The sequence below is a fragment of the Pseudomonas sp. NFACC14 genome (assembly GCF_900106885.1).
Classification (GTDB): Bacteria; Pseudomonadota; Gammaproteobacteria; order Pseudomonadales; family Pseudomonadaceae; genus Aquipseudomonas; species Aquipseudomonas fluorescens_AA.
Map to the genome: position 1 here is coordinate 711,513 of NZ_FNOA01000001.1, position 113,405 is coordinate 824,917.

The 113,405-nt window shown below is 59.5% G+C and carries 110 protein-coding genes and 2 pseudogenes (2 of these 112 cut by a window edge); 44 read left to right on the forward strand and 68 right to left on the reverse strand.

What is annotated here, in order from left to right; genetic code table 11:
• From BLU85_RS03315 to BLU85_RS03345, 7 genes and pseudogenes are all read left to right on the forward strand, one after another.
• Positions 1–365, forward strand: partial view of an acyclic terpene utilization AtuA family protein gene (locus tag BLU85_RS03315; protein ID WP_092197566.1) — the final stretch only. It extends 1,450 nt beyond the left edge of the window; the window shows 365 of its 1,815 coding nt (coding positions 1,451–1,815); its start codon lies off the left edge, out of view; its stop codon occupies positions 363–365.
• Between the two features lie 216 nt (positions 366–581).
• The gene (gene atuC / locus BLU85_RS03325; protein ID WP_092197570.1) at positions 582–2,198 is read left to right on the forward strand and encodes a geranyl-CoA carboxylase subunit beta; all 1,617 of its coding nucleotides are present in this window, start codon (positions 582–584) and stop codon (positions 2,196–2,198) included.
• A 33-nt stretch (positions 2,199–2,231) separates the two neighbouring features.
• Positions 2,232–3,389, forward strand: a complete 1,158-nt coding sequence (gene atuD / locus BLU85_RS03330; RefSeq protein ID WP_092197572.1) for a citronellyl-CoA dehydrogenase — start codon at positions 2,232–2,234, stop codon at positions 3,387–3,389.
• Between the two features lie 125 nt (positions 3,390–3,514).
• A pseudogene (locus BLU85_RS03335) lies at positions 3,515–4,979 on the forward strand (acetyl/propionyl/methylcrotonyl-CoA carboxylase subunit alpha); the annotation flags it as partial.
• Positions 4,980–5,284: 305 nt separating this feature from the next.
• On the forward strand, positions 5,285–5,485 hold the full coding sequence (locus tag BLU85_RS31625) for a biotin/lipoyl-containing protein (RefSeq protein ID WP_371914227.1): 201 nt from the start codon (positions 5,285–5,287) through the stop codon (positions 5,483–5,485).
• Between the two features lie 62 nt (positions 5,486–5,547).
• Positions 5,548–6,090 (forward strand): 3'-5' exonuclease, encoded by a 543-nt coding sequence (locus BLU85_RS03340; RefSeq protein WP_092197576.1) that lies wholly within the window; start codon positions 5,548–5,550, stop codon positions 6,088–6,090.
• Between the two features lie 91 nt (positions 6,091–6,181).
• Positions 6,182–6,466 (forward strand): pyrimidine/purine nucleoside phosphorylase, encoded by a 285-nt coding sequence (locus BLU85_RS03345; protein WP_003183665.1) that lies wholly within the window; start codon positions 6,182–6,184, stop codon positions 6,464–6,466.
• Positions 6,467–6,544: 78 nt separating this feature from the next.
• Here BLU85_RS03345 and BLU85_RS03350 read toward each other — a convergent pair whose 3' ends face one another.
• Both BLU85_RS03350 and BLU85_RS03355 read right to left on the reverse strand, forming a co-directional pair.
• Positions 6,545–7,354, reverse strand: a complete 810-nt coding sequence (locus BLU85_RS03350) for an MOSC domain-containing protein (protein WP_092197578.1) — start codon at positions 7,352–7,354, stop codon at positions 6,545–6,547.
• Between the two features lie 71 nt (positions 7,355–7,425).
• Positions 7,426–8,349 (reverse strand): chemotaxis protein CheV, encoded by a 924-nt coding sequence (locus BLU85_RS03355; protein WP_053120553.1) that lies wholly within the window; start codon positions 8,347–8,349, stop codon positions 7,426–7,428.
• A gap of 478 nt (positions 8,350–8,827) precedes the next feature.
• Here BLU85_RS03355 and BLU85_RS03365 point away from each other — a divergent pair, with 478 nt between their 5' ends.
• The 3 genes from BLU85_RS03365 (at position 8,828) to BLU85_RS03375 (ending at position 11,068) form a co-directional block, all read left to right on the forward strand.
• Positions 8,828–9,298, forward strand: coding sequence for a hypothetical protein (locus tag BLU85_RS03365; RefSeq protein ID WP_072407983.1), 471 nt, complete (start codon positions 8,828–8,830; stop codon positions 9,296–9,298).
• Positions 9,299–9,518: 220 nt separating this feature from the next.
• Positions 9,519–10,412 (forward strand): sensor histidine kinase, encoded by an 894-nt coding sequence (locus BLU85_RS03370; RefSeq protein ID WP_092197582.1) that lies wholly within the window; start codon positions 9,519–9,521, stop codon positions 10,410–10,412.
• Positions 10,409–11,068 carry a response regulator gene (locus BLU85_RS03375; RefSeq protein WP_092197584.1) on the forward strand — a complete coding sequence of 220 codons (660 nt, stop codon included), beginning with the start codon at positions 10,409–10,411 and terminating at the stop codon, positions 11,066–11,068. Before BLU85_RS03370 ends, BLU85_RS03375 begins: the two co-directional genes overlap by 4 nt.
• On the opposite strand, the gene yegS is transcribed toward BLU85_RS03375, so the two are convergent.
• On the reverse strand, positions 11,052–11,969 hold the full coding sequence (yegS, locus tag BLU85_RS03380) for a lipid kinase YegS (protein ID WP_092197586.1): 918 nt from the start codon (positions 11,967–11,969) through the stop codon (positions 11,052–11,054). The genes BLU85_RS03375 and yegS overlap by 17 nt on opposite strands.
• Before the next feature lie 316 nt (positions 11,970–12,285).
• Here yegS and BLU85_RS31275 point away from each other — a divergent pair, with 316 nt between their 5' ends.
• Entirely contained in the window at positions 12,286–12,594 is a 309-nt protein-coding gene (locus BLU85_RS31275; RefSeq protein WP_256326538.1) for a hypothetical protein, read from the forward strand.
• A 58-nt stretch (positions 12,595–12,652) separates the two neighbouring features.
• Here BLU85_RS31275 and glp read toward each other — a convergent pair whose 3' ends face one another.
• A complete protein-coding gene (glp, locus tag BLU85_RS03390; protein WP_170847550.1) occupies positions 12,653–13,840 on the reverse strand; it encodes a molybdopterin molybdotransferase MoeA in 1,188 nt (395 codons plus the stop codon).
• A 22-nt stretch (positions 13,841–13,862) separates the two neighbouring features.
• Positions 13,863–14,402, reverse strand: coding sequence for a molybdenum cofactor biosynthesis protein B (gene moaB, locus BLU85_RS03395; protein WP_053120541.1), 540 nt, complete (start codon positions 14,400–14,402; stop codon positions 13,863–13,865).
• 78 nt (positions 14,403–14,480) lie between these two features.
• Between moaB and mobA the strand changes: the two genes are divergently transcribed.
• Complete coding sequence (gene mobA / locus BLU85_RS03400; protein WP_092197590.1) at positions 14,481–15,083, forward strand: molybdenum cofactor guanylyltransferase MobA; 603 nt, start codon at positions 14,481–14,483, stop codon at positions 15,081–15,083.
• Between the two features lie 74 nt (positions 15,084–15,157).
• Entirely contained in the window at positions 15,158–15,379 is a 222-nt protein-coding gene (locus BLU85_RS03405) for a YgdI/YgdR family lipoprotein (protein WP_092197592.1), read from the forward strand.
• A 77-nt stretch (positions 15,380–15,456) separates the two neighbouring features.
• Here BLU85_RS03405 and BLU85_RS03410 read toward each other — a convergent pair whose 3' ends face one another.
• The 3 genes from BLU85_RS03410 to BLU85_RS03420 all read right to left on the reverse strand — a co-directional run bounded on the left by BLU85_RS03410 (position 15,457) and on the right by BLU85_RS03420 (position 17,069).
• Positions 15,457–16,347, reverse strand: a complete 891-nt coding sequence (locus BLU85_RS03410; RefSeq protein ID WP_092197594.1) for a pseudouridine synthase — start codon at positions 16,345–16,347, stop codon at positions 15,457–15,459.
• A 72-nt stretch (positions 16,348–16,419) separates the two neighbouring features.
• Complete coding sequence (locus BLU85_RS03415; protein WP_060738522.1) at positions 16,420–16,740, reverse strand: hypothetical protein; 321 nt, start codon at positions 16,738–16,740, stop codon at positions 16,420–16,422.
• A gap of 92 nt (positions 16,741–16,832) precedes the next feature.
• Positions 16,833–17,069, reverse strand: coding sequence for a glutaredoxin family protein (locus BLU85_RS03420; RefSeq protein WP_060738523.1), 237 nt, complete (start codon positions 17,067–17,069; stop codon positions 16,833–16,835).
• Positions 17,070–17,258: 189 nt separating this feature from the next.
• Between BLU85_RS03420 and BLU85_RS03425 the strand changes: the two genes are divergently transcribed.
• Entirely contained in the window at positions 17,259–18,971 is a 1,713-nt protein-coding gene (locus BLU85_RS03425) for a cation:proton antiporter (protein WP_092197596.1), read from the forward strand.
• A gap of 29 nt (positions 18,972–19,000) precedes the next feature.
• Here BLU85_RS03425 and BLU85_RS03430 read toward each other — a convergent pair whose 3' ends face one another.
• Positions 19,001–20,209: an ammonium transporter gene (locus tag BLU85_RS03430; protein ID WP_092197795.1), complete on the reverse strand. Its 1,209-nt coding sequence runs from the start codon at positions 20,207–20,209 to the stop codon at positions 19,001–19,003.
• A gap of 339 nt (positions 20,210–20,548) precedes the next feature.
• Here BLU85_RS03430 and BLU85_RS03435 point away from each other — a divergent pair, with 339 nt between their 5' ends.
• The 7 genes from BLU85_RS03435 (at position 20,549) to BLU85_RS03465 (ending at position 30,854) form a co-directional block, all read left to right on the forward strand.
• On the forward strand, positions 20,549–20,863 hold the full coding sequence (locus tag BLU85_RS03435) for an ElaB/YgaM/YqjD family protein (RefSeq protein WP_060738526.1): 315 nt from the start codon (positions 20,549–20,551) through the stop codon (positions 20,861–20,863).
• Between the two features lie 2 nt (positions 20,864–20,865).
• A complete protein-coding gene (locus tag BLU85_RS03440) occupies positions 20,866–21,255 on the forward strand; it encodes a phage holin family protein (protein WP_060738527.1) in 390 nt (129 codons plus the stop codon).
• A complete protein-coding gene (locus BLU85_RS03445) occupies positions 21,252–21,587 on the forward strand; it encodes a hypothetical protein (RefSeq protein WP_060738528.1) in 336 nt (111 codons plus the stop codon). Before BLU85_RS03440 ends, BLU85_RS03445 begins: the two co-directional genes overlap by 4 nt.
• Positions 21,588–21,713: 126 nt before the next feature.
• Positions 21,714–23,042 carry a deoxyguanosinetriphosphate triphosphohydrolase gene (locus BLU85_RS03450; RefSeq protein WP_053183171.1) on the forward strand — a complete coding sequence of 443 codons (1,329 nt, stop codon included), beginning with the start codon at positions 21,714–21,716 and terminating at the stop codon, positions 23,040–23,042.
• A 493-nt stretch (positions 23,043–23,535) separates the two neighbouring features.
• Positions 23,536–24,162 (forward strand): response regulator transcription factor, encoded by a 627-nt coding sequence (locus BLU85_RS03455; RefSeq protein WP_014337291.1) that lies wholly within the window; start codon positions 23,536–23,538, stop codon positions 24,160–24,162.
• Between the two features lie 9 nt (positions 24,163–24,171).
• Complete coding sequence (locus tag BLU85_RS03460; protein WP_092197598.1) at positions 24,172–27,792, forward strand: transporter substrate-binding domain-containing protein; 3,621 nt, start codon at positions 24,172–24,174, stop codon at positions 27,790–27,792.
• Between the two features lie 113 nt (positions 27,793–27,905).
• On the forward strand, positions 27,906–30,854 hold the full coding sequence (locus tag BLU85_RS03465) for an HD domain-containing phosphohydrolase (protein WP_092197600.1): 2,949 nt from the start codon (positions 27,906–27,908) through the stop codon (positions 30,852–30,854).
• Positions 30,855–30,979: 125 nt separating this feature from the next.
• Here the strand turns inward: BLU85_RS03465 and BLU85_RS03470 are convergent, their stop codons facing one another.
• Positions 30,980–31,462 (reverse strand): GAF domain-containing protein, encoded by a 483-nt coding sequence (locus BLU85_RS03470; protein ID WP_060738531.1) that lies wholly within the window; start codon positions 31,460–31,462, stop codon positions 30,980–30,982.
• Positions 31,459–32,349 carry an ATP-binding protein gene (locus BLU85_RS03475; RefSeq protein WP_058543216.1) on the reverse strand — a complete coding sequence of 297 codons (891 nt, stop codon included), beginning with the start codon at positions 32,347–32,349 and terminating at the stop codon, positions 31,459–31,461. The genes BLU85_RS03470 and BLU85_RS03475 overlap by 4 nt, the downstream gene beginning before the upstream one ends.
• Positions 32,350–32,512: 163 nt before the next feature.
• On the opposite strand from BLU85_RS03475, the gene BLU85_RS03480 reads away from it, so the two are divergent.
• Positions 32,513–34,834, forward strand: coding sequence for a hybrid sensor histidine kinase/response regulator (locus tag BLU85_RS03480; RefSeq protein ID WP_092197602.1), 2,322 nt, complete (start codon positions 32,513–32,515; stop codon positions 34,832–34,834).
• Here BLU85_RS03480 and BLU85_RS03485 read toward each other — a convergent pair.
• The 3 genes from BLU85_RS03485 to msrB form a co-directional block, all read right to left on the reverse strand.
• A complete protein-coding gene (locus BLU85_RS03485; RefSeq protein WP_072408019.1) occupies positions 34,818–35,279 on the reverse strand; it encodes a MarR family winged helix-turn-helix transcriptional regulator in 462 nt (153 codons plus the stop codon). The genes BLU85_RS03480 and BLU85_RS03485 overlap by 17 nt on opposite strands.
• The gene (locus BLU85_RS03490) at positions 35,276–35,761 is read right to left on the reverse strand and encodes a glutathione peroxidase (protein WP_092197604.1); all 486 of its coding nucleotides are present in this window, start codon (positions 35,759–35,761) and stop codon (positions 35,276–35,278) included. Before BLU85_RS03490 ends, BLU85_RS03485 begins: the two co-directional genes overlap by 4 nt.
• 258 nt (positions 35,762–36,019) lie before the next feature.
• Positions 36,020–36,415, reverse strand: a complete 396-nt coding sequence (gene msrB, locus BLU85_RS03495; RefSeq protein ID WP_092197606.1) for a peptide-methionine (R)-S-oxide reductase MsrB — start codon at positions 36,413–36,415, stop codon at positions 36,020–36,022.
• Between the two features lie 221 nt (positions 36,416–36,636).
• On the opposite strand from msrB, the gene BLU85_RS03500 reads away from it, so the two are divergent.
• A complete protein-coding gene (locus BLU85_RS03500) occupies positions 36,637–37,848 on the forward strand; it encodes a pyridoxal phosphate-dependent aminotransferase (protein WP_018603142.1) in 1,212 nt (403 codons plus the stop codon).
• A 302-nt stretch (positions 37,849–38,150) separates the two neighbouring features.
• Positions 38,151–39,038: a protease HtpX gene (gene htpX / locus BLU85_RS03505; protein ID WP_092197608.1), complete on the forward strand. Its 888-nt coding sequence runs from the start codon at positions 38,151–38,153 to the stop codon at positions 39,036–39,038.
• 194 nt (positions 39,039–39,232) lie between these two features.
• Here the strand turns inward: htpX and BLU85_RS03510 are convergent, their stop codons facing one another.
• On the reverse strand, positions 39,233–39,886 hold the full coding sequence (locus tag BLU85_RS03510) for a thiopurine S-methyltransferase (protein WP_092197610.1): 654 nt from the start codon (positions 39,884–39,886) through the stop codon (positions 39,233–39,235).
• Between the two features lie 103 nt (positions 39,887–39,989).
• On the opposite strand from BLU85_RS03510, the gene BLU85_RS03515 reads away from it, so the two are divergent.
• The gene (locus tag BLU85_RS03515; protein WP_092197612.1) at positions 39,990–40,757 is read left to right on the forward strand and encodes a DODA-type extradiol aromatic ring-opening family dioxygenase; all 768 of its coding nucleotides are present in this window, start codon (positions 39,990–39,992) and stop codon (positions 40,755–40,757) included.
• A gap of 198 nt (positions 40,758–40,955) precedes the next feature.
• Here the strand turns inward: BLU85_RS03515 and BLU85_RS03520 are convergent, their stop codons facing one another.
• On the reverse strand, positions 40,956–42,629 hold the full coding sequence (locus BLU85_RS03520; protein ID WP_014337279.1) for a DEAD/DEAH box helicase: 1,674 nt from the start codon (positions 42,627–42,629) through the stop codon (positions 40,956–40,958).
• A 499-nt stretch (positions 42,630–43,128) separates the two neighbouring features.
• Positions 43,129–43,884, reverse strand: coding sequence for a spermidine synthase (locus BLU85_RS03530; protein ID WP_092166839.1), 756 nt, complete (start codon positions 43,882–43,884; stop codon positions 43,129–43,131).
• A 142-nt stretch (positions 43,885–44,026) separates the two neighbouring features.
• On the opposite strand from BLU85_RS03530, the gene BLU85_RS03535 reads away from it, so the two are divergent.
• Positions 44,027–45,373: a class II 3-deoxy-7-phosphoheptulonate synthase gene (locus BLU85_RS03535; protein WP_092197614.1), complete on the forward strand. Its 1,347-nt coding sequence runs from the start codon at positions 44,027–44,029 to the stop codon at positions 45,371–45,373.
• Positions 45,374–45,500: 127 nt separating this feature from the next.
• On the opposite strand, the gene BLU85_RS03540 is transcribed toward BLU85_RS03535, so the two are convergent.
• Together BLU85_RS03540 and BLU85_RS03545 are read right to left on the reverse strand one after the other, a co-directional pair.
• Positions 45,501–46,730: a winged helix-turn-helix domain-containing protein gene (locus BLU85_RS03540; RefSeq protein WP_092197616.1), complete on the reverse strand. Its 1,230-nt coding sequence runs from the start codon at positions 46,728–46,730 to the stop codon at positions 45,501–45,503.
• Between the two features lie 64 nt (positions 46,731–46,794).
• Positions 46,795–47,013, reverse strand: coding sequence for a DUF1127 domain-containing protein (locus BLU85_RS03545; RefSeq protein WP_053120494.1), 219 nt, complete (start codon positions 47,011–47,013; stop codon positions 46,795–46,797).
• Positions 47,014–47,110: 97 nt separating this feature from the next.
• Between BLU85_RS03545 and BLU85_RS03550 the strand changes: the two genes are divergently transcribed.
• Positions 47,111–47,965, forward strand: coding sequence for a LysR substrate-binding domain-containing protein (locus BLU85_RS03550; protein WP_027912697.1), 855 nt, complete (start codon positions 47,111–47,113; stop codon positions 47,963–47,965).
• Here the strand turns inward: BLU85_RS03550 and BLU85_RS03555 are convergent.
• The gene (locus BLU85_RS03555) at positions 47,955–48,704 is read right to left on the reverse strand and encodes a sulfite exporter TauE/SafE family protein (protein ID WP_092197618.1); all 750 of its coding nucleotides are present in this window, start codon (positions 48,702–48,704) and stop codon (positions 47,955–47,957) included. The two genes, BLU85_RS03550 and BLU85_RS03555, sit on opposite strands and share 11 nt — an antisense overlap.
• 146 nt (positions 48,705–48,850) lie before the next feature.
• On the opposite strand from BLU85_RS03555, the gene BLU85_RS03560 reads away from it, so the two are divergent.
• From BLU85_RS03560 to BLU85_RS03570, 3 genes are all read left to right on the forward strand, one after another.
• On the forward strand, positions 48,851–49,312 hold the full coding sequence (locus tag BLU85_RS03560; protein ID WP_060738541.1) for a MarR family winged helix-turn-helix transcriptional regulator: 462 nt from the start codon (positions 48,851–48,853) through the stop codon (positions 49,310–49,312).
• A 359-nt stretch (positions 49,313–49,671) separates the two neighbouring features.
• Positions 49,672–50,091 (forward strand): organic hydroperoxide resistance protein, encoded by a 420-nt coding sequence (locus BLU85_RS03565; protein ID WP_092197620.1) that lies wholly within the window; start codon positions 49,672–49,674, stop codon positions 50,089–50,091.
• Between the two features lie 35 nt (positions 50,092–50,126).
• Entirely contained in the window at positions 50,127–51,137 is a 1,011-nt protein-coding gene (locus BLU85_RS03570) for an alpha/beta hydrolase (protein WP_092197622.1), read from the forward strand.
• 179 nt (positions 51,138–51,316) lie between these two features.
• Here the strand turns inward: BLU85_RS03570 and BLU85_RS03575 are convergent, their stop codons facing one another.
• Together BLU85_RS03575 and earP are read right to left on the reverse strand one after the other, a co-directional pair.
• Positions 51,317–51,886 carry an elongation factor P gene (locus tag BLU85_RS03575; RefSeq protein ID WP_003199385.1) on the reverse strand — a complete coding sequence of 190 codons (570 nt, stop codon included), beginning with the start codon at positions 51,884–51,886 and terminating at the stop codon, positions 51,317–51,319.
• A gap of 48 nt (positions 51,887–51,934) precedes the next feature.
• Positions 51,935–53,068, reverse strand: a complete 1,134-nt coding sequence (gene earP, locus BLU85_RS03580; RefSeq protein ID WP_092197624.1) for an elongation factor P maturation arginine rhamnosyltransferase EarP — start codon at positions 53,066–53,068, stop codon at positions 51,935–51,937.
• Positions 53,069–53,189: 121 nt separating this feature from the next.
• Here earP and BLU85_RS03585 point away from each other — a divergent pair, with 121 nt between their 5' ends.
• Both BLU85_RS03585 and BLU85_RS03590 read left to right on the forward strand, forming a co-directional pair.
• Positions 53,190–53,576 carry a hypothetical protein gene (locus tag BLU85_RS03585; RefSeq protein ID WP_092197626.1) on the forward strand — a complete coding sequence of 129 codons (387 nt, stop codon included), beginning with the start codon at positions 53,190–53,192 and terminating at the stop codon, positions 53,574–53,576.
• Position 53,577: 1 nt separating this feature from the next.
• Positions 53,578–54,060, forward strand: a complete 483-nt coding sequence (locus BLU85_RS03590; RefSeq protein ID WP_092197628.1) for a GreA/GreB family elongation factor — start codon at positions 53,578–53,580, stop codon at positions 54,058–54,060.
• A 13-nt stretch (positions 54,061–54,073) separates the two neighbouring features.
• Here BLU85_RS03590 and cysB read toward each other — a convergent pair whose 3' ends face one another.
• From cysB to BLU85_RS03610, 4 genes are all read right to left on the reverse strand, one after another.
• A complete protein-coding gene (cysB, locus tag BLU85_RS03595) occupies positions 54,074–55,048 on the reverse strand; it encodes an HTH-type transcriptional regulator CysB (RefSeq protein WP_003199376.1) in 975 nt (324 codons plus the stop codon).
• 110 nt (positions 55,049–55,158) lie between these two features.
• Complete coding sequence (locus tag BLU85_RS03600; RefSeq protein WP_060738547.1) at positions 55,159–55,659, reverse strand: universal stress protein; 501 nt, start codon at positions 55,657–55,659, stop codon at positions 55,159–55,161.
• Positions 55,660–55,755: 96 nt separating this feature from the next.
• Positions 55,756–56,661: a 5'-nucleotidase gene (locus BLU85_RS03605; RefSeq protein ID WP_072408345.1), complete on the reverse strand. Its 906-nt coding sequence runs from the start codon at positions 56,659–56,661 to the stop codon at positions 55,756–55,758.
• A 21-nt stretch (positions 56,662–56,682) separates the two neighbouring features.
• On the reverse strand, positions 56,683–57,636 hold the full coding sequence (locus tag BLU85_RS03610) for a putative 2-dehydropantoate 2-reductase (RefSeq protein ID WP_092197630.1): 954 nt from the start codon (positions 57,634–57,636) through the stop codon (positions 56,683–56,685).
• Positions 57,637–57,952: 316 nt separating this feature from the next.
• Here BLU85_RS03610 and BLU85_RS03615 point away from each other — a divergent pair, with 316 nt between their 5' ends.
• Positions 57,953–59,029, forward strand: coding sequence for a 3-deoxy-7-phosphoheptulonate synthase (locus BLU85_RS03615; protein ID WP_092197632.1), 1,077 nt, complete (start codon positions 57,953–57,955; stop codon positions 59,027–59,029).
• A 175-nt stretch (positions 59,030–59,204) separates the two neighbouring features.
• Here the strand turns inward: BLU85_RS03615 and BLU85_RS03620 are convergent, their stop codons facing one another.
• Positions 59,205–59,486 (reverse strand): GNAT family N-acetyltransferase, encoded by a 282-nt coding sequence (locus BLU85_RS03620; protein ID WP_053120470.1) that lies wholly within the window; start codon positions 59,484–59,486, stop codon positions 59,205–59,207.
• Positions 59,487–60,120: 634 nt separating this feature from the next.
• Here BLU85_RS03620 and oprI point away from each other — a divergent pair.
• A complete protein-coding gene (gene oprI / locus BLU85_RS03625) occupies positions 60,121–60,372 on the forward strand; it encodes an outer membrane lipoprotei OprI (RefSeq protein ID WP_003183784.1) in 252 nt (83 codons plus the stop codon).
• A 123-nt stretch (positions 60,373–60,495) separates the two neighbouring features.
• Here the strand turns inward: oprI and BLU85_RS03630 are convergent, their stop codons facing one another.
• The 3 genes from BLU85_RS03630 to BLU85_RS03640 all read right to left on the reverse strand — a co-directional run bounded on the left by BLU85_RS03630 (position 60,496) and on the right by BLU85_RS03640 (position 62,663).
• Complete coding sequence (locus BLU85_RS03630) at positions 60,496–61,467, reverse strand: L,D-transpeptidase family protein (protein ID WP_092197634.1); 972 nt, start codon at positions 61,465–61,467, stop codon at positions 60,496–60,498.
• A gap of 240 nt (positions 61,468–61,707) precedes the next feature.
• On the reverse strand, positions 61,708–62,001 hold the full coding sequence (locus tag BLU85_RS03635; protein WP_003199347.1) for a hypothetical protein: 294 nt from the start codon (positions 61,999–62,001) through the stop codon (positions 61,708–61,710).
• Between the two features lie 56 nt (positions 62,002–62,057).
• Positions 62,058–62,663, reverse strand: coding sequence for an arylesterase (locus BLU85_RS03640; RefSeq protein ID WP_092197638.1), 606 nt, complete (start codon positions 62,661–62,663; stop codon positions 62,058–62,060).
• A gap of 10 nt (positions 62,664–62,673) precedes the next feature.
• Here BLU85_RS03640 and BLU85_RS03645 point away from each other — a divergent pair, with 10 nt between their 5' ends.
• Genes BLU85_RS03645 through greB form a run of 3 tightly spaced genes read left to right on the forward strand, consistent with a single transcriptional unit; the run spans position 62,674 to position 66,393 of the window.
• The gene (locus BLU85_RS03645; protein ID WP_060738553.1) at positions 62,674–63,357 is read left to right on the forward strand and encodes an ABC transporter ATP-binding protein; all 684 of its coding nucleotides are present in this window, start codon (positions 62,674–62,676) and stop codon (positions 63,355–63,357) included.
• Positions 63,357–65,861, forward strand: a complete 2,505-nt coding sequence (locus tag BLU85_RS03650; protein WP_092197639.1) for an ABC transporter permease — start codon at positions 63,357–63,359, stop codon at positions 65,859–65,861. Before BLU85_RS03645 ends, BLU85_RS03650 begins: the two co-directional genes overlap by 1 nt.
• A gap of 34 nt (positions 65,862–65,895) precedes the next feature.
• Entirely contained in the window at positions 65,896–66,393 is a 498-nt protein-coding gene (gene greB / locus BLU85_RS03655) for a transcription elongation factor GreB (protein ID WP_003199337.1), read from the forward strand.
• Between the two features lie 8 nt (positions 66,394–66,401).
• On the opposite strand, the gene BLU85_RS03660 is transcribed toward greB, so the two are convergent.
• The 3 genes from BLU85_RS03660 to BLU85_RS03670 all read right to left on the reverse strand — a co-directional run bounded on the left by BLU85_RS03660 (position 66,402) and on the right by BLU85_RS03670 (position 68,912).
• On the reverse strand, positions 66,402–66,710 hold the full coding sequence (locus BLU85_RS03660) for a hypothetical protein (RefSeq protein ID WP_092197641.1): 309 nt from the start codon (positions 66,708–66,710) through the stop codon (positions 66,402–66,404).
• 250 nt (positions 66,711–66,960) lie between these two features.
• Positions 66,961–67,395 (reverse strand): DoxX family protein, encoded by a 435-nt coding sequence (locus tag BLU85_RS03665; protein ID WP_092167599.1) that lies wholly within the window; start codon positions 67,393–67,395, stop codon positions 66,961–66,963.
• A gap of 98 nt (positions 67,396–67,493) precedes the next feature.
• A complete protein-coding gene (locus BLU85_RS03670; protein ID WP_092197643.1) occupies positions 67,494–68,912 on the reverse strand; it encodes an MltF family protein in 1,419 nt (472 codons plus the stop codon).
• A gap of 235 nt (positions 68,913–69,147) precedes the next feature.
• On the opposite strand from BLU85_RS03670, the gene BLU85_RS03675 reads away from it, so the two are divergent.
• The 3 genes from BLU85_RS03675 to BLU85_RS03685 all read left to right on the forward strand — a co-directional run bounded on the left by BLU85_RS03675 (position 69,148) and on the right by BLU85_RS03685 (position 72,264).
• Entirely contained in the window at positions 69,148–69,954 is an 807-nt protein-coding gene (locus BLU85_RS03675) for a TatD family hydrolase (RefSeq protein WP_092197645.1), read from the forward strand.
• 221 nt (positions 69,955–70,175) lie between these two features.
• Positions 70,176–71,657, forward strand: coding sequence for a methyl-accepting chemotaxis protein (locus tag BLU85_RS03680; protein ID WP_092197647.1), 1,482 nt, complete (start codon positions 70,176–70,178; stop codon positions 71,655–71,657).
• A gap of 232 nt (positions 71,658–71,889) precedes the next feature.
• Positions 71,890–72,264 (forward strand): terminase, encoded by a 375-nt coding sequence (locus BLU85_RS03685; RefSeq protein WP_072408369.1) that lies wholly within the window; start codon positions 71,890–71,892, stop codon positions 72,262–72,264.
• Between the two features lie 11 nt (positions 72,265–72,275).
• Here the strand turns inward: BLU85_RS03685 and BLU85_RS03690 are convergent, their stop codons facing one another.
• The 3 genes from BLU85_RS03690 to BLU85_RS03700 form a co-directional block, all read right to left on the reverse strand.
• Positions 72,276–73,073: an acyl-CoA thioesterase gene (locus tag BLU85_RS03690; RefSeq protein ID WP_092197649.1), complete on the reverse strand. Its 798-nt coding sequence runs from the start codon at positions 73,071–73,073 to the stop codon at positions 72,276–72,278.
• Positions 73,074–73,307: 234 nt separating this feature from the next.
• Complete coding sequence (locus tag BLU85_RS03695) at positions 73,308–74,069, reverse strand: CHAD domain-containing protein (RefSeq protein ID WP_092197651.1); 762 nt, start codon at positions 74,067–74,069, stop codon at positions 73,308–73,310.
• 105 nt (positions 74,070–74,174) lie between these two features.
• Complete coding sequence (locus BLU85_RS03700; RefSeq protein ID WP_060738562.1) at positions 74,175–74,465, reverse strand: hypothetical protein; 291 nt, start codon at positions 74,463–74,465, stop codon at positions 74,175–74,177.
• Positions 74,466–74,672: 207 nt separating this feature from the next.
• Here BLU85_RS03700 and BLU85_RS03705 point away from each other — a divergent pair, with 207 nt between their 5' ends.
• Entirely contained in the window at positions 74,673–75,710 is a 1,038-nt protein-coding gene (locus BLU85_RS03705) for a patatin-like phospholipase family protein (RefSeq protein ID WP_092167582.1), read from the forward strand.
• A 104-nt stretch (positions 75,711–75,814) separates the two neighbouring features.
• Here the strand turns inward: BLU85_RS03705 and BLU85_RS03710 are convergent, their stop codons facing one another.
• From BLU85_RS03710 to kdpF, 6 genes are all read right to left on the reverse strand, one after another.
• Positions 75,815–76,513, reverse strand: a complete 699-nt coding sequence (locus BLU85_RS03710) for a response regulator (protein ID WP_060738564.1) — start codon at positions 76,511–76,513, stop codon at positions 75,815–75,817.
• A gap of 64 nt (positions 76,514–76,577) precedes the next feature.
• On the reverse strand, positions 76,578–79,229 hold the full coding sequence (locus tag BLU85_RS03715) for a sensor histidine kinase (protein WP_092197653.1): 2,652 nt from the start codon (positions 79,227–79,229) through the stop codon (positions 76,578–76,580).
• A 132-nt stretch (positions 79,230–79,361) separates the two neighbouring features.
• Positions 79,362–79,907: a potassium-transporting ATPase subunit KdpC gene (gene kdpC, locus BLU85_RS03720; RefSeq protein ID WP_092197655.1), complete on the reverse strand. Its 546-nt coding sequence runs from the start codon at positions 79,905–79,907 to the stop codon at positions 79,362–79,364.
• A gap of 138 nt (positions 79,908–80,045) precedes the next feature.
• Entirely contained in the window at positions 80,046–82,100 is a 2,055-nt protein-coding gene (gene kdpB / locus BLU85_RS03725) for a potassium-transporting ATPase subunit KdpB (protein ID WP_092197657.1), read from the reverse strand.
• Between the two features lie 10 nt (positions 82,101–82,110).
• A complete protein-coding gene (gene kdpA / locus BLU85_RS03730) occupies positions 82,111–83,805 on the reverse strand; it encodes a potassium-transporting ATPase subunit KdpA (protein WP_092197659.1) in 1,695 nt (564 codons plus the stop codon).
• A gap of 8 nt (positions 83,806–83,813) precedes the next feature.
• Positions 83,814–83,903, reverse strand: a complete 90-nt coding sequence (kdpF, locus tag BLU85_RS03735; protein ID WP_003218754.1) for a K(+)-transporting ATPase subunit F — start codon at positions 83,901–83,903, stop codon at positions 83,814–83,816.
• A 385-nt stretch (positions 83,904–84,288) separates the two neighbouring features.
• Between kdpF and eat the strand changes: the two genes are divergently transcribed.
• Together eat and BLU85_RS03745 are read left to right on the forward strand one after the other, a co-directional pair.
• On the forward strand, positions 84,289–85,653 hold the full coding sequence (gene eat / locus BLU85_RS03740; RefSeq protein ID WP_092197661.1) for an ethanolamine permease: 1,365 nt from the start codon (positions 84,289–84,291) through the stop codon (positions 85,651–85,653).
• 120 nt (positions 85,654–85,773) lie between these two features.
• On the forward strand, positions 85,774–85,941 hold the full coding sequence (locus BLU85_RS03745; RefSeq protein WP_003183831.1) for a DUF2897 family protein: 168 nt from the start codon (positions 85,774–85,776) through the stop codon (positions 85,939–85,941).
• Between the two features lie 225 nt (positions 85,942–86,166).
• Here BLU85_RS03745 and BLU85_RS03750 read toward each other — a convergent pair whose 3' ends face one another.
• Positions 86,167–87,018 (reverse strand): urea carboxylase-associated family protein, encoded by an 852-nt coding sequence (locus tag BLU85_RS03750; RefSeq protein ID WP_092197663.1) that lies wholly within the window; start codon positions 87,016–87,018, stop codon positions 86,167–86,169.
• Positions 87,019–87,245: 227 nt separating this feature from the next.
• Positions 87,246–87,578, reverse strand: a complete 333-nt coding sequence (locus BLU85_RS03755; protein ID WP_092197665.1) for a ComEA family DNA-binding protein — start codon at positions 87,576–87,578, stop codon at positions 87,246–87,248.
• Between the two features lie 417 nt (positions 87,579–87,995).
• Here BLU85_RS03755 and BLU85_RS03760 point away from each other — a divergent pair, with 417 nt between their 5' ends.
• Positions 87,996–88,490: an acyltransferase gene (locus BLU85_RS03760; RefSeq protein ID WP_092197667.1), complete on the forward strand. Its 495-nt coding sequence runs from the start codon at positions 87,996–87,998 to the stop codon at positions 88,488–88,490.
• A gap of 95 nt (positions 88,491–88,585) precedes the next feature.
• On the opposite strand, the gene BLU85_RS03765 is transcribed toward BLU85_RS03760, so the two are convergent.
• From BLU85_RS03765 to pheA, 24 genes and pseudogenes are all read right to left on the reverse strand, one after another.
• On the reverse strand, positions 88,586–90,580 hold the full coding sequence (locus BLU85_RS03765; RefSeq protein ID WP_092197669.1) for a polysaccharide biosynthesis protein: 1,995 nt from the start codon (positions 90,578–90,580) through the stop codon (positions 88,586–88,588).
• Between the two features lie 84 nt (positions 90,581–90,664).
• Positions 90,665–91,681: an MraY family glycosyltransferase gene (locus tag BLU85_RS03770; RefSeq protein ID WP_092197671.1), complete on the reverse strand. Its 1,017-nt coding sequence runs from the start codon at positions 91,679–91,681 to the stop codon at positions 90,665–90,667.
• A gap of 17 nt (positions 91,682–91,698) precedes the next feature.
• Entirely contained in the window at positions 91,699–92,670 is a 972-nt protein-coding gene (locus tag BLU85_RS03775) for an NAD-dependent epimerase/dehydratase family protein (protein WP_092197673.1), read from the reverse strand.
• Complete coding sequence (locus tag BLU85_RS03780) at positions 92,667–93,719, reverse strand: WaaS/CpsH family glycosyltransferase (RefSeq protein ID WP_170847541.1); 1,053 nt, start codon at positions 93,717–93,719, stop codon at positions 92,667–92,669. The genes BLU85_RS03775 and BLU85_RS03780 overlap by 4 nt, the downstream gene beginning before the upstream one ends.
• Positions 93,658–94,227 (reverse strand): serine O-acetyltransferase, encoded by a 570-nt coding sequence (locus BLU85_RS03785; protein ID WP_092197677.1) that lies wholly within the window; start codon positions 94,225–94,227, stop codon positions 93,658–93,660. The genes BLU85_RS03780 and BLU85_RS03785 overlap by 62 nt, the downstream gene beginning before the upstream one ends.
• Positions 94,228–94,237: 10 nt before the next feature.
• Positions 94,238–95,371 (reverse strand): NAD-dependent epimerase/dehydratase family protein, encoded by a 1,134-nt coding sequence (locus BLU85_RS03790; protein ID WP_092197679.1) that lies wholly within the window; start codon positions 95,369–95,371, stop codon positions 94,238–94,240.
• Positions 95,372–95,424: 53 nt separating this feature from the next.
• Complete coding sequence (locus BLU85_RS03795) at positions 95,425–96,600, reverse strand: O-antigen polymerase (RefSeq protein ID WP_092197681.1); 1,176 nt, start codon at positions 96,598–96,600, stop codon at positions 95,425–95,427.
• Positions 96,601–96,606: 6 nt separating this feature from the next.
• Positions 96,607–97,572, reverse strand: a complete 966-nt coding sequence (locus tag BLU85_RS03800) for a glycosyltransferase family 2 protein (protein WP_139207875.1) — start codon at positions 97,570–97,572, stop codon at positions 96,607–96,609.
• Between the two features lie 41 nt (positions 97,573–97,613).
• Positions 97,614–98,885, reverse strand: coding sequence for an O-antigen translocase (locus BLU85_RS03805; RefSeq protein WP_092197685.1), 1,272 nt, complete (start codon positions 98,883–98,885; stop codon positions 97,614–97,616).
• Between the two features lie 6 nt (positions 98,886–98,891).
• The gene (locus tag BLU85_RS03810; protein WP_092197687.1) at positions 98,892–100,013 is read right to left on the reverse strand and encodes a DegT/DnrJ/EryC1/StrS family aminotransferase; all 1,122 of its coding nucleotides are present in this window, start codon (positions 100,011–100,013) and stop codon (positions 98,892–98,894) included.
• A gap of 53 nt (positions 100,014–100,066) precedes the next feature.
• Positions 100,067–100,501: a sugar 3,4-ketoisomerase gene (locus BLU85_RS31280; RefSeq protein WP_170847551.1), complete on the reverse strand. Its 435-nt coding sequence runs from the start codon at positions 100,499–100,501 to the stop codon at positions 100,067–100,069.
• 6 nt (positions 100,502–100,507) lie between these two features.
• Positions 100,508–101,062: pseudogene (gene rfbC, locus BLU85_RS31285) on the reverse strand (dTDP-4-dehydrorhamnose 3,5-epimerase); the annotation flags it as partial.
• 40 nt (positions 101,063–101,102) lie between these two features.
• Positions 101,103–102,170, reverse strand: coding sequence for a Wzz/FepE/Etk N-terminal domain-containing protein (locus tag BLU85_RS03820; protein ID WP_092197691.1), 1,068 nt, complete (start codon positions 102,168–102,170; stop codon positions 101,103–101,105).
• 170 nt (positions 102,171–102,340) lie between these two features.
• Complete coding sequence (gene rfbA / locus BLU85_RS03825; RefSeq protein ID WP_092197693.1) at positions 102,341–103,219, reverse strand: glucose-1-phosphate thymidylyltransferase RfbA; 879 nt, start codon at positions 103,217–103,219, stop codon at positions 102,341–102,343.
• Positions 103,216–104,112 (reverse strand): dTDP-4-dehydrorhamnose reductase, encoded by an 897-nt coding sequence (gene rfbD, locus BLU85_RS03830; protein WP_092197695.1) that lies wholly within the window; start codon positions 104,110–104,112, stop codon positions 103,216–103,218. The genes rfbA and rfbD overlap by 4 nt, the downstream gene beginning before the upstream one ends.
• On the reverse strand, positions 104,109–105,185 hold the full coding sequence (gene rfbB / locus BLU85_RS03835) for a dTDP-glucose 4,6-dehydratase (protein ID WP_092197697.1): 1,077 nt from the start codon (positions 105,183–105,185) through the stop codon (positions 104,109–104,111). The genes rfbD and rfbB overlap by 4 nt, the downstream gene beginning before the upstream one ends.
• A gap of 191 nt (positions 105,186–105,376) precedes the next feature.
• Positions 105,377–105,616, reverse strand: a complete 240-nt coding sequence (locus BLU85_RS03840) for a LapA family protein (RefSeq protein ID WP_092197699.1) — start codon at positions 105,614–105,616, stop codon at positions 105,377–105,379.
• 25 nt (positions 105,617–105,641) lie between these two features.
• The gene (gene ihfB / locus BLU85_RS03845; RefSeq protein WP_092197701.1) at positions 105,642–105,935 is read right to left on the reverse strand and encodes an integration host factor subunit beta; all 294 of its coding nucleotides are present in this window, start codon (positions 105,933–105,935) and stop codon (positions 105,642–105,644) included.
• A 143-nt stretch (positions 105,936–106,078) separates the two neighbouring features.
• A complete protein-coding gene (locus BLU85_RS03850) occupies positions 106,079–106,357 on the reverse strand; it encodes a hypothetical protein (protein WP_092197703.1) in 279 nt (92 codons plus the stop codon).
• Between the two features lie 199 nt (positions 106,358–106,556).
• A complete protein-coding gene (gene rpsA, locus BLU85_RS03855) occupies positions 106,557–108,248 on the reverse strand; it encodes a 30S ribosomal protein S1 (RefSeq protein ID WP_053120388.1) in 1,692 nt (563 codons plus the stop codon).
• Between the two features lie 120 nt (positions 108,249–108,368).
• Positions 108,369–109,058: a (d)CMP kinase gene (cmk, locus tag BLU85_RS03860; RefSeq protein ID WP_014337227.1), complete on the reverse strand. Its 690-nt coding sequence runs from the start codon at positions 109,056–109,058 to the stop codon at positions 108,369–108,371.
• Complete coding sequence (locus BLU85_RS03865; RefSeq protein ID WP_256572825.1) at positions 109,055–111,262, reverse strand: bifunctional prephenate dehydrogenase/3-phosphoshikimate 1-carboxyvinyltransferase; 2,208 nt, start codon at positions 111,260–111,262, stop codon at positions 109,055–109,057. Before BLU85_RS03865 ends, cmk begins: the two co-directional genes overlap by 4 nt.
• A 28-nt stretch (positions 111,263–111,290) precedes the next feature.
• Positions 111,291–112,403 carry a histidinol-phosphate transaminase gene (gene hisC, locus BLU85_RS03870; RefSeq protein WP_092197707.1) on the reverse strand — a complete coding sequence of 371 codons (1,113 nt, stop codon included), beginning with the start codon at positions 112,401–112,403 and terminating at the stop codon, positions 111,291–111,293.
• Between the two features lie 13 nt (positions 112,404–112,416).
• On the reverse strand, positions 112,417–113,405 hold the 3' portion of the coding sequence (gene pheA, locus BLU85_RS03875; protein WP_003199233.1) for a prephenate dehydratase. It continues 106 nt past the right edge of the window; the window shows 989 of its 1,095 coding nt (coding positions 107–1,095); its start codon lies off the right edge, out of view — the gene reads right to left on this strand; the stop codon is at positions 112,417–112,419.

Genomic DNA, 113,405 nt, shown 5'->3' on the forward strand with positions numbered 1-113,405 from the left:
TGCCGCTGATCAAACTGGCGGTGGCGCGCTCCGGCGACAAGGGCAACCACAGCAACATTGGCGTGATCGCCCGGGAACCCGAATACCTGCCCTGGATCGCCGAGGCGCTGACCCCGGAGGTGATGGTCGACTGGATGAACCATGTGCTCGACCCGCTGCTGGGCCGGGTCGAACGCTGGTACCTGCCGGGCACCCACAGTTTGAATTTCCTGTTGGAAAACGCCCTCGCTGGCGGCGGTGTCGCCAGCCTGCGCATCGATCCCCAGGGCAAGGCGTTCGCCCAGCAACTGCTGGAGATTCAGATCCCGGTGCCGCAACACATTGCCGATCAGGTCAATTCATCCCCACACCACCCTGACGCATGACCAACCCCGTAGGAGCTGACGAGTGCAACGAGGCTGCGATCTTGTCCCAGACAGTTAGATCTCAAGCGAAAGATCAAGATCAAGATCAAGATCAAGATCAAGATCAAGATCAAGATCAAGATCAAGATCAAGATCAAAAGATCGCAGCCTTCGGCAGCTCCTACACAACCTTGCCCCAAGGTTTTTCGCCAATCCGCTCCAACACGAGGAGTCTGCATGCCGGTCATCGAATCGCACCTGGATCCCCACAGCGCTGACTTCGCACGCAACCACGCGGCGATGCTGGCCGGTGTCGAGCAACTGCGCCAACTCGAACGGGCCGTGCTGGCGAAAGCCGCCCAGGCCCAGGACAAGTTCGACCAGCGCGGCCAACTGTTGCCACGCCAGCGCCTGAACCTGCTGCTTGACCCCGGCGCACCGTTCCTCGAGCTGGCGAGCCTGGCCGGCTACAAACTCCATGACGACAAGGACGGCAGCCAGGCCGGCGGCGGCCTGATCGCCGGGATCGGCTACGTGTCCGGGGTGCGGGCGCTGGTGGTGGCCAACAACAGCGCGATCAAGGGCGGCACGATCTCCCCCAGCGGTTTGCACAAGACCCTGCGCCTGCAACAGATCGCCATGGAAAACAAACTGCCGGTCATTACCCTCGCCGAAAGTGGCGGCGCCAATCTCAATTACGCGGCGCAGATTTTCGTCGAAGGCGCGCGCTGCTTCGCCAATCAGGCACGCATGTCGGCCATGGGCCTGCCGCAGATTACCGTAGTGCATGGCTCGGCCACGGCCGGTGGCGCTTATCAGCCGGGTCTGTCGGATTACGTGGTGGTGGTGCGCGACAAGGCGCGACTGTTCCTGGCCGGGCCGCCGTTGCTCAAGGCCGCGACCGGCGAAGTGGCCAGCGAGGAGGAACTGGGCGGTGCACTGATGCACGTGCAGGTGGCCGGCACCGCCGAATACCTGGCGGAGAACGACACCGATGGCATTCGCCTGGCCCGGGAAATCCTCGCCTCGCTGCCCTGGAACGCACAATTGCCGCCCCAGCCCGAACGGACCTGGACGGAGCCGCTCTACCCCGCCGAGGAATTATTGGGACTGGTGCCCGACGACCCGAAGAAACCCTATGACGTGGTGGAAATCATCGCCCGCATCGCCGACGGCTCACATTTCCTGGCCTTCAAAAGCGAATTCGACACCCAGACGATTTGCGGCCACCTGCACATTCGCGGCCATGCCTGCGGCCTGATCGGCAACAACGGCCCCATCACGCCACAGGGTGCGGCCAAGGCCGCGCAATTCATCCAGTTGTGCGATCAGAGCCGCACGCCGCTGCTGTTCTTGCACAACACCACCGGATTCATGGTCGGCACCGAGTCGGAGCGACAAGGGGTGATCAAGCATGGCGCCAAGATGATCCAGGCCGTGGCCAATGCCCGGGTGCCCAAGCTGACCGTCGTGGTGGGCGGCTCCTATGGTGCCGGCAACTACGCCATGTGCGGCCGCGGGCTTGACCCGCGCTTCATCTTCGCCTGGCCCAACAGCCACACCGCCGTGATGGGCGGCGCCCAGGCCGGCAAGGTCCTGCGAATGGTCACCGAGGCCACGCAACTCAAGAACGGCCTGAACCCCGACCCGAAGATGCTGGATCTGCTTGAGCAAACCACCGCGCAGAAACTCGACAGCCAATCCACCGCCCTCTACGGCAGCGCCAGCCTGTGGGACGACGGGCTTATCGACCCGCGTGACACCCGCACACTGCTGGGCTATTTGCTGGACATCTGTCACGAAGCCGAGCAGCGCCCCTTGCAAGCCAACAGCTTCGGCGTGGCCCGTTTCTGAGGACGCTCCACGGCTCACAGGAGAACAATAAAAATGATCTTCACCCAGGAACACGAAGCACTGCGGCGCACCGTCCGCCAGTTTGTCGACCACGACATCAATCCTTACGTCGACGAATGGGAGCGGGCCGGGCGCTTCCCCATCCACGAGATTTTCCGCAAGGCCGGCGAGCTGGGCCTGCTGGGTATTTCCAAGCCGCAGGCCTTCGGCGGCATGGGCCTGGACTACAGCTATTCGATCGTCGCGGCCGAGGAATTCGGCACGATTCATTGCGGCGGCGTGCCGATGTCCATCGGCGTGCAGACCGATATGTGCACCCCGGCCCTGGCCCGTTTCGGCTCCGATGAGTTGCGTGAAGCGTTCCTGCGCCCGGCCATTCGCGGCGAACAGGTGGGCTGCATTGGCGTCTCGGAAGTCGGTGCCGGCTCCGACGTCGCGGGCCTCAAGACCACGGCGCGCAAGGACGGCGACGACTACGTCATCAACGGCAGCAAGATGTGGATCACCAATGCGCCGAGCGCTGACTTCATCTGCCTGTTGGCGAATACCTCGGACGACAAGCCCCACGTCAACAAATCGCTGATCATGGTGCCGATGCGCAGCGCCGGCATCAGCCTCGGCCAGCACCTGGACAAACTCGGCATGCGCAGCTCGGAAACCGCCCAGGTGTTTTTCGACGACGTGCGGGTGCCACAACGCAATCGCATCGGCCAGGAAGGCGCGGGGTTCATGATGCAGATGCTGCAATTCCAGGAAGAACGCCTGTTCGGCGCGGCCAACATGCTTAAGGGCCTGGAACATTGCATCGACAGCACCATCGAGTACTGCAAGGAGCGCAAGACCTTCGGCGCGGCCCTGATCGACAACCAAGTGATTCACTTCCGCCTGGCGGAACTGGCCAGCGAAATCGAATGCCTGCGGGCGCTGGTCTACCAGGCCACCGAACAGTACATCCACGGCCAGGATGTCACGCGACTGGCTTCGATTGCCAAGCTCAAGGCCGGACGCCTGGCCCGGGAAACCACCGACAGTTGCCTGCAATACTGGGGCGGCATGGGCTTCATGTGGGACAACCCGGTCGCCCGCGCCTATCGCGACGTACGGCTGGTGTCCATCGGCGCCGGCGCGGACGAAATCATGCTGGGCATCATCTGCAAGCTCATGGGCATTTTGCCGGGGAAGAACAAATGAGCGGTTTGCCTGACAGGCCGCTATCGCGAGCAAGCTCGCTCCCACATTTTCACCGTTCACTGTGGGAGCGAGCTCGCTCGCGATGAGGCCCGAACGGACACCACAAAAAAACCAGGAATACCCCCATGCCCGCCTTCAGCAAAATCCTCATCGCCAACCGCGGCGAAATCGCCTGTCGCATCCAGCGCACCGCCCAGGCCCTGGGTTATCGCACGGTGGCGGTGTTCAGCGAGGCCGACGCCGATGCGCTGCATGTGCGCATGGCCGATGAAGCCGTACTGATCGGCCCGGCCCCGGTGCAGCAGTCCTATCTCGACCCCTTGGCCATTCTCGAGGCGGCCCGGCGCAGCGGCGCTGATGCGATCCACCCCGGCTACGGCTTCCTTTCGGAAAATGCAGGGTTCGCCCGCGCCTGCGCGCAGGCCGGCCTGGTTTTCATCGGCCCCAGCCCCGAGGCCATCGAGTTGATGGGCAGCAAGCGCCGCGCAAAAATCGCCATGCTCCAAGCCGGTGTTCCCTGCATCGCCGGTTACCAGGGCACTGCCCAGGACGACGACACGCTGCGGCGCGAAGCCAGGCGCATCGGCTACCCGCTGATGATCAAGGCCAGTGCCGGTGGCGGCGGCCGCGGCATGCGCCTGGTCCAGCGCGCCGAGGAGCTGCTGGAGCAGTTGCGCAGCGCACGCTCGGAAGCCCTGCACGGCTTCGGCAGCGACGAGTTGATCCTCGAACAAGCCTTGATCGATCCGCGGCATGTGGAAGTGCAGATCTTCGGCGACCACCACGGCCAGTTGATCCACCTGGGCGAACGGGACTGCTCGATCCAGCGGCGTCACCAGAAAATCATCGAGGAAGCGCCCTGCCCGGTCATGACCGCCGACCTGCGCCGGGCCATGGGCGAGGCGGCACTCGAAGCGGGGCGCGCAGTGAATTACGTCGGTGCCGGGACCGTGGAATTCCTGCTCGCGGCCGACGGTCGGTTTTACTTCCTGGAGATGAACACGCGCCTGCAGGTCGAACACCCGGTCACCGAGTCGATCACCGGCCTGGACCTGGTGGCCTGGCAATTGGACGTCGCCGCCGGCAGGCCGCTGCCCCTGCGCCAGGAGCAGGTGACGCTCAGCGGCCATGCCCTGCAAGTGCGGTTGTACGCCGAGGACCCAGCGGCGGATTTCCTGCCCCAGACCGGGCGCTTGATTGGCTGGGAGCCCCCTATCCGCGACGGTGTTCGAATCGACCATGGTCTGCTGCAGGGCCAGGCCATCACGCCGTTCTACGACTCGATGCTGGGCAAACTCATCGTCCACGGCGCCACCCGCGACGAAGCACGCCGCAAACTGTTGCGAGCGGTGGAGGATTGCGTACTGCTTGGGGTCCAGAGCAACCAGCGCTTGCTCGCCGGCTTGCTGGCGCATCCGCGGTTCATCGACGGCGACTTCCACACCGGCTTCATCGGCCAGCATTTCGCCAATCATGCGGCGCTTCTGCCCCTTGAGCCCTCGGCCGAACAACTGGCCATCGCCACGGCGGCGTTTTATCAGGCATCGCAGGCACGGCATGCACCCGGCCTGGGCGGATGGCGCAACAGCATCGGCACGGCGCTGCATTATCGGATCGGCGTCGGGGAGCGCGACTGGGTGCTGAGCCTTGAAACCGAAACCGACGGGACACTGCACATCCGCAGTGCCGGGCGCTTGATCGAACTGAGGCTGCTCGACATTGATGCGCAGGGCGCAACGCTGGTCATCGACGGGATTGGCCAGCGCCATGCCTGGCGTCTCGAAGGCCATGATCTCTGGCTGTCCACCCGCCCCGGCGGCCTGCACCTGCAAGACCGGACCCTGGCCCCCGTCGCCAGCAAGGCCAGTGCCAGTGCCAGTACGCTCCTGGCGCCCATGGACGGTGCCATTGTCGAGGTACTGGTCAGCGAAGGCTGCCCGGTGCGCCAAGGCCAACTGCTGATGGTGCTCGAAGCGATGAAAATGGAGCACCCACTCAAGGCAGGCGTCGACGGGGTGGTCAGGCAATTGCAGGTCACACAGGGTGATCAGGTGAGAAAACGCCAGGTTTTGTTATGCGTTGAAACAGCCCACTAGTCGGATGCCTGGGGTTTGACTACGCTCAAACCCATCAGCACGCCGATACCGGGAACACTGCGATGCCTCACTGGCTGGTGATTGATCTGGAGGCCACTACCGATGAAGGTGGCTGGCCGGTAACCGAAATGGAAATTATCGAGATCGGCGCCACGCTGGTGAGTCGTGACGGCCGCGAAGTGGATCATTTCCAGCGCTTCGTGCGGCCCCTGAGACGACCGCTGCTCACGCCTTTCTGTCGCGAACTGACCCACATCACCCAGGCCAATATCGACGGCGCCGCGCCCTTGACCGAGGTCTGGCCGGCGTTCGAGCGCTGGCTGGCGCCGTATCAGCCGAGGCTGGAAAGCTGGGTCAGTTGGGGCGATTACGACCGCAAGCAACTGCTTCAGGAATGGCAACGCCAGCAGTTGCACAGTGTCCTCGCCCAGGTGCCGCACATGAACCTCAAGCAACGCTTCGCCAAGGCCCGCCGGCTGGAACGGCCGCTGGGGCTCAATGGCGCGTTGCAACTGGCGGGCCTGCAATTTTACGGGCAACAGCACCGCGCCCTGGAAGATGCCCGCAATACCGCGCGGTTGTTGCCCCTGGTGCTTCCGGGTTGAGCGGGCTCGCCTCCCGGCGCGGCAGATGACGAATGTTACAGCCTTGTGCATACTGGCCGGCCTTTTTCAGCCCCTTTTTCGAGGAATCGCCATGTTTAAAGTCAACGAGTACTTCGACGGCACCGTCAAGTCGATCGCTTTTGGCACTGCCGAAGGCCCCGCGACCATCGGCGTCATGGCACCGGGCGAATATGAATTCGGCACGGCCCAGCGGGAAATCATGCACGTCGTCTCCGGTGCCCTGACCGTGAAACTGCCCGACAGCACCGATTGGGAAACCTTCGCGGCCGGCAGCCAGTTCAATGTACCGGCCAACAGCAAGTTCCAGCTCAAAGTGGCCGTCGACACCGCTTACCTGTGTGAATACCGCGGCTGATTCTGTGGCATAGATATGCCGCTCATCTGTGGCGAGGGGATTTATCTCCTCGCCACAGATTTTTGTTCACGGTTCCTTTTATTCGAGCACTTCAACCGGCATGCCGACTTCAAGTCGACCGTTGCTGTCGTTGACCAGGTTCTGGCCGAACATCGCACCGTCCGGCGTCGAACGGTATTGCTGCAACGTGGCGAAGGGTTCGCGACCAGGATCGCGTTCGCCGGTGTGCGGATCGACCGTGGTCATGATGCAACGCGAGCAGGGCTTGACCAGCCGGAACTCCACCTCGCCGATACGAATACGCTTCCAACCGTCCTCGGCAAACGCCTCGCCGCCCTCCACCACCAGGTTGGGACGAAAGCGCAACATCTCCAGTGAGCGGCCGACCCGGCTCGACAGGTCCTGCAATGAGGCCTGGCCAATCAGCAACAGGGGGAAACCGTCGGCAAAGGCGACCTTGTCGTCATCCTTGCCATAACCGGCGGCAGTGGTACGCGCCAGTTCCACCGGCACATGCACCAGCCGCGTGGGGTTGCCGATGAATTCGCTGACCCAGGCCGCAGCCTCATCACCGGCATCCGGCACACGCAAGGTGTCACGCCAGATGATCACGCCGCGCCGTTGCTCTTGCTGGGTGGGTGGCAGCGGCACATCGATGGCGCCATGGCCCGGCGCACTGAGCGTCAGGCCACCCGCCTCGTTCCACAAGGCCGAAAGCTGGCTCATCTTCGCCACGGCGCGCTGGGTCAGGAACCGCCCCGTGCCCTCATCCACCAGCATCCAGCGCCGATCACCGTCCAGTCCCAGCTTGTCCAGGCCAATCTGCTGCAGGGGCTGGCCCTTGCCGGACTTCAACGGATACCGATACAGCGCGCTCAGCCGCAACATGGTCAACTTCCCCGGTGGCAAAAAAATGCCACCTTATACGAGCCGGCCATTGAAGCAAACCACCATCGGTTTCAGTCGAGCATCAACCGCTGGCGCACCACGTCGACCAGCTTGTCCGGCTGGAATTTGGAGAGGAAGTTGTCGCAACCGACCTTCTTGACCATCGAATCGTTGAAGCTGCCGGACAGCGAGGTGTGCAGTACGACATAGAGCCCACGCAAACGCGGGTCGTTGCGGATTTCGGTGGTCAAGCGGTAGCCGTCCATTTCCGGCATTTCCGCATCGGTGAAGATCATCAGCAATTTGTCGGTCATGACCTCGCCGGTATCGGCCCAGGCCTTGAGCATGTTCAGGGCCTTCAGGCCGTCGCTGGCGATGTGCATTTTCACACCCAGTTGGCCCAGGGTGTCGCGCAATTGCGAGAGCGCGACGTTGGAGTCGTCCACCAGCAGCACTTCGCGTCCACGGGCGCGCTCCAGCACCGGGTCTTCGAGTTTGTCCCGAGAGACCTTGGCGTTGTAAGGCACGATTTCGGCCAGGACTTTTTCCACGTCGATGATTTCCACCAACTGATCGTCCACCTTGCTGATGGCGGTCAGGTAGTGCTCACGGCCGGCGCTGGTCGGCGGTGGCAGGATGGCTTCCCAGTTCATGTTGACGATGCGGTCGACGCCGCCCACCAGGAACGCCTGAACCGAACGGTTGTACTCGGTCACGATAATGGTGCTGTTGGCGCCCGGCACCAGCGGACGCATGCCGATGGCCTGGGACAGGTCGATCACCGGCAGCGTCTGGCCTCGCAGATTGACCACGCCGCACACGAACGGGTGGCGTTGCGGCATCAGGGTCAACTTCGGCAGTTGCAGGACTTCCTGGACCTTGAACACGTTAATGGCAAACAACTGCCGACCCGCCAGGCGAAACATGAGAATTTCCAGGCGATTCTCACCCACCAGTTGGGTTCGTTGATCTACTGTGTCGAGAATGCCGGCCATCGATGACTCCTGGGCTTGTTCGGATGAATCCAATAAAACCGATATCGGCCGCACGAACCGAATCTTGACCCCGGATAAAATACACACAGGGAATTGATATCACATTAACATCATGTTTTACTGGCTTCACGATTTCATCTGGCATTTACCCCGCTGCGCGACTCCGGTTTGCGCACTAAGTTCCCCTGTCTAAGGGATTCCCCTAGGCACAATCAGGTCCAACCTGATATTCCCGTTATCCAATAGCCATTAATGTGACGCCATTCTCATTGCTGAACGGAGTCAGGCCTTTGTACGCGACCACAGGACATCGGACCTGCAGCCTTTCGGCCGATCCCACCCGTGTAATCGTTTACGAATTCACCTTCGTTAAACGGCACGGGAGTGTCGTCGCGCGTCCGTCCGCGGTCGACCTTGAGATCCAGCCGTTCGCCATACGCGGTTTCCTTTCGCCTGACATGATGTTGTGGAGATAAGCATGCCGAACGATCGTAGGAACTGGAATCAACGTCTTCCCGAATTTCTGATCGAGGCCGAGACACTGCTGGCCAAATCGGAGGAATGCCTGAGTCATCTGCAATTGATCAACAATGACAAGGACGCCATCGATTGCATGCTCAGTACCTTGCTGAAACTGGCAAACAAGGCCAATGCCCTGGCGCTGGAAGCCGTTTCGGAGTTTTCCCTGCATATCCATGGCCTGCTCAGCCACGCGCAAAACCACATGGAATTGCATGACCAGGCCCTGGATGCCTTGAAGGATTGCTTCACCCTGATGGCCTGGCAATTGGAACTGGTCGATCACACCACCGGCCAGTTGAGCCTGGACAACAGCGAACAAACGTCCTTGATCGAGGCGTTCGCTTTCCAGGTTGGCCAGAGCCCCGACCAGGCATTGGCCGCGTCACGTCCGCTGGCGTTGGTGTCCTATCCCCAGAAACAAGCCTGATACGATGGCAATGCGCCTGCTCCCTAGTGCTTTCACGGCACCATGCCGAGCGCGACCAACGATAGGCGAAGTGGTACTATCTCCCGCGTCAGCCACTTCCAGGCAGCGCCGTAATAGCCGCCAACCGAAGCTGCCTTCGACCTGAGACGTTTACCCGACCCGGCCTGTCAGATGAGCTGACCGGCCTGCCCGCAGCGAACATTCATTGGCTCCATCCGCTATGCACGCCAGCCTCAAGTCATTCATCACCTGGCCTCCCTCCCGAGAAAACGCCCGTCGCTTCACATTATTATTGTGCATGTGCTCGACCCTCGGCTGCCTGCTGACCTACCTGTACGCCCATACGGTGCCGCTGGGCCTGCTGGCCCTGAATGTCGCGGCCTTGAGCTGTGTCTGGATCCACCATCGATTGTCGCGCAAGTCCATCAAGTTCCAGCCCCAGGAGTTGGCCGACCGGTTGCTCGAGGTCCAGGAGAATGAGCGCCATCGGCTCAGCCGCGAATTGCACGACGACATTGGCCAATTGCTGACCGCGGCGAAACTGCAAGGCGAATGGCTCAAGCGGCGGATACCGGAAGAATTGCAAGGTCAGTGCGCGCTCCTGTGCGAGACCCTGGACGAAACCCTCAACAAGGTCCGCGACGTATCGGCGATCCTCAACCCCAGGGAACTGACCAGCCTCGGGCTTGAGGCCAGCCTGCGGGCGCACCTGCTCAAGACCCTGGCCAACGTCCCGGTGAAGTGGAGCCTCGATTGCCAGCAGCGCATGACGGGTATCCCGGAGGAGATGTCGGTCGCGGTGTTCCGGATCACCCAGGAAGCGGTCACCAATATCTTGCGCCATGCCCGGGCGACGAATCTGCTGGTACGCCTGCAACGCCTGCCCGACGGCCTGACCCTGCTGATCAGCGACGACGGCCAGGGATTTGTCCCGGCCAGCCACCCCGCTCGCGAAGGTCAACGGGGCATGGCCGGCATGTCGGAACGGGTCGAACAACTGGGCGGCACCCTCAAGGTCGTGAGCGAGGCCGGCAAAGGCACGCACATCGAAGCACGCTTTCCCTGGGCACCGCGTGCCCTGGAGCGAGCCAGCAAGAATAAGGTTCTCCTTTGATTTGTAATTTACTTCTGGTCGATGACCACTCCCTGATCAGGGCCGGCGTACGCGCCCTGGTCATGGATATCCCGGACTATGCCGTGATCGGCGAAGCCAATGACGGCACACAATTGTTGGAGCTGGTGGAACGGCTGAACCCCGACATCGTGCTGCTGGACATTTCCATGAAGGACACCAGCGGCCTGGATGCCTTGCAACAGCTCAAGCGGGTGCGCCCCCACAGCAAGGTACTGATCCTGTCGATGCATACGGATCCTGCGCTGATCATGCAGGCGCTGGAATCAGGCGCCCATGGCTACCTGCTCAAGGACACCACCGCCACCGAGCTGAAACACGCCCTGGAAGCGCTGCGCAATGACGAACGCTACCTGAGCCCGGCCATCGCCCACACGGTGATCAACCAGGCGCTGACCCGCGTCCAGAAACATCAGCCGGACCCTGCCCAGGCCCATAACCTGACGGCACGCCAGCTGGAAATCCTGCGGCTGATCGTACGCGGCAAATCCACCCGGGAAATTGCCAATGGGCTGAACCTGAGCGTCAAGACCGTGGAAACCCACCGGGCGCAAGTCATGAAGCGCTTGCAGATCCATGACGTGGCCGGCCTTGTGCTGTTCGCGGTGCGTGAGCAAATCATCAGCCTGGATGACTGAGCGCCGTCGCGCCGCCCAACAGCGGCGAATCGGACGGCAGGTGCAGCCGCAACGCCTTCGGGCGGACAGTGAAGCGCAGGGTGTCGACCTGCAACGGTTCGCCATCGAGATTGATGTCCAGGCCTTGCGCGACCTTGATTTCCACCCATGGCAAGCGCGCGCGGACAAACATGTTGTCGATGCCCAGGCCGCCCGCCAGCAAGTCCTTCAACGTACTGACCACTTCCTGGGGCGCCGGCAGGATGCTGATGTCCAGCAACCCATCATCAGCCAACGCTTGCGGGCACAGCACATGACCTCCCCCCGCCTGCCGGCCATTACCGATGCCCAGCGCGAGCAAATCGCCCTGCCAGTAAAAATCGGGGCCCTGCAACTCACCATAGGCGGTACTCAGTTCACTGAATCGAGACAGGCCCGTGAACAGGTAGGCGGCGCCGCCCAAGACCTTCTTGAGATCTTCGGAGGTGTTCGCGGTCACCTGGCTGCCAAAACCGCCGGTGGCCATGTTCAGGAAAATCCGCCCGCCGACTTCACCCACATCAACGGCCTGCGGCGCAACGTCCAATAGATCCATGGCCTGCGCGGGTTCCAACGGAACACCCGCCGCCCGGGCGAAATCATTGGCCGTGCCCAGCGGCAGTAATACCAGGCTGGCATCGCTGGACCTCTGGGCGATCGCTTCGGCGATATCACGCAAGGTTCCATCACCGCCGCCGGCGATCAGTCGCGTATAACCGGCATCCAGGGCTTCATCGACGCATCGCTGGGCATCACCGGCTTCCCAGGTCAACCGCACCGCCAGCTCCCATCCCTGTTCGCGCTTGAGCATCACTGCCGAGCGCACCTCTTCGTTGAGCGCTTGCTTGCCATGCAGAATCAACAGCGCCTTGCCTTTGCTCATCGTGGTCTCCGTCATTGGAAGGTTCAGGCATGGGACCGCTCATTGGCGCGAAAAAGCCCGGCGCGTCTCAATTTATTAGACGAGCAGGATGGATGGCCCGATCGACATGCCCCGATTCGAAGAGTTTTCTTACAAGATCTGGCGAATCAGCTCAATTGACCCTCTAGCGGTATTGAGACACCTTGGCTTCATGTTTTGCTGGATCGCTTAAACCCTCATCAGACAAGGAAGCATTCTCCCATGGATGGATACGTCACGGCCCGCAGGGGCCGGATCAGTCGCTCGAACAGTTATGGCCAAGGGGATGGACCGTCCCATGCATAACCGTGAATACAAGCTGTCGCCCCGGCAGCTCGCGTCCTTTGGAAGCGGGCGCGCCGATACTCGAAACGAATGCAAAAGTTGCAGTAATCCCGTTGGAGGAATTGATTTGGAACCGCGCGTCGTTGAACTGGAAACCCACCTCAAATACATCCGCAAAGACATGGATGAAATACGCACCGACGTCAAGGTGATCCGCCACAGGCTGGCCTATTCGGCTGGCGCCGCGGCGGTGGTGCTCGGTCTGCTGGGCTGGATCGCCAACAATCGATTCGACCAGTTGGTGATGCTGCTCACGCGATAGCGGTGAGACGCGCAAAGGCCCGGGCGTCCAACTCGGGCCGGAGAACAGCTGCCAGGTGCTAGCCCAGGACTTCGCTCAAGGGAATGAAGCCCACTTCGTCGCCCTCCACCAGCGTCTGTCCCTCGAGCACCTCGACCAACCCGTCGGCCCAGGCCGCGCTGCGCAGGACACCCGAGCTCTGGTTTCGGTAGATGATCGCTCGACCATTCTCCATACGGCCTCGCAGGTACTCTCGGCGACCGCCCGCCTTTGGCCAGGCGAAACCGGCCGACACCTTGAACTTGAGTGGCGCCACCAATTGAACGCCTTGGCGTCGCAATAGGTAAGGCCTTGCCAGCAGGGCGAACGTCACGAGGGTCGAAGCGGGGTTTCCAGGCAGGCCTATGACCGGCACGCCACGGTAATGCCCGAACGTCAACGGCTTACCCGGTTTGATGGCGAGTTTCCACAGCGCCAGCTCGCCCTCCTCGCGCAAGGCGATACCCAGGAAGTCCGCCTCTCCCACCGATACCCCACCAGTGGACAGGATCAGATCGACATCCGACAACTGTGCCAGGCGCTCACGGGTGGCCGACAAATCGTCGGGCAGGATACCCGCGTCAACCACCTCGCAGCCCATGCGTTGCAGCCAGCCACACAGCAGCACGCGGTTGCTGTTATAGATCTGGCCAGGCCCCAACGCCTGACCGGGCTCGACCAGTTCATCGCCCGTGGACAGGACGGCGACGCGGGCCTTGCGCACCACCTCCAGCGATGCACAGCCCAAGGACGCCGCCAAGCCCAGCTCGATCGGCCCCAGACGAGTCCCGGCAGAAAGGACTTGCTCGCCAACGGTGGTCTCCTGCCCCTGGGGACGAATATTCTGTCCACTGACCATGAGCTCGGTAAACCGCACCCGCTGGTCGCTTTCCACCACGGCGTGTTCCTGCATCTCGACGCAATCGGCGCCGGCAGGGACTGGCGCCCCCGTGAAAATCCGCGCGCAGGTACCAGCGGCCAACGGCTCCGGAGCCTGGCCGGCGAAAATCCGCTGGCTGACCACCAACGGCTCGCCATTCCAGTCCGCCAGCCGCAAGGCATAGCCATCCATGGCGCTGTTGGGCCATGGCGGCAAATCAAGGGTCGATACCAGATCCTCGGCGAGCACTCGCCCTGACGCCGCGGCCAAAGGCAAATGTTCGCGCTGAACGATCGGCGCGGCCGCCGCCATCTCGAGCAGCCGCTCCAACGCCACTTCAACAGCCATCAAGGCGCCGGCCTTGCCCGGTTTACCCACGGGATTCACAAGGGGCTGCCTGTTTCAAATGGGCCACGAAGTTGCACGGACGATGCCGCACATCCAATTGTTCGGCCAGGATCCCATCCCATCCGGTACGCACCGCGTTGGTCGATCCCGGCAGGCAACAGACCAGCGTGCCATTGGCCAGGCCCGCCAGCGCGCGGGACTGCACAGTGGAAGTGCCGATGTCGGCCACTGAGATCTGGCGGAACAACTCGCCAAACCCATCGACCTGCTTGTCCAGCAGACACGTGACGGCTTCCGGCGTGCTGTCACGCCCCGTGAAACCGGTGCCGCCGGTGATCAGCACCACTTGCACCACGTCTTCGGCAATCCAGGTCGCGACTTGCGCCCGGATCTTGTACAAATCATCTTTGAGCAGGACCCGCGCCGCCAGGTTGTGGCCGGCCGCCGTGAGCCGATCGACGAAGACCTGCCCGGACGTATCGGTTTCCAGGGTACGGGTGTCACTGACTGTCAGCACCGCGATATTGAGCGGCACGAAAGGTACATCAGCCTTGGCTTTCATAGGCTCGTCCAGTTGTGGAGGAAACAGCCCGGTGTTATATCACAGCGCCTTATTTTTTCGCCCGTGCGGAGACACGCCATGACCTCGATTACGCCGCTGCCATCCTGCTCCATTCTGCTCTTGGCGGGTGGCCGTGGGCAACGCATGGGCGGCCAGGACAAAGGCCTGGTGCAGTGGCAAGGCGAACCGCTGATTGCCCATATCCATCGCCAGACCCGCGCCCTGAGCGATGACCTGATCATTTCCTGCAACCGTAATGCGCAACGATATGCAGCGTATGCCGATCAGTTGGTGCATGACGAGGAAGGCGACTTTCCCGGGCCATTGGCGGGCATCCGGGCAGGTCTCAAGGCTGCGAGGCACCCATATTTGCTGGTGCTGCCGTGCGACGTGCCGCAGGTCGACGCCAGCCTGCTCGATAACATGCGCAGGACGGCCAGCCAGCACCCCGATCAGCCATTGATGGTGCGGCACGGCGAGCATTGGGAACCGCTGCTGTGTGTCATCCCGTTGGCCCTGGCAGCGAGCTTCGAAAAAGCCTGGAGCGAAGGCGAACGCAGCCCCGGTCGAATCATGCGCGCGCTGCACGCCGTTGCCTTGCAATGCCCTGCCGACGATCCGCGGCTGGCCAATCTGAACACCCCGGAGTTACTGGCCCGACATAAAGGCGTGTCAGATTGACACTAGCCAGGAACTTGCGCGCAATGTATACGTCTGAAGGTCAGTAACTTGAAGAATCCATTCGGAGAAACACCATGATACAACGGACCCTCGCCACGTTCATGCTCGCTCTGGGCCTCGCCACCCTTGCCGGGTGCGCTTCGCCAACAGTGATCACCTTGAATGACGGTCGCGAAATCCAGGCCGTCGATACCCCCCATTACGATGAAGAAAGCGGCTTCTACGAGTTCGAGCAACTGGATGGCAAGCAGACTCGCGTGAACAAGGATCAGGTTCGTACCGTTAAAGACCTGTAATCTTCAGCGCTACCGCCAGATACGAAAAGCCCGCAACATTTGCGGGCTTTTTTATGCCTGGTCAAAAATCATGGGCGCTACCACTGCAATGTAATCTCGCTCTGGAATACACGCTCCTGGCCAGTGACCGGGTCGATGAAACGCAGCCCTTGCGCCAGCAGCTTGAGCGGGTTGGCGTAGTCATCCTCGGCGTCCCGAAGCACGTCAGGGTAAAACGGATCGTTGCAGATACCCGCTCCCAGGGCATTCATATGCACCCGCAACTGGTGTTTCTTACCCGTGACCGGAGACAACCCGTAGCGCCACAGGTCACCGTGTCTTTCCAGGACTTCGATGGTCGTTTCGGTATTGGGCTCGCCCGGCCCTTCCTGCATCCGAAAGAACGGCTCACCATCGATCATCCGACTTCTATGCACCCGGGGAAAGGTCACTCCAGGCAACGCACGGGCGATGGCCTGGTAGCGCTTCTCGATCTGCCGCGTCGGGAATAACGACTGATACGCCGAACGGGTGTGCGGATTGGCAGAAAACAACACCAGCCCGGCCGTGTGCCGGTCGATGCGGTGCAGGGGCACCAGATGCGGGTTGTCCAGCCGCCGGATCAGCCGCCGCAACAAGGTTTGCTCGACGTATTCGCCCGCCGGAGTGACAGGCAGAAAATGCGGTTTGTCTGCCACCACCAGATGCTCGTCGGCATACAGGATCGACTCCACCACCGGGATCGGCTTCTCGTCGGGTACTTCACGGAAGTAGTGGATGCGCAGGCCTTCGCGGTACGGCAAGTCGACATGGATGGCCTTGCCCTCCCCGTCCAATACCCGGCCCCGGGCGATCCGGTCCAGCCACTGCTCGCGACTGATGGCGCTGAAATGCTCGCACAGGCACTCCAGTACCGTCGGCCAAGACCCGGGCGGCAGATACAGCGTACTGGCCTGATGATGAGCGGCGGAAAACGATGAACCGGACATTGAAAACTCTCAGGCGTTTTTGCAGGGCGGCATTATCCGACAGTCGCACCGGTCAGCCCAGCGATGATTGCTTTACGCCGTGACCGACGTCGATTTGGCCGCCGCTTCGGTGAACTCCTTCAACCAGCGCAGCACGTCCACCGCCTCCCAGCGGCCTGGATCGTACAGTGCGTACAACAAACCCTGGTAACCCACCACATCCAACTGTTTGTGATAGCCGGCACGCTGGAACAACGCTTCGATCTCGGCGAAACAGGTGTTGAAATGCAGTTTATTGAAGGGCGTCTTGCCTTCGGTCACCAGGCCATCCAGGCGCAGCTCCAGGACCGCCTCACGCACAACGTCCGCGGACATCCTGTTTACGCTGCTTTTCAGTTGTTCGACATTGACCAAGGGGGTGCACTCCAGATAGCTGTATGAACATACAGTAACCGAAGCTCGCTACTTTCGCCAACCGCTGTCTTGGGAACCGAAGGACGAACCGCTCAACGGAGGAAGGTCACGATCTGTTCAGCCTCGAAGGGCCAGTCCAGCTCGGCACCGGTATCCAGCCTGCGCAGCACGGGGATACGCAGGCCATAATCGTCCACCCAGGCTTGACGTTCCGAAATGTCCACCAGCTCCACCAACAATCCATGTTCGACGAAAGGTATCAGTTCAGCTTCGGCGACCTCGCAAAGATGACACCCCAGGGTGCCGAACAACTGGCATTCAGGAAGCATGGCAGGTAGACCCAAAAAACATAGACGGTCATTCTAGGCCCGCCTCGGAAAACCGTCGAGTCGCTGGCTCGCTTCCGGGTGTTTCGGTAAAACGCTGATGCAAATCACTGAACATAAATGCTTTTCCAGCGACGCTGATCACGTTTTCCCCTCTACGCTGTGCGTTGTAGCCTTGAAACGGAGTTCCCCTTGTTTGCCAACCTGCTGATCATCCTTGCCTCGTCCCTGGTGGTCATCGCCCTCTTCAGGCGGCTGCGCCTGCCGCCCGTGCTGGGTTATCTCTGCGTCGGGCTGGCGGTCGGGCCTACCGCGCTGGACTGGGTCAACGACAGCGAAGAACTGCCAGACCTGGCCGAGCTTGGGGTGGTGTTCCTGTTGTTCTCGTTGGGGCTGGAGTTTTCCCTGTCGAAAATGCTCGAACTGCGTCGGGTCGTGTTCGGCCTCGGCAGCCTGCAGGTGTTGTGTTCCGGGACGCTGCTGGCGGGATTGCTGGCCGTGTGCGGCGCGCCGGTGAGCGCGGCGCTGCTGCTCGGTGCGGGGCTGGCCTTGTCCTCCACCGCCATTGTCAGCAAGGAGTTGACCAGCCTGGGCGAGATCTTCAGCAGCCACGGCCAGAACGCCATTGGCGTGTTGTTGTTCCAGGACGTCGTCGCGGTGCTGCTGTTGACCCTGGTGCCGGTCTTCGCCGGCAGCAGCGAGCATCCGTGGTACTGGGCGCTGCCGCTGACCCTGGGCAAGACCCTGGTGTTGTTCGGCGGCCTGCTGCTGGCCAGCCGGCTGCTGTTGCCCCGGCTGTTCCATGAGGTGGCGGCGTCCCGGTCCGCGGAACTGTTCGTGCTGCTGGCCCTGGTGATCGTGCTGCTGACGGCGTGGCTGACCCACTTGCTCGGCTTGTCGCCGGCCCTGGGGGCTTTCCTGGCGGGCATGTTGCTGGGGGAAAGCCACTACCGGCATCAGATCGAAGCCGACATACGCCCGTTCCGCGACATCCTGCTGGGGCTGTTTTTCGTCAGCATCGGCATGCTGATCGATCTGCAACTGTTCCGCGACGATGGCCTTTTGATCCTGGGATTGACCCTCGCCTTGATGCTCCTCAAGGGCTGCGTGGTCGCCGCCCTGGTGAAATGGCGCGGCAGTGACGGGGAAACCGCCTGGCGCAGTGGCCTGGCCCTGGCCCAGGGCGGCGAATTCTGTTTTGCCTTGATGGCACAGATGCAACAGAACAGTCTCATGCCCGCCGACATCAGCGGCCTGCTGCTGGCCGCGACATTCTGCTCGATGCTGCTGACCCCACTGTTGCTGCGTGCGGCGCCACGCATCGCCGCGCGCCTGCATCGCAAACCCAACGAAGAGGCGCAACTGGACCAGATCAGCGCACTCAATGCCGGCCTGTCGGATCACGTGGTGATTTGCGGCTACGGGCGCGTCGGCCAGTCCATCGGGCGCTTCCTGCGCCGCGAAGGCCAGGCGTTCGTTGCCCTGGATGACGACCCGGTGATCATCCGGGAAGCCACCGTCGGGGAAAACTGCGTGCATTACGGCGATTCGCGACGGGGTGACCTGCTCGCGGCCGTTGGCTTGAGCCGCGCCAGGCTATTGGTGATCGCGGTGGACAAGACCGACATCGCCATCACCGTGCTCAAGGCGGCCCGGAGGGTCAACCAACAGGTGCCGATCCTGGTGCGCACCCGAGACGACAGCCAATTGGCCGAGTTGCAGGCAGCCGGGGCCAGCGAAGTGGTCCCGGAACTGTTGGAGTCGAGCCTGATGCTGGCGTCCCACGCCCTGATCATGCTCGGCCTGCCCGAACAACAGGTCCGGCATCATGTGGATCAGGTCCGTCATGATCGCTATCGCCTGCTCCACGGTTTTTACCCTGGCAACCAGGACAAGGAGCCCTAGTGTCCTGTATCACAAATACTGTGCAACGATCAGTCCTGGCTGACCGCGCCGATCTTGTGGATCGACAGGTCGGCGCCGTAATACTCTTCTTCCTGGGTCAGGCGCAGCCCCAGCACGGCCCTGATCACGCCATAGACCGCGAACCCACCGGCCAAGGCGACGACAACGCCCAGCGCCGTGCCGATCAACTGGCTGATCAGGCTGACCCCACCCAGGCCGCCCAAGGCACCCTGGCCAAAGACGCCGCAGGCAATTCCACCCCAGACCCCGCACAACCCGTGCAGCGGCCAGACGCCGAGCACATCGTCGATTTTCCACTTGCCTTGGGCCGCCGTGAAGCACCAGACGAACAAGGCACCGGCAATGGCACCGGTGGCCAGCGCGCCCACCGGGTGCATCAGGTCGGAACCGGCACAGACCGCCACCAACCCGGCCAGCGGGCCGTTGTGCAGGAAGCCTGGGTCATTGCGCCCGACAATCAATGCCGCCACGGTACCGCCCACCATGGCCATCAACGAATTGACCGCCACCAGCCCGCTCACCCCAGGCAGGGTCTGGGCACTCATCACGTTGAAGCCGAACCAGCCGACAATCAGGATCCACGAGCCCAAGGCCAGGAATGGAATGCTCGAAGGCGCGAACGCCACCAGGCGACCGTCCCGGTAGCGGCCATTACGCGGGCCGAGCAAAAGCACCGCGGCCAACGCCAGCCAGCCGCCCATGGCATGCACCACCACGGAGCCGGCGAAGTCATGGAAACCAGCACCGAACCGAGCTTGCAACCAAGCCTGCAAGCCAAAATTGCCGTTCCAGACCAAGCCTTCGAAAAACGGGTAGACAAACGCCACGATCAACACCGTGGCGCACAACTGCGGCGCGAACCGCGCACGCTCGGCGATACCGCCGGAAATGATGGCCGGGATCGCGGCGGCAAAGGTCAACAGGAAGAAAAACTTCACCAGGCTGTAGCCATGATCGGCGCTGAGTACCGACGCTGGCTGCAGGAAGGTCACACCGTAGGAAATCCAATATCCGACAAAGAAGTAGGCCAGGGTCGAGACCGCGAAATCGCTGAGGATTTTCGACAGCGCATTGACCTGGTTCTTCTGACGGACCGTCCCCACTTCAAGGAACGCGAAGCCGGCATGCATGGCCAGGACCATGACCGCGCCGATCAAGATGAACAGGGTGTTGGAGCTGTGGACGAGACTGTCCACGGCACTTTGCATATTTTCCATGGTGTTGGCAGACCTGAAAAAGTTGAAAAAAGCACCAAACCGGTTCGCCCGCCCCATGAGCGCACCAAGTTGAAACGACTCATTGGCCGCGAGCAGGCCAATGAACTGCTTTGGTGCATAGATCGGGCAAGAACGAAGTCCCGCTTCGAGGTGCTTCGCGGGTTTTGATTTATTTGGTTAAGGTTTTACGGGCTTTCGCCCAGCTTCAGCGCACTGGCACAGGCTGACGCACCAGTACATGGCAGAAGCCTGAGCAAAAGTTGTACCAGCCACTTGCACTGAACCTTCCGGCAAGGCTCATACTCGAACGCTTCAGACGTCACTTACGGAGATTCACCCATGGCCAGAACCCAGGCAAAGACTGCTCAAGAAATCCTGATGGAAGATTTTCAGACGCTGGTCAGCGACACGGAGCGTTTGCTCGATCACACCGCGACGCTGGCAGGCGATCAGGCCGATGCGCTGCGCGGCCAGATCCACGAAACCCTCCTGCGCGCCCGCGAAACGCTCAAGCTGACCGAAGACTCCATGCGCGAACGCGGCCAGGCTGCCGTAGTCGCCACCGAGGAATACGTACAGGCCAACCCTTGGCAATCGGTGGGCATTGCCGCGGGCGTCGGTTTTCTGATCGGTCTGTTGGCGACACGGCGCTGATCATGGGTATCGACGAATCCGGCTCGTCCGAAGCGGGCACACAACCCACAGCGCGCCGCCTGGGCGCCGCGTTTCTTGGCTTGCTGCACAGCCACGTCGAATTGTTCGGCATGGAGTTGCAGGAACAGAAGGCACGCACCGTGAGCCTCCTGCTGTTCGCCGGCCTTGCGCTGGTGTTCGGCCTGCTGCTGTTGGTCGGGCTTTCGGCGCTGGTGCTGATCCTGGTATGGGACACCTATCGTCTGTCGGGCATTATCGGCCTGTGCCTGTTCTACCTGCTGGCGGCCCTGTTCTGCGGTCTGCGGCTCAAGGCAGCGATCTACGACGAGTCCTCTCCTTTCAACGCCACTCTCGAAGAACTGGCCAATGACCGGGAGCGCCTGCTGCCATGAGCCTGCCTGATATTCCTCAAGCCCGGACACGACAGGAAATGCGCAAGGCACTGGTGCGCCTGCGCATGGAAATGCATCGCCAGGAAATCCGTCAGGAGACACGCCAATTGCTGCAACCCTTGCATCGGGTGCGCGGCTTGACGCAAAGCTGGCACGAAGGTTTCGGCATCAAGCATGCGCCACTGTGGGGCGTGGCGGCAGTGTCCCTGCTCGGCTTCCTTACCGGCAAGCGGACCCGCCATGGCGGTGGCGGTGGCTTGACAGGCCTGATCCGTCTGGCAACGACATTGCTGCCGTTGGTCAAGCTGGCCAAGGACCTGCGCAAACCCTGACGACCGACACCCTGTGGCGAGCGCCACAGGGTTATGTATCCGGTCCGTGCAAGCCCATAGGCCTTGCAGGGCGACCCACGAACCGGGAAGCTAGGGCATCGACATCATCGAACGGAGCAACCGGCCTTGGATTGGCATACCCTGCTGACTCGCGAACGTCTCGGAAAACCGCTGCACAGCCCGCAGGAACTGGGCCGTAGTCCCTTCCACAAGGACCACGACCGCATCATCTTTTCCGGTGCCTTCCGCCGCCTGGGGCGCAAGACGCAAGTGCATCCGGTTTCCAGCAACGACCACATCCACACGCGCCTGACTCATTCCCTGGAAGTCAGTTGCGTCGGGCGCTCCCTGGGCATGCGCGTGGGAGAAACCATCCGCAATGCCCTGCCCGACTGGTGCGAGCCCAGCGACCTGGGCATGGTGGTGCAATCGGCTTGCCTGGCCCACGACATTGGCAACCCGCCGTTCGGTCATTCCGGCGAGGACGCCATTCGCTATTGGTTCCAGCAGGCAGCCGGGCGGGGTTGGCTTGATGCGATGAGCGAGGCCGAGCGCAACGACTTCCTCAATTTCGAAGGCAACGCCCAAGGCTTCCGCGTCCTCACCCAGCTTGAATACCATCAGTTCGACGGCGGAACCCGGCTGACCTATGCCACCCTCGGTACGTATCTGAAATACCCCTGGACCGCCCGCCACGCCGATTCCCTGGGCTACAAGAAGCACAAGTTCGGTTGCTACCAGAGCGAACTGCCACTGCTGGAGCAGATTGCCCACAAGCTCGGTTTGCCACAGATCGAGGATCAACGTTGGGCACGGCATCCACTGGTGTACCTGATGGAGGCCGCCGATGACATCTGCTACGCGCTGATCGACCTTGAAGACGGCGTGGAGATGGATCTTCTGGAATACCCACAGGTGGAATCGCTGCTCCTGGACCTGGTGGGCGACGATCTTCCGGACACCTACCGGCAACTGGGGCCGCTGGACTCGCGGCGGCGCAAACTGGCGATCCTGCGAGGCAAGGCCATCGAACACCTGACCAACGCCGCCGCCCGGGCGTTTGTCGAGCAGCAGGAAGCGTTGCTTGCCGGCACGCTGCCAGGGGACCTGGTGGAACATATGCACGGCCCGGCCAAACGCTGCGTGTTGAATGCCAAGGACATGGCGCGCCGGAAAATCTTCCAGGACAAGCGCAAGACCCTGCATGAAATCGGCGCCTACACCACGCTGGAAATCCTGCTCAACGGCTTTTGCGGCGCAGCCCTCGAACAGCACGGCGGCCGCACGCCTTCGTTCAAGAATCGCCGCATTCTCGACCTGCTGGGGAACAATGCGCCGGATCCCAATGGCCCTTTGCATGGCGCGTTCCTGCGAATGATCGACTTCATCGCTGGCATGACCGACAGCTACGCCAGCGAAATGGCCCAGGAGATGACAGGCCGCACGCGCCAATAAAAGGCCCCCCTTTGCAGCACCTCGAAAAAATGTGGGAGCGAGCTTGCTCGCGATGACGCAGGCACATCCAGCATCGATGCGCACAGATCCACCGCCATCGCGAGCAAGCTCGCCCCCACAGGGTGCGGTGGACATGGATCGTGCAGCCACCTCGCTCCCACCGGGGACTGGCGGTGCATGTGGATTTTGTAGCGCCACCCCACAAGGAGTTTGAAGTAGATAAATAAATGTATGGCTCACACCAACCTCGATTAAAACGTTTCCTTTGTTTGCACAAACAACGCAATCAAAGAAATATCCCTTCACACACGGCTAACTCTTCCTCCCTCTTATTGTCATCCACCTACTAAAAAACCCATTGCATCGTAATATCTTGCCTCTTTTTTTGTAGGAAACTTCTGAAATTGAAGTTGCATGCCCGTCTCTTCGTACGACCCTGGCTGTAAGTGGGCTAAGGTGCGCGCTTTATTCAAGTTCGCAGGGTAATTTATTCATGAACTCCGTTTTCATTGTCGACGATCATCCGGTCATCCGCCTCGCCGTTCGCATGCTCCTGGAACATGAGGGCTATAAGGTCGTAGGAGAAACTGACAACGGCGTCGACGCGATGCAAATGGTGCGCGAATGCATGCCAGACCTGGTTATCCTGGACATCAGCATCCCCAAACTTGACGGGCTGGAAATTCTGTCACGCTTCAACGCCATGACCACGCCGCTCAAGACACTGGTGCTCACGGCACAGTCGCCGACGCTCTTCGGTATCCGATGCATGCAATCCGGTGCCTCCGGCTACGTTTGCAAACAGGAAGACCTCAGCGAACTTGTCAGCGCGATCAAAGCGGTATTGTCCGGCTATAACTATTTCCCCAGCCAGGCGCTGAACCCGGTACGCCCGGATGATCCACGCAGTATAGAGCTGGACCTGTTCAAAAGCGTCAATGATCGGGAACTGATGGTACTGCAACTTTTTGCCCAGGGCCGAACCAACAAGGAAATAGCCAAGGGGATGTTTCTCAGCAATAAAACCGTCAGTACTTATAAAAAACGCCTGATGCAGAAACTCAAGGTCAAGTCCTTGGTCGAGCTGATTGAAATGGCGAAGCGCAACGCGCTGGTGTGAGAAGACAGGATGCTCAGACGCATAACCGAATGTCTCCTGCTGATCAGCGCAGTGTTATATACAGGAGTGCTCGCGGCGACACCGGATGCGCCCGGGCAATACACGCTGCTGGGGCGCTCGTCCATGGCTCAGGCCGAGATCAAGCTCGATGATGTTCACCGCGCCTGGCTAAGAAGCCGGCAGGAACTGGTCCTGGGCACTTCCGCACCGGATTACCCGCCCTTCGATCTCTCCGCCAGCGGACGCGACTACGAAGGCCTGACCGCCGACTATGCCGACATCCTCGCCAAGTCCACCGGCTTGCCCATGAGAGTCCTGCGTTTCGCCTCCCGTGAGGCAGCCATGGCGGCGCTCAAGGACGGGCAGATCGACATGCTTGGCACCGCCAACGGTTTCGAGGCCCGCGACCCCGACATTGCCCTTTCGACGCCGTACGCAGTGGACCAACCCGTTCTCGTCACCCGAACGAATGAAAGCCGATCCCTGAATGAAGACCTGGAGGGTTTGCGGCTGAGCATGGTCTATCACTACCTGCCGCTGCGGGAAATTGAAAAACTCTACCCCAAGGCAATCATCACCACCTACCCGTCCTACCAGAACGCCATCAACGCCGTCGCCTTTGGCCAGGCCGATGTATTTCTCGGCGATACCCTGTCCACCCACTACATGATCAGCAAGGGCTACTTGAGCAATATCCGCATGGCCAGCTTCGGCAAACATGAATCCTATGGATTCGGTTTCGCCGTACGCCGTGGCGATACCCGCTTGCTGGAGGTCATCAACGCGACGCTGAACCAAGTCCCCATCGCCGAACAGACGGCGATTGCCAAGCGCTGGAGTGCAGGCAGCGACCTGTACCTCGCGGACCACCGTGTACAACTGACCGACCGCGAGCAACGCTGGCTGGCCAGGCATCCGGTGGTCAGGGTGGTGGTGAACGAAACCTCGGCCCCCTTCACCTTCTTCGATCCGGACGGCGATTTTCGAGGCATCAGCGCCGACCTGCTGGAGCTGATCCGGCTACGCACCGGCCTGCGCCTGGACATCCAACGCCGCCAGAACGACAGTGAAATGATTGCCGCGGTCCTGAACGATCAAGCCGACATGATTGCCGCGCTGTTGCCCAGCAGTGAACGGCAACGCCAGTTGAAATTCAGCCGCCCCTACGTCGACAGTGCGTTCGTCCTGCTGACCCGCAAGTCGTCCGACACGCCCACCACGCTCGATCAGTTCGGCCACGCCAGCCTGGCGATCGCCACGGGCAATCCGCTCATTGAATGGCTACGCAGCCAGTACCCGAGCATCCGGATCATCGAAACGGACGGCCCCTTGCGCGCCGTGGAAATGCTCGCCCATGGCCAGGTCGACGGCAGCGTGAACTCGCAGGTGATGGCCAACTACTTCATCTCCTCCCATGCGTGGCGGGACAGGTTGCAGATCAGCAGCACGGTGGGCACCCAACAGGCGCTGTTCGCGCTGGCCACGGCCAAACACGCCAGCGAGTTGAACGCCATCCTCGACAAGGCCCTGATCAGCATCGACCCCGACGAACTGGGCATCATCAACAACCGCTGGCGCGGTTACGTCTCGCCCTCGGAACATACCTGGCGCACTTATAACCGCCTGTTCTTCCAAATCGTCGCGGGCGTCGGCCTGTTACTGCTGCTTTCCCTGGCGTGGAACGCCTACATGCAGCGCCAGATCAGGCAACGTCAACGAGCGGAACTGGCCCTCAACGATCAACTCGAATTCATGCATGCGCTGCTCAATGGCACCCCCCACCCCATCTACGTGAGGGATCGCAACGGCATCCTGCAGAGCTGCAACGACAGTTACCTGGAAGCGTTCAACGCCAGGCGCGAAGACGTCATTGGCAAGGACTTGATGCCAGGTTCCATGAGCAACGCCTTCGAAGCGCAGGAGTACCAGGCGGACTACCAGCGCGTCATGGCCGAAGGTACTGCCCTGATCGTGGACCGTCCCCTGCACATCGGTGACCGGAAGCTGACGATCTATCACTGGATCCTTCCCTACCGAAACTCCGCCGCGCAAGTGCAAGGCATCATCGGCGGTTGGATCGACATCAGTGAACGACGGCAGCTGTTCGAGGAACTGCGCGCATCCAAGCAACGAGCCGATGACGCGAACCGCGCCAAAAGCACGTTCCTGGCCACCATGAGCCATGAAATCCGCACCCCGATGAACGCGGTGATCGGCATGCTCGAGTTGGCCCTGAAACACGCCGACAAGGGCCACGTGGACCGCTCGACCATCGAAGTCGCCTACGAATCGGCCTCCGGCATGCTCGAACTGATCGGCGATATCCTGGACATCGCCCGTATCGAATCCGGCCATCTGAGCCTGGCTCCCGAACGCGTCAATCTCAGGACCCTGCTGCAATCGGTCATACGGGTCTTCGAGGGCGTGGCCCGACAGAAGAACCTGGCATTGTCGCTGCGGTTCGATGCGGCCGAGGGCAACCCTGACGTGTTGATAGACCCCTTGCGATTCAAGCAGGTGCTGTCGAACCTGATCAGCAATGCCCTCAAATTTACCGAGCAGGGCCAGGTCGTGGTCAAGGTCCGGCTATCGCCAACCGAGCGGGACGACGTCCTGCACATGCATCTGGAGGTCAACGACAGCGGCATCGGCATCGGCCCGGCAGACCTGCAACGCTTGTTCGAGCCGTTTGCCCAGGTCGATAACACCAGCCGAATGGCCCGCAAAGGCGCGGGACTAGGGCTGGTGATCAGTCGCAACCTGTGCCGGATGATGGGCGGCGACCTGCACATGAGCAGCCAACCCGGCGTCGGCACCCAGGTCCAGGTCCGTCTGCAACTGACCGTCCTGGCGACGGCGCCGGTTGACGTTCCACTCGAACCGGTCATCGAAACGGCGCGGACCGCCTTGAACGTCCTGATCGTGGACGATCATCCCGCCAATCGCCTGCTGATGTCCCAGCAATTGGAATACCTCGGCCATCACTACCAGGTCGCCCACGATGGCGCCCACGGGCTGGAGGTCTGGCGCAAAGGCCATTTCGACCTGGTCATTGCCGATTGCAACATGCCCATCATGAGCGGTTACGAACTGGCCCGCTCGATTCGTCGCGATGAGTCCGAACAGCGACGCCCGCCCTGCACCCTCCTGGGGTTCACCGCCAATGCTCAACCGGAGGAAAAACAACGCTGCCTGGACGCCGGAATGGATGACTGCCTGTTCAAACCCATCAGCCTGAGCGCCTTGAGCCAGTGGATCAAGACGGTCAAACCCGTCGGTCACCCAGCGGCTTTCAGCGTGCACAGTCTCCAGGCGTTGACCGGCGGCGACCCTTCGTCCAACCGGCGCCTGTTGGCGGAGTTACTCAGCAGCAGCCGCGCGGACCGCCAGGAGTTGCTCGACGTCGCCCAAGGCGCGAACCGACAGGCGCTCACCGAAACGGCGCACAAGATAAAAGGCGTCGCCCGCATCGTCCAGGCGAGCACGCTGATCCAGCGGTGCGAGGCGCTGGAGCAGGCGTGTCATCTGGCACAGGCTCCTGAACGAATCAGCGCCTGCATCGACGCCCTCGACCGCGCCATGACCGAACTGGAGCGGGCTCTGGAAACGGAGATCGCCAAGGCAAAATAATCCAGCGTTTACTATGCTGTTCGCTCAGCAGTGCGTACCTGGGGGGTTCTCGATCGGTTTCCCTTGCACGCGGGAACACCCATCGAGCCCCCCTGACACTTGGAGTGACTGCAATGCCCAGCGCACCGCGTCCGGACAAACGCCGCTTCCCCCTGCATGTCCACATCAGCGTGATGTTTACCCTGCTTCTGTTGTTGACCGGGGTGGTGCTGGGTATTTTCAACTACCGGCAAACCACGCAAATCATCCTGTCCAGCAGTGAAAAACTGTTCAACCGCATTGAACAGGAGGTGCGCCTGGACTTGTATGACACCTACGAACCCATCCGCCACCTGCTGAGCCTGCTGGCCGACTACCCGGCGACACGCACGCCGCAGATGGCGCAACGCATGGCCCTGCTCGTGCCCTTCAGCCAGGCGTTGCGGGACAACCCGAACCTGGCGTCGTTGTACCTGGGCGATCAGCGCGGCAATTTCCTGATGGTCCGGCCATTGCGCACCCCGGCCCTGAAAACCGCCCTGCGGGCCCCCGCCGAGGCGGCCTATCAAGTCTGGACCGTCGAGCGGGCCAGCGAGCAAGGCCCGGTCCATTCCCAGTCGCTGTTCTACGACGAGACCCTGACACTCATCGATCGCCGGGACATGGCCGACGAAACCTACGATCCGCGCAGCCGCGGCTGGTTTCGCAGCGCCGCCGGCAGCGCCGAGCAGATCACCACCGAGCCGTACGTTTTCTTCTCCACGCACAACGTCGGCACCACCCTCGCCCGGCGCAGCGGCGAGCAGGCGGTCATCGGCGCCGACCTGACCCTGGCGGCCCTGTCCCAGACGCTGGCCAAGCACAAGGTGACCACCGGCACCGAGATCGTATTGCTCGACCCCAACGGCAACGCGGTGGGTTATCCCGACAGCGACCGGCTGCTCGCCGACGCCCAGTCGGCGCGCCTGATCAAGGCCCGCGACCTCAGCCCGGCCATCGCCGCCGTCCTCGACGACAACACTGACACGACCCGCCTGGAAGCGGCCGGGCGCCAATGGATCGTTTCGCGCAGCCACATGCAGGAAGGCGGGCCCCAAGGCCTGGAACTGGCGTTGCTGGTGCCTGAGGACGAGCTGCTGGACAACGCTTATCGCATGCGTTGGCAAGGCGCGCTCATCACCCTTGCCACCCTGTTGCTGTGCCTGCCCCTGGGCTGGCTGACGTCCAGGATCCTGGTCAAGCCATTGCGCGAACTGGTGCGGGAAGCCGACGCCATTCGCAGCTTTGACTTCAACTACCCGGTGTCCCGTCGCTCCCCGGTGCTGGAGGTCGATCAGTTGAGCGTCTCGATGGCACGCATGAAAGAGACCCTGGCAAGTTTCTTTGAAATCACCGCCAGCCTGCGCGCCGAAACCCGCTTCGCCCCGTTGCTGGAGCGGGTGTTGTTCGAAACCGTGAAAATCGGCCAGGCCCAGGCCGGCCTGATCTACCTGCGCGAGAACGACGAAAACCGACTCAAGCCCCATGGGCTGGTGATCGATGGAACCCCCAGGGACCTCGACGCCTTCAAGCTGCGCAGTCATGAGTTGCAGGCGGGCGACAGCCCGCAATGGCTCCAGCAACTGGCCGTCTCGGACAATCTCGTGACCTCCCTGGGCTTCGAGCAGGCGGCGGACCTGCAAGGCATCCTGCAGGCACTGGACTCGCCTCGGGTCCACCTGATCGGCATCCGCCTGCGCAACCGCCACCAGGAAACCGTCGGCGTATTGGTATTGCTGATCACCGACAGCGGCACCGAAGCCGACCTGGAAAAACTCCAGCCCGACCGCATCGCCTTCCTGCAAGCCGTGTCCGGCGCCGCCACCGTGAGCATCGAGGGTCAGCGCCTGCAAGCCAAGCAAAAGCAACTGCTGGACGCCTTCATCCAACTGCTGGCCGGCGCGATCGATGCCAAGAGCCCCTACACCGGCGGCCATTGCCAGCGGGTCCCGGTCCTGACCCTGATGCTCGCCCAGGCCGCCGCTGCCAGCCAGGCCCCGGCGTTCAGCGCCTACCGACCCACGGAGGATGAATGGGAAGCCCTGCACATCGCCGCCTGGCTGCACGATTGCGGCAAGGTCACCACCCCCGAGTACGTCGTCGACAAAGCCACCAAGCTGGAAACCCTGAACGACCGGATCCACGAGATACGCACCCGTTTCGAAGTACTCAAGCGCGACGCCTGGGTCGATTACTGGCAGGCCGTGGCAAACGGCGGCGAGTCGTCATCCCTGGCACGACAGCGTGATGCGACATTGACGGCACTGGATGACGACTTTGCGTTCGTCGCCCGCTGCAACCTGGGCTCCGAAGCCATGGCCGAGGCCGATCTGCAACGCCTGCGACACATCGCGCAACGCCCGTGGACCCGGACCCTCGATGATCGCCTGGGGGTTTCCTGGGAAGAAAACCGGCGCCAGGCCCGCACGCCCAGGCCGACACTGCCGGTCACCGAGCCGCTGTTGGCGGACAAGCCCGAACACCTGTTCGAGCGCCACGCGGCCGAACTGATCCCGGCGGACAACCCGTGGGGCTTCCAGCTCGATGTGCCGGCCTGGAAATACAACCGCGGCGAGCTCTACAACCTGAGCATCACGCGAGGCACGCTGACGCGCGAGGAACGCTACGTCATCAATCATCACATGGTGCAGACGATCCTGATGCTCAGTCAGTTGCCCTTCCCCAGCCACCTGAACAACGTGGCGGAGATCGCCGGCGGCCATCACGAGAAAATGGACGGCAGCGGTTACCCCAAGCGCCTCAAGCGCGAGGAGATGAGCCTGCCGGCACGGATGATGGCCATCGCCGACATTTTCGAAGCACTGACCGCGGCCGACCGCCCCTACAAGAAAGCCAAGACGCTGAGCGAGGCCCTGGGCATCATGGCCACCATGTGCCGTGATGCCCATATCGATCCCGAGCTGTTCTGGCTGTTCATCGAAGAAAAGATCTACCTGAGCTACGCCGAGCAGTTCCTCGACCCGCGCCAGATCGATGAGGTCGACCCCGACAGCCTGCTGGTCAAGGCCGGGTTGAAGGCATGAATGCTATCCCCGTAGGAGCTGGCGAAGCCTGCGATCTTTTGATCTGTTGGTTATTCACTCGAGGCTCAATTGTCTGGGGAAAGATCGCAGCCTCGCTTCGCTCGACAGCTCCTACGGAAAGCGAGTCAGCAATCCGTCAGGCGCAGGAATATCGCAGCCAATGCTTCAATGCCGGCTTGATCATGCTCGGTAAAACGCGCCAGTTTCGGACTGTCCAGGTCAAGCACGCCGATCAGGCGCCCGTCCTTGACCAGCGGCACCACCAATTCACTGTTCGACGCGCTGTCGCAGGCGATGTGCCCGGCGAAGGCATGGACATCTTCGACGCGCTGGGTCTGCCGGGTCGCTGCCGCCGTGCCACACACGCCACGGCCAAAGGGAATCCGCACACAGGCGATCTGGCCCTGGAACGGCCCCAGGACCAGCTCTTCGTTGCGATTGAGGTAGAAGCCGGCCCAGTTCAGGTCGTCCAACTGACTGGACAGGAAGGCCGAGAACTGCGCGGCGTTGGCGATGAAGTCACGCTCATCGGCCAGCAAGGATTCCAACTGTGCCGATAACAAGTCGTAGCCATCGAGACCAACACCGCTGCCCTTCAAATCGATCATGCCTTGTGCTCCAACAATTTCAGGCCTACCCAATAACGGGCAAACTGATAAGCGCAACGTCCGTTGCGGTTGCCGCGACCGGTTGCCCAACGTACCGCCAGCACATCCAGCGCTTCGTCGCGCTGCCAGGCCAGCCCGGCCTTGGCCGCCAGTTCGCCGATCCAGTGCTCCACGACGTTGAGGAAATGCTCCTGGGTAAACGGATAAAACGACAGCCACAAGCCGAAGCGGTCGGACAAGGCGATCTTGTCCTCCACCGCTTCGCTGGGGTGAAGTTCGCCGTCGACCCGTTTCCAATTCTCGTTGTCGCTCTCCTTTTCCGGCACCAGGTGGCGACGGTTGGAGGTGGCATACAGCAGCACGTTGTCCGGTGCCTGCTCCAAGGAGCCATCCAACACACTCTTGAGCACGCGGTAATCGCCTTCGCCGGACTCGAACGACAAGTCATCGCAGAACAACACGAAGCGCTGCGGCAGTTTCGCGACCTGCTCGACCACCCGGGGCAGATCGGCCAGGTGATCGCGTTCGATCTCGATCAACCGCAGGCCATGCGGGGCATGTTCGGCCAGCAGGGCGCGCACCAGGGACGACTTGCCGGTGCCACGCGAGCCCCAGAGCAAGGCATGGTTGGCGGGCATGCCATCGATGAACTGCCGGGTGTTGCGGCCCAACTGTTCGACCTGGCGATCCACGCCGATCAGGTCCGACAAGCGCATGTCGAGACTGACCTGCAGTGGCAACAGGTAGCCACTGCGCCCATCACGCTGCCAGCGGGCGGCCAGGGTCTGGGTCCAATCGATGGCGGGCCGGGGCGCCGGCAGCAAAGGCTCGATCCGGGCCAGCACCGCATCGGCACGCTCAAGAAAAGCATTCAATCGCGAGTCCACGTCTTTTCCTCGGACAGGTTCACAGTAATGATGGCGCTCCAACAACGAAACGCCTTATCCAATGGCGGGTCTACTTCACACAATACACACCGGCCGCACCGGAATTCAGAGATGATCAGCTATGCTTGACCGGCGAAGGGAAACGTAAGTGGTTCATCACTCAATGGACATCAGATTCACCCAACGGCTTTCCTACAAGCAGGCCCGCCTGACTGTCCTCGTGGGCTTCGTGTTGGGCACTTTGCTCAGCCTGATGCAGATCGGCATCGATTATGCCAGCGAAGACGCGTCGATCAACCGTGAAATCCTGTCGCTGCTGGAAATCAGCCACAACCCGGCCTCGCGCATCGCCTACAACATCGACGCCGAACTCGCCCAGGAACTGGCCATGGGCCTGTTGCGCTCACCGGCCATCGTCGGCGCCGAGCTGCTCGACAACAACAATACCGTGCTGGCCAGCGTCAAGCGGCCCGAGCTGCAAAGCAGCTACCGGTTCATCAGCGACTTCCTGTTCGGTGCCCAGCGCCAGTTCGAGGACCGGCTCTACCTGGACCATTTGCCCGGCGAATCCCTGGGCCTGCTGCGACTGGACGTCGACACCTATGCGTTCGGCAGTCGTTTCCTGCGCCGCGCCGAGGTCACCTTGCTCAACGGCTTCGCCCGCAGCCTGATCCTGACCGGCCTGTTGCTGGCACTGTTCTACGTGATGCTGACCAAGCCCCTGGTGCGGGTCATCCGCGAACTGAGCAGCCGCGACCCAAGCAGCAACGAACAGAACCGCCTGGAATGCCCTTCCGGCCACCAGTCCGATGAAATCGGCGTGCTGGTGTCCGTCGCCAACCAGCAGTTCGAAAATATCTCCATGGAAATCCAACAGCGGCGCACCGCCGAAAATCGCCTCACCGAATACCTGGCGCAACTGGAAAACATCGTCTCGGCACGCACCGCCGAACTCAAGGCCATCAACGCCCGCCTCAGTCAGTCCAACGAAGAGCTGGAGGTGGCCAGGCGCACGGCCCTGGATATGGCCGAAGCCCGCTCCGTGTTCCTCGCCAACATGAGCCACGAGATCCGCACGCCACTCAACGGCCTGCTGGGAATGATCGCCCTGTCCCTGGACGGTCCCCTGACGGCCGAGCAACAGCAGCAGCTCTCGATCGCCCATGACTCGGGCAAGGTCTTGGTCGAGTTGCTCAACGACATCCTCGACCTGTCGAAATTCGACGCCGGGCAACTGGAGCTCGAACGCATCCCGTTCGACCTCGGCGCCCTGGTGGAGGATACCGCCAACCTGCTTTCCCAGAACGCGGCCCCCAGTGTCGAGCTGGCCTGCCTGATCGATCCCCGGTTTCCGGCGCAGGTACTCGGCGACCCGACCCGGGTACGCCAGATCGTCAGCAACCTGCTGTCCAACGCTCTGAAGTTCACACGTTTTGGCCGGGTCGACGTGAAGTTGAGCCATTACGAAGGCGGCGTGCGAATCGAAGTCTGCGACACCGGTATCGGCATTCCCCAGGAAGCCCAGGCGAGAATCCTGCAGCCGTTCACCCAGGCCGGCGCCGGTATTACCCGTCAGTTTGGCGGCACCGGGTTGGGCCTGGCACTGACCTACAACCTCTGCGAAGCCATGCAGGGCCGATTGACGATCAGTTCCGAAGCCGGCTTCGGCAGCCAGTTCTGCGCAGACCTGCCCCTGCCCTGCCATCTGCCTGCCACGCCTATCGAACCGTTGCGCGGCAACGTCGTCGCCATCACCGCCAGCAGCAGCGGCCTGGCCGAATTGCTGGGCATGTTGTTGCCGGGCTGGGGCCTGGATTATGTGCAGCGCTCCATCGATGACGGGCTGCTGGGACTCAAGCCTGACGTGCTGATCACCGACTGTCCGGAATGCCTGTTCAACCTGCGGCCGACCTTTGACGCACCGATCCTGCTGGTGACCGCCTATGGCAGTTTCATGCCCGGCGAAGAGGCCGCCGCCCTCGCCCCGCTGATACAACAGGCTCGACCGCTGGCGCGCCATGCGCTGTACCAGATTGTGCGGCGCGCCATGCAAAGCGAGGCGACCACCATCAACGACGCACAGATCGAAACCCCGACGCCGTCCAAGCGTGGACGGGTGCTGCTGGTGGAAGACAATCCGGTCAACCAACTGGTGGCCAAGGGCATGCTGGTGAAACTGGGCTGCGAGGTCACCGTCGCGGCCCATGGCGTCGAAGCCCTGGATCAACTGGAACAGCGGGTGTTCGACCTGGTGTTGATGGACTGCAACATGCCGGTGATGGACGGTTACGAAGCCAGCCGGCAGATTCGCCGCAGCGGGCGTTGGTCGGACCTGCCGATCGTTGCGCTGACGGCCAACGCGATGCCCGAAGAACGCGAGCGCTGCCGGGCCTCTGGCATGAACGATTACCTGTCCAAGCCGTTCCGCCGCGAAGAGCTGGCAGCCGTGCTGGACCAGTGGGTGCGCACTACGTCAGCGCTTTGATCTGGCCCAGCAGATGATCGAGACCGTCTCGCAACGCGCCCAGGCGGTCCAGATCGACCCCGCTGTCGCATAACAGGCGCGCCTTGAGCGGGCCGACCTGTTCGCGCAAAGCCCGCCCCGCAGCCGACAGGCTCAAGTGTACCTCCCGCTCGTCCCGGGCCGAACGCTGGCGTTGGACCAGGTCCAACTGTTCCAGGCGCTTGAGCAGCGGCGTCAGTGTGCCGGAATCCAACAGCAAACGTTCACCCAGGGCCTTGACCGTCGGCTGTGGCGGCGCCGTGTCCTGCCATTCCCACAACACCAGCATTGCCAGGTATTGCGGATAGGTCAGGCCAAGCTGATCGAGCATCGGCTTGTAGCCACGAATCACCGCGCGTGAAGCGGCGTACAGCTTGAAGCACAACTGGCTGTCGAGCTTCAGCGAATCGGCTGACAGGTCATTCATTTGAGCAGCGCTTCGATCTCGCCGGTCAGGTCCTGGGGCTTGGTGGTCGGGGCAAACCGCTTGACCACTTGACCGTCCTTGCCGATCAGGAACTTGGTGAAATTCCACTTGATGCCTTTGGACCCCAGCACGCCGGGTGCACGCTGTTTAAGCTGGACGAACAGCGGATGGGCGTTGGCGCCGTTGACTTCGATTTTCTTGAACAGCGGAAAGCTCACGCCGAAGTTCAGCTCGCAGAACTCGGTGATCGCCCCTTCATTGCCCGGCTCCTGCTTGCCGAACTGATTGCAGGGAAAGCCCAGCACCACCAGGCCCTGGTCCTTGTAGGTCTGCCACAACGCCTCAAGTCCCTTGTATTGCGGGGTGAACCCACACTTGCTGGCCGTGTTGACCACCAGCACGGCCTTGCCGGCGAAATCGGCGAGGGTCTTTTGCTCACCCTTGATGGTGGTGCACGGGATGCTCAGCAGGTTGTCGCTCATGGCAAGGCTCCGGTTAAAGGTTGGAGGCTGAAGATAGCGATCAATTGAATTGTGTGCAATTTAATTATGGAGATCGGTATGGGCATCGATGATGCTCCAACCGAACAGACCTGTGGCGAGGGGATTTATCCCCGCTGGGTTGCGCAGCGACCCCAAAAGGCAGAATGCGATCAACCTGAGACACCGAAGTTACCGTTCTTGGGGCTGCTGCGCAGCCCAGCGGGGATAAATCCCCTCGCCACAAGAGCGGCGGCCAATTTAATCGCGGGGCACGAGATCCAGGCACACCGAGTTGATGCAGTACCGCAACCCCGTGGGCGGCGGGCCATCGGGGAAGACGTGGCCCAGGTGGGCATCGCATTTGGCGCAGACCACCTCGGTGCGAATCATGCCGTGGCTGACGTCCCGCACCTCCATCACCGCGCGGCCTTCGATCGGCGCGTAGAAACTCGGCCAGCCACAGCCCGAATCGAATTTGGTCTGTGAATCGAACAACGGTTCGTTGCAGCAGATGCAGTGATACACACCGTCGGTCTTGGTGGCGTTGTATTTGCCGGAGAATGGCCGCTCGGTGCCCTTCAACCGACAGACGTTGTACTGCTCCGGGTCGAGCATGGCACGCCATTCATCAAGGGTTTTTTCCAACTTTTCCATCGTTCTACCTCGGCAATTGAAAAAGCCCGATCCGACGCTTTTCCGCAGATCGGGCGGCACGTATGATTGCGCCTCGTCAGACGCCAGTCTGGCAGTCACGTCATGCGCATTCAAACGGATTGTGGCGCCTATACCGCGTCAGGCCTGGGCACAGACGCAGGATTCCCAGTTACGGTAGTTCATACGCCGCCTGGATCGTTCATTTTCGGGAACACATCGCCATGCAGGTCAGCAAATCGAACAAGCTCGCCAACGTCTGCTACGACATTCGCGGCCCAGTGCTCAAGCACGCCAAGCGCCTGGAAGAGGAAGGTCATCGCATCCTCAAGCTGAACATCGGCAACCCGGCCCCCTTTGGTTTCGAAGCGCCCGATGAAATTCTCCAGGACGTCATCCGCAACCTGCCGACCGCCCAGGGCTACAGTGACTCCAAGGGCCTGTTCAGTGCGCGCAAGGCCGTGATGCAGTATTACCAGCAGAAGCAGGTCGAAGGGATCGGCATCGAGGACATCTACCTGGGCAATGGCGTGTCCGAGTTGATCGTGATGTCCATGCAGGCCCTGCTCAACAACGGCGACGAAGTGCTGGTACCGGCACCGGACTATCCGCTGTGGACCGCCGCGGTGAGCCTGTCCGGCGGCAACCCGGTGCATTACCTGTGCGACGAACAGGCCAACTGGTTTCCCGACCTGGCGGACATCAAGGCCAAGATCACGCCCAATACCAAGGCACTGGTGATCATCAACCCGAACAACCCGACCGGCGCCGTGTATTCCCGGGAAGTATTGCTGGGCATGCTGGAACTGGCCCGCCAGCATAACCTGGTGGTGTTCTCCGACGAGATCTACGACAAGATCCTCTACGACGACGCCGTGCACGTGTGCACCGCTTCCCTGGCGCCGGACCTGCTGTGCCTGACCTTCAACGGCCTGTCCAAGTCCTATCGAGTCGCCGGTTTCCGCTCCGGCTGGATCGCCATCTCCGGACCCAAGCACCATGCCCAGAGCTACATCGAAGGCATCGACATGCTGGCCAATATGCGCCTGTGTGCCAACGTGCCGAGCCAGCATGCGATCCAGACGGCGCTGGGCGGTTACCAGAGCATCAACGACCTGGTTCTGCCCCAGGGCCGACTGCTGGAACAGCGCAATCGCACCTGGGAATTGCTCAACGACATTCCCGGCGTCAGTTGCGTCAAGCCGATGGGCGCGCTGTATGCCTTCCCACGGATCGACCCGAAGGTCTGCCCGATCCACAACGATGAAAAGTTCGTCCTCGACCTGCTGCTGTCCGAGAAGCTGCTGGTGGTCCAGGGTACCGCGTTCAACTGGCCATGGCCGGACCACTTCCGCGTCGTGACCCTGCCGCGGGTCGATGACCTCGATCAGGCCATTGGCCGGATCGGCAACTTCCTCAAGTCCTACCGTCAGTAAGCCGGGCAGCGTGCGAGGCGCCCTCACCTCGCACGCTGTTTGATTCAGCAACATATCCGTTCCGCCGACTCCGTCGGGCCTTCTACACTGGGAATTGGACGGTCACCATGCATCTGGGCTCAACGTTCACGGGGGGCAGGCAGCGCATTTCTTTTCCCTGGTCACTTTCAGAAAAGTCTTTCAAACATTTAGGACACCTGTAGGACACAGTTTGAAATAGTCGGCGAGTTGAATAGCCTGCGGCAGCACCTTATATACCCCGCATAACGCTACATCTTTAGCATGAGGAGATTTTCACAACCATGATGCGCATCCTGCTGTTCTTGGCCACTAACCTGGCGGTCGTGCTGATTGCCAGCATCACCCTGAGCCTCTTTGGCTTCAACGGGTTCATGGCGGCCAATGGGGTTGACCTCAACCTCAATCAGCTGCTGATCTTCTGTGCGGTGTTCGGTTTCGCCGGTTCCCTGTTCTCGCTGTTCATCTCCAAATGGATGGCGAAGATGAGCACCGGTACCCAGATCATCAGCCAGCCGCGCACGCGTCACGAACAATGGCTGCTGCAGACCGTCGAGCAGTTGTCCCGCGAAGCCGGTATCAAGATGCCGGAGGTCGGTATCTTCCCGGCCTACGAGGCCAACGCCTTCGCCACCGGCTGGAACAAGAACGACGCCCTGGTCGCCGTCAGCCAGGGCCTGCTCGAACGGTTCTCGCCCGATGAAGTCAAGGCCGTGCTGGCCCACGAGATCGGCCACGTCGCCAACGGCGACATGGTGACCCTGGCGTTGATCCAGGGTGTGGTGAACACCTTCGTGATGTTCTTCGCCCGGATCATCGGCAATTTCGTCGACAAGGTGATCTTCAAGAACGAAGAAGGCCAGGGTATCGCCTACTACGTGGCGACGATCTTCGCCGAGCTGGTACTGGGCATCCTCGCCAGCGCCATCGTCATGTGGTTCTCGCGCAAACGCGAGTTCCGCGCCGACGACGCCGGTGCACGCCTGGCCGGTACCGGCGCCATGATCGGCGCCCTGCAACGCCTGCGCGCCGAGCAAGGCCTGCCGGTGCACATGCCCGATACCCTGAATGCCTTTGGCATCAACGGTGGCATCAAGCAGGGCCTGGCACGCATGTTCATGAGCCACCCGCCGCTGGAAGAGCGTATCGACGCACTGCGTCGTCGCGGCTAACCGCTAAGCCTTGTAAAAAAGCCCGCAGCAATGCGGGCTTTTTTTATCCTGGAGTCCATGGGGCGACTAGGCTGGCCCCATCGCGAGCAAGCTCGCTCCCACAGGAATCTTCGGTGGACGCAGACTCTTTATTCACTGCCGATCAACTGTGGGAGCGAGCCTGCTCGCGATGGCGCCAGCATAGACGCACAGCATCAACGACTGGAAATCCGATACACCCGTTCATCCAGCCGCGTCACACCCGCCTGCAAGAACTTCCAGCTTTCCCCCAGCACATCCTGCTCCTGCAGGATCTCCAGCCGCCAGGCATCCCCCAGCAGCCGCTGCACCTCATCGTTTCCCACGGAGAAAGGCGGGCCAGGCATTTCATCCTGGTTGTAATCCAGGGTAATCAACAACCCGACGCTGTTGGGCAAGATCCTCTGCAGATGAGCCGCGTACCGCTCCCGCATCGGCGCTGGCAAGGCGATCAGCGCCGCGCGGTCGTACAACGCCGTGCAATCGGCCACATCCTCCCGATCCAGGGCAAAGAAATCACCGCAGCGAATCTCGACATCAGCCGCACGAAAGACCTTGAATACGCCCTCCTCGCTCACGCTCGGCTCAAGCTGATGCTCAAGGAAAAAATCGGTGGCGGCTTTTTCCGACAATTCCACGCCCAACACCGAATACCCCTGATGGGCAAGCCACAGCAGATCCAGGCTTTTGCCACACAACGGCACCAGCACTCGACTACCCCGCTCCACCCCCAGTTGCGGCCAGAAATGTTGCAGGTAGGGGTTCACCTCCGGCAAATGAAAACCGATCTGGTTCGATGACCAGCGCTTGTGCCAAAACTCGGGCTCCATGATTCGCTCCAAAAAATCGATCAAAACGCGCTAAAACTTATATTAGATTTAGATCATAGACCTGACGGAAGATGAGCCCATCTTAACGCTCAGGAGTCCGTCCATGCTGCCCAGCCTGTTTATCTCCCATGGCTCACCGATGCTCGCCCTGGAACCCGGCGCCAGTGGCCCGGCACTGGCTCGCCTGGCCGGTCAGTTGCCCAAGCCCAAGGCCATCGTCATCGTGTCCGCCCACTGGGAAAGCGACGAACTGCTGGTCAGCGCCAATCCACAGCCGCGCACCTGGCATGACTTCGGCGGCTTTCCACCGGCGCTGTATGAGGTGCAGTACCCCGCACCTGGCGATCCGCGACTGGCGACGCAAGTAGCGAACATGCTCAACGCCGCGCACCTGCCGGCCCGCCTCGACCCTCAACGGCCGTCAGACCATGGCGTCTGGGTGCCGTTGTCGTTGATGTACCCCGAGGCCGATATTCCGGTGGTGCAGGTTTCCCTGCCCAGCCACCAGGGACCGGTGTTGCAGACACAGGTCGGCCAGGCCCTCGCGAGCCTGCGCCAAGAGGGTGTCTTGCTGATCGGCTCCGGCAGCATCACCCATAACCTGCGCGACCTGGACTGGAACGCCGGCCCTGACAGCATCGAACCCTGGGCCAAGGCCTTTCGTGATTGGATGGTCGAGCAACTGGCGGCCGACGACGAGCCCGCGCTGCACGATTACCGTCGCCAGGCACCCAACGCCGTGCGCAGCCACCCCAGCGACGAACATTTGTTGCCACTGTATTTTGCCCGAGGTGCCGGCGGGACATTCAGTGTTGCCCATGCGGGGTTCACGATGGGGACGCTAGGGATGGACATTTATCGGTTCGATTGACCGATGGACCGCGTCGCTTCAATCGCGAACAAGCCCGCTCCCACAGGGTTTTGTGAACGCCGCAAGCCCAATGTGGGAGCGAGCTTGCTCGCGATTGGCCTCCACCCACTCCCCTGAAGACACACCAAACAACAGGCAAAAAAAATCCCCGAACCAGTCGGGGATTTTTCATGTTCGATCAATCAGCCCAAGAGCCGATCAATCCTCGCGATAGCGACGCAGCTTGAGCTGCTTGCCAGCGACGCGGGTGTCTTTGAGCTTGGTCAGCAACTTCTCCAGACCATCTTCCGGCAGCTCGACCAGGCTGAAGCTGTCACGCACCTGGATGCGGCCGATCGCTTCGCGGGCCAGGCCGCCTTCGTTGAGGATGGCACCCAGCAGGTTCTTGGCGGCGATGCCGTCACGGGCACCCAGCGCAGTACGGCAGCGCGCACGACCTTCGGCCAGCGGGATCGGTGCACGACGCTCGCGATCACCACGGTCCGGACGATCACCGGTGCGCTCGGGACGATCGCCACGCGGTGCATTGTTCGGCACCAGGGGACGTTCCTTCTCGATCGCAGCCAGGTTCAGCGCCTGGCCATTGGTGGCCTTGCGCAGCAGTGCCGCGGCCAGGGCACGTGGGGTGCAACCGATATCGGCGGTCAGGCGATCGAGCAGATCACCGTGGGTCGATTCGGCGTCAGCCACCAGGGGCGACAGGCTGTTGGTCAGTTTCTTGATGCGGGCATCGAGAACGGCCTGGGCGTCCGGCAGGCGAACTTCAGCCACCTTCTGGCCAGTCACACGCTCGATCACTTGCAGCATGCGGCGCTCACGGGGAGTGACCAGCAGCAGCGCGCGGCCTTCGCGACCGGCACGGCCGGTACGGCCGATACGGTGAACGTAGGATTCCGGATCGTACGGCATGTCCACGTTGAACACGTGGGTGATGCGCGGAACGTCCAGGCCACGGGCAGCGACGTCGGTCGCCACAACGATGTCCAGGCGGCCATCCTTGAGGGAGTCGATCACGCGCTCACGCTGGTTCTGGGCAATGTCACCGTTCAGCGCGGCGGCTTTGTAGCCTTTGGCTTCCAGGGCGCTGGCCAGGTCCAGGGTCGCTTGCTTGGTGCGCACGAACATGATCAGGGCGTCGAAGTCTTCCACTTCCAGCAAGCTGAGAACGGCGGAAGTCTTCTGGTCGGCGTGAACCAGCAGGTGAGCTTGTTCGATCGCGGTGACGGTCTGAGTCTTGGTCTGGATCTTCACGTGTTGCGGATCGCGCAGGTGGCGCTCGGCAATGGCACGGATCGATTGCGGCAGGGTGGCCGAGAACAAGACAGTCTGGCGGGTCGCTGGCAGAGCCTTGAAGATGACTTCCAGGTCATCCATGAAGCCCAGCTTGAGCATCTCGTCGGCTTCGTCGAGAACCAGGTGGTTCACGGTAGCCAGGACTTTTTCGTCACGACGCAGGTGGTCGCACAGACGCCCCGGAGTGGCGACAACGATCTGCGCGCCATTACGGATGGCTTTCAGTTGTGGGCCCATCGGGGCGCCGCCGTAAACGGCCACAACAGTAACGCCAGGCATTTGCTTGGAGTAGGTTTCGAAAGCGGTGGCTACTTGCAGCGCCAACTCACGGGTTGGCGCCAGGATCAGGGCTTGCGGTTCGCGCTTGGCAGGATCGATGCGATGCAGGATCGGCAGGGCGAACGCAGCGGTTTTACCCGTACCGGTTTGCGCCTGGCCAATCATGTCGTGGCCGGCCATGATGATCGGGATCGATTGCTGCTGAATCGCCGAAGGTTCTTCGTAGCCGGTCGCGGTGACGGCGGCAAGAATGTTCGGGTTGAGATTAAAAGCGGCGAAGCCGCCGGTTTCCTGGGTCATGGGTCTGCCTCTAAGTGCATCCGCAAAGACCCATGCTCCAAAGCTGCGCATGCCGTGTTGAGACTCAAGAGTCGCCCTGGCTGCTTTGTCGGCGGGGATTTGCGAAAACGAATGAATGGAAAAAGAACGTCGCGGAAGCATCCGTTGTGCGGACATGCAACCGAAGCTGACTTCGGAGAATTGCGCTACCTTGACGCGGCCCGGCTAAAGGCCGGCGCGCACTATACCGGAATTCGCCCGAAAAGGGAGCTTTTTTTATTGCCAAACCCCGTTATGGGGCTCGCCGTCAGAAGGCCTTGGGGCAGCCAGCTAAAACGGTTCACCTCCAGACGACACAAACTTCATTGTGGCGAAGGGATTTATCCCCGCTGGGCTGCGCAGCAGCCCTATCGAGGTTCAGTCATTCGCAAATGTCTCAGATAAGTCGGGGGGGCCGCTTCGCAGCCCGACGGGGATAAATCCCCTTGCCACAGGATCTTCGTCGTGCCCTGGGTTTGTGTCATGTCGCCGGGCGAATGGCCTTGATCAATGACTGCAACGAATAGCCCAGCCGCGGCGCCAGCCCTTCGGCCCTGGCGACCAGTCCTTGCATGTCCAGCTCCTGATCGAGGTCCGCCGGCACAATCAGGATTACATTGCCCTCCTTCACCGGCAGTTCCCAATAATGCCGGTGGTACAAACCGCGCAAGAGCGCCGCGCCCAATGGCTTGCCATCGTCGGTGGCCCATTGGTTGATCACCAGCCAGCCGCCCGGGTTGAGGCGTTTCTGGCAGTTTTCCAGGAACCCCCAGGCAAGATGCCCGACGCCTGGGCCGACATCGGTATAGAGGTCGACGAAAATCAGGTCCGCCGGCTCCGCCGTTTCAAGCAATTGCAAGGCATCGCCAACGCGGATGTACAGTCGCGGATCGTCGTCCAGCCCCAGGTATTCGATGGCCAGGCGCGGCACGTCGGGACGCAGCTCGATGGCCTCGACGTCTTCCAGCGGCAGGAACTTGAGGCAGGCCTGGGTCAGCGTACCGGCACCCAGCCCCAGGAACAGCGCGCTTTCCGGCTGCTCGTGACACAACGCACCGATGAGCATGGCACGGGTGTAGTCATATTCGAGCCAGCTCGGATCCGCTGTGAACACACAGCTTTGCTCGATGGCGTCGCCAAACTCCAGAAACCGGTAATCGGCCACTTCGAATACGCGGATCATGCCGAACTCGTCGTGCACCTCGGCGAGCAAATGCTCGACGCGCTCCTCTGTCATTTCATCTCCTGATGGTTGCCGTGCCGGCATGAGCCTGCGGATACGGGACAAGGACGCGATTGTCCGCGAAGCAACCGGAACAGGTCACGTACTAATTTGCTGATAACATGGCCGTCCGAGCGTAAATCACCTAGAGATCATGATGAGCCAACCCTGGAGCCCTGACAGCTGGCGCGCCCTGCCGATCCAGCAGCAACCCCGTTACCCCGACGCCACGCACCTGTTGCAGGTGGAGCAGACCCTGGCCAGTTATCCGCCATTGGTGTTTGCCGGTGAAGCCCGGGAGTTGCGCCGTCAGTTCGCCGAAGTGACCCAGGGCCGGGCGTTCCTGCTGCAAGGCGGCGACTGCGCCGAAAGCTTTGCCGAGTTCTCGGCGGCCAAGATCCGCGACACCTTCAAGGTGCTCTTGCAGATGGCGATCGTCATGACCTTTGCCGCCGGCTGCCCGGTGGTCAAGGTCGGGCGCATGGCCGGGCAGTTCGCCAAGCCACGCTCGGCCAACGACGAAACCATCGACGGCGTGACCCTGCCGGCGTACCGGGGTGACATCGTCAACGGCATCGGTTTCGACGAAAAAAGCCGCGTACCGGACCCGGAGCGGTTGTTGCAGTCCTACCACCAGTCCACCGCCACCTTGAACCTGCTGCGCGCCTTCGCCCAGGGCGGGTTCGCCGATCTGCACCAGGTGCACAAGTGGAACTTGGACTTCATCGCCAACTCGGCCCTGGCGGAAAAATACAGCCACCTGGCCGACCGCATCGACGAAACCCTGGCATTCATGCGCGCCTGCGGCATGGACAGCTCGCCGCAATTGCGCGAAACCAGTTTCTTCACCGCCCACGAAGCGCTGCTGCTCAATTACGAAGAAGCCTTCGTGCGCCGTGACAGCCTGACCAACGACTATTACGACTGCTCGGCCCACATGCTCTGGATCGGCGACCGCACCCGTCAGTTGGACGGTGCCCATGTCGAATTCCTGCGTGGGGTGAACAACCCGATCGGGGTCAAGGTCGGCCCGAGCATGGACCCGGACGACCTGATCCGCCTGATCGACGTGCTCAACCCGGACAACGACCCCGGCCGGCTGAACCTGATCGCCCGGATGGGCGCCAACAAGGTCGGCGAACACTTGCCGCCGCTGTTGCGCGCCGTGCAACGTGAAGGCAAGCAGGTGCTGTGGAGTTCCGACCCGATGCACGGCAACACCATCAAGGCCAGCAGCGGCTACAAGACCCGGGACTTCGCACAGATCCTCGGTGAAGTGAAGCAGTTCTTCCAGGTCCACGAAGCCGAAGGCACCTATGCCGGCGGGATTCACATCGAAATGACCGGGCAAAACGTCACCGAATGCATCGGCGGTGCACGACCGATCACCGAGGACGGGCTGTCGGACCGCTACCACACCCATTGCGACCCGCGGATGAATGCCGATCAATCGCTGGAGCTGGCGTTCCTGATTGCGGAGACGTTGAAACAGGTTCGGCGGTAGGTTCTTCTTCGCCAGTTGGACGGCTATCGCGAGCAAGCTCGCTCCCACAAGGGGTCCCGGGTGACCACAGGTTTTGTGTTCACAACAGATCCAATGTGGGAGCGAGCTTGCTCGCGATAACATCGGGTCAGTCACCACTTAACTGGGCCAACGCCACCGCCAACCGAACCCCACCCACCCGCTGGCAGTTAAGCTGAACCTGCTCCAACCCCAGCCAATCGGCCATGCGCCGCAGGTTGATCGCCAAGGCCTGCACGCCCTCCTCGTCCAGCCCCGGCTCTTCCTCGTGCACCGCATGCACCGCCAATCGCCCCAGGGCCCGCTCCGCCCGCAGGTCCACCCGAGCCGCGATGCGTTCATTGTGCAAGAACGGCAATACGTAATAGCCGTACATCCGCTTGTGGACAGGGGTGTAGATCTCCAGCCGGTAGCGGAAATCGAACAGTCGTTCGGTACGGTCGCGCTCCCAGACCAGCGAATCGAACGGCGACAACAAGGCACTGGTCGCTACTTTGCGAGGGATCTTCGCCGCGGGTCGGCACCAGGCCGGTTGCTTCCAGCCTTGCACCTCACAGCGCAACAGTTCGCCGGCCTCTTCCAACTCGGCCAGTCGCCCGCGACTGTCGGCCGGCCCCAGACGAAAGTAGTCGCGCAGGTCCTTCTCGGTAGCGACACCCAAGGCCTCGGCGGCATGCAGCAACAAGGCGCGCTGGGCCTGGGCCTCGTCCGGCCGAGGCTGTTGCAGGACCGAAGCCGGGAACACCCGCTCCGGCAAGTCGTAGAGCCGCTCGAACCCACGCCGCCCCGCCACCGTGACTTCGCCCGCCGCGAATAGCCATTCCAGCGCATGCTTCTCTGCGCTCCAGTCCCACCACGGCCCGGCCTTCTCCTGGCGCGTGGACAGGCTACCGGCGCCCAGGGCGCCCTGCTCCTGGACCGACGCCAGAACGCGACGGATGACATCCTGGCGTTCATGACCGAAACGCGCCAATTGCTGGTAGATGCCCTCGCCACGGGACGCCCGATCCATGCGCCAACGCATCAGCGGATACATGGACAGCGGCAGCAGCGACGCTTCATGGCCCCAATATTCGAACAGCGTGCGGCGTCGGCCCTGGCTCCAGGCGGCTTGATCGAGCAAATCGCGAGGGTAGTGGCCGAGGCGGGAGAACAACGGGAGATAATGCGAGCGCACCAGCGCATTGACGGAGTCGATCTGCAGGACGCCAAGGCGTTCGATCAGACGGTTGAGGCGCGAGGGTTGCACCGAAGCTGGCGGCGACCGCCCATCGAATCCTTGGGCGGCCAACGCCAGACGCCGGGCCTGTTTGAGGGTAAAGGACACAGTCGCGGGCATGGAGATCTCCTTGTCTGCTCGCAACCTACCTCACCAATAAGGGGTTTGTGTAGGAAAGGATGGCTCATTTGTGCATTGGGTCATCCCAGAATGGCCGAACCACTTCCTGCTCCACGTCGGCACGACTCACGCCGATGTCCTTGAGCGCCTCGTCGCTCATTCCGGCCAGCAGTTCGCGTTCGTGGTGCAATTCATACCAGCGGCTAAACTTGTGCAGCAAGGCGCTGATGGAAAAGCCGTGGGAGAGTTTGTCTATCAGTAGATAACCTTTTTGACCTTTCATCGTGATGTCCTCCGTTGGGGATGGCTCAAGTCTCGCGCTAACGCTAAGATCAATCCAACGAATGTTTCTTATGCAATACATCTCGGAGATTGATCAATTGTCGAGTTACCCGAGCATCGATACGGAAGTGCTGCGTACCTTTGTCGCCATCGCCGACCAGGGCGGTTTCACTCGGGCCGGGGAATTGGTCAATCGCACCCAGTCTGCCGTCAGCATGCAGATGAAACGGCTGGAAGAAGACGTCTTGCAGCGACGGTTGTTCGAACGCGACGGGCGCCAGGTCAAGCTCACTGCCGAAGGCCAGGTGCTGCTGGGTTACGCCCGGCGGATCCTCAAGCTGCACAGCGAGGTGTTCAATACCCTGCGCGAACCGCACATGGTCGGCACGGTGCGCATCGGCACACCGGACGATTACGTGATGCGCTTCCTGCCGGGCATCCTGCAACGCTTCGCCCAGTTCTATCCGCTGATCGAAATCGAAGTGCACTGCGAGTCGTCCAAGCAGTTGCTGCTGCGCCAGGACCTGGACCTGTCCATCGTCACCCGCAAACCGGGGGACGAAATCGGCCAGTTGCTGCGCAAGGAGCGTTTTGTCTGGGCCGAAGCCGCCTGCTTCAATGTCCATGAACAAACGCCGCTGCCGCTGGCAATGTTCAACAGCGATTGTTTCTGCCGGCAATGGGCCTGCAATGCGCTGGATGCCATGGGCCGCGATTATCGCGTGGCGTACAACAGCTCGAGCCTGTCGGCGCTCATGGCGGTGGTGGGCGCCGGACTGGCAATCACGGCACAACTGGAAAGCCTGCTGACCCCGGATATGCGCGTACTGGGCGAGGCCGAAGACCTGCCGGAACTGCCCGAGGCCAGCATCATGCTGATCCGCAACCTGCATAACCCGTCGCCGATCACCGAGTGCCTGGCCGAACACATCGTCGAAGGTTTCAAACTTTAAAGGCGAGCAACACCGCGCACAGCACCAGGAAACCGCAGAACAGCCCGCGCAACAGCCGCTCCGGCAAGGCGTGGGCGACTTTCACTCCCCAACTGATGCTCAGCAGGCCTCCGACCGCCAGCGGCAGGCCGATGCTCCAGTCCACTTCGTGGTGAAACGCATACGTGGCGAGGGTCACGCCGGTACTGGGCAAGGCCAGTGCCAGGGACAAGCCTTGGGCAACCACCTGGCTGGTGCCAAAAATGCTGGTCAGGATCGGGGTGGCGACAACGGCCCCACCGACACCGAACAGACCGCCCATGGTGCCGGATGCGGCTCCCAGCACGCCGAGCCACGGCCAGCCATACCGCATTTGCGCCGAAGCAGGTGCGGTGGCGGCGAACATGCGAACCAGGTTGTAGAGCGTCAGCGCGATCAGGAACGCCACGAAGCCGATCCGCATGCTATCGGCATCGATCCCCACGGCCCAGATCGAGCCAAGCCAGGCAAAGCAGAATCCCATGGAAGCCAACGGCAGGACATGGCGCAATTCGATGCGATTGCGCTGGTGGTAGCGCCACAACGCAAGCATGACATTGGGCACCACCATGACCAGCGCCGTCCCTTGGGCCATTTGCTGGTCGAGGCCGAACCAGACACCCAGCACCGGAATGGCAATCAGGCCGCCACCGATCCCGAACAATCCCCCCAAGGTGCCCAACAAGGCACCAAACACCAAGAACAGTGCAAATTCGAACACAGAAGACTCCCCTTTTCCTCAGGCGCTTATCCTACGCAGTCGGCGCCAGCGGGGAAACGTCACATCTATCCGAAATGTCAGAATTATCTGGCGCATTAAAGATTCGCCCGCTAGATTCGTAACGATCATTGATTGAAGGTTTTGCCATGAACACCCTGCGCGACACCCCCGAAGCCTGCGAAGCCCTGCTGCTCGACAACCAGGTCTGTTTCGCCCTGCACTCCACGTCGCTGCTGATGACCAAGGTCTATAAGCCGCTGCTACAGGCCCTGGGCCTGACCTATCCGCAATACCTGGCGATGATGGTGCTGTGGGAAAAGGACGGATTGACCGTCGGTGAAATCAGCACACGCCTGCTTACCGACCCCGGCTCGCTGACCCCATTGCTCAAGCGCCTGGAGGCCGAAGGCCTGTTGAGCCGCACCCGCAGCCGTGAGGACGAACGTGTGGTCATTGTCGAACTCACCGAACAGGGCCGTGCCCTGCGGGAAAAAGCCCTCGACATCCCCCAATGCATCCTCGCCGCCAGCGGCCAGACCCTGGAACAGTTGAAGAAGCTGCAACATGACCTGCAAGCGCTACGCGGCCATTTGCAAGACAGCCTCTGACTCTCCCCGTGGGAGCGTGCTTGCTCGCGAAGGCGCCGGTACATCCGATATCCCCGCCTACTGACCCACCGCTATCGCGAGCAAGCTCGCTCCCACATTGGATTTGCAGTGCTCACACAGCCCCCTGTGGGAGCGAGCTCGCTCGCGATAGCGGCCTCCCTACCAGCCCACAGCTGAAAAATTTTTAACATCAAGTAACCGCTCTAGATCAATAGTTTCAAACCCTTTCAGTTTGATTTTTTTACTCGTCTCGAAAATTTATCTTGCGCACAAAATATTAGCGCTATACATTCTCCTCACACCTACTTAGCGCACAAACATTTAGCGCAAATAAACAACCCTGAAACGAGGCTCCCATCATGCAAACGCTCTACACCGCAATCGCAACTTCCACCGGCGGCCGTGACGGTCGTGCGATTTCCAGTGACAACGTCCTCGACGTCAAACTCGCTACGCCCAAGGAACTCGGCGGCGCGGGCGGTGCGGCGACCAACCCTGAGCAATTGTTCGCAGCCGGCTACTCGGCCTGCTTCATCGGCGCCCTGAAATTCGTGGCCGGCCAGAGCAAACGCAAGATCCCGGACGACGCCTCGATTACCGCCCACGTCGGCATCGGCCAGATCCCCGGTGGTTTCGGCCTCGACATCGACCTGCACATCAGCCTGCCAGGCCTGGACCAGGCCGACGCGCAAAGCCTGGTGGACGCGGCTCACCACGTCTGCCCGTACTCCAACGCCACCCGCGGCAACGTGGATGTGCGCCTGCACGTGACCGTCTGACCACCAACCCTGGCCCCGAATTTAAGGAGATGCACATGAACACATTCAGCAAAGCCCTGACCGGCACCCTTCTCGCCCTCAGCGTCAGCAGCGCCTTCGCCGATGGCATTGTCGAACACAACACCCAAGCGTTTCTCGACGTGCTCAATGCCGGCACCGGCAAGCCACTGGAGCAGCTGTCGCCCAAGGACGCCCGCGCCGTCCTGGTGGGCGCCCAGGCGGGAGTAAAGTTGAGCTTGCCCAAGGCCGACGTCAGCGAGAAAACCATCCAGGTCGATGGCCAGCCGATCAACCTGACCATCGTTCGCCCCGCCGGGGTCAAGGGTGAGTTGCCGGTGTTCATGTTCTTCCACGGCGGTGGCTGGGTACTGGGCGACTTCCCGACCCACGAACGACTGGTCCGGGATCTGGTGGCGGGGTCCGGTGCCGTCGCGGTGTTCGTCAACTACACGCCCTCACCCGAGGCGCATTACCCGGTGGCGATCAACCAGGCTTACGCCGCGACGAAGTGGGTGGCCGAGCACGGCAAGCAAATCAACGTCGATGGCAAGCGCCTGGCCGTGGTGGGCAACAGCGTCGGCGGCAACATGGCGGCGGTCGTGGCCTTGATGGCGAAGGACAAAGGCACGCCGGCGATCCGTTTCCAGGCATTGCTGTGGCCGGTGACTGATGCCAGCTTCGAGACGGCGTCCTACAACCAGTTCGCCGAAGGGCACTTCCTCAGTAAAAACATGATGAAGTGGTTCTGGGACAATTACACCACCGATGCCGGGCAACGCGGCGAGATCTATGCCTCGCCGCTGCGGGCCAGCACCGCACAACTCAAGGGTCTGCCGCCAGCGCTGGTGCAGACCGCCGAGGCCGATGTCTTGCGCGATGAAGGCGAAGCCTATGCCCGCAAATTGGACGCGGCCGGTGTGCCCGTCACGGCCGTGCGCTACAACGGCATGATCCACGACTATGGTTTGCTCAACGTGGTCAGCCAGGTGCCAGCAGTGCGTTCGGCGATGTTGCAGGTGTCCGAAGAGCTCAAGAAGCACCTGTAGGAGCTGTCGAGCGAAGCGAGGCTGCGATCTTTTCCCCAGGCACTTGAGTCTCAAGCGAAAGGTCAAAAGATCGCAGCCTTCGGCAGCTCCTACAGCGCAGACCAGCGGGAGCTGGTATTGAGTCCTGAAATAAAAAAGCCCGACTCAATGGTCGGGCTTTTTCATACAGAAGGCTTCGCTTACTTGGCGCGACCTTTGTAGGAACCGCCTTCGCGGGTATCGATCTCGATCATGTCACCGATTTCGATGAAGTCAGCGACCGACAGTTCGGTACCGTTCTTCAGTTTGGCAGGCTTCATGACCTTGCCGGAAGTGTCACCGCGAGCGGAACCTTCGGTGTAGTCAACCTGACGCACGATGGTGGTCGGCAGTTCTACGGAAACCAGGCGCTCTTCGAAGAACACGGCTTCGCAGACGTCGGTCATGCCTTCTTCGATGAACGGCAGAACGCTTTCGATGTCTTCGGCGTTCAGTTCGTACATGGTGTAGTCAGTGGTGTCCATGAACGTGTAGGTGTCACCGCTGATGAAGGACAGGGTCGCTTCTTTGCGGTCGAGGATCACGTCGTCCAGTTTGTCGTCGGCGCTGTAGACGATCTCGGTCTTGTAACCGGTCAGCAGGTTCTTCAGCTTGGTCTTCATGATCGCGCTGTTACGACCCGACTTGGTGAACTCAGCTTTCTGAACCAGCCAAGGATCGTTTTCGAGACGGATCACGGTCCCGGGTTTCAGTTCTTTACCAGTTTTCATTGCGAATATCCGAATTTGGATGGGATTTACAAAAATCTAGGCCGCGTATCATATCCAATTTACATAAAACTTCACCAGCGCTGCGGCAAGATCGGGTCGCGAGGCCTGTTCCAGACACCACGCCTGGGCATGTTCGGCCAGTTCCCGCTGGTGTTCGCGGCTGGTTTTCCAATGCTCGGCCATGTCCTGGCCGGCATTCCAGGCCCGCCAGAGACCACTGGTCGCTTTTTGCGCGGCCGGTGAAAGCCCCTGATTGTAGAGCCTGAGAAATGCCTCGAGCTTTTCCAGGTGGACGTCTTCTTCCTGCTGGTAGATATGCCAGAGCAGCGGCCGACCAGCCCATTGCGCACGCACGAAGGAGTCTTCGCCACGCACGGCGTTGAAATCACAGCACCACAGCAACTGGTCGTACTGATCCTGGCGAACGAACGGCAGCACCTGCACCGTCAGTGCGCCGCGTCGATGCAGCGCACCGACCTCCAGGCCTTCGACACCGAGCCAACGCTCGACGTCGCCCAACACTCGCCCTTCGGGAACCAGCACATGAAATGCCTGGGTATCGGCTGCCATCGCATCGAACCAGCTCGCCAGCCCGGCGTTCTCGTAGGCAAACAGCGAGATCAGGCAGGTTTGCGGCGCCCGCTCGACGCCCAATCCTTGCAGGAAACTGCGTTGCGCTTCGGCATCCTGCTGGAATTGCCGACAGCGCTCCAGCAGACCGGCCTCCCGCAGCAAGCCACCCGTTCCCTCCCGAAAGCCCGGGAAAAAGAAATATTTCTGCACGTGTTTGAATTTGACCGACGGTAAGCCATGGCAACCGATCACCCAGTCTTCGGCGCTCAAATAATCGAGGTTCATCCACAAGGGCGTCGTCTGGCGCTCGGCCATCGCTTCCATGTAGGCGCTCGGCAACCGGCAGGCAAACGCGGCGATCACCACCTCGGCGGCCTCAGTGGGCTGCCAGTGCGCAGGCCAGTGGCACACTTGCACGCCCTGCTGCCATTGCTCGGACAGGGTGATATCGATTTGCGGACACAGCCGTTCGAAAGCACGCAGGTCGTCGACCCACAGCCGCACCGCGCATTGGTGCTCGGCCACCAATTGCCGAGCCAGGCGCCAAGTGACACCGATGTCGCCATAGTTATCGACGACGGTGCAAAAAATATCCCAGCGCACAGCCATTCCCGACTCCCTGTGATAAAGGCCCGATTGTCCCGAATAAACCGATCGCGCAGAAGAGCCGACGGCGATTAATCTTCATGCGACAATCAGCGCCTGCCCATGACCCTGCCAGGAAGCAGCCATGCCCGATCACTCGACATCCTCGCGCCTTACGGCTTTGCAATTGACCTTCAGCATCGCCCTGGGCCTGTGGCTGGGGTTCCTCGCCATCGTGTTGACGGGCTGGCTACTGTCCAGATTCCTGTTCAACGAACAACTGGCACCGGTGGCCGCCGCCGTCCATCAACTGGCGCAACCACCGGCGGTGCAACCGGCCCCCGAGCCGCCCACGCCGATGTTCGAGCAGTATCAGCAGAACCTGCAAAGAAACGAACAACGTCAGGCGCTTGATCAGGCCCGCAGCAATCCTCGCAACCTGTCCAACCCCAAGTGCCAGTTCTGGCTGCAACAGGACCAGAATGCACCCAGTGAAAAAAGCCGCGCCAACGTGCTGCAATTCTGCGAATGACATGAACAAACAGACCGTCCACCAGTTGATTCTCGCCAAGCTCGAGATTGATCTCGATATCGCCGAACGCGCCGCGCAAACCGCCTACGAAACCGCGACCCACGAAGAAAACATTGCCGAGAACAAATACGACACCCTGGGCCTCGAGGCGTCCTACCTCGCCGCCGGACAAGCCAGGCGCGTGGAAGAAATCCGCCAGGCGCTCACCCTTTGTCAAAACCTGACGTTGAGGCCTTACGATCAGCAGCGCGGCGTTCAGGTCGGCACATTGATCGGACTGGAGGATGAGCACGGCCGCCAGCAATGGCTCTTCCTCGGGCCGGATGCGGCAGGCTTGAAGGTCTCGCTGGTAGGTCAGCCGATCACCGTCATCACCCCTCGCTCACCGCTGGGCCGAGGCCTGCTGGGCAAGTTCGAAGGGGATGAGGTGGAGATCGTGGTCGCGGGCGCCCGGCAACAGTTCACTGTCACCGAGGCGATCTAGACAGGTAACGTTTTTAGTGCACCGGCAGTTCGACGCCGTCGAACAACTCTTCGAGTTCCTGCTTGTTGTGGCACTGGATGGCCTTGGCCATCACTTCCCGGGTCAGGTGCGGCGCGAATTTCTCGATGAAATCGCACATGAAACCGCGCAGGAAAGTGCCACGACGGAAACCGATCTTGGTCACGCTGGATTCGAACAATTCGCTGGCATCCAACACCACCAGGTCACTGTCGAGCTTGGTATCGACGGCCATCTTCGCGACGATACCCACGCCCAGGCCCAGGCGGACGTAAGTCTTGATCACGTCGGCGTCGGCGGCGGTGAACACCACTTTCGGTGTCAGGCCACGATGACTGAAGGCTTCGTCGAGCTTGGAACGACCGGTGAAACCGAATACGTAGGTGACGATCGGGTATTCGGCCAGGGCTTCGAGAGTCAGCTTCGGCAGCTTGGTCAACGGGTGGCCCTGGGGCACGACCACGCAGCGATTCCAGCGATAGCACGGCATCATCACCAGGTCCCCGAACAGCTCCAGGGCCTCGGTGGCAATGGCGAAATCCACCGTGCCGTCGGCAGCCATCTCGGCGATCTGCATCGGCGAACCCTGGTGCATGTGCAGCGCCACGTCGGGGTATTGCTTGATGAAATTGCTGATCACCGGCGGCAGCGCATAGCGGGCCTGGGTGTGCGTGGTAGCGATCGACAAGGTGCCTTTTTTCTCGTTGGAGAATTCCTGGGCGATCTGCTTGATGCTTTCGACCTTGCGCAGGATCTCGCCAGCCGTGGTGATGATGCGCTCACCGGCCGGGGTCACGCGGGTCAGGTGCTTGCCGCTGCGGGCGAAGACTTCGACGCCCAGTTCGTCTTCCAACAGGCGGATCTGCTTGCTGATGCCGGGTTGCGACGTGTAGAGGCTTTGGGCAGTAGCGGAAACGTTGAGGTCGTGGTGCGCCACTTCCCAGATGTAGCGCAGTTGTTGAAGCTTCATATGTATCCCTCAAAGCAGTTGGACGCCACGGGCATCAGCGACGGTATATAACTATATGGAAGGTCACGACAATAAATCTAGAACTTTTTATAAAACGCCATCATTTAGCCTCAAGCTTCGCCCTGACGTCGACGCTGGACCAGCGGAACCAGGTAGACCGGTACCCGGGATAACTGCAATACCCGGGCAGCGGTCCTGCCCAAGGGGGTTTCACCGTTCGCCCCTTGGCAATGACTGCCTACGATCAGCAAATCAACGGAGAGTTTCGCAGCCTGCTCCAGAATGACCTGGGAAGGATCGCCCTGGTACACCCTGACCGACCTGATCAGTTTCAAGTCCTGTTGCCCCTCCCCCAATTCCTCACGGAAACTGTCGAGCACCCGCTGTTCGATATTGGCCATCACCGTATTCAGACCTTGGCGATGGAATTCGTTCAGCGCCTGCTCATCGAGATAGCTTTGCAACACCGATTCGGCGAACAGCCCCATCGGTTCCACCGCATGCACCACATACAACTCGGCTTCAAACGTCCGTGCCAGCGCCAAGGCATGCTGCATCACATAAGGGGCATAAAGGCCCAGGTCTGTGGCGTACAGCATCGAACGAATCATGTGACCTCCTCACGTGCCAGAATGGCGGAGATTGATTCAGCTTAGCAGCGCCTCGGAGACTGCGACGTGCGGCCTGGCGTCCCGACTCAGCGGCAGTCAGGGCTTTATTTCGTTACTGATGCCATGGGGCACGTGACCGGTGGCGACCACCTCCCGGGCCAATTCGCAGTGGCCGGTCTGGTCATCGAAAAACACATCGGCGGCAAAGGCCTCCAGGAAAGCCGATTTGGTCAGGCCACCGAGAAACAGCGACTCGTCCAAGCGGATATCCCACTCACGCAAAGTCCGGATGACCCGCTCATGGGCCGGTGCCGAACGGGCGGTCACCAAGGCCGTGCGGATGGGGCAGGCATCCTCGGGGAACTCGCGCTGCAGCGCGTTGAGCGCCGCCAGGAAGCCCTTGAACGGCCCGCCTCGCAGCGGCTCACGGGCAGCCTGTCGCTCGCTGGCCTGGAAAGCTTCCAGGCCACCGGCCTGATAGACACGCTCCGACTCATCGGAAAACAGCACGGCATCGCCATCGAAGGCAATGCGCAGTTCTGCGCTGGCGGCGCGACTGGCCCCACCCGACAGGATGGTGGCCGCGGCAAATCCGGCGTCCAGGGCGCTGCGCACGTCTTCAGCGTGGGTGGACAAGAACAGGTCGCAGCCGAATGCCTTGAGGTACGGGTAAGGGCTGCGGCCGCCAACGAAGGCCGCACGCGAAATCGCCAGCCCATAATGATGGATCGAGTTGAACACCCTAAGGCCGGTGTCGGCACTGTTGCGCGACACCAGGATCACCTCGACCCGGGCACGCCCCAGGTGTTCGTTGAGGTCCAGCAGTTTCTGCACGAGGGCGAACGCGTCACCGGGTGCCAGGACTTCGTCTTCATGCTCGATCTGGTATTGCCGATAGGCCTCGACGCCACTCGACAGGTATACCTTGTGGCTTTCCCTGAGGTCGAACAACGCCCGCGACGAAATCGCCAGCACCAGTTTGTCGTCGATGTTGTTTGCCATGCCACTCCCCTTTCGCCCCGCTCAGCGGTTACAGCGATCCATGAACGCCAACGCCTGATACAAAGCTTCTATTTTCGGCAGCTCACACCCTGCCGCTTTCGCCGCCGCCAATGGCCGGCCGTAGATCGCATCCAGTTCCAGCGCTCGCTTGTGGGAATAATCGTGGTACATGCTCGGCCAGTAATCGGGCATCTTCTCGGTCATCGTGAACAGATACTCGGCATAACCCGGCACGATGTGATGCCCGCAGGCTTGCGCACCGCGGACCACCTCCGCCATCAGCGCCTGGATCAGTTCGCGGCTATGATCGTTGGCCATCAACGGCGTGGTACTGGCGCCCAACAAAACCGAAAGACCGTTGTAGGGCACATTCCACACCAGCTTCTGCCAGCGGGCCTGTTGCAAGCCAGGCATGGCCTGGGCCTCGATACCGGCGCTGCGGAACAACGTCGCCGCCTCTTCGACGATCGCCATGCGTTGCGCCTGATCGGTACAGGGACCGCTGTGATAACCGACGTTGACCGCGCCAAGTGCCTGGTGGGCGATGACGCCAGGACCGATGCGATGCACGCAGATCAGGCACAGGCCACCCAGCAGATGCAGCGAATCGGGCAACAACGGTCGAAGATCGTCCTCCACGTCCAGGCCGTTCTGCAGTAACAGGACTCTTGCCCCGTCAGCGGCAGCCTGGGCAATGGCCGGCGCCAGGTCGGCATTGCTGGTGGTCTTGGCGCCGACCAGCAGCCAGTCACAGGGCGGCATATCGGCTGCCGAGCGATAGGCCTGGACGGGGTCGAGGGCCAGCGCGCCATGGACCGCGCTGTCGATTCGCAAACCGGCTTCGGCCACGGCAGCAAACTCGCTGCGCAGTAAAAAGTGCACGTCAAAACCGGCACGCGCCAGCATCACGCCATAAAACCCGCCAATCGCCCCGGTGCCGATCATCCCGATCCGCGGTTTAACCCCTGCCTGCATCGTTGCAACTCCCCTGGTAAAAAGCCCCTGCACATCATTACACAGCCTGGTTCTGTAGGAGCTGGCGAAGCCTGCGATCTTTTGATCTTTCGCTCTCGACTCAATCGGCTGTGGAAAGATCGCAGCCTCGCTTCGCTCGACAGCTCCTACGAGACCAATAGGAGCAAGCCCTTGCCACAATTAAACCGAGCCCTGCCCATTGTCGAGCCACCTCGTAACGCGATAAGGTTCGGCTCCCCGACGCGCTTAAAATCCGCTGTGCACCGCCGCGCGGGGATCGCTGGCGGCCGGCACCCGTGACCTGACGAGTAACACGATGGCTGATTTACCGATCAATGACCTTAACGTCGCCTCCAACGAGACCCTTATCACGCCTGACCAGCTCAAGCGCGATATCCCCCTGAGCGACGCAGCCCTACGCACCGTGACCAAGGGCCGGGAGGTCATTCGCAACATCCTGGACGGCACCGACCATCGCCTGTTCGTGGTCATCGGCCCCTGCTCGATCCATGACATCAAGGCTGCCCACGAATACGCCGAGCGCCTGAAAGTGCTGGCGGCGGAAGTCTCCGACACCTTGTACCTGGTCATGCGCGTGTATTTCGAGAAACCGCGGACCACCGTCGGCTGGAAAGGCCTGATCAACGACCCGTACCTGGATGACTCCTTCAAGATCCAGGACGGCCTGCACATCGGTCGCCAGCTGCTGCTGGACCTGGCGGAAATGGGCCTGCCCACCGCCACCGAAGCCCTGGACCCGATCTCGCCGCAGTACTTGCAGGACCTGATCAGCTGGTCGGCCATCGGCGCGCGCACCACCGAATCCCAGACCCACCGCGAAATGGCCTCCGGCCTGTCGTCGGCGGTGGGCTTCAAGAACGGCACCGACGGCGGTCTCACCGTAGCGATCAACGCCTTGCAGTCGGTTTCCAGCCCGCACCGTTTCCTGGGCATCAACCAGGAAGGTGGCGTGTCGATCGTCACCACCAAGGGCAACGCATACGGTCACGTGGTGCTGCGCGGTGGCAACGGCAAGCCGAACTACGATTCGGTCAGCGTCGCGCTGTGTGAGCAGGCACTGAACAAAGCCGGGATCAAGCCGAACATCATGGTCGATTGCAGCCACGCCAACTCCAACAAGGACCCGGCACTGCAACCGTTGGTGATGGAGAACGTGGCCAACCAGATCCTGGAGGGCAACCAGTCGATTATCGGCCTGATGGTCGAAAGCCACTTGAACTGGGGCTGCCAGGCAATTCCGAAAGACCTCGCCGACTTGCAGTACGGCGTCTCCATCACCGATGCCTGCATCGACTGGAGCGCGACCGAGAATACCCTGCGCAGCATGCACGCCAAACTCAAGGACGTGCTGCCGAAGCGGCAGCGTAGTTAATAAAGATCGCAGCCTCGTTTCACTCGACAGCTCCTACACAGCTCCTACACGGCCTCTACACGTATTTGGGTGGGGATGTAGGAGCTGGCGAAGCCTGCGATCTTTTGCTCTCTTTAAGGCATAAAAAAAAGCCGGACTTTTCAGTCCGGCGTTTTTTATTGGGGAATCCGTTTTCTCAGAGCTTCGCCGCGTGCCGCTGGTGGCGCTCCATGTAACGCTCCACGTAGGAGCAGGACGGGATCACCGTGTAGCCCATCTCTTCAGCGTACTGCAGCGCCCTTTCGGTCAGCGCTGCCGCGATGCCCCGGCCGCGCAAGGCGTTGGGCACGAAGGTGCGATAGATATCCAGGGTCTGCTTGCCCAGGTCCATATAGGTCAGATAGGCACGATGACCGTCCACATTGGTCTCGAACTGATGACCAGCCTGGTCATGGTGGATGGTAACCGCCTCGCTCATCACTACTCCTCGCGGGTCTGAATGCCGACCCCTACCTTACCGATGTTTTTCCGGCGAAGGAACATCTACGCCACCCCGTGCCTTCCTGGTCACCGAGCACCAAAACCGATCCGCTCAAACCCGAGCACGTCGTGAATAGTAGGCACCAATGACGCAAATGCTCAAGGCACGCCTGTCATCGAAGCGGTAAACCTGGTCGGGTTTATCGATTGAGCGCCATCGTCAAGCGGTAGTCGGTCACGGTGCAATAGCTGAACATCGCCAGTTGTTGAGTCTTGAGACGAGCGTGCGTAGTTAAAGTCACCGCCAATTACCAATAAAGATGCCTGAGTCGCTGCACAAAAAATGAACAAAAGTTTAGACGAATCAATAAACAACGACGTTAGCGCAGGCTGCAAGAGTTCATCCCTGAACGGAACTTTTCTTCGTTGACGCGCTCCAGACAAGGCCTGAAGCTGCATATTTCTTCAACCGCTCCTGGAAAAGTTGCTCGAAAAAGAATCACCGCCTACAATTTTTTTGCTTCTTGCGCTACGTCAGTTTACTTACTACAAGTAATGGGTAGTATATACGCCGGCTAACTCCTCAGTCTGGGGAGACAGTCACTAATAGAAAGTCCTTGAAGGGGAACACGATGAACAACGTTCTGAAATTCTCTGCTCTGGCCCTGGCCGCAGTTCTGGCTACCGGTTGCAGCAGCGCATCGAAAGAAACCGAAGCACGTCTGACTGCTACCGAAGACGCAGCAGCTCGCTCCCAGGCTCGTGCAGACGAAGCTTACCGTAAAGCTGATGAAGCTCTGGCTGCTGCTCAAAAAGCACAACAGACTGCTGACGAAGCTAACGAGCGTGCTCTGCGCATGCTGGAAAAAGCTAGCCGCAAGTAATAGTCCTTCGGGATTGTTATCGAGCCGACCCATTTTTGGGTCGGCTTTTTTATTGTCTGGTGTTTTAGCAGGCGATAAAAAACCCGCCGACATCGCAAAGCGTCGGCGGGTTGCTTTCGAGTTTTACTGCTGCAAGTCGATCGGCGCGCTCGAGACCATCGGTGCCGAGGTATTGGGAACGGCAATCTCCACCGGCAGGCCATCTTCGGCCGCTACCACGTCCCGCACCACGTCCCAGTTCATGCGCAGGTTACTGGTGATGTCTTCGCGCTTGAGCATCGCATTGATCACCGCGGTGTGCTTGTCCACCACCGAGGGGTTGCCCTTGTCGTCCAGTGGCGTATGCGCTTCCAGGTACACCTTGCCACCGCTCAAGCCCAGCTTGTAGGGGTCGTTGATGATCCGCACCGACGTGCCCACCGGCACCATGCTGGCCATTTCCAGTACGTTGTTGTTGAACATCCGGAAGCAACCGTGGCTGGTCCGCATGCCGATACCGAACTTCTTGTTCGAACCATGGATCAGGTAGCCCGGGGTGCCCAGGGTGAACTTGAAAGGGCCCAGCGGGTTATCCGGGCCGGCGGGCACGACATTCGGCAACGGGTCGCCGTCGGCAGCGTGTTCGGCCTTGATCGACGCGGGCGGAGTCCAGGTCGGGTTCGGTGTCTTGGCGATGATGCTGGTGTGGGCGATCGGCGAGCCCCAGCCCTCACGGCCAATCCCCAGCGGGAAGGTGTACACCACGTTCCGCCCCTTGGGGAAATAGTAGAGACGGTACTCGGCCAGGTTGATCACGATGCCCTCGCGCGGGCCCGGCGGCAGGATGAAGCGAGTGGGCAGCACGATCTCGGTGCCAGCGCCCGGCAACCAGGGATCGACTCCAGGGTTGGCGGCGACCATCTCGCTGTAGCCCAGGTCATAGGTGGTGCCCAGGTCGGCGAAAGTGTCTTCGTATTTGGCCTTGATGACTTGCACCTGGCCAACGATGTCTTCACCCGGCGGTGGCAGAGGCAGCTCGAGTGCGGCAACGGGGCCCGCCATACACAGGGCGGCAAGAGACAAGCAGCGGGCGACGGCAGGCAAGCGCGGCAACATCCGGGAAATCCTTCGCAGATCGAACAAGGGGTATTAAAACGGCGATTGTACACTGCCACCCGTTATTTCGGGGAGAGCGGCAATCAAGCGTCCGATGTGCAACAGGTTAGAGGACTTTGCAAGCCCCCCGTGGGAGCGAGCTTGCTCGCGATAGCGGTGGGTCGGCCGGCACCGATGTTGAATGTGCCGCCGTCATCGCGAGCAAGCTCGCTCCCACAAGGGCAGCCTGGAATCCGAGGATTACAACTCGAACCGCAGTTCCGGCCAGATCGGCGAGGTGCCGCGCTTCTGGGATTCCAGGATCGCCCGGCACAGCGAGCACAGGCGATGATCCTGGAAGATCTTGCGATCGACGCTCGACCAGCGCGGCTGGGCCGGCAGCAGGCTACCGCAGAGGGTCCGGTCGGCCGAGCCACCGAGTTCCAGCTGCCGGGTCACCAGATGCACCCGCACTTCCTGGCAGGCGAACAGATCCAGCTGCTCGTCAGGCTCGATCAGTTGGTAGGCAAACAGGGACCAGGCGGGACGCGGCATCGAGGGCTCCAAATCGGGGGCGCCACATTAGCCGAAAGCCCGCCTGTAGAAAAGCGTCAAAGCAGCGGTTTTAGCGTAGGCCAGACATTTTCCAGCAACTTGCCCTGGGCCGCGACGGACGGGTGCAATCCGTCGCCTTGCATCATTCCGGGAACACCTCCGATGTCCTTGAGGAAAAACGGCACCAGCGGCACTTTTTTCTCCTCGGCCAAGGAGCTGTAGACCCGGGCGAAGGCATCGGTATATCGGCGCCCGTAATTGGGCGGCAGTTGCATGCCCAGCAACAGCACCTTGGCACCGCTTGCGCGGGAACTGTCGATCATCGCTGCAAGGTTTTGTTGCAATTGTGTTGGTGGTTGTCCGCGCAAGCCATCGTTGCCGCCCAGCTCCAGGATCACCAGGTCCGGTTTATGGGCTGCAAGCAGCGCCGGCAGCCGCGCCTGGCCTCCGGCGCTGGTGTCGCCGCTGATGGAAGCATTGACTACTTTATCGTCAAAACCCTCGGCCTTGAGCCGTTGTTCGAGCAACGACACCCACCCTTGCCGGGTATCCAGGCCGAAAGCCGCGCTGATACTATCGCCAACGATCAGGACTGTACCCGCCGCTGCGTTCTGGGCCATGCACATCAAGGCCAGGCCGGCACTCAAAAACCACACACGCATCGGATTCTCCATGGGCTCAAGCATTCTCACCGCGACGGACCTTAGCAAAGTGGTCGCCAGCGCGGAAGGTGAACTGACCATCCTGCACGAACTCAGCCTGGAACTGAACAAAGGCGACAGCCTGGCCATCGTCGGCGCATCCGGTTCCGGCAAATCCACCCTCCTGGGCCTGCTGGCCGGCCTCGACCTGCCCAGCAGCGGCGAGGTCACACTCGCCGGCCAGGCCCTCAGCGCATTGGATGAAGACCAGCGTGCGCGGATACGCGCCGAGCATGTCGGTTTCGTTTTCCAATCGTTCCAGTTGCTCGACAGCCTCAATGCACTGGAAAACGTCATGCTGCCGCTGGAACTGGACGGCCGCAAGGATGCCCGTGAACGCGCCACGCAGCTGTTGCAGCGCGTCGGCCTGGGCCAGCGCCTGACCCATTCACCGCGCCAGCTCTCCGGCGGCGAACAGCAACGTGTGGCGATTGCCCGCGCCTTTGCCGCCGAGCCCGACGTATTGTTTGCCGACGAGCCCACCGGCAACCTCGACAGCCACACCGGCGAGCGCATCAGCGACCTGCTGTTCGAACTGAACAAGGAACGCGGCACGACCCTGGTACTGGTCACCCACGATGAACGCCTGGCACATCGCTGCCGGCGCCTGATCCGACTTGAAGCTGGCGAGATGGTCGCCCCTCTGGAGCCTTGATGGCACGCTTGCCGCTGTTGCGCCTGTTCAGTCTCGCTGTCCGTCAATTGCTTCGCGATGCCCGCGCCGGTGAGTTGCGGGTGTTGTTCTTCGCCCTGCTGGTGGCGGTGGCGGCGAGTACCGCCATCGGCTACTTCGGTGCCCGCCTCAACGGCGCGATGATGATGCGCGCTACCGAATTCCTCGGCGCCGACCTGCTGCTCGAAGGCAGCTCGCCGGCCCGCCCCGAGCAGATCCGCAGCGGCACCGAACTGGGTTTGGAGCACGCCCGGGTGGTGGAGTTCTCCAGTGTCGTGGCCACCGACAATGGCATCCAGCTGTCCAGCGTCAAGGCGGCCGATGACCGCTACCCATTGCGCGGCGAGCTGAAAAGCAGCCCCGCCCCGTTCGCGCCGGAAGAAACCGGCGGACGTCCGAACCCTGGCGAGGCGTGGGTCGAGGCACGGCTGCTGACGGCACTGGACCTGAAGATCGGCGACAGCATCGACGTTGGCAACCAAACCCTGCGGTTGGCCCGAGTGCTGACCTATGAACCGGATCGCGCCGGCAATTTCTACAGCCTCACCCCGCGCGTGCTGATCAACCTCAAGGACCTGGAGGCCACCGGCGTGGTGCAACCGGGCAGCCGTGTCAGCTATCGCGACCTGTGGCGCGGTCCGGCACCGGCCTTGCAAACCTACCGAGACCTGGTCAAGCCTGGCCTTGAAGCCAACCAGCGCCTGCAGGATGCCCGCGACGGCAACCGTCAGATCGGCGGCGCCCTGGGCAAGGCCGAGCGCTACCTGAACATGGCCAGCCTGGTGGCGGTGTTGCTGTCCGGCGTCGCCGTCGCGCTCTCGGCCAACCGCTTTGCCACCCGACGCTTCGATGCCAGCGCGCTGCTGCGCTGCCTGGGCCTTTCACGCCGGGAAACCATGGCGCTGTTCAGCCTGCAATTGACGGTGCTGGGCCTGCTCGCCAGCATCAGCGGCGCCCTGCTCGGCTGGGTCGCCCAACTGGGCCTGTTCGCCCTGCTGCATGACCTGCTGCCCACCACCGTTCCGCCGGGCGGCCTGCTGCCGGCGATCGCCGGGATCGGCACCGGGCTGGTGGCCCTGGCGGGGTTCGCCCTGCCGCCACTGGCTGCGCTGGGGCGAGTACCTCCGTTGCGCGTGCTGCGCCGGGACATGCTGCCGATCCCCTCCAGCTCCTGGGTGATCTACGGTGCCGCACTGGGTGCCCTGGGCCTGATCATGTGGCGCCTGAGCCTGGACCTGGTCCTGACCTTCGCCCTGCTGGGCGGTGGCGTCGTTGCCGCGCTGGTGCTCGGCGGCTTGTTGTTGCTGCTGCTCCAGAGCCTGCGTCGCCTGCTGGCCCGCGCCGCCCTGCCCTGGCGACTGGGCCTCGGCCAATTGCTGCGTCATCCCTTGGCAGCCGCCGGCCAGGCCTTGGCGTTCGGCCTGATCCTGTTGTCCATGGCGTTGATCGCGCTACTGCGCGGCGAACTGCTGGACACCTGGCAAAACCAGTTGCCCAAAAACGCGCCGAATTACTTCGCCCTGAACATCCTGCCCAACGACAAGCAGGCCTTCACCGACAAACTGCTGGAATTGTCCGCACAATCGGCCCCGCTCTATCCCGTAGTCCCCGGGCGCCTGATCAGCATCAACGGCGAACCGGCCACGGAGTTCGTCACCAAGGACTCGGCGGGTGACCGGGCGCTGCAGCGCGACCTGAGCCTGACCTGGGCCGCGGACCTGCCGGCGGGCAACGTCGTCACCGCAGGGACCTGGTGGTCGCAGCAACCTGCGGACGATGTCCCGGGGGTTTCGGTGGAAGGCAAAGTGGCCGAGAACCTCAAGATCAAGTTGGGCGACCGCCTGGTCTTCAGCGTGGGCGGGGTCAACCGTGAAGCCAAGGTCACCAGCCTGCGGGAAATCAACTGGGACAATTTCCAACCCAACTTCTTCATGATCTTCCAGCCCGGTACATTGAAAGACCTGCCGGCGACCTACCTCACCAGTTTCTACCTGGCACCGGGCCACGACCCACAGATCGTCGACCTTTCCCGGGCCTTTCCGGCGGTGACGATCCTGCAGGTCGAGGCCCTGCTCGAACAACTGCGCAGCATCCTGGCCCAAGTGACCCTGGCCGTGGAGTACGTGTTGCTGTTCGTGCTGGCGGCGGGAATGGCGGTGTTGTTCTCCGGCCTGCAGGCGACCCTCGACGAACGGATTCGCCAAGGCGCGCTGTTGCGCGCACTGGGCGCCGAACGGCCCCTGCTGGTCAAGGCCCGGCGCATCGAGTTCGGCCTGCTGGGCGCCGTCAGCGGCCTGCTGGCGGCCCTGGGTTCGGAACTGGTGAGCCTGGTGCTTTACCGGTACGCCTTCGACCTGCCCTGGCATCCGCATCCCTGGCTGTTGGTATTGCCGTTGCTGGGGGCTTTGCTGATCGGCGCGGCCGGGGTGTTCGGCACCCGTCGGGCGCTCAACGCCAGCCCGCTGACAGTATTGCGCGAGGGTTGATAGACTCCCGGCTTCGCTATCACAAGAAGTTGCCATGAGCCGTTATCGCCCACCCCGCACCGCCGGCACCGCGCTGATCACCCCCGAGGGTGAGGCGCGGATGCGCGCTGAATTCCATGAGCTGTGGCATGTGCGCCGTCCCCAGGTGACCCAGGCTGTCAGCGAGGCGGCGGCCCAGGGTGATCGTTCGGAAAATGCCGAATACACCTACGGCAAGAAAATGCTGCGGGAAATCGACAGTCGCGTGCGCTTCCTCACCAAGCGCCTCGAAGCGCTCAAAGTGGTCAGCGAAAAACCCAGCGATCCGAACAAGGTATATTTTGGCGCCTGGGTCACGGTTGAAGATGAGGATGGCAAGGAATCACGCTACCGCATCGTCGGCCCGGACGAGCTGGACCTGAAACAGAACCTGATCAGCATCGACTCGCCGTTGGCACGGGCGCTGATCGGCAAGGCCCTGGACGCCGAGGTCAGCGTCCAGACGCCCACAGGCGAGAAACGGGTCTACATCGTGGACATCGCTTATCCGTGACCCTCACCTCAACGGCGCGTGATCAAGCCCTGCCGTGCGACACGGGTCAGTTGCCGGATCATTTCAGGAGCGTGCGCTGCGCTGGGGGACTGGATGACAGCCAGGTCGAAGCTGTCATTGGCAAAACGCGCCAGTGACTCACCGTCTTCGACAAACTGGATCAGGAAAGCGGCAGGCCCGTGGTTGCGACGCGGCCAGCCGTCGAGGTAACGCAGGAGTGTTGGCTGGTGAGTGCCACCCAGGAGAATTTTCGGGTTGCGTTGCACAAGGTTCGCCGTGATCGGCGCAAGACGTACAAGGGGACTGGGTGCGTTCATCGTGTCGTGTCTCTGCCTCGAAAGTCTGCATGGCAGGTGAGAGGCAACACCGAACCAGCGCTTTAGCGGTATTTCGAAGCCGTGTCTTTCCGGCTTCTATCGGCAACGGGAGGAGTCACCTGGCGCCCCGCAAGTAGCTGTTTAAATCGGCGCATGGGCGGCATCCTAGAGAAGCTGACCGGCCAGTGTCAAGAATCACTCCCCATAAAAAAGGCCCGTACAAGACGGGCCTCGGGTTCCAACGGTGCACTCAACCCGCGATGGCGCGATCGACCGACAGCTTGCCCGCACCTTCGATCAGCACGGCGATACTGCCTGCCAGCAACGCCAGGGCGAACTCATAACCGTTGTTGGCCATGAACAAGCCGTTACCGATGTGCACGGAGAAAATCGCCACCAGCGACAGGAAGGCCAGGCCCAGTGCCGCAGGACGCGCCAGCAGGCCGACGATCAGCGCCAGCCCGGCGAAAAACTCCGTACCGCCCGCCAGTGTCGCCATCACATAGCCCGGGGTCAGGCCGATGCTTTCCATCCACTGCGCCGTACCTGCCAGGCCGTAGCCACCGAACAGGCCAAAGAGTTTCTGCGAGCCATGGGCGGCAAATATGACACCGACGGCGATGCGCAGGACAGTCAAGCCATAGCCGGCGCGGGTGAACAGAACTTTGTTGATGAGAGTGCTCATGAAGTCATTCCTTGGGAGTAGTAGAGTGGCCGCTATATTAATCAATAAAATTCATGCTAAAAGCGGAAAAAATCCGTAATACCAATCAGTTTATTCGATCACTTACGCAATGCAACCTTTTGCTCCTTCGGTTCCAAGGACTCCCGTTCACGATCAAACGCCAGGTAGTACTTATTCACACTATTAACATAGCTGACGGCGCCCATTCCTACCTGCTCCATGGCAATGCGTTCGACCTGGAAAAACCATTGGTTAGGGTTCAGCCCCCGCCGCCGGGCCTCGGCTCGCATGCCTTGGACGCGCTCCGGGCCCATGTTGTAGGCCGCCAGGACGAAAGCCATGCGTTCACGCTCGTTGAGCTTGGGGCTGGCAAAGAACTTGCGGCGGATAAGGGCCAGGTACTTGGCGCCGGCCTGCACGTTGGCATCCAGGTTCTGGATGTTATCGACCCCGACCCGCTGGGCTGCCGCCGGGGTGATCTGCATCAGGCCGGTGGGGCCTGCACCACTGCGGGCGTTGGGTTGCAGAGCGGATTCCTTGAAAGCCAGGGCCGCGAGGTTAAGCCAGTCCATGCCCTGGGCATCGGCATGTTTTTGCAGCACCGGACGCAGGTTTTCCAAGCGTTGGCGGTTGGCCCGGGCCAGCGGATAGTGGACCTGGTACAAACGCCGGTAGATGCGCAGGAATGCCGCGTCCTGGTTGGAGGGCACCTTGTAGGTCACCAGGAATCGGTCGATGCTCGCCCGCAGCATGGCGGCGTCACGGCGAACGAACCAATACTCGTCACTCGGCTCGCCGATCAGCACCTGGCGGTCGAAGCGCAGCTTAGGCAGGATCTTGCTCCAGCGCTCGGCAATGGGTTGCTCGACGATGGTCAGATGGAAAATCCCGCCCTGGACCATCTCCAGGACATCTTCCACAGCCAGGGTAGGATCGACCCATTCGATCTTCACCGGCGGCAGCTTGAGCAGCGCCAGTTTCTGATTGATCTGGCTCACGGCATCCCCCGCCGCACTGCCGTTGGGCAGGGCCAGGGTCTTGCCGGAAAGCTGTTCCACGCGCGTGTAACGCTTCTCTCCCTTGATGCCCACCAACAGCAAAGGCACGTCGGTACGGATCGGGTTGCTGGCGCTGACGGCATGGCCGGCCTGAGGCTCAAGCAGCTCACCCGGCGCGACGAGATCGCCCTCCCCGCGCTGCAAGGCACCGAGCAGTTGGTCCTTGGCCTTGGGAATGATCTTGAGGGTAATTTCCTGGCCGTCCCGGGCGTGGCCGTTGAGGTATTGCTCGAAGGCGCGCAGCCGATGGTATTCGACGCCAATGGGCTGCCCCTGGACTTCACCGGAACTGTTGCGGCTCTGGTTGACCAAAACCTTCAACACACGACTGCTGCGGATCTGCGCCAGGTCGCGCACCGTACCCGGTGCCGCCTGCACCGGCCCGGGCAGCCGTGCTTCGGCCGGTATCGGCAACAGCAGCGAACAACACAACAGTAACAATACCTGGGGACGTGTCATCCACTCTCCGGAAGGAATACTGCGGACCGCCTCCGTGAAAAACGAGGCTGAGTCGACAGAAACAGAGCGCCATGGACGCTGAAAAAGTGCGGAAGACTGGCACAGTGATGGCTTTTATACCAACCCTATGTGTCTCGCGGCCTTAACAGACAGCCTCAACTCGTTGTAGTTCTTGGCTTTTCTTATAAATCTACAGCTCTGATATGCTTTCCGGCCTTTGGGCCGAGGTAGCACCATGCAACTCATCGATATCGGCGTCAACCTGACCAACCCCAGTTTCACCGACAAACACCAGGCGGTGCTCGAGCGCGCCTATGCATCCGGGGTCTGCCAACTGGTCTTGACCGGCACCAGTATCGAGGGCAGCGAACAGGCCCTGGAATTGTGCCAACACCTCGACGAGACCGGGGAACGACTGTTTTCCACCGCTGGCATTCACCCCCACAGCGCCAGCGAGTGGACCGCCGACAGCGCCCGGCACCTCGAGGACTTGCTGACGCACAGCCGCGTGCGCGCGGTGGGTGAATGCGGGCTGGATTTCAACCGAGACTTCTCGCCCCGCCCCCAGCAGGAAAAGGTCCTGGAGGAACACCTCGCCCTGGCGGTCCGGTTGCAATTACCGGTCTTCCTGCATGAGCGCGACGCCGACCAGCGCTTGCTGGACATCCTCCGGGAGTTTCGCGATCAATTGCCAGCGGCCGTGGTGCACTGCTTCACCGGGGAAAAAAAGGCGTTGTTCAGCTACCTCGATCTCGACCTGCATATTGGTATCACTGGCTGGATCTGCGACGAACGCCGGGGCACGCACCTGCACCCATTGGTGCGCGAAATACCCCGTGGCCGACTGATGCTCGAAAGCGACGCGCCCTACCTGCTACCCCGCACGCTGCGGCCCAAACCCAAGAACGGGCGCAACGAGCCGGCCTACCTGACGGAAGTCCTGCGCGAAGTGGCTTTGCACCGGGGCGAAACCCAGGAAGACCTGGCAGCCCACAGCAGCGCCTGCGCCCGGGCGTTCTTTGGAATGCCCACGATCTCCTGAACCCTGCAAATCCCTGTGGGAGCGAGCTTGCTCGCGATAGCGGCGTATCAGCCTGCACATTGGCTGACTGGCACACCGCTATCGCGAGCAAGCTCGCTCCCACAAGAGGACTTCGTTGTCTGTCAGCCCTCTGTTGACCCACATCAAAATCCCGGCACCTGAATAGCGGCAGAATAATGGCACCTTGCCAATGCTGTTTCCGCTATCAGAGAAGACCTTCCATGGGTGCCTGGCTTAGCAATATCTCGTTGAAATACAAATTCTGGGCGGTCAATGCGGTCGCCTTCATCACCACCTTGCTGCTGGTGCTCTACGCGGTGCACCTTGAACAGCAGGCGCGCAACCACGCCGCCCTGGCGAACGCCCAGGCACAGGTACAGGTGCTCAAGGCCTGGCCTGCCGGGCAACCCTTGCCCAGAGCTGACGGTCTCTTGGCCTTCCGGCGCGACCAGGTCCCGGTGTTCAACGAACGACCGTTGCCTTCGCTGGCTCAGGCCGATGGCTGGGTCGAACTCGATGCCGGGCCGCTGCTTGGCGACGATCCGTTGCTGGGTGCCCAAGTGATCCGTCGAGATGACGGACAGTCACTCGCGGTGTTGGCCCGAGGTGTAAGCCTGAGCCAAGTGTTCGGGGAACGCTTCAGCCAATACGCCATGGCCGTGTTCGTGTTGATGCTGGCAATGTTGGGCGCGTCGCAGCTGTTGATCCGCTTTTTGCTCAGCCAACTCAACACGCTCAAAGACGTGATGCTGCATGTGGAAAAAACCGGCGACCTGTCCGCCCGCGTGCCTCTGGCCTGCAAGGACGAAGTGGGCCAGATGGCGGCGGCGTTCAACGCCATGCAGGCCGGCTATCAACGGGTGGTCGACACCGTAGCCAGTACTGCCCGACAGCTGGACAGTGGTGCGGCGCGCCTGGCGTCGAGCATGAACGATGTTCGCCACGGCATGCTCGGCCAGCAAAGCGAAACCGATCAGGCAGCCACGGCGATCAACGAAATGTCCGCCACGGTTTATCACATCGCCCAGCACGCCGGCGCCACCCGCGACCTGTCGAAAACCGCCGACACCCTGGCTGGCAACGGTCACGAAGTGGTTGGTCGGGTGCAACTGTCGATCACCGGATTGTCGTCGGGCGTGCAGCAGACTGCCGAAATGATCCAGCGCCTGGCCGAAGACAGTCAGAAGATCAACGGCGTGGTCAATGTGATCCACAGCATCGCCGAGCAAACCAACCTGCTGGCCCTGAACGCGGCCATCGAAGCGGCGCGGGCCGGGGAAATGGGCCGAGGTTTTGCCGTGGTGGCCGACGAGGTGCGCAACCTGGCCAAGCGGGTACAGGCCTCCACGGATGAAATCACCCTCATGGTCGCGGCCCTGCAAGCCGGCACCCGGGACGCGGTGGACTTCATGCAGGAGAGTTCGCTCAAGGCCGACGATTGCGTGCAACAGGCCCGCGAGGCCGGCGACGCGCTGGCACAGATCACCGCAGCGGTGGCCCAAATGCGCGAGAGCAACACCCAGATCGCGGTCGCGGCCGAGCAACAAAGCCACGTCGCCGAGGAAATGAACCGGGCGGTGGTGAGCATTCGCGATGTGACCGAAAACACCGTGCGCCAGACCGTCGATTCAGCCACCACCAGCGATGAATTGGCAACGTTGGCGGGCGAGTTGAGCAAGGCGATCGGGCAGCTCAAACTTTGAGGACGCCTTCGCGAGCAAGCTCGCTCCCACATGGGATCGAGTCGGACACAAAAGTTTGTGAGCCCGACGGCCCCTCATGTGGGAGCGAGCTCGCTCGCGAAGAGGCCAGTACAGTCAACTCAAATGTAACCTTTGAAACGCTATCGCCTCGATAACCAACCTCGATTCGCAGTCGCCCTTGCAGGCACCTATTCTTCAAGCATCAGCGCACACGAATCGAGGGAATAGCATCATGGGCAAACGTCACCCCAATCTTCCAGCCTGGCAATGGCGCGCCTACCCCGACAATCATCGCCACCCCACCAACCTGGTGTTGCACCTGATTGCCGTGCCACTGTTCATCATCGCCTTTCTGCTGATTGTGACGGGCGTGTTCAGCTTGAGCCTGGGGGACATCGCCATCGGCGTCATCGGCCTGCTCGCGGCACTCGGCCTGCAGCGTCACGGACACAGCCTCGAGGCCCAGGCCTCCGAGCCGTTCAGCGATCGCAAGGATGCCGTGTCACGCCTGTTGGTGGAACAGTTCCTGACTTTTCCGCGGTTCTTTCTCAGCGGTGGCTGGTGGCGCGCCTGGCGTGATCGCCACCGTCACCACCGTAAACCTTAGCCGAAGCGGCCTTAACCAAAGATCGTTACCGTCTGCCGGCTCAGGGCGATCAAGCGGCCATCGGCGCTCCAGAACTTCGCGGCAACATGGCCGTAGCCGTCCTGGGCATGTTCGATCTCGGCCAGGTACTTGCACCAGTCCAGCGTCGTGAGGTCCAGCAGCGGCTGGACGAACTCGATGGTCCACGTGAGCGTGCTGCCCGGGGCCATTTGCGAGAGGTGAGGCAACAACGCCGGGGGCCAGGCGTCCACCAAGGCCAGGATATGGCTTTCGTTCAGCGGCTCCTCCTGCACATCGCCACGCAAGCGCACCCAGCCGCCCATGCTTCGGGATTTATTACCGCTGAATGGCACGCCGCCGACGCTCCAGCGCATCGCCAGGTGCCGCATGAACTCCGGGGTCATGCCCTTGACGTAAGGCAGCTCCTGGGATTGCTCCACGCTCTTGAATTCCGGCGCGGGATCGGCCTGCACCGCCACCACGGACGAGCGCGAGGCACCAAAGCTGCCTTGCACCACGGTCACCACCTGACCGTTCTGCACGGCGCGCCCCAGCACTTGGCTTACCGCCTTGCCTTCTCGCAACACGTCGACTTCGAAACTGACCGGCACGTCGGGCTCGACCGGGCCGACGAAGGTAATCGCCAGGGAACGCACCGGGCGATCCGCCGGCACCTGGGCACGCATCGCCTCATATTGCAGCGCCGCCACCAACCCGCCAAAACTGGCCCGGCCCTGGCCCCACTCTGGCGCGATGGTCACCGCACCTGGCTGCCGGCGCACGGCATCGATCAACTCGGAAAAGCGCATGACGACCTCGAAAACGGGGGAAAAAGATGACGGCATCTTAACCAGCCCAGGCAGGGCGGCACAGGGCTCATTCCGGCCAAAGAGGCTGGCAGAAAAGCCGAGGATCTTGAATCCCCCCAACCCCACTGTGGGAGCGAGCTTGCTCGCGATGGCGGCGGGTCAGTTTGCATACAGGTTGACTGATACACCGCCATCGCGAGCAAGCTCGCTCCCACAAGGGGAAACGGGGTGGATTCAGGACTTTTCGAAGCAACTGGCAATCAGCTTGTCGAGCACCTTGTCGGACTTGGCCTCGGCCTTTTCCATCGTGGCGTGCCAGGTGGGCACGCAAGCTTGCAGATCGGTTTCTTCCTTGGCCCTGGCCAGCCATTGCCAGCAATCGTGCCAGTCACCCAGCGCACCCTGGGCGGACTTGAGCCGTGGCATGGCGGCTTCGGGCAGGCGGTCGAGCTCAGGGTAAGCTTCGATGGCGTAGCGCACGCGCTTGATCAGCAGGCGCAACCGGTGGCGATCATGGGCGGGATCACGCAGGGCTTCGCCGAGTTTCTTCCACTGTTTGTCCAGGCGCTTTTCGATGCGTTTGCGCAAGCCCTTCAGCAGCCCCTCGCGCTGGGCGGCGCGAACGAAGCGCGGAAAGGCATCGAGCATCATCAGCAACTGGGCCAGCTCAACACTCGCGGCCACGGCGGGATAGGCATCGGCCATTTGTATCTGGCGTCGCCGCGCCGCCTCGGCCAGGCCATGTTGTTCAAGGTAGGCCGCCAACACCTCCCGGTCGCGCAGGGGCGTGGTCAGGGTGCCCACCGCCGAAGCCGCCGTTTCCAGTTGTTCGACACCGGGCAACCCACGCAGCGGACGAAGCAGGCTGCGCAAACGGCGCACCGTGGTCCGCAGGTCATGCAGCGCTTCGCTGTCGGTGTGGGCATTCAAGCGGGCCTGACAGGCCAACAGGCGGACTTCCAGGCCCAATATGCGGGCCACCAGCCGATCGATCATGGACGTACTCCGTACACAGCGTTGAGCGTCAAGCCGCAAGCTACCCGTGAAAAAAGATTCTGCCCCCTTCCCTTGTAGCTTGCAGCCGATTGCTTGTCGCTGCCTTTATCGTCCCGCGCGGGATTCGCGGATGTAGAAACGCGCCTTCTCGGCTTTCTTGGAGCAGCCTTCGAACGCTTCGAATTGCTGCTGGGTCTTGGCGCCCGTCAGCAGGGACAAGGCCTTGGAGTAGCTGACGGTGCCGGCAAAGCCTTCGGCCTTGGCCAGGTCCAGTTCACGCCAGGCGCTGTCGAGCTGGCTGCCGCAACTGTCGCGGTAAGCGGTTTTACCTGCGCAACCGGCCAGGGCCAAAATCATCAAAGATGCCACCAAAGGCAGGCGGATCCGGGCTTTCATCAATAACACCTCAGGTCAGGTCAACAGTCGTGCTGTTAAGACGGTGGCAACGGCGAAAAGTGCCTTGCTTGACCGCGTAAATTCAAGTGTGGCCGAGCATACGCAAATGCCGTCGCAGCGTGTCAAAAAACGACGTCCGCGCCACAACGATTGAGCCGAGCCGTCGATGAGTGCATTGTTGAAGTCTGTTCGACAAGAGGCCGGGTCATGACAAAACGTGTCGCATTGGTATTGGGCTCGGGTGGCGCCCGGGGCTATGCCCATATCGGGGTGATCGAAGAAATCGAACGACGTGGCTACGACATTGCCTGCATCGCTGGCTGTTCCATGGGAGCTGTCGTGGGTGGGATCTATGCGGCGGGCAAGCTCGATGAGTATCGCAACTGGATCGAAAGCCTGGATTACCTGGATGTCCTGCGCCTGGTGGACGTCAGTTTTCGCCTGGGGGCGATTCGTGGCGAGAAGGTCTTTGGGCAGATCCGCAAGATCGTCGGCGAGCTCAACATCGAAGAGCTGCGCATCCCCTACACCGCCGTCGCGACCGACCTGACCAACCAGCAGGAAATCTGGTTCCAGGAAGGCTGCCTGCACCAGGCGATGCGCGCCTCAGCGGCGATTCCCAGCCTGTTCACACCCGTGATGCAAGGCAATCGCATGCTGGTGGATGGCGGCCTGCTCAATCCGTTGCCGATCGTGCCGGTGGTGTCGAGCCACTGCGACTTGATCATCGCGGTCAACCTCAACGCCACCAACCAGAAACAGTACCGATTACCGGTGATCCCGCGCCCCGCCGCGTTCAGGCGCCGCTTCGACACCCTGGTCAGTTCCCTGGGCTCGCGCCTGCCGTTTCGCCGCAAGCAGGCCGAGCAGCTGTTGCTGCTGGAGCAAGAAGCCTTGAAGGCCGAGGCCGCCGAGATCAACCCGTGGATCGACTCGGCCGAGCCCGAGGGCCAACAACCGGCTGCCGCGCCAGAGAACGAAGGCGCACCGAAATCCGCCACCGGTTCATTCATCATCGATAACGTCGGCCCGGCTTCGTTGCTGGACTTGATCAACCAGAGTTTCGAAGTGATGCAGACCTCGCTGGCCCAGTACAAGATCGCCGGTTACCCGCCGGATGTGCTGATCAACGTGCCGAAACGGGTGTGCCGTTTTTTCGAGTTCTACAAGGCGCCGGAGTTGATCGCCCTGGGGCGGGAGATTGCCAGCGATACCCTGGATCGCTATGAGCGTGAACAGAACTAGGCATTTGCGCTGGCTGTGGGGGCCTCATCGCGAGCAAGCTCGCTCCCACTGAACCCTGTGGGAGCGAGCTTGCTCGCGATGACGGCAGCCCGGACAACACAGAACTAAAGCCCACCCTCCCCCAACAACCGATACCCCACCCCCGCCTCGGTCACGATGAACCGCGGCCGGGTCGGGTCGTCGGCCAGCTTCTGGCGCAGGTGACCGACCACGATCCGCAGGTAGTGACTGTCTTCGGTGTGGGTCGGGCCCCAGATGTCCTTGAGCAATTGCTGCTGGGTGATGACCCGCCCCGGGTGCCGCGCCAGTTGCGCCAGGACTGCGTATTCCTTACGGGTCAGGGCCACTTCGGTGCCGTCCAGCAGCACCCGTCGATAGGCCAGGTCCACCGTCAGCGGGCCGAATTTCAGCGCGGCTTCCTGTGGCTCGCCGGCCGGGGCCTGGCGCAACAACGCGCGGATACGGGCGAGGAATTCCTGGATGCCGAACGGCTTGGTGACGTAATCGTTGGCGCCGTTGTCCAACGCCTCGACTTTCTGCGCTTCGCTGGCCCGCACCGAGAGCACGAGCACCGGCACCGTCGACCATTGGCGAAACTCGCGCAACACCTGTTGGCCGTCCATGTCCGGCAGGCCCAGGTCGAGCACCAGCAGATCGGGCTTGTTCAGCGCCGCTTGGGCCAGCCCTTCGGCGCCGGTGCCGGCTTCCAGCACCTTGTAGCCCTGGGAGCTCAAGCTGATGCGCAAGAATTTGCGGATCTGCGGTTCGTCATCGATGACCAAAAGGGTCGCGGTCTGGCTCATGGGGTTCGTTCGTTGCAATCCAGTGGAAAGGCACGCAAGTGACAAGAGAGTATCTCAGCCAGGCTCAAGCTTCATCGTCCATGCCCGGTTGCGCCTGCAACGGCAAGTGCAACGTGATGCAGGTGCCGCGTCCGTCGAGGCCATCGGCCACGCTGATTCGCCCGCCGTGGGCACCGACCATGCCCTGGCAGATCGCCAATCCCAAGCCTGTGCCCTGCCCGCCCCGATCACCGCGCGCGGCGGTGTAGAACATATCGAAGATTTTCTCCCGCTCCTCTTCAGGAATCCCGGGGCCTTCATCGGCCACGGCAAAAAACACCTCGTTGGCGGTCGCCCCGGCACACAGCAGCAGGCGTCCTTGGGCTGGCGAGAACCGCGCCGCGTTCTCCAGCACGTTCACCAGGGCCTGCTCGATCAACGCTGCATGCACATACAACAAGGGCAATTCAGCCGGCACCTCGACCGTGAGCGCCAGGGGCGCCAACACCGCTCGCAGGCGATTCAGCGCACTGCCAACGATGTCAGCCGGCGCCACCCAGTCCCGCGCCAGCTTCAGGGCGCCGTGGCCGAGACGAGTCATGTCCAGCAAGTTCTGGATGTAGCGATCCAACCGCTCGGCTTCATCGCGGGTACCTTCGAGCAGCTCGCGACGATCGGCCAGCGGGATCGCCTCCCCCAGCGCCAACAGGCTGTCGATGCTGCCGCGCATGGCGGTCAGCGGTGTGCGCAGATCGTGGGACACGGAAGCCAGCAAAGCGCTGCGCAGTTGCTCGGTTTCGCCATGCAGGCGCGCCGCTTCCAGGTCCTGGGCCAGTTGCGCCCGAGCCAGCGCCTGGGCCAATGGCTGGCTGAGGGCCGCCAGCAAACGGCGACGCTGACCACTCAGGGGCTGGCCTTCTTTCGGACAGACACCCAGCAAGGCCAGCGGCCCGCCCTCCGCCGACAACGGCCACCACCACCAACGCCCGGAAGGCAGTGTCCCGGTGCCGGCGCCGGCCGACTGATCGTGCTGCCAGGACCAGTCGGCCGCCGCGCGCTCGGCCTCGGTGAGGGTCAACGGCTCGCCGCTTTCGACTTTCCAACCGCCCTGGCTGTCGCGGTCGAGCAGGCATAGCTGCAAGTCGTGCCAACCGTTGAGATGCTGCGCGGCGGCGCTGATCACGGCCTGGCGGTCGGTGGCGGCAGTGAGTTTGCGGGACAGGTCCAGCAGTTCGCCGGTTTCCTGTTGGGTGTCGCGCAGGGCCTGCAACTGGCGGCGCTGGCGAGCGGCCAGGTTGCCGGTCAGGGCCGCCATGAGCAGGAAAAACACCAGCGTCAGCACGTCTTCTTCGCGCTGGATGGTCAGGGAAAAATTCGGCGGTATGAACAGGAAATCATAGGCCAGGAACGACAGCGCCGCGCAGGCCAGCGCCGGGCCGAGGCTGCTGCGTACGGCCACCAGCAACACCGCCATCAGGAACACCAGGGAGATATTGGGCAAGGCCAGCAATCCCGAGATTCCCCAGGCCAATGCGCTGGCCACCACGGTCGCCAGCAACGCCAGCACATAATCGAATCTGGTCTGGACGGCGCCTGAGTGCACGCGGGCGGGACGCGGTTGCTCATCGCTGTCCAACACATTGATTTCCAGGCCCCGGGCATCGCGCAGCAGGCGCGAAGCGAGGCCGCCGCCAAACAGCCGTCGGCGCAGGCGCGGCCGGGACTGGCCCACCAGCACCAGCGTGGCGCGACGTTCGCTGGCGTGCTGGATCAGCGTCCTGGCCACTTCGCCGGCCCGCAGCAGCACCACTTCGCCGCCGAGGCGTTCAGCCAGTTGCTGGGCATTCTGCAGGCGCTGGCGCGAGGCCTCGTCACGGGCGCTGCCGTTGTCCACGTGCACCAGGCTCCACGGCAAATGTCGACGCTGGGCGACGCGGCTGGCATGGCGCACCAGGCGTTCAGCCTGCACATCACCGTCCACCCCCACCAGCAAGCGCCCGCGCACCGCCGGCGCGGCCTGGCCCAGTTGTCGATAGCCCAGGGCCAGATCATTGTCGACCTGGGCGGCGGCGGTCTGCATCGCCAGCTCACGCAACGCGGTCAGGTTGGTCTGGGAGAAAAACGCATCGATCGCCGCCCGGGCCTGTTCCGGCACGTAGACCTTGCCATCGCGCAGACGCTCCAGCAGCTCACGGGGTGGCAGGTCGATCAGCAGCAGTTCATCGGCTTCCTGCAGGACCCAGTCCGGCAACGTCTCGCGTACCTGCACGCCGGTGATGCCGCGTACTTGGTCGTTGAGGCTTTCCAGATGCTGGACATTGACCGTGGTATAGACGTCGATGCCCGCCGCGAGCAGTTCCTGAATGTCCTGCCAGCGCTTGGCATGACGGCTGCCGGGGGCGTTGCTGTGGGCCAGTTCGTCCACCAGGACCAGGTGCGGCCGGGCGGCGAGCAAGCCGTCGAGATCCATTTCCTCGAGCATCACCCCGCGATATTCCGAGCGCACCAACGGCTGCTGCGCCAGGCCGCCGAGCAGCGCTTCGGTTTCGCTTCGGCCGTGGGTCTCCACCACCCCGGCGATGACCGTCACGCCTTGGCGCAGTTGGGTGTGAGCCGCTTGCAGCATGGCGTAGGTCTTGCCGACACCGGGGGCCGCGCCAAGAAAGACCTTGAGCCGGCCACGGCCGTTGCGGGGCAGATTGGCTAACAGTGCGTCGGCGCGGCCGGAGTCGCTCATGCTGGGGATTCTCTTGTTTCGAATGGGTTCAGCCATCCTGTGGGAGCGAGCTTGCTCGCGATAGCGGCAGCTCAGCGAACATTGATGGTGACTGATACACCCTCATCGCGAGCAAGCTCGCTCCCACAGGTTCTACAGTTTTTCCAGGGCCAGGTTCAGCGCCAGCACATTCACCACCGGTGGGCCCACCAGGGGTTGCTCGATGTTGTCGTCGAGCAATTGCTGCAAGGTCGAGGCCGGCAGGTTGCGCGCGGCGGCGACACGCGCCAGTTGATAGGCAATTGCCGCCGGAGGCAAGTGCGGATCCAGCCCGCTGCCGGAGGTGGTCAGCGATGCCAGCGGCACCGGGCCCTGACCAGGCACCTGAAGTTTGCGGGCGTCGTCGATCACTCGTGTGGCCAGGGCCGGATTGCTCGGGGAGAAATTGCTGGCACCGCTGGCGACCGTGGCGAAGGCACCGGCCGATGGCCGTGGATGAAACCAGGCATCGCCGGTGAAATCCTGGGCGATCAGCGTCGAGCCACGGACCTTGCCGGCGGCATCGACGATCAGGCTGCCGTTGGCTTGGGTGGGAAAGGCGACTTGCGCCACGCCGGTGACCACCAGTGGGTAGGCGACACCGGTGATCAGGCTCATCAGCAATAACAGGCTCAAGGCCGGGCGAATCAGAGTGGACATTTCAAAATCCTCGATTGAAGTAAATCCTGGGAATCGCCTTGTGGGAGCAAAGCTTGCTCGCGATGCAGACACTTCGATCCCAAGCAAGACCGCGTCATCGTTCATCGCGGGCAAGCCTTGCTCCCACAAATGGTGAACTCAAACCAGGTGCAACGCCGTCAGCAACATATCGATCGCCTTGATCCCCACGAACGGCACCACGATCCCGCCCAGGCCATAGATCAACAGATTGCGCCGCAACAGCGCCGCCGCGCTTGCCGCTTGCACGCGCACGCCGCGCAGGGCCAGAGGGATGAGCACGACGATGATCAAGGCGTTGAAGACAATGGCCGACAAAATCGCGCTCTGCGGGCTGCTCAGGTGCATCACGTTCAGCACGCCGAGCTGTGGATAAATCGACGCGAACAGGGCCGGCAGGATGGCGAAATACTTGGCGATGTCGTTGGCGATGGAAAAGGTGGTCAGCGCCCCACGGGTCACCAACAGCTCCTTGCCGATCTGCACCACGTCGAGCAGTTTGGTCGGGTCGCTGTCGAGGTCGACCATGTTGGCCGCTTCCCGCGCGGCCTGGGTGCCGTCGTTCATTGCCATGCCGACATCGGCCTGGGCCAGGGCCGGGGCGTCGTTCGCGCCGTCGCCGCACATGGCCACCAGCCGACCGTCATTTTGTTCGTGACGGATACGCGCCAGTTTTTTCTCCGGCGTGGCCTCCGCCAGCACGTCGTCGACACCGGCCTCGGCGGCAATCGCGGCGGCAGTCAGCGGGTTGTCGCCGGTGACCATCACCGTGCGAATCCCCAGCTTGCGCAGCTCGCCAAAACGCTCACGGATGCCGGGCTTGACCACGTCCTTGAGATGGATAGCGCCGAGCAGCTTGCCGTCCGCGCACACCAGCAACGGCGTACCGCCGCTCTGGGCGATCTTGTCGACTTCCCGCGCCAGGGCCGGCGGCAATTCATTGCGTGCAAGGCCGATGAAATCCAGCAACGAATCCACGGCACCCTTGCGGTAGATGCGCCCCTGATAGTCGACCCCGGACAGACGGGTTTCGGCACTGAACGGTACGGCCGTGAGTGCGTCGACGCCTGGCTCGGGCTGTGGGTGCAAACCTCGCAGGTACTCGACGATGGACTTGCCCTCGGCCGTGTCGTCAGCCAACGAGGCGAACAACGCGCCTTCGGCCAGTTCCTTGGCACTCACACCAGGGGCGGCATAGACCGCCGTACAACGCCGATTGCCAAAGGTGATGGTGCCGGTCTTGTCCAGCATCAACACATGCACGTCTCCCGCCGCCTCGACCGCACGGCCGGATTTGGCGATCACGTTCAGGCGCACCAACCGGTCCATCCCGGCGATGCCGATGGCCGACAGCAGCCCGCCGATGGTGGTGGGAATCAAGGTGACCAACAGCGCCACCAGAAACACCAGCGGCAGGCTGGCGTTGGCGAAATGGGCGAACGGTTGCAGCGTCACCACCACCAACAGGAAGATCAGCGTCAGGCCGATCAGCAGGATATCCAACGCCACCTCGTTCGGCGTTTTCTGGCGCTTGGCGCCTTCCACCAAAGCGATCATGCGGTCCAGGGTGGATTCGCCGGGATTGCTGGTGATGCGTATCAGCAGCCAGTCAGAGACCAGCCGCGTATTGCCGGTGACGGCCGAGCGGTCGCCGCCGGACTCGCGGATGACCGGTGCCGATTCGCCGGTGATCGCCGCCTCGTTGACCGCAGCGATGCCTTCGATCACCTCACCGTCGCCGGGGACCATGTCGCCGGCCTCGACGCGTACCACATCGCCTTTGCGCAGACGAGTGGCGGGGACTGTTTCGAACCCGCTGGCAGTCTGGCGACGTGCGTTGAGGCCTTCGCTGCCGGCCTTGAGGCTGTCGGCCCGGGCCTTGCCGCGCCCTTCGGCCAAGGCTTCGGCGAAGTTGGCGAACAGCACGGTGAACCAAAGCCACAGCGCAATCTGCGCGGCGACGAAGGTCGGCACCGTAGTGTCCGGAATGAAGCACAACACGGTGGTGAGGATCGCGGTCAGTTCCACCACCAGCATCACCGGGGCCCGGTGCAACTGGCGGGGATCGAGCTTGACGAAAGCTTGCACCAGCGCCGGCCGCCAGAGGGCCGACAGGTGGGTCTTCGGTTGTTCCGGCGCCTTGACGGCGACGGTTTTGCTCATCGGCATATTCATCATCAGATCCTCAGAAGCCCATGCTCAAGTGTTCGGCAATCGGCCCCAGCGCCAGGGTCGGCAGGAAGGTCAAGCCGCCCACCAGCAGGATGGTCACGGTCAACAAGGTCACGAACAGCGGGCCGTGGGTGGGAAAGCTGTTCTGGCCAATCGGCGCGGTTTTCTTCAAGGCCAGGCTGCCGGCCAATGCCAGCACCGGCAGGATGTAGCCGAACCGGCCGATCAACATGCCCAGGCCCAGCATCAGGTTGTGGAAAGGTGTGTTGGCGCCGAACCCGCCGAATGCCGAACCGTTGTTCGCTCCCGCCGAGGTGTAGGCGTACAACAACTGGCTGAACCCGTGGGCACCCGGGTTGCTCACCGCTGCGGCAGGCCCGGGCAGGCTCGCGGCGACGGCACCCAGCACCAACACACTGACGGGCATCACCAGCAGGGTTGCCACCAACAGTTGCACCTCTCGGGCGCCCAGCTTCTTGCCCAAGTATTCCGGGGTGCGACCGATCATCAAGCCAGCCAGGAACACAGCGATCAACACGTTTAACAGCATCCCGTAGAGCCCGGCCCCGACGCCGCCGAAGATCACCTCGCCGACCATCATGTTCACCAGGGCCACCATGCCACTGAGCGGGTTGAGACTGTCATGCATGGCGTTGACCGAGCCGTTGGACGCTGCCGTGGTCGTCACCGACCAGAGCACCGTGGCGGTGGTGCCGAAGCGCGTTTCCTTGCCTTCCAGCGGCGCGGTCTGTTCGACGGCTGGGTCGTTCAGGGCCGGGTTGGGCTGGTATTCGGCCCACAACGACGTCGCGCCACCGATCAGGAACAGCGCCAGCATGCAGGCGATGATCGCGCGGCTCTGACGCAGGTCCTTGACGTAATGACCGAACGTGAACACCAGCGCGGCGGGAATCAGGATGATCGACGCGAGCTCGAACAGATTGCTCCAGGCCGTCGGGTTTTCGAACGGGTGGGCCGAGTTGACGCCGAAGAAACCGCCGCCGTTGGTACCCAATTGCTTGATCGCGATCTGGCTGGCGGCCGGCCCCAGCGGGATGACCTGGTCGGCGCCCTGCATCGTGACCCCGTGCACATAGTGCGCGAAGGTCTGCGGCACGCCCTGCCAGACCAGGAACAACGCCAGCAGCAGGCACAGCGGCAACAACCCGTAGAGGGTGGCGCGGGTCATGTCGACCCAGAAATTACCCAGCGTCGTGGCGGACTTGCGCCCGATCCCGCGACACAGCGCCACCAGCACGGCCAGTCCGGTGGCGGCGCTGACGAAGTTCTGCACGGTCAGGCCGACCATCTGGCTCAGGTAGCTCAGGGACGCTTCGCCGCTGTAGGACTGCCAGTTGGTGTTGGTCATGAAACTCACGGCCGTGTTGAAGGCCTGGGTCCACTCCATGCCGGGCAGTTGCTCGGTATTGAGGGGCAGATGTCCCTGCAGCAGCAGAATCGCAAACAGCAACACAAAACCCGCCAGGTTGAACGCGAACATGGCCAGGGTGTATTTCTGCCAGCTCTGCTCAGCGCTGGAATCGACACCGGCCAGGCGATAGCAACCGCGCTCCACCGGGCCGAGGATCGGGGAAAGCCAGGTGCGCTGGCCTTCCATCACCCGGTAGTAAAAACGCCCCAGAAACGGTGCCGGAATCAGCACCAGGGCGAAAAAGGCGAGGATCAGCCCGTAGTCATAACCGTGCATAGCCGCTCCTAGTTCCGATCGGCGCGCAACAGCGCAACCAGCAGATAAATGAACAGCGCCACTGCCAGCAGCAGCGACACCCCGTCCAGAACACTCATGGGATTTCTCCGTGGTACGGCGTCGTGCCGTGTGTGGGGTGATTGTCGGCAGGGAGGCTGTAAAGGAACGAGATCGAGAGAGGGCGTGGGGGATAAAGAAAGTGTAAAAAATGAGGGGTTGGTTGGCTGGGCTGGCCCTATCGCGAGCAAGCTCGCTCGCACATTTTGATCTGTTGTCCACTGTACCTCCTATGGGAGCGAGCTTGCTCGCGATGAGGCCTGGACAGGTGCCGACGCTCTGAACTGGGGCACAAAACCAGGCCATCCGGCAGCGAACATCCCCGATACGACACGATTTCACCCATTACGACCGCCCCCGCCACACTGGCACGCCCACTGCACTGCCCCTCCCAGCGCTTTTGCTATGGATCGAGGGGAGCCACCGATGAACACACAACTCAAACCCACCCTGGGCACCCTGCATTTATGGGGCATTGCCGTCGGCCTGGTGATTTCCGGCGAGTATTTCGGCTGGAGCTATGGCTGGGGCGTGGCCGGGACGCTAGGTTTCCTGGTGACGTCCTTTATGGTGGCGGCCATGTACACCTGCTTCATTTTCAGTTTCACCGAGCTGACCACCGCCATTCCCCATGCTGGTGGGCCGTTTGCCTACAGCCGTCGCGCCTTCGGCGAGAAAGGCGGATTGATTGCAGGGCTGGCGACACTGATCGAATTCGTCTTCGCGCCGCCAGCCATTGCCCTGGCCATCGGCGCCTACCTGAACGTGCAGTTCCCGGCGCTGGACCCGAAACACGCCGCAGTCGGCGCCTATATCGTGTTCATGGGCCTGAACATCCTCGGGGTCAAATTGGCGGCGACGTTCGAGTTGATTGTCTGCGTCCTGGCGGTGGCCGAACTGCTGGTGTTCATGGGCGTCGTGGCCCCGGCGTTCAGTTTCAGCAGCTTCGCCCTGAACGGCTGGGCCGGTTCGGATGTGTTCGGCGCACCGGCCATTGCCGGCATGTTCGCCGCGATTCCCTTCGCCATCTGGTTCTTCCTGGCCATCGAAGGTGCGGCCATGGCCGCCGAAGAGGCCAAGGACCCGAAACGCACGATTCCCAAGGCCTACATCAGCGGCATCCTGACCCTGGTGTTCCTGGCGATGGGCGTGATGTTCCTGGCTGGCGGCGTCGGCGATTGGCGCACCCTGTCGAACATCAACGATCCCTTGCCCCAAGCCATGAAAACCGTGGTCGGCGAAAGCTCCGGCTGGCTGCACATGCTGGTGTGGATCGGCCTGTTCGGCCTGGTGGCGAGTTTCCACGGGATCATCCTGGGCTACTCGCGGCAGTTCTTCGCCCTGGCCCGCGCCGGCTACCTGCCCGCCTCCCTGGCCAAACTGTCACGCTTCCAGACCCCGCACCGGGCAATCATCGCCGGTGGACTGATCGGCATTGCCGCGATCTACAGCGACGGTCTGATCAACCTCGGCGGCATGACCCTGACCGCGGCGATGATCACCATGGCCGTGTTCGGTGCCATCGTCATGTACATCATGAGCATGCTCAGCCTGTTCAAGCTACGTAAAACCGAGCCCAACCTGGAACGTACTTTCCGCGCACCGGGTTATCCGATCGTGCCGGGGATCGCCCTGTTGCTGGCGCTGGTGTGCCTGGTGGCGATGGCCTGGTTCAACGCACTGATCGGGCTGATCTTCCTCGGGTTCATGGCGGCAGGCTTCGTCTACTTCATCCTCACCGCACAATTGCGCGCAGACGCGCCCGCCGATGCGATGCTGACCGGGCTTTGAGGTGAAGCCGGCCGAACGGGCGTAGTATGGAACCACTGCGAACAACCTTCGCTCATAAGTGGTAGGTGCGATGGAACGGCGAAATACTCGTTCGTCCCTCGCACCCTCAAGGAGAGCCCTATGCCCTGGTATGCCTGGTTGATTCTGATTGTTGCAATCGGCTCGATCGTTGGTGGTCTGATGATGCTGCGCGACACCGCCAACAAGGTCGAATTGACGGACGAACAGCGCAAGCGTGTTGCCGAGCGCAACGCGGAAATGGATGCGAAAGAAGCCAAGGATCGTTGAGTGCTGGCTGGCTGGCTGGCTGGCTGGCTGGCACAACACTGTGGAGTATTGCCTGACACAACACTTTTGTGGCGAGGGGATTTATCCCCGTTGGGCTGCGCAGCAGCCCCAAAACCTGTCACGCGGTCTATCTGATCGACGGGGGGGTTTAAAAGGGGGCGCTACGCGCCCCAGCGGGGATAAATCCCCTCGCCACAGAAGGCCACGTTCTGTCCGCCTACTGCGTTACTTCTCCCAATCCGCCTTGGCGATGTGCAAGCCATGCATCCCGTTGTACGCCGCCCGCTCAGGCTGGCTCCAGCCCTGCAGCAATGACTCCTCCAAACGATAGATCTCCACACCCAATGGACGGCAGACGCTGAGGGGATCCTGCGCATCCGGCCCCCACATGGCCAGCGACAGGTCGCCCCCCGGGCAGGTGGACAGTGCACACAACAGATCGATCTCGGCAAAGAATTCCAGGTAATCCCCTTTCTGCGCCGGACAGGCCTTCATGAAGTACATGTCGTCATGGTTGAGCCCGGTGCACTGGAAAATATTCAGTACGTCGTGCACGTCGAACTCCGTCAGGCCGTGGGGCAACACGGCACGGGTCAGGTTCGAATGGCAGTGATGGTGGAAATCCTCGCCGGTCAGCATCTTGTTCACATAGGGATCACAGCGCGTACCCAGCAGATCGTGCAGTCGTCCGCCATGCTCGTCGATGCCATAGCCTGCCAGGCTGTCATCGGTGATTGTCACCAGCGGCCGCAGGAATGGCAGGTTAGACCACAACCGATCATGAGTGCTGACATGGGCGCCCTGAAGTTGGCGCGTGCGCGCCGCCCACAGGCGCTCCCGTGGGTCGTGGGCGTTCCAGACGTTGAAGTCCCCCACCTGCGGGCCCACCGGGGTCGTGACGCGGAACACATGACCGGCGGGTACGTGCCAAGCTCGGCCGGTGCGGATGGGGACCTCGAACTGCTCGATCAGCGTACGCTGGTCCTGTTGGGATCGGATTCGGTCGTAAAAGGGCTTGTCCACTTGCAACGCGGAACCTTTACTTACCTGATAAGCGGCGGGGTAGTCTTTGTACATGGCAAGGCTCCTTGATTGCCTGTGAGCAAGCAGCCGATGATGCTATCAGCCTGCTACACCAACGGGATATGAACGGTCAGGTCAACTTCAATGTCATGCTTCAGTTTTGAATTGCCAACCATTGCCAGCAATGGGCAATCCGCTCCATGAGCCGACTTGAGCGGACCTCTATAAAATAAACGGAAAAGGCCAGTCCAATTCGACTGGCCTTTTCCTTTCGCCTCAGCTCAATTCACTTCCAGTTTATCTCGATTCTTGTCCAGGATTGCCTTGCCAATTCCCTTGACCTCCAGTAACTCGTCTACCGACGAAAAAGCTCCATTATTCTCACGATATGCAACAATCGCCTCAGCCTTCGCCTTACCTATCCCGGTCAGCTCGCGCTGAAGCGTCGCGGCATCTGCCTCGTTTAGACGTACCTTGCCGTCCTGCGAAGGCAGGGAGCTTTGCGCCACGGGAGGCGCTGCCACCTCAGGCTTGCCCGCCGCGGTCGCGTTTGCTGCGATTGAGGCATTGGCCAGGAGAGCAAAAATCAGAGGGTAGAAATATCCTTTACGCATAAAATGAAGCTCCTTGATATCGTCAAGAGAAAGCAGCTTTGTGAAGCTGCATTCCAAACTTAGGCGATGATGGGAGCCTGTCAAAAAAGCGAGCGTTGCAAAAAATGTAATAACGATGAGTATTTGTTAAGCCTCAGACCTCACTTGAAATTACGCTATGCCAGAGGCCCCCACGCAAGGGAAGCAGTGATGACAAAAACACATCAAGGTTCACCACCTTGAGCTGAGAAATACGCTGAAATGACCCTACTCTTGCGTTTATCGACAGCCAGAAAACTATTTAGCTTCTGCCTGTAGCACAGAAAAAATTGAGCGGTTATTTTATTCAGGCGCAGCATCAATGGCTTATAAGCCAACAGTCTACGAAACATGCCAACACAAGGGTGGCGCTTCAGCCATCCAATGGAACGGATAATAATGAGCGATCACAAAGATTACTTCGTGCATTCACACGCTTTATGCGAAACATCCCAGATAGGTAAAGGCACTCGGGTTTGGGCCTTTACCCACTTGCTACCCGGAGCGAAAATCGGTGAGGACTGCAATATTTGCGACCATGTCTTCATCGAGAATGACGTCGTCGTAGGAGACCGGGTGACAATCAAATGCGGTGTTCAACTTTGGGATGGCGTTTCCATCGGAGACGACGTATTCATTGGCCCCAACGCCACCTTCACTAATGACCGCTTTCCAAGAAGCAAGGTCTATCCTGAAAGCTTCGATAGAACCGTAATAGGCAAAGGAGCCTCACTGGGTGCCAACTGCACTATTCTTCCAGGAATAACTATCGGGGAAAACGCAATGGTTGGTGCTGGCGCAGTGGTCACCCGCTCGGTTCCCGCCAATGTCACGGTGGTGGGTAACCCAGCAAAAATATTACAACGCAAGGATAAAGATCACAGCCAGGTTTAGGCAAGCTCTCGAACGGCTTCGGTGCGAAGCTGAACGGGCACGTCCTCAATTGCTGGAAGACGTGCCCATGGGTATCAACTCACCCCTACTCTTGTTCAAGGCTCCAGCCGTCTTTGCTGATGAATCCAGTCCACTATCTCCCCATCGGGCGCATAACCACTGACTGTATCGCGCAACAGTTGACGTACGCGCGCGTAATCGTCTGATTCGACGGCGGCAATTAACTCCGTCAACTTTCCCTTTAACACATCCCAGGGTATGAAATCCTCGTTGGCACTCATAATCATCGGATGAGAAGTTTGCGCCACGTTATCGCCTATCAATAACTCCTCATACAACTTCTCTCCTGGCCGCAGCCCCGTGAATTCAATGGAGATATCCCCGTGGGGATTTTTTTCCGAACGCACGCTGAAACCAGACAGATGAATCATTTTCTCGGCCAGCTCAACGATCCTGACCGGTTCACCCATGTCCAATACAAAAACATCACCGCCCATCCCCATGGCCCCGGCTTGAATAACCAGTTGGGCCGCTTCCGGAATGGTCATGAAATATCGAGTTATTTTCGGATGAGTAACGGTAAGCGGCCCCCCAGACTTTATTTGCTTATGAAACAAAGGGATGACCGAACCTGACGACCCGAGTACATTGCCAAAACGAACCATGGTAAAACGAGTTTTATTAACACGTGATACGTTCGGGTTGTCACCAAATAATACCGGGGCGATTTCCCGGCTAAGTGCTTGCAGTGTCAGCTCTGCCAGACGCTTCGTACTACCCATCACATTGGTAGGACGTACGGCCTTGTCTGTAGAAATAAGAACAAAATTGGCAACGCCAGCCTGCAGAGCCGCCTGAGCTGTATTCAATGTTCCGACGACGTTATTCAGAACACCCGCAGCGATATTGTGCTCGACAATAGGAACATGTTTATAAGCTGCAGCATGATACACCGTATCCACTTGCCATACGCTCATCACGTCGAGCAGTTTACGTGGATTGGTTATCGAACCCAATATTGGCAAGAGACGGACAGATAGAGACTTTCTAGAGACCTGCTGTTCCAATTCGGACAAGATGCTATAAAGATTGAACTCGCTATGCTCGAACATTATTAATGTCGAGGGACGCAATTCAAGTATTTGGCGACACAGTTCCGAGCCGATCGAGCCACCGGCGCCGGTCACCATAACCACCTGCCCTTTAATGCAATGCTCGAGCAAGCTCTCCTGAGCAGGTACAGCATCACGGCCCAACAGGTCAGCGATATCGACTTCCTGGATATCGTCAACCTTCACCCGTCCGCTTGCCAAATCCATAAAGCCGGGAACGCTGCGCACGTGAAGTGGAAAACCTTCGAGGAAGCCAAGTATCTCACGACGCCTTACACGGTTTGCTGAAGGAATGGCCAGTAGAATTTCCTGCGCCCCCGTGACATCGATCATGCGTTGAATGTTTTTTGGCTTGTAGACTTGCAACCCCGCAATAACCCGGTCGGCAATACTGCTATCGTCATCAATAAACGCTATCGGACGCATAACACGTCCCATGCGTAGTGCGGCTACCAGTTGGTTACCGGCAGCACCTGCACCATAGATGGCGACCTTCGGCAGTCCATCATCACGGCTCGTAAAAGGAACGTGCTGCGCCGCAGTGAACCAGTCTCCCAGGAAATACTGGCGCATTGCCAAACGCAGGCCGCCGATCATGATCAAGCTCAGCCACCAATAGTTGAAAATGATCGATCTGGGTACGATGTTCTGATGATTGCTGTACCAGAAGACAACGATACCCAGAATCAACGAGGAGAGACTGACAGCCTTGATGATGGCGATAAGTGCGTCATTGCCAAAGTACCTCATCACCGCGCGATACATTCCAAAACGGATAAACAAGGGAATCGCTATGGCCGGCGCACTCAAGAACAGTACTTGATGAGCAGTGAAAGGGTTGATCAGCGCATCCACGCCCAAACGCACGACAAAGGAAAGCCATAACGCTAGCCAGACCAGAACGATATCTGCTGACACTTGAATCAAGCGCTTCTGTCGGCGCGATAGCTCCAGCAAAAAGGTTCGTATTTTATCCATAAATCCTTTGGTACCTAATAAAACGGCTGAACGGTCAGTCCCCTTCTCGATGAAGGTCCAGAGGCCAGACACCTAAAACAAATTCTAGTGAGTACTCTCCGTCAGGCCAGCTCGAAACCTTAGTGCCAGCATCAGCAAAGGCACATACGCTATGAGCACACCAACAACGCCTTCTAGAATCCCGTGAACCACCAGAAAAGCCATCGGTAATAACCACAGCAGGTTAAGTGCCCCCACTGTCAGTGTCACAGGCAAATGTTGCTTGTAATGCCGTGAGGCGAATTGGTAGGCGTGGCTGCGATGAGCTTCGTAGACCTTCTCTCCTCTCAGTAGACGGCGAATTAGCGTCACTGTTGCATCCACGATAAACACCCCGAGCAGGATCAGCCAGGCAAAAAATAAATCAGACGATATCCACGCAGACTGAAGGGCAAAAATGCCCAGCGTAATACCCAGGAAACCACTCCCGGCATCACCCATGAAGATCTTTGCCGGCGGATAATTCCAGCACAAAAAGCCCAGCACAGCACTGGCAAGCAACAAAGGTCCGACAAGGTTGCTATCACTGTGCAACCAACCTAGCAGCGCGGCACTCACGCAGGCTGTTATAGCCTCAACACTGGCAATACCGTCGATACCGTCCATAAAATTATAAAGATTCAACATCCATACCAAGAAAAAAGCTGCAACCACATAGCCAAGAATACCCAACTCCAGATTCACGCCGAACATGGAAAGAGGCGCGAGGCCACCAATCCAGTACAACGCCCATAGCGCAGCGATAAAGTGACCCAACAGGCGCCACCTGGCAGCGATATGGCCATGATCATCCAGAAAACCCAGGATAGCCACCAACGCTCCCGACCCCAGAAGCGCAACGACCAGATTCAATGGCAGGATCTCCAGGGAAAACGATGCCGCCACGGCTGCGCAGAAGCATAGAACAATCGCCACGCCCCCTCCTCTGGGCGTAGGTGCGGTATGGGAGCTTCGGGCATTTGGCACGTCTATAAGACTGCGAGCCAAAGCGTACCGACGCAGGATCCAGGTCAGCAGGAAAGAAGCAATCGCGATAACCGGCAAAACGAACCACAGCATCAAAAACTCCTTTATTCAGACTATTCCGGTCTTGAACGACATTTTTCTGCGGACAACAAGAATCCTCTCGCCGACCTGAAAAGTTCATCTCGAGAAGAAAAAGGTGGCGTCCAGCCTAATACCTTCATGGCCTTCGCAGGGGTGACCACGAAAGATCCACATAGCTGGGTGACCAAGGCATGCTTACCGGCGAGTTTGCCGACCGCATACATGATCCCTACGGGAAAGTAAAAAACCCGGGACCGCTTCCCCATGCCAGCTGAAAGCGCTTCGATGATTTCCGGCAAGGAGAGGTCATCATCGTCAGACACTAAAAACAACTCTCCGGCGGCACTGGGATGAACGGTACACACGCGTATGAAATCGGTCAGATTATCAAGAGAAATCATGCTTCTTCGATTGGCCACCCCAGAAAAGGGCAAGGGCAACCCCGTCCTGACAAGCTTCAAGAGGCGTTGGAAATTACCCGGCGCATTGGCCGCATAAACGAGAGGAGGACGGATAATAACCAACTCCATCGTACTGGCACCCTCTACGTATGAACGTCTGAGGCCGACTTCCGCCTCATACTTGGATAAGGCATAGTCCTTGACGGGGCTGGCAGGGGTTGTCTCGTCAATAGGCGCTAACCCTGTTTGGGCCCCGTTGACACCAATAGAGCTGACGAAAATAAAGCGTTTGACCCCCCGTTTTTCCGCAATGGCTGCGAGTTTCAGGGTGAGGTCTCTGTTCACCTTGAACATCGCCGAGACATCCTCGGCAGCTTTGCCAAATTGATGTGCCCTGCCCGCGAGATGGACAACGGCATCTACACCGGATAACGCTTCAGAAAGGAATTCTTCATTGTCCAATTCGCCAAACAGGCATTCGTAATCTGCAATCGCCGCCGAGGGGCTGCGCATAAGCGCGCGCACAGAAAACCCCTTTGCCTGAAGGTGAAGGCACAAAGAGCGTCCAATAAAGCCACTTGCCCCCGTCACCAGGATTTTCATTTGTTGTTCACCAGCATAATAATTTCATCAAGCCAGCCGGCCAGACTATAACGACGATAAATATCGGAATCAACAGCCTGATAAGGTTGTTCAAGAAACGCTCTGCTGATAACGGGATTTTGACGATCAATGACAAAAATATTATCTTCAGAGTAAAAATCGTACTGTTTAACGCTTTCGTTGGTGGTTACCAGTTTTTTCCGCGCGCCTAATGTTTCCAGAGTACGCATGGTCAAACCAGTCTGCTGAGGATGCTCTATATCGAGTATAGTATTTGAAACGTTAAAAACGCGCTGAACCTCGGCTTTGGGTATCGACTCGAATTTAAAATTGGCTTTCTTGGCGTTCCGATAAGCGCTATTGAAGCAGCGATAAAACCAATAAACCCAGTCGGCCTGCAAGTAAAGATACCAATACTTTCTTTTTGACGAGCCCAATTGACGATCTATTTTGTCAACGATAAAAAACCGATCAGTGTGAGCCGTACCGATAAAACTTATATCATACTGTGTCTTCACTTCGACCGCTGCACCAAATCCTGCAGAAAAAAACAGAGGCCGAAAATTGACATTGTATTTCTCAGCGTCATTCTTATCGAACGTGAACACGCTATCGAAATACTTTAAATTGCGAAGCGTCTGTTGGCGATTGGAAAAGGAATCCCACATGTACAGGATGAATTTTGCCTTTGAATACCGCTCACGCCAAGTGGAAAGCGTTTTAGCGGAGAGTGTCTGGCCATTGACAACAAAAACGTAGTCGAACTCAGTATCAACGGTACTCATCTGACGTTCGTAATATCGATCGGCAGCGCCAATTACCCACGCGTGGCGAAACTTGGTAAGCGCCTTGAGAAAAGGCGAATTGAACGGTCGGTCCAACAGAAAAGTGACACTGGCGCCCTGTTGCTCCAGCGCCCCTTTTATCTCGGACTCATAACCGAAAAATACCGGAGCCACGTATAAGACGTTTTTATTTTTTAGCAATTCATTCACAACTGCGTGCTCGCTGTTTAACGATTTTTGCAGGCATGCCCGCAGCAATGACATTTGCCGGCATGCTCGTCAGCAACACCGAGTTGGCCGCCACGGTAACATTATCATCCAATGTTATACCCCCTAGCACTTTGGCACCGGCACCGATTACCACATCGTTACCGATGACGGGACGATGATCCGCGTCGTAGGTAAAGTCCAGGTCCTTGGCTCCAAGCGTCACGCCTTGATAAATAACGGCGTTTGCACCAATGCTTACGGCACCGATGACAGTTCCCTGAGTATGGGGAAAAAAGAGACCTGGACCAATCTTGCAGACAGCCGCTATCTCTATGCCAAAGACGACATAGTTCAATAAAGAAAAAAATCGGGCCGGTATTTTCAAGCCAATAGAATTCATTGAATATGCCAGCCTGTAGAGGAGCACGGGGGCAAATCTTGGAGAAATCATAGCCATGGCCAATTTTATCCTAGACCTGCTAACAGGAGCATTAAATAATGCCCTCTGCCTCTCGATGTCTGCGCGCAACAGACGCCACAAACCCGGGTTGTCATGCTCCATGGCGAACTCCTTAATTCATCAATTTCCGCGCGCGCAACTCTTGATTTGCCTTTTCCAACTGATCTTCTGGCAACGGTTGCTGGAGCACCCACTCAGCGAAACGACTGAGCCCCTCTTTCAACGTAATCTTGGGATGGATCCCGAGCAATTCATTCAACCGTTTAATATCGGCATAGTTATGGCGAATATCGCCGACCCTAAACTGCCCTGTAACTTGCACATTGGGTTGCTTACCAAACGCCAATGTTAGCTCTTCAGCGACCTCCTTGACAGAAGTGGCAATTCCGCTACCAACGTTAACGACTGTATTGGGTGATTTTTCAACAAGCAGACCCGCAACTAATGCATCCGTGACATCGTCAACATGCACAAAATCGCGACTCTCGAGGCCATCTTCGAAAAGTGGAAGAACGGTGTCACGACGAATCTTAGTCGAAAATATAGACAATATGCCAGTGTAGGGGTTATTGAGGGACTGCCGCTCACCATAAACATTCTGCAAACGGAAAATCGTATAATCTATCCCCATTGACTGACTGCCAATCCTGACGAGATCCTCTTGCGCATATTTGGTCGCCGCATAGAACGAGGACGGCGCGATCAGATCCGTTTCCTTTGTTGGTACAAGTTGCAGTGCATCGCCCGTAAAGGGACACAGCGGTTCCCACATCTGCTTGCTCAGCGCTTCAGCGGAACGAGCGGCTGGACATACGCGCTGTTGAGTCAAGGGGTTGACGTACGCGCCTTCTCCATAAACCGAACGGCTCGAGGAGAGAATGATTCTTTTAACGCGATGCGACGGCAACTTACCCAAGACGTCAAACATCAAGGCGGTGCCTTGGGAGTTAACCTCGTTATAACGGGCAATCTCGTACATCGATTGTCCCGTGCCGGTTTCTGCCGCCAAATGGACGATACCGTCTATTCCTTCAAGCGCCTTTATCCAATCCTCGCGCGAAGTGACACTTCCGCGAAAGAACTCAATACCTTCACCGTTCAACCAATCGAGATCAACAGGTAAACTGCCATGCACCTGAACGGTTAGAGGATCCAGAATTCTAACGGCATGGTTCGTTTTCAACAATTTGGGAACGAGGTGCGAACCTATGAACCCTGCCCCACCGGTAATTAGGATCTTTTTCATAACGGTATCTCTATCCATTAACAGTAAAACAGCTCTGCGTCTGACGTTGACATTTATGCTGCGTCTTGCCGCGCGTACTTTTCATGCCCACCGGAACGGAAACCGGCAAAAACATACAGGGAACAGCAGATAAAAAACTGGAACAGTGTCGGCAGCAGGAAAAACATATCATAAAAAATTGAAAATACGAGAATCTGAAAGGCCACCGAATAGGCAAAAATCCCCCAAGGCCGTCCCCTGAGCGAAACCTTGTATACACAGCAGCAAACCAACTGAATCAACGCAACAAATATAAAGCCACCCAAAGGCCCCGCATCCGAAACGAACCCCGCATAAATAGTGGAGGTATTCAAATTGTTATCCACAAACGTAAACAGATCGTTTCTAGCGTCCAATTCGAAGTATACCTTGACTATCGAAGGCAACATATTGGACATCGAGTAGGATACTGACCAGTTCGGAATCACAGTATCAACGTTATGAAAAAAATTACTCAGTCCTGCCGTCAAGTAGACATAAAACCAGAGGAAGCCGCTTGGCAAGGCATCAAACACCTCTCCGGACTGGCCAGATACCAAATAAGCAAAGGGATTTGACGTCTGGCGCATATCCCCCAAATAGCCAAAAATCACCACCACCGCCAAAGCGACGACAGCCAGCGAAAGTATTTTTTTAAAGGAGACCCTCGTCAGTAGCAACGCAACGCAAACCACTTGAATTAATCCACTTAGCAGGATACCGCGCCCCAGCATCAATACGGGCCATAGTAAAAGCAGCAGAATCAATATGAGCATTTTTCGGGAGCGTTTTTTTATTGCCAAATAAGTCGCCATTGACAACACCTGCAAATAGCATGCATTCATAACACCATGGAGCGAAGGCACACCAAACTCGGTATATAGCTTATTAATACCCACCAAACGCCAATAAAGAGGCACTCCTCCCGAATAATATATTTCGAAAGAAGTACCAACGAACCAGACCATACACAACAACGTTAAAAAACGCGATACGACGTTTATATAAAAATCGGTTTCGGCACCACCGGGAACATCGATTTTTTCCCTACCCTTTAAAAGCACATACAACAACAATACGCTGACCATATTCATAATTATCACCATGAGCCCCACCGCCGAGGGTGAGACCAGATTGGTGGTCAAGTCCAAAAAATACAACAGCAGGACTAGCGACCACATGGCAATATAAACAAATGCAGGGTTCAGCATAATAGTTTATACCTGTCGCTTGAGGGCATTTTTCAGCCGAGGTAGAAGCCCAGAAACAAAATTGAAAATTATTGGGCGTCTAAGAGCTTTAAACAGCAAATTGGTCATCGTCCGCTTGCTTCCGGAGGAATACTTTAAGAATAATGGGTGCAGCGCCTCTACATTTGCCTTGTTCTTCTTCACAACCTGCCTGAAAAGTTCCCCTAGAAGATAGCGGTAGCCGCCTTGCTGGCAAGCGTCCCGAATGGCAGGATCATGGTCGTAGCGCTTGGCGATTAGATCGACGGTCAGAAGAGACTCCTGCAGCAGTTCGAATGTCCTGTCGCTGGCCCCCAAACCATGCTTGCGATACTTGCCATACACGCCCGGGAGCTCACGAATTTCACCTTGCAAAGCGACTTCAATGTAAAAAATCCAGTCCGATACAACGGGAAAAATCGGGTCGAATCCGTGTGCAGGGCAAGCAGAACGCCTTACCATTACCGAAGAAGCCCCCGGAATACCGCCCTTCGATATTAAATCGTAGACGTTATTGATTCGTTCTTTTTCAGTCGTATTGGTACGAAAAATCAGCGTTCCATCAGCGTGATTGAAAATATCCACCGGGTGATAAGACAGTACGACGTTCGAATCCTCAAACAGCGCCACTTGTGCCTTCAACTTCCCAGGTAAAAATAGATCATCACCACCAAGAACCGCTACCAGCTCCCCGCTACAAGCAAAAAAAGCCGCGTTGGAATTTCCAGTTATGCCAAGATTTTTCTCATTCAAGACTGGCACGATCAAGTTAGGATATTTATTATATAACTCTAGAATAACTTCGCGCGTACCGTCTGTAGAGGCATCGTCTGCCACCACAATTTCAAAGTTATCGTAATCTTGCGTCAATACACTTTCGATCGTTTCCGCAATCAGATGGCGCTGATTGTAAGTGATGATCATTACAGAAACTTTTGGATTATAAATATTCAACGCAAGTGCCTCAGCAGGAAATCATTATTCAGCAAACTCACTCAGCCGACGGCTCCATCAGCTTTCACTTTCTTGAGCTCCATCGTAACAAGCAGCATTAACAATGCCCAGTAAACTGCATAGTTCACTGCATGGGCCAACGAAACTCCCTCCAAACCCACGAACTTGGTAAAAATGACCGTCATGACATAGAACGAAATTGCAGAAAGCACTTCGGAAACGATGAAGAGCCTGAACATAGCCTTGCCGAGCATGACATAAGCAAGTATCCAGCTGCCTATCTTGAGGGTATCGCCAACAATCTGCCAGGCGAAAAGGCTCCTCATAGGTAGAAAATCCGCCGTAAACAACACATGGATTATGAAGTCACGCAAAACGAAAATAATCAGTCCACATAACGCGGCGCAGGGCAATATAACCCGATATCCCAATAGAATCTCGGCCCTTATCGCGTCCTGACTTGTCAACTCAGAAAGCCTTGGCAAATAATAAACGCTAAGGGTTGTTGTCACGAGCATGAGATACGCCGCGCTAAGACGCCACATGGCCTCCCAGTAGCCCGCAGCCTCCCAGCCAAATGATGAGCCCAAATAATTTCGTACAAAAATATGACTGACCGGCACACAAATGGCGGATGTCAGGGCCATAGCCGTATATTTAAGGAAATTCTTGGCGACTTCATAATCGACACGCCCCACCATATAACCAAAACGAAACCAGGGTGCTTTCAAACAGATGACAAGCGTAACAAAGAAACTAATTGATTGATAAATAGCCAGTGCAATCAACGCACCATAGAGACCGAAATATATTGATAAAACTGTAGTCACCAAAAAAGCAAACAAGCTTCCAGCGATATTTGCGGCAACATAACGGAACAGATCTTTTTTACCATTAAGAATAGCTAGCAGAAGCGCATTAAATGTGAAAAATACTAATGTAGACGCAAACCATCTGAACACGCCACCAAATTCGGCATTTTTCAGAAACCCCGCAGCAAGATCATCACTGAATATAATTATAATGACGCTGCACAGCAGCGAGCCAACCAAGGCTATAGTGCCAGCACTCCGCCAGACAGTGTTCTGCTTGCTCTCGTCGTAATGATATTCGGCCGTGTACTTCGTAACCCCTGTATTAATGGCGCCGCTGGCAAATGTAGTAATCATTTGAATAGCATTTTGAAACTGTCCCAGCGCTGCATAACCCGCAGGGCCAACATAGACTGCCAGGATTTTATTTATTCCAAGCAACGTCAACATTTTAACGAGAACGGCAATCCCGTTAAGCAGGCTTGTTTTTATCAGCGTCATTAGCCGTCAACCATGACCATTGAAACTGTTGCAGGCGTCAATTACGACGCTCGCATCATCTAAAGTCATGGTAGGACCAATAGGGAGACTTAGCACCTCATCATGTATTTGTTCAGTCATCGGGAATGACTGGCTGTTCCAGCCTTTGTAAGCAAGCTGTTTGTGAGGGGGAATTGGATAATGAATCAGCGTCTGGATGCCAGATGCGGCCAAGTGCTTCTGCAAAGCGTCACGCTGGTGGCAGCGAATTACATAAAGGTGCCAAACATGGCCTTCAAAATTTAACGGGGACATACCTTCCTGAACGGGCAGACGGATTGCAGCGTTGCGGATACCGTCACTGTACATACTCGCAATTTTCCTGCGACTTTGAATATCAGCCGACAGGTACTTCAATTTGACGCTCAACATTGCGGCTTGTATTTCATCGAGCCGACTATTGACACCTTGGTAGATATTTTTATATTTCTCGTGAGACCCGTAATTGCGTAGTGCTTTTAGTACTTGAGCCAATTCCGCATCACTTGTGGTGATCGCTCCAGCGTCACCCAGTGCGCCAAGGTTTTTTCCTGGATAAAAACTGAACCCGGCTGCGTCGCCCCAGCTCCCAGCCACTTTCCCATCAATAGATGCACCATGTGCCTGTGCTGAATCCTCCAACACCAACAGATTATACTTTTTAGCGATACTCATGATTCCTGGCATATCAGCCAAGCGACCATAAAGATGAACAGGAATAATTGCCCTGGTTTTGGGACCGATAGAAGACTCTATCAATGCCGGGGCAATGTTTAGGGTTTCATCAGGCTCAACGAGCACAGGGGTCAAGCCATTTTCGGTGATAGCCAAGATACTCGCTATATAGGTGTTGGCAGGGACGATCACTTCATCACCTTCGCTCAACTTCCCGAGAAGCTTCCACGCTCTCAAGGTCAAGGTAAGCGCGTCCAACCCATTCGCTACACCAAGGCAGAACCGCGTACCACATGCCTTGGCAAAATCACTCTCGAAAGCCTCCAGCTCTTTTCCTTGAATATACCAGCCAGAGTCGATGACTCGCGCACAGGCCGCTTTGAGTTCAGAAGCGTAGGCCGCGTTCACATTTTTTAAACTTAGAAACTCAATCATTAAACACCTATTATTTCCGCACCAAACCACTTGGCTTCGATGATAAGTCCTGATCAGCCAGCTTCATTGGAGGCAACAGTGGCGGCAACTAAATTAGTAAACTCTTGGTAATTACGAATATAGTCTCTTTCGTCATACTCATGACTCGCAAAAACAACCAATACACAGTCCGAGGTAAAGTCGTGCATCTCCCGCCAGACGAGATTATTGATGAGCACTCCCTTCGTGGGCGAGTCTAACCAAATTTCTTCTTTCGTTACACCATTGTCCATCAGCATGCGGCATTTTCCTGAAACGCACACGGCTAATTGTCGAAGTTCTTTATGCGCATGGAATCCTCGACTGACCTCGGGTTGAGTGCCAAAAATATAATAAACTCGTCTAAACTCAAATGGTATTTGACTCGATTTTTCCAAGGCGATCAGACTTCCTCGGCTATCCCCAATTATGTCCAGCGTCAGTATTTGAGTGCTGCCAGGGGTATACAAGGTCGGGAGGTCAGCGTCTTTCAGCGGCTTCGCCTGCCTGTCTTTTTCGCTGATAATGAAATCAGCCCCGGTGGGCCAGTCGATGTCTATATCTGGGTCATCCCACTTGATACTGCGCTCGAGCTCTTTATTGTATACATCCGTGGTCTTGTATAGGAAATGAGTATTATCTTCCAATGCTACGAAACCGTGCGCAAACCCTTCCGGAATCCACAGCATGCGATGGTTCTTTGCGCTAAGCTCGACCCCGGCCCAATTTCCGAAGGTTGGCGAGCCCTTGCGGATATCGACAACAACGTCATAAGCCGATCCGGAGACGACTCTTACCAACTTACCCTGAGCATGAGGTGAAAGCTGATAATGCAAACCGCGAAGCACACCTTTTTGCGAGCACGAATGGTTGTCTTGAATAAAGCTCCTGGGTATGGGTAAACCTAATTTTGACAACTCATCGTGAAAATGGGGCTCATTAAAGCTTTCAAAAAACCAGCCGCGATCATCCCTAAAAACCGTCGGCTCTATAATTACGACTTCATGCAAATCGGTTTTTAGCAATTTCATGGGGCGTTTCCTTAACCAACTAGGCACATCGAAATAAGGTTCAAACTTGGTGAACTCGAGATTTTTTTGCCCGCTTTCCGCCTAGATGATGAAGCGAGAGGGCTGCCAGGACACCCAGCATCAAACCGAGAATCAATGCCAGCAGCACGACAAGTGTTCTTTTCGGCTTGATAGCATCTTGCGGTACTTCGACTTCGCCATCATAGCGGTACATATCGATTCTGGGGGATGTAACTGCCAGCTTTTCAAAAAAGCTCTTTTTGGCTTGAAGCTCCCTCAGGCCGGTAAGGAATGCATCATTGGAAGACCTGCCTTCAATATTTTTTATTTCAGCCCTAAGTGCTTCAACGCCCCTCAAGAAGCTCATCTCCCCCGTCATATTCGTAGCGGCCGCATTCGGAGAACCATCAAATATCATCACAGGCCTCTGCACGCCAGTCGCCTCAGCGATGCTTAGGGCTGCCCTTAGTTTGACTAAGGTGTCCTCACGCACGGCCTCGCCCGCATCACGCTTGGCATTTATCTCCCAATCCATATTCTGGGCGCGAATTTTGGCTTCGTATGAAACGTTTTTCGTTAGTTCGTTTAGCGCTTGTAACTCGGCATGTTTTATATATTTTTTGACCCAATCCACCGACTCCTCGGCATCAGCTGTCTGGGCGATCACGGAATAACGACCGATTTCGTCAGCCGTGACCGGGCTCACCTTCATTTTCTTCAGGAACTCAGCGTATAACGCGTCCTGAGACCGTTTCTTTTCGTCTTCACTCAGAGACGGTAGGTAGGTGCTCTCAAAAAACTCCTGGCGCAGTGATTCGGAAAGCAGGTTTCGTAGAAACAAGCGATAAACATGTTCAATCGTATAAGGCTCGAGGTCGAACTCCTTAGTACGTCCGACATTCAAGTCGGCAATATCACTCTGAGTTGGAGGTACCAGATAAGCACGGGCTTCATAGACACGCTCGCTAAAAAACGCATACATCATCCCCAGGACCACCGCAATGGCGGTTACGCTGATAATGACCCACAGCTGACTCCATAACGCTCGCGCGATTTGGAAGGCATCGAATTCATTGGCATCTTGATTATTCGCAGCATCGCTTTGCATAGTCTTTAAGCCTTCTTTTAATCTACTTCAGTCAGCACGCTATTGAGACCGAAGCTTGAAGTTTTTGCTCAATTTTCCGGCAGACTGCTATTGAACAGTCCCCACATCGATTACGCTACTCAAGATCTACTAAGCAGCAGGGAACGACCCCTGGTGCGAATGTATATCGCTTAATTTAAAAGTTTAGAGAGATAGTGACCATATCCGGTTTTTTTAAGGCGTTCAGCCTGCTCAGCCAATTGCGCCCTGTCTATCCAGCCATTGGTAAAAGCTATCTCCTCCAGGCAAGCCACTTTAAGACCTTGCCGCTGCTCAATTGTATGAACAAAATGGCTGGCCTCCAGAAGAGACTCATGAGTCCCTGTATCAAGCCATGCAAACCCGCGACCGAGCATTTCTACACTCAGCTTTTTCCGGTCGAGATAGACCCGGTTGACGTCGGTGATTTCCAACTCGCCGCGCGCGGAAGGCTTTATATTCTTCGCTATGCCAACCACATCATTATCGTAAAAATACAGACCGGTTACCGCGTAATTTGACTTTGGAATAGCAGGTTTCTCTTCGATGCTGAGGGCACGGCCCGATTCATCAAATTCCACCACGCCAAAACGCTCGGGATCAGACACATGATAACCAAATACTGTTGCGCCTTCCTTTTGACTGGTGGCCGAGCGCAAATTATCCGAAAAGTGTTGGCCGTAAAAAATATTGTCGCCCAAAATCAGACAGCAAGGATCCTCGCCGATGAATGTCTCACCGATAATAAACGCTTGGGCCAGGCCGTCGGGGCTTGGTTGTTCGGCATAGGTCAGTTTGATACCGTATCGACTGCCGTCGCCAAGCAGCTTCCGAAAGCAAGGCAAATCTTCGGGAGTGGAGATAATCAAGATCTCTCGCATCCCAGCGAGCATCAACACCGATAGCGGATAAAAGATCATCGGTTTATCGTAGATCGGCAACATCTGTTTCGATACACCGAGCGTCAATGGGTGCAATCGAGTGCCCGATCCGCCAGCGAGAATGATCCCTTTACGATTTGCTGTTGTCATTTATTCATTATTTCCATAAGCATTCGAGTGACGCCACTCTGCCAAACCGGCAAATACAGTGAAAATTGGTCGCGCAGTTTCTGGGTGTTCAAGCGTGAGTTCAGAGGGCGTTTTGCCGGGGTCGGATAGGTACTGGTTTCGATGGGATTTACCGCTCTTGTCGCCAACGGCTCGCCATGGTTACGAGCGAACTCAATGACATGATTAGCGTAGCCATGCCAAGACACCTCGCCGCTTGCGGCCAAATGATAGATGCCGCTAAAGTTGGTACCTTCACCTAGCCGCCGAATGACCAGTGCGGTGACATCAGCAATTAGATCCGCCCCGGTCGGAGCGCCAATCTGGTCGGCAACGACATTCAACGTTTCGCGCTCTTTCGCCAGACGCAACATTGTCTTGGCAAAGTTATTACCGCGAGCGCCATATACCCAACTCGTACGGAATATCAGGTACTTGCAACCAGAAGCGATAATAGCCTGCTCTCCGGCCAGCTTACTTGCACCATAGCGATTGACCGGCGCCACGATATCGGTTTCCTGCCAAGGTTTGCTCCCTTGGCCATTGAAGACATAATCCGTGGAATAATGAATGAGCCAGGCACCCAGCAATGCAGCTTCCTGCGCCATTACCAGGCATGCGTCGCCGTTTATACGGTCAGCCATTTCAGGCTCATCATGCTCAGCCTTGTCCACAGCCGTATAAGCGGCTGCGTTAACAATGATGTCTGGGCTGATCCTTCGAATAGTTCCGCGTAAAGCCTCGACCTCAGCCAAGTCACCGCAAAGCCCATCCGCTGCATGGCGATCCAGCGCAATCACGTGCCCCAACGGCGCAAGTGAACGTTGAAGCTCCCAACCGACCTGACCGTTCTTCCCAAGCAGAAGGATCTTCATGAGTCACTCGAATGATCGTTGTAGTGCTGCTCAATCCATTGCTGGTAGCTTCCGCTCCTTACATGCGCAACCCACTCGGTGTTGCTCAGGTACCACTCCACAGTTTTGCGGATACCGCTTTCAAACGTTTCCTCAGGCACCCAGCCCAACTCCCGCTGAATTTTGCTCGCATCGATGGCATAACGCTGATCATGGCCCGGGCGATCCTGAACATAGCTGATCAATTCCGCATGAGGACGGTGAGCCGAGTCTGGACGCAGCTCATCCAGCAAAGCACAAAGGGTACGCACGACCTCAATGTTCTGTTTCTCGTTATGACCGCCGATATTGTAGGTCTGGCCGACTACCCCCTCGGTCAAGACCTTGTAGAGGGCACGAGCGTGGTCTTCGACATAAAGCCAATCCCGCACCTGGTTACCTTTGCCGTAAACGGGCAGAGGCTTCCCCTCAAGTGCATTGAGGATGATCAGGGGAATCAATTTCTCGGGAAAATGGTACGGGCCGTAATTATTCGAGCAATTGGTGATCAGCGTTGGTAAACCATAGGTACGGGCCCATGCGCGTACCAGATGATCGGAGCTGGCCTTGCTGGCGGAATATGGAGAGCTGGGTTGATAAGGCGTAGTTTCGGTGAACAGCTCTTCGGGGCCGTCAAGATCGCCGTACACTTCGTCTGTGGAAATATGGTGGAAACGAAAAGCGGACTTGCGCACCTCATCCAAAGTGGCCCAATAATGGCGCGCTGCTTCCAACAGGACATAGGTACCAATAATATTGGTTTGGATAAATTCGGACGGTCCGGAAATGGAACGATCCACATGGGACTCAGCGGCCAGATGCATGATTGCATCCGGCTGATGTTTACTTAAGACTTGATCAATGGCTGCACAATCACAGATATCGACATGCTCGAATACATATCGTGAGCTATGGCTCACGCCTATCAGGGACTCGAGATTGCCGGCATACGTTAGCTTGTCGACATTTACGACAGAGTCAGCCGTGCCGGAGATAATATGCCGAATGACGGCTGAACCGATGAACCCTGCCCCACCGGTGACTAGAATTTTCACGCGAAACCGTACCTTGAGTTGACGACAGGGCTGCCAACCGAGCGCTGCCTAATCCATAAATACGAAGCCTGGGCTCGTTACCCGGCCTTGTTGTGATCAAGCGGTGTATTTTACAGGTAAATAAATAATTTACTAATGGATATAAGCTGACAACTCCCGAGTCATCTGTAGGAACCGTCCTATTTTTCTTGTTAAATGAGCTGCTTCCGTGAAACTCTCCTTAGACGAGCGACTATCCATGCCAGTAATGGACCAATTAACATTCCCATCAGCAATGTAAAAACGACGATCACAGATATAGGTAACTGAGGCCCGCTCCAGCCCAGGAACAGCAAGGAAACCGGTTGCCGATTCTCCAGTACAAACGCCAGAACAATCAGGATCACCAGCAGCAGGAATACAGCAAGGACAACACGCTTTAAATTACGCATGGCCTGCTCCCTTGGTTAATAGCCTTCAATCAACGCCCTCCTCTTCATTCACCCGATCCCTGAGTTCTTTGCCCGGCTTGAAATGGGGAACAAATTTACCGTCGAGGCTGACGGACTGGCCGGTCTTTGGATTGCGACCCACCCGCGGAGCGCGGTAATGCAGGGAAAAGCTGCCGAAGCCACGGATCTCGATACGATCTCCAGTCGCCAGGCATTGGGACATTTGTTCAAGCATTGTCTTGATGGCCAGCTCTACATCCTTGGATGAGAGCAGTCCTTGATGGGTGACAATTCGTTCGATCAACTCCGACTTCGTCATATTTTTCCCTTCTTTTTCAAGCAGCTAGATCAGCGCTTCAAAGGTTTTAGCATGCCCGGAGGATTTTGAACAGCCCAAGTATTGACATATCGCCTACAAGCCCAGCCTGCCCCTTTTTCGGGCAGATGACGCCATTTAAGGCGCTAACGACACATGACCAGCATCGTGCGGGTCAGGTAGCCTGCTGGATTGAAGCCGAAGGGGTATTGGTCGTCGTCCTTGGCATCATCGGACCGGGTAATCACCTTGTAGCCTGCGCCCTTGCATTCCTTCGCTGCCCGCTTCTGGCACTTCTCCCAGCCCGAACCCAACCCCGAGCAGTCGACCTCGATACCACTGACACCACGCACGGCATGAGTCTTGGCACTGGTGGAGCAGCCTGCCAGGATCGCAACCAACAACACGAGAAAGAGCCTGTTCATTCAAATCCTTTATCACCCTAACATTTCAGGGCAACCCTTAGTCGTTATATAGATGATTGATCTGCATAACAAAAGAGACAGTTTTATTAAGGATTAGGTTTCATGGCGCAACGCGAAAGCCAGCACCTCAAGAACCGAGGCAAATCGCAGCCACAAAAAAGGGCGACCGAAGTCGCCCTTTTTCATGGTCTGACAGAACTCAGTTCTGTTTTTCCATTTGTGCACGCAGCAGGTCGCCCAGAGTGGTAGGACCAGCAGCAATGTCAGCGGCTGGCTTGTCGCGCAGGCTCTGGATTGCTTCTTTCTCTTCAGCATCGTCTTTCGACTTGATGGAGAGCTGGATTACGCGACTCTTGCGGTCAACGCTGATGATCTTGGCTTCTACTTCTTCGCCTTCTTTCAGGACGTTGCGCGCGTCTTCAACGCGGTCACGGCTGATTTCGGAGGCTTTCAGAGTCGCTTCGATATCGTCGGCCAGGGTGATGATGGCGCCTTTGGCGTCAACTTCTTTCACGATGCCCTTAACGATTGCGCCTTTGTCGTTCTCTTGAACGTACTCGGAGAACGGATCGCTTTCCAGTTGCTTGATACCCAGGGAGATACGCTCGCGCTCTGGGTCAACCGACAGGATAACGGTGTCCAGCTCGTCGCCCTTCTTGAAACGGCGTACGGCTTCTTCGCCCACTTCGTTCCAGGAGATGTCGGACAGGTGAACCAGGCCGTCGATGCCGCCGTCCAGACCAATGAAGATACCGAAATCGGTGATCGACTTGATGGTGCCGGAGATTTTATCGCCCTTGTTGAACTGGCCAGAGAAGTCTTCCCATGGGTTGGACTTGCACTGCTTGATGCCGAGGGAGATACGACGACGCTCTTCGTCGATGTCCAGAACCATGACTTCCACTTCGTCGCCGACTTGTACGACTTTCGAAGGGTGGATGTTCTTGTTGGTCCAGTCCATTTCGGAAACGTGTACCAGGCCTTCAACGCCTTCTTCCAGCTCAGCGAAGCAGCCGTAGTCGGTGAGGTTGGTAACACGAGCGGTGACGCGGGTGCCTTCTGGGTAACGGGCTTTGATAGCAACCCATGGATCTTCACCCAGTTGCTTGAGGCCCAGGGAAACACGATTGCGCTCGCGATCGTACTTCAGAACCTTGACATCGATCTCGTCGCCAACGTTGACGATTTCCGAAGGATGCTTGATACGCTTCCAGGCCATGTCGGTGATGTGCAGCAGGCCATCGACGCCACCCAGATCGACGAATGCGCCGTAATCGGTGAGGTTCTTGACGATACCCTTGACCTGTTGGCCTTCCTGCAGCGATTCCAGCAGAGCTTCACGCTCGGCGGAGTTCTCGGCTTCCAGGACACTGCGACGGGAAACGACAACGTTGTTGCGCTTCTGGTCCAGCTTGATGACCTTGAATTCCAGCTCTTTGCCTTCCAGGTGCGTGGTGTCGCGCACTGGACGGACGTCAACCAGGGAACCTGGCAGGAACGCACGGATGCCGTTAACGTCGACAGTGAAGCCGCCTTTAACCTTACCGTTGATAACGCCCTTGACCACTTCCTCAGCTGCGAAAGCCGCTTCCAGAACGATCCAGCATTCAGCGCGCTTGGCTTTTTCACGGGACAGCTTGGTTTCACCAAAGCCATCTTCAACCGAGTCCAGCGCAACGTGAACTTCGTCACCGACGTTGATGTTCAGTTCGCCAGCGTCGTTGTAGAACTGTTCAAGCGGGATGAGTGCTTCAGACTTCAGACCAGCGTGAACGGTTACCCAGCGAGCCTGGTAATCGATATCAACGATAACACCGGTGATGATGGAGCCTGCCTGAAGGTTCAGGGTTTTCAGGCTTTCTTCAAAGAGTTCCGCAAAGCTTTCGCTCATTTTAATTCCTGTTGATTAGGGCGAAGAATACGCCCGCCTCCACACCCCAGACGGTGTGGGTTAGTTTCATATAAAAGAAGCATCGCAGGACTATGACTGGTCCCCTGCGAAGCTTCCTGGTCACCCGGCGATATCGCGAATGGCGATCTCGCTCATGATGCGTTGCAGCACCTGATCGATGGACAACTCCGTTGAATCCAGCTGTATCGCATCGGCCGCCGGCTTGAGCGGGGCTACTGCGCGCTGGGTGTCACGCTCGTCGCGTGCACGGATCTCATCTAGCAGACTCGACAGACTAACATCCTCGCCTTTGCCCTTCAACTGCAAATATCGGCGACGCGCCCTCTCCTCGGCGCTGGCGGTGAGGAAAATCTTCAACGGCGCGTCAGGAAAGACCACCGTGCCCATGTCGCGACCGTCAGCCACCAGCCCCGGCGGCTCCTGGAAAGCACGCTGACGCTGCAGCAACGCTTCGCGCACCGCTGGCAGCGCGGCGACCTGGGAGGCCCCGGCGCCCACGCTTTCGGTACGGATGACATCACTGACTTCGTCACCTTCCAGGATAATGCGCTGGAGCTGGCCGTCGGTCGCCGCAATGAATTGCACGTCCAGGTGAGCCGCCAGCGCCTTGAGCAATTCTTCATTGGTCAGGTCGACGCCATGGTTGGCGGCGGCGAATGCCAGCAGCCGGTACAAGGCACCCGAGTCGAGCAGGTTCCAGCCCAACTGCCTGGCCAGGATCCCGGCGACGGTGCCCTTGCCCGAACCGCTTGGGCCATCGATGGTGATGACCGGTGCCTTGATGTTCACGACTGCGCCTCTTGTGCTACTCGAATACCGACCTGTGCGCACAGCGCCAGGAAATTCGGGAACGACGTGGCCACGTTGGCGCAATCATGGATGCGAATCGGCGCGCTGGCGCGCAAAGACGCAACACTGAAGGCCATGGCGATGCGGTGATCACCGTGACCATGGACTTCGCCGCCGCCGATCTGGCCGCCGTCGATGATGATGCCGTCCGGCGTCGGCTGGCACTTGACGCCCAAGGCGAGCAAGCCATCAGCCATCACCTGGATGCGATCCGACTCCTTGACCCGCAGCTCTTCGGCGCCAGTCAGCACGGTGCGCCCTTCTGCACAGGCGGCCGCCACGAACAGCACCGGGAACTCGTCGATGGCCAGCGGAACCAGCGCCTCCGGAATCTCGATGCCCTTGAGTTTAGCTGCTCGTACGTGCAGGTCCGCTACGGGTTCGCCGCCGACTTCACGCTGGTTTTCCAGCGTAATGTCAGCGCCCATCAGGCGCAGGATGTCGATCACGCCGGTGCGGGTCGGGTTGATGCCGACGTGCTCGAGCACCAGGTCGGAGCCTTCGGCGATCGAGGCGGCCACCAGGAAGAATGCCGAAGACGAGATATCGCCCGGCACTTCGATGTGGGTCGCGGTCAGCTTGTTACCAGACTCGACGGACGCCGTGGCGCCATCCACCGTAACCGGGTAGCCGAAGCCGCGCAGCATGCGCTCGGTATGGTCGCGGGTCGGGGCCGGCTCGGTGACGGTGGTCTTGCCTTCGGCGTAGAGACCGGCCAGCAGCAGGCAGGATTTCACCTGGGCGCTGGCCATCGGCATGGTGTAGGTCAGGCCCTTGAGCTTGTTGCCACCGCGGATGGTCATCGGCGGACGACCGTCGGCGGCAGTCTCGATGACCGCGCCCATTTCCCGCAACGGGTTGGCGACACGATTCATCGGGCGCTTGGACAGCGAGGCGTCGCCGGTCAGGGTGCTGTCGAAGTCCTGCGCAGCCAACAAGCCGGACAACAGACGCATCGAAGTCCCGGAGTTACCCAGGTAGATCGGCCCCGGGGCAGGCTTGAGGCCGTGCAGGCCGACACCATGGATGGTCACGCGACCGTGGTGCGGACCTTCGATGACCACCCCCATGTCGCGAAACGCTTGCAGCGTCGCCAGGGCGTCTTCGCCCTCGAGGAAGCCTTCCACCTCGGTCACGCCTTCGGCCAGGGAGCCGAGCATGATCGAACGGTGGGAAATCGATTTATCGCCCGGTACACGAATACGCCCACTCACGGAGCCACCAGGTTGTGCCAGGAAAATCAGATCGTTGGAGTTCATAGCGTCCACATAGGCCCGTCGGGCCAGGATTTTACTGAAATGCTCGCGGGCCACCCTGGCGCGTGTGAAAACGCCCAGCAATTGGTGCCCGTCCCCTGCATCGACCGCGTCGCGCAAGGCGTCGAGGTCGCTGCGAAATGTATCGAGTGTGCGCAAGACAGCTTCGCGGTTGGCGAGGAAGATGTCGTGCCACATGACCGGGTCGCTTCCGGCGATTCTCGTGAAATCGCGGAAACCGCCGGCAGCGTAACGGAAGATCTCAAGATTTTCATTGCGTTTGGCCAATGAATCCACCAGGCCGAACGCCAACAGGTGCGGCAAATGGCTGGTGGCGGCCAGTACTTCATCGTGACGCTGGACCTGCATGTGCTCGACATCGGCACCCAGTTCGCGCCACAAACGGTCCACCACCGCCAACGCGGCTGGATCCGTCTGGTCCAGCGGCGTGAGAATCACTTTGTGACGACGAAACAGTTCGGCGTTGGAGGCTTCCACCCCGCTCTGCTCGGAGCCGGCAATCGGATGACCGGGCACGAAGCGCGCCGGCATCCCGCCGAACGCCTCGGTGGCGGCACGCACGACGTTGCCCTTGGCGCTGCCGACATCGGTCAGGATCGCCTGCCCCAAACTCATGCTCGCCAGGCGTGCCAGCAGCTTTTCCATGGCCAGGATCGGCACTGCCAGCTGGATCACGTCCGCGCCCTGGCAAGCGATCGCCAGGTCATCCTCGCAGCGATCGACCACACCCAGCTCCACGGCCAGCTTGCGCGATTGCGGGACCAGGTCGACACCGACCACCTCACGGCACAGGCCGCTTTCACGCAAGCCCTTGGCGAACGAACCGCCGATCAACCCCAGGCCGACCACCACCAGGCGACCGATCATAGGGGCAGCAGGTTGCAACGAAGTGACATCAACCACGAACCAGGACCTTGCTCAACGCCTCGAGGAAACGGCTGTTTTCCGCCGGCAGGCCGATGGTGATGCGCAGGTGGTTCGGCATGCCGTAATTGGCCACCGGACGCACGATCACACCTTCGCGCAACAGCCCCTGGTACACCGGCGCGGCAACACGCCCCAGGTCTATGCAGATGAAATTGCCTTTGGATGGAATCCAGCCCAGCCCCAGCTCACGCAGCCCCGCCTCCAACTGCTGCATGCCGGCCGCGTTGAGGCGACGGCTTTCAGCCAGGTAGGCTTCATCCTGCAAGGCCGCACAGGCGGCGGCCAGGGCGAAGCTGTTGACGTTGAACGGCTGACGCACGCGGTTCAGCACATCGGCCACCACGGCGGTGGACAGGCCGTAGCCGACCCGCAGCGAGGCCAGCCCATAGGCTTTGGAGAAGGTGCGCGAAACCAGCAGGTTCGGGTAAGCCGCGAGGAAATCCAGGCCATCGGGCAAATCGCTGCCTTCGGCATATTCGATGTAAGCCTCGTCCAACACCACCAGCACGTGCGCGGGCACGTCCTGGAGGAAGTCATCCAGGGCCTGGGCATCGAACCAGGTGCCGGTCGGGTTGTTCGGGTTGGCAATGAAAACCACACGGGTGTTGGCATCGATGGCGGCCAGCATGGCCGGCAGATCGTGCCCCCAGTCCTTGGCGGGAACCACACGGGCGTCCGCGCCGACGGCCTGGGTCGCGATCGGGTAGACCGCGAACGCGTGCTCGCTGAACACCGCGTTGAGACCTGGCGCCAGGTACGCACGAGCGACCAGCTCAAGGATGTCGTTGGAACCATTGCCCAGCGTCACCTGGTTCAGCTCGACACCACAGCGCTCGGCCAGCAGGCTCTTGAGTGCAAAGCCATTACCATCGGGGTAACGGGTCAGCTCGGCCAGTTCGTCGCGGATCGCCGCCAGTGCCTTGGGGCTCGCGCCCAACGGGTTTTCGTTGCTCGCCAACTTGACGATGCTGGCCGGATCCAGGTCCAGTTCACGGGCCAGTTCATCCACGGGCTTGCCCGGAACGTAAGGCGAGAGTTGTTGCACGCCTGGCTGAGCCAGAGCGAGGAAGTTGCCACTCATTTGCTATCCGCCCTTAAAGAACTGCTTTGGGGTAGGAACCCAGCACCTTGAGTGCCACTGCTTCCTGACTGATTTTCTCCAGCACACCTTTTACCAGCGGATCGCGGTGGTGGCCGACGAAATCGATGAAGAACACGTAGGTCCATTTACCGCTGCGCGACGGACGGGTCTCGATCCGCGTCAGGTCGATACCGTTGTCATGGAACGGCACCAGCAGTTCATGGAGCGCGCCGGGCTTGTTGCTCATGGAAACGATGATCGAGGTCTTGTCGTCGCCAGTCGGCGGGACTTCCTGGCTGCCGATCATCAGGAATCGCGTGGAGTTGTCCGGGCGATCCTCGATTTTTTCCGCCAGGCGCGTCAGCCCATAGAGGCCGGCCGCCATATCGCCAGCAATCGCCGCCGAGTTCCACTCGCCCTTGACCCGCTTGGCCGCCTCGGCGTTGCTCGATACCGCCACGCGCTCGACGTTCGGATAGTGGGCGTCCAGCCACTTGCGGCACTGGGCCAACGACTGGGCGTGGGAATAGATCCGGCTGATGCTGTCGGTCTTGGTGTTCTCGCCCACCAGCAGGTGGTGGTGGATGCGCAACTCGACTTCGCCGCAGATCACCATGTCGTGCTCGAGGAAGCTGTCCAGCGTGTGGTTGACCGCGCCTTCGGTGGAGTTCTCCACCGGCACCACGCCAAAATTCACCGCGCCGGCGGCCACTTCACGGAACACTTCGTCAATGGCCGCCATTGGCTTGCTGATCACGGCGTGACCGAAGTGCTTCATGGCCGCCGCCTGGGTGAAGGTGCCTTCCGGGCCCAGGTAGGCGACTTTCAGCGGCTGCTCGAGGGCCAGGCACGAAGACATGATTTCGCGGAACAGACGCGCCATCTCTTCGTTGCCCAGCGGCCCCTTGTTGCGCTCCATGACACGCTTGAGCACCTGCGCTTCACGCTCGGGGCGATAGAACACCGGCACTTCGCCTTCGGCCAGGGAGGCCATCTTCACCC

Coding starts and splice junctions, on each gene's coding strand:
- BLU85_RS03705 (WP_092167582.1), top strand. CDS start 74,673: ATGACAAAACGTGTCGCATTGGTATTGGGCTCGGGTGGCGCCCGGGGC.
- BLU85_RS03755 (WP_092197665.1), bottom strand. CDS start 87,578: ATGCGTAAAGGATATTTCTACCCTCTGATTTTTGCTCTCCTGGCCAAT.
- BLU85_RS03365 (WP_072407983.1), top strand. CDS start 8,828: ATGCCGAACGATCGTAGGAACTGGAATCAACGTCTTCCCGAATTTCTG.
- BLU85_RS03345 (WP_003183665.1), top strand. CDS start 6,182: ATGTTTAAAGTCAACGAGTACTTCGACGGCACCGTCAAGTCGATCGCT.
- atuC (WP_092197570.1), top strand. CDS start 582: ATGCCGGTCATCGAATCGCACCTGGATCCCCACAGCGCTGACTTCGCA.
- atuD (WP_092197572.1), top strand. CDS start 2,232: ATGATCTTCACCCAGGAACACGAAGCACTGCGGCGCACCGTCCGCCAG.
- BLU85_RS03795 (WP_092197681.1), bottom strand. CDS start 96,600: ATGCTGAACCCTGCATTTGTTTATATTGCCATGTGGTCGCTAGTCCTG.
- BLU85_RS03635 (WP_003199347.1), bottom strand. CDS start 62,001: ATGCCGCGTCCCGCCTGGTCCCTGTTTGCCTACCAACTGATCGAGCCT.
- BLU85_RS03820 (WP_092197691.1), bottom strand. CDS start 102,170: ATGCAAAGCGATGCTGCGAATAATCAAGATGCCAATGAATTCGATGCC.
- kdpB (WP_092197657.1), bottom strand. CDS start 82,100: ATGAATATGCCGATGAGCAAAACCGTCGCCGTCAAGGCGCCGGAACAA.
- BLU85_RS03710 (WP_060738564.1), bottom strand. CDS start 76,513: ATGAGCCAGACCGCGACCCTTTTGGTCATCGATGACGAACCGCAGATC.
- BLU85_RS03370 (WP_092197582.1), top strand. CDS start 9,519: ATGCACGCCAGCCTCAAGTCATTCATCACCTGGCCTCCCTCCCGAGAA.
- BLU85_RS03760 (WP_092197667.1), top strand. CDS start 87,996: ATGAGCGATCACAAAGATTACTTCGTGCATTCACACGCTTTATGCGAA.
- greB (WP_003199337.1), top strand. CDS start 65,896: ATGAGCCGTTATCGCCCACCCCGCACCGCCGGCACCGCGCTGATCACC.
- BLU85_RS03565 (WP_092197620.1), top strand. CDS start 49,672: ATGCAAACGCTCTACACCGCAATCGCAACTTCCACCGGCGGCCGTGAC.
- BLU85_RS03680 (WP_092197647.1), top strand. CDS start 70,176: ATGGGTGCCTGGCTTAGCAATATCTCGTTGAAATACAAATTCTGGGCG.
- BLU85_RS03745 (WP_003183831.1), top strand. CDS start 85,774: ATGCCCTGGTATGCCTGGTTGATTCTGATTGTTGCAATCGGCTCGATC.
- BLU85_RS03645 (WP_060738553.1), top strand. CDS start 62,674: ATGGGCTCAAGCATTCTCACCGCGACGGACCTTAGCAAAGTGGTCGCC.
- BLU85_RS03465 (WP_092197600.1), top strand. CDS start 27,906: ATGCCCAGCGCACCGCGTCCGGACAAACGCCGCTTCCCCCTGCATGTC.
- BLU85_RS03500 (WP_018603142.1), top strand. CDS start 36,637: ATGCAGGTCAGCAAATCGAACAAGCTCGCCAACGTCTGCTACGACATT.
- BLU85_RS03810 (WP_092197687.1), bottom strand. CDS start 100,013: ATGATTGAGTTTCTAAGTTTAAAAAATGTGAACGCGGCCTACGCTTCT.
- BLU85_RS03765 (WP_092197669.1), bottom strand. CDS start 90,580: ATGGATAAAATACGAACCTTTTTGCTGGAGCTATCGCGCCGACAGAAG.
- BLU85_RS03610 (WP_092197630.1), bottom strand. CDS start 57,636: ATGCAGGCAGGGGTTAAACCGCGGATCGGGATGATCGGCACCGGGGCG.
- BLU85_RS03490 (WP_092197604.1), bottom strand. CDS start 35,761: ATGAGCGACAACCTGCTGAGCATCCCGTGCACCACCATCAAGGGTGAG.
- BLU85_RS03750 (WP_092197663.1), bottom strand. CDS start 87,018: ATGTACAAAGACTACCCCGCCGCTTATCAGGTAAGTAAAGGTTCCGCG.
- BLU85_RS03560 (WP_060738541.1), top strand. CDS start 48,851: ATGAACACCCTGCGCGACACCCCCGAAGCCTGCGAAGCCCTGCTGCTC.
- BLU85_RS03640 (WP_092197638.1), bottom strand. CDS start 62,663: ATGCGTGTGTGGTTTTTGAGTGCCGGCCTGGCCTTGATGTGCATGGCC.
- cysB (WP_003199376.1), bottom strand. CDS start 55,048: ATGAAGCTTCAACAACTGCGCTACATCTGGGAAGTGGCGCACCACGAC.
- yegS (WP_092197586.1), bottom strand. CDS start 11,969: ATGAGCAAAGGCAAGGCGCTGTTGATTCTGCATGGCAAGCAAGCGCTC.
- kdpA (WP_092197659.1), bottom strand. CDS start 83,805: ATGCACGGTTATGACTACGGGCTGATCCTCGCCTTTTTCGCCCTGGTG.
- BLU85_RS03435 (WP_060738526.1), top strand. CDS start 20,549: ATGGCCAGAACCCAGGCAAAGACTGCTCAAGAAATCCTGATGGAAGAT.
- BLU85_RS03675 (WP_092197645.1), top strand. CDS start 69,148: ATGCAACTCATCGATATCGGCGTCAACCTGACCAACCCCAGTTTCACC.
- BLU85_RS03605 (WP_072408345.1), bottom strand. CDS start 56,661: ATGGCAAACAACATCGACGACAAACTGGTGCTGGCGATTTCGTCGCGG.
- kdpC (WP_092197655.1), bottom strand. CDS start 79,907: ATGTCCACTCTGATTCGCCCGGCCTTGAGCCTGTTATTGCTGATGAGC.
- BLU85_RS03670 (WP_092197643.1), bottom strand. CDS start 68,912: ATGACACGTCCCCAGGTATTGTTACTGTTGTGTTGTTCGCTGCTGTTG.
- BLU85_RS03540 (WP_092197616.1), bottom strand. CDS start 46,730: ATGCCCGCGACTGTGTCCTTTACCCTCAAACAGGCCCGGCGTCTGGCG.
- BLU85_RS03865 (WP_256572825.1), bottom strand. CDS start 111,262: ATGATCGGTCGCCTGGTGGTGGTCGGCCTGGGGTTGATCGGCGGTTCG.
- BLU85_RS03445 (WP_060738528.1), top strand. CDS start 21,252: ATGAGCCTGCCTGATATTCCTCAAGCCCGGACACGACAGGAAATGCGC.
- BLU85_RS03850 (WP_092197703.1), bottom strand. CDS start 106,357: ATGAACAGGCTCTTTCTCGTGTTGTTGGTTGCGATCCTGGCAGGCTGC.
- BLU85_RS03350 (WP_092197578.1), bottom strand. CDS start 7,354: ATGTTGCGGCTGAGCGCGCTGTATCGGTATCCGTTGAAGTCCGGCAAG.
- BLU85_RS03420 (WP_060738523.1), bottom strand. CDS start 17,069: ATGCTTCCTGAATGCCAGTTGTTCGGCACCCTGGGGTGTCATCTTTGC.
- BLU85_RS03535 (WP_092197614.1), top strand. CDS start 44,027: ATGAGCCAACCCTGGAGCCCTGACAGCTGGCGCGCCCTGCCGATCCAG.
- BLU85_RS03790 (WP_092197679.1), bottom strand. CDS start 95,371: ATGAAAAAGATCCTAATTACCGGTGGGGCAGGGTTCATAGGTTCGCAC.
- BLU85_RS03600 (WP_060738547.1), bottom strand. CDS start 55,659: ATGATTCGTTCGATGCTGTACGCCACAGACCTGGGCCTTTATGCCCCT.
- BLU85_RS03570 (WP_092197622.1), top strand. CDS start 50,127: ATGAACACATTCAGCAAAGCCCTGACCGGCACCCTTCTCGCCCTCAGC.
- BLU85_RS03615 (WP_092197632.1), top strand. CDS start 57,953: ATGGCTGATTTACCGATCAATGACCTTAACGTCGCCTCCAACGAGACC.
- BLU85_RS31625 (WP_371914227.1), top strand. CDS start 5,285: ATGGACGGTGCCATTGTCGAGGTACTGGTCAGCGAAGGCTGCCCGGTG.
- earP (WP_092197624.1), bottom strand. CDS start 53,068: ATGGCTGTGCGCTGGGATATTTTTTGCACCGTCGTCGATAACTATGGC.
- BLU85_RS03410 (WP_092197594.1), bottom strand. CDS start 16,347: ATGTCCGGTTCATCGTTTTCCGCCGCTCATCATCAGGCCAGTACGCTG.
- BLU85_RS03520 (WP_014337279.1), bottom strand. CDS start 42,629: ATGACCCAGGAAACCGGCGGCTTCGCCGCTTTTAATCTCAACCCGAAC.
- BLU85_RS31275 (WP_256326538.1), top strand. CDS start 12,286: ATGCATAACCGTGAATACAAGCTGTCGCCCCGGCAGCTCGCGTCCTTT.
- BLU85_RS03700 (WP_060738562.1), bottom strand. CDS start 74,465: ATGAAAGCCCGGATCCGCCTGCCTTTGGTGGCATCTTTGATGATTTTG.
- glp (WP_170847550.1), bottom strand. CDS start 13,840: ATGGCTGTTGAAGTGGCGTTGGAGCGGCTGCTCGAGATGGCGGCGGCC.
- BLU85_RS03805 (WP_092197685.1), bottom strand. CDS start 98,885: ATGACGCTGATAAAAACAAGCCTGCTTAACGGGATTGCCGTTCTCGTT.
- oprI (WP_003183784.1), top strand. CDS start 60,121: ATGAACAACGTTCTGAAATTCTCTGCTCTGGCCCTGGCCGCAGTTCTG.
- kdpF (WP_003218754.1), bottom strand. CDS start 83,903: ATGAGTGTTCTGGACGGGGTGTCGCTGCTGCTGGCAGTGGCGCTGTTC.
- rfbD (WP_092197695.1), bottom strand. CDS start 104,112: ATGAAGATCCTTCTGCTTGGGAAGAACGGTCAGGTCGGTTGGGAGCTT.
- BLU85_RS03780 (WP_170847541.1), bottom strand. CDS start 93,719: ATGTCATTGCTGCGGGCATGCCTGCAAAAATCGTTAAACAGCGAGCAC.
- htpX (WP_092197608.1), top strand. CDS start 38,151: ATGATGCGCATCCTGCTGTTCTTGGCCACTAACCTGGCGGTCGTGCTG.
- BLU85_RS03630 (WP_092197634.1), bottom strand. CDS start 61,467: ATGTTGCCGCGCTTGCCTGCCGTCGCCCGCTGCTTGTCTCTTGCCGCC.
- BLU85_RS03785 (WP_092197677.1), bottom strand. CDS start 94,227: ATGGAGCATGACAACCCGGGTTTGTGGCGTCTGTTGCGCGCAGACATC.
- mobA (WP_092197590.1), top strand. CDS start 14,481: ATGACCTCGATTACGCCGCTGCCATCCTGCTCCATTCTGCTCTTGGCG.
- BLU85_RS03510 (WP_092197610.1), bottom strand. CDS start 39,886: ATGGAGCCCGAGTTTTGGCACAAGCGCTGGTCATCGAACCAGATCGGT.
- BLU85_RS03485 (WP_072408019.1), bottom strand. CDS start 35,279: ATGAATGACCTGTCAGCCGATTCGCTGAAGCTCGACAGCCAGTTGTGC.
- BLU85_RS03440 (WP_060738527.1), top strand. CDS start 20,866: ATGGGTATCGACGAATCCGGCTCGTCCGAAGCGGGCACACAACCCACA.
- BLU85_RS03430 (WP_092197795.1), bottom strand. CDS start 20,209: ATGGAAAATATGCAAAGTGCCGTGGACAGTCTCGTCCACAGCTCCAAC.
- rfbA (WP_092197693.1), bottom strand. CDS start 103,219: ATGACAACAGCAAATCGTAAAGGGATCATTCTCGCTGGCGGATCGGGC.
- BLU85_RS03355 (WP_053120553.1), bottom strand. CDS start 8,349: ATGGCCGGCATTCTCGACACAGTAGATCAACGAACCCAACTGGTGGGT.
- BLU85_RS03665 (WP_092167599.1), bottom strand. CDS start 67,395: ATGAGCACTCTCATCAACAAAGTTCTGTTCACCCGCGCCGGCTATGGC.
- BLU85_RS03545 (WP_053120494.1), bottom strand. CDS start 47,013: ATGAAAGGTCAAAAAGGTTATCTACTGATAGACAAACTCTCCCACGGC.
- BLU85_RS03775 (WP_092197673.1), bottom strand. CDS start 92,670: ATGAAAATCCTGGTGACGGGGGCAAGTGGCTTTATTGGACGCTCTTTG.
- BLU85_RS03340 (WP_092197576.1), top strand. CDS start 5,548: ATGCCTCACTGGCTGGTGATTGATCTGGAGGCCACTACCGATGAAGGT.
- moaB (WP_053120541.1), bottom strand. CDS start 14,402: ATGAAAGCCAAGGCTGATGTACCTTTCGTGCCGCTCAATATCGCGGTG.
- BLU85_RS03620 (WP_053120470.1), bottom strand. CDS start 59,486: ATGAGCGAGGCGGTTACCATCCACCATGACCAGGCTGGTCATCAGTTC.
- hisC (WP_092197707.1), bottom strand. CDS start 112,403: ATGAGTGGCAACTTCCTCGCTCTGGCTCAGCCAGGCGTGCAACAACTC.
- BLU85_RS03650 (WP_092197639.1), top strand. CDS start 63,357: ATGGCACGCTTGCCGCTGTTGCGCCTGTTCAGTCTCGCTGTCCGTCAA.
- BLU85_RS03480 (WP_092197602.1), top strand. CDS start 32,513: ATGGACATCAGATTCACCCAACGGCTTTCCTACAAGCAGGCCCGCCTG.
- BLU85_RS03685 (WP_072408369.1), top strand. CDS start 71,890: ATGGGCAAACGTCACCCCAATCTTCCAGCCTGGCAATGGCGCGCCTAC.
- BLU85_RS03455 (WP_014337291.1), top strand. CDS start 23,536: ATGAACTCCGTTTTCATTGTCGACGATCATCCGGTCATCCGCCTCGCC.
- BLU85_RS03470 (WP_060738531.1), bottom strand. CDS start 31,462: ATGATCGATTTGAAGGGCAGCGGTGTTGGTCTCGATGGCTACGACTTG.
- rpsA (WP_053120388.1), bottom strand. CDS start 108,248: ATGAGCGAAAGCTTTGCGGAACTCTTTGAAGAAAGCCTGAAAACCCTG.
- ihfB (WP_092197701.1), bottom strand. CDS start 105,935: ATGACGAAGTCGGAGTTGATCGAACGAATTGTCACCCATCAAGGACTG.
- msrB (WP_092197606.1), bottom strand. CDS start 36,415: ATGGAAAAGTTGGAAAAAACCCTTGATGAATGGCGTGCCATGCTCGAC.
- BLU85_RS03585 (WP_092197626.1), top strand. CDS start 53,190: ATGCCCGATCACTCGACATCCTCGCGCCTTACGGCTTTGCAATTGACC.
- BLU85_RS03405 (WP_092197592.1), top strand. CDS start 15,158: ATGATACAACGGACCCTCGCCACGTTCATGCTCGCTCTGGGCCTCGCC.
- BLU85_RS03575 (WP_003199385.1), bottom strand. CDS start 51,886: ATGAAAACTGGTAAAGAACTGAAACCCGGGACCGTGATCCGTCTCGAA.
- BLU85_RS03690 (WP_092197649.1), bottom strand. CDS start 73,073: ATGCGCTTTTCCGAGTTGATCGATGCCGTGCGCCGGCAGCCAGGTGCG.
- BLU85_RS03460 (WP_092197598.1), top strand. CDS start 24,172: ATGCTCAGACGCATAACCGAATGTCTCCTGCTGATCAGCGCAGTGTTA.
- BLU85_RS03695 (WP_092197651.1), bottom strand. CDS start 74,069: ATGATCGATCGGCTGGTGGCCCGCATATTGGGCCTGGAAGTCCGCCTG.
- BLU85_RS03515 (WP_092197612.1), top strand. CDS start 39,990: ATGCTGCCCAGCCTGTTTATCTCCCATGGCTCACCGATGCTCGCCCTG.
- BLU85_RS03590 (WP_092197628.1), top strand. CDS start 53,578: ATGAACAAACAGACCGTCCACCAGTTGATTCTCGCCAAGCTCGAGATT.
- eat (WP_092197661.1), top strand. CDS start 84,289: ATGAACACACAACTCAAACCCACCCTGGGCACCCTGCATTTATGGGGC.
- BLU85_RS03530 (WP_092166839.1), bottom strand. CDS start 43,884: ATGACAGAGGAGCGCGTCGAGCATTTGCTCGCCGAGGTGCACGACGAG.
- BLU85_RS03660 (WP_092197641.1), bottom strand. CDS start 66,710: ATGAACGCACCCAGTCCCCTTGTACGTCTTGCGCCGATCACGGCGAAC.
- BLU85_RS03715 (WP_092197653.1), bottom strand. CDS start 79,229: ATGAGCGACTCCGGCCGCGCCGACGCACTGTTAGCCAATCTGCCCCGC.
- BLU85_RS03840 (WP_092197699.1), bottom strand. CDS start 105,616: ATGCGTAATTTAAAGCGTGTTGTCCTTGCTGTATTCCTGCTGCTGGTG.